This is a genomic window from Exiguobacterium sp. SH5S4 (genome assembly GCF_004337045.1).
In the GTDB taxonomy this organism is placed as follows: Bacteria; Bacillota; Bacilli; order Exiguobacteriales; family Exiguobacteriaceae; genus Exiguobacterium; species Exiguobacterium aurantiacum_A.
In genome coordinates this window covers 1-115,343 of record NZ_SJUQ01000001.1, presented here as the reverse complement: position 1 = coordinate 115,343, position 115,343 = coordinate 1, and the positions used below count along the sequence as shown (strand labels likewise).

Annotated in this window: 110 protein-coding genes, 1 tRNA gene, 1 other RNA gene and 1 riboswitch (1 of these 113 running past the window's edge); of the genes, 24 read left to right on the top strand and 88 right to left on the bottom strand. The window is 53.6% G+C overall.

Going from position 1 to position 115,343, the window contains the following annotated elements; all coding sequences use genetic code 11:
• The 12 genes from EVJ32_RS16130 to EVJ32_RS00505 all read right to left on the bottom strand — a co-directional run.
• On the bottom strand, positions 1–289 hold the 5' portion of the coding sequence (locus tag EVJ32_RS16130; protein ID WP_145983585.1) for a hypothetical protein. Its footprint begins 140 nt before the window's first position; the window shows 289 of its 429 coding nt (coding positions 1–289); it begins with the start codon at positions 287–289; its stop codon lies off the left edge, out of view.
• A 108-nt stretch (positions 290–397) separates the two neighbouring features.
• Positions 398–772, bottom strand: coding sequence for a YciI family protein (locus tag EVJ32_RS00555; RefSeq protein WP_131455909.1), 375 nt, complete (start codon positions 770–772; stop codon positions 398–400).
• Between the two features lie 149 nt (positions 773–921).
• Positions 922–2,319 (bottom strand): Fe-S cluster assembly protein SufB, encoded by a 1,398-nt coding sequence (gene sufB, locus EVJ32_RS00550; RefSeq protein WP_016510561.1) that lies wholly within the window; start codon positions 2,317–2,319, stop codon positions 922–924.
• A gap of 19 nt (positions 2,320–2,338) precedes the next feature.
• The gene (gene sufU / locus EVJ32_RS00545; protein WP_131455907.1) at positions 2,339–2,773 is read right to left on the bottom strand and encodes a Fe-S cluster assembly sulfur transfer protein SufU; all 435 of its coding nucleotides are present in this window, start codon (positions 2,771–2,773) and stop codon (positions 2,339–2,341) included.
• Positions 2,763–3,983 (bottom strand): cysteine desulfurase, encoded by a 1,221-nt coding sequence (locus tag EVJ32_RS00540; RefSeq protein ID WP_131455905.1) that lies wholly within the window; start codon positions 3,981–3,983, stop codon positions 2,763–2,765. The genes sufU and EVJ32_RS00540 overlap by 11 nt, the downstream gene beginning before the upstream one ends.
• A 1-nt stretch (position 3,984) precedes the next feature.
• The gene (gene sufD, locus EVJ32_RS00535) at positions 3,985–5,253 is read right to left on the bottom strand and encodes a Fe-S cluster assembly protein SufD (RefSeq protein ID WP_131455903.1); all 1,269 of its coding nucleotides are present in this window, start codon (positions 5,251–5,253) and stop codon (positions 3,985–3,987) included.
• Positions 5,254–5,265: 12 nt separating this feature from the next.
• Positions 5,266–6,027, bottom strand: a complete 762-nt coding sequence (gene sufC, locus EVJ32_RS00530; RefSeq protein ID WP_131456080.1) for a Fe-S cluster assembly ATPase SufC — start codon at positions 6,025–6,027, stop codon at positions 5,266–5,268.
• Positions 6,028–6,199: 172 nt separating this feature from the next.
• A complete protein-coding gene (locus EVJ32_RS00525) occupies positions 6,200–7,414 on the bottom strand; it encodes an MDR family MFS transporter (protein ID WP_131455901.1) in 1,215 nt (404 codons plus the stop codon).
• 105 nt (positions 7,415–7,519) lie between these two features.
• Complete coding sequence (locus tag EVJ32_RS00520; protein ID WP_131455899.1) at positions 7,520–8,350, bottom strand: MetQ/NlpA family ABC transporter substrate-binding protein; 831 nt, start codon at positions 8,348–8,350, stop codon at positions 7,520–7,522.
• A gap of 28 nt (positions 8,351–8,378) precedes the next feature.
• On the bottom strand, positions 8,379–9,041 hold the full coding sequence (locus tag EVJ32_RS00515) for a methionine ABC transporter permease (RefSeq protein ID WP_016510556.1): 663 nt from the start codon (positions 9,039–9,041) through the stop codon (positions 8,379–8,381).
• Positions 9,031–10,059: a methionine ABC transporter ATP-binding protein gene (locus EVJ32_RS00510; protein ID WP_131455897.1), complete on the bottom strand. Its 1,029-nt coding sequence runs from the start codon at positions 10,057–10,059 to the stop codon at positions 9,031–9,033. The genes EVJ32_RS00515 and EVJ32_RS00510 overlap by 11 nt, the downstream gene beginning before the upstream one ends.
• A 78-nt stretch (positions 10,060–10,137) precedes the next feature.
• A riboswitch (SAM riboswitch) is annotated at positions 10,138–10,243 on the bottom strand.
• A 452-nt stretch (positions 10,244–10,695) separates the two neighbouring features.
• Positions 10,696–10,953, bottom strand: a complete 258-nt coding sequence (locus tag EVJ32_RS00505) for a thioredoxin family protein (protein WP_131441425.1) — start codon at positions 10,951–10,953, stop codon at positions 10,696–10,698.
• A gap of 188 nt (positions 10,954–11,141) precedes the next feature.
• On the opposite strand from EVJ32_RS00505, the gene EVJ32_RS00500 reads away from it, so the two are divergent.
• Positions 11,142–12,197 carry a PTS sugar transporter subunit IIC gene (locus EVJ32_RS00500; RefSeq protein ID WP_131455895.1) on the top strand — a complete coding sequence of 352 codons (1,056 nt, stop codon included), beginning with the start codon at positions 11,142–11,144 and terminating at the stop codon, positions 12,195–12,197.
• Positions 12,198–12,241: 44 nt separating this feature from the next.
• Here the strand turns inward: EVJ32_RS00500 and gcvH are convergent, their stop codons facing one another.
• The 6 genes from gcvH to EVJ32_RS00470 all read right to left on the bottom strand — a co-directional run bounded on the left by gcvH (position 12,242) and on the right by EVJ32_RS00470 (position 19,300).
• The gene (gcvH, locus tag EVJ32_RS00495) at positions 12,242–12,625 is read right to left on the bottom strand and encodes a glycine cleavage system protein GcvH (protein WP_070328736.1); all 384 of its coding nucleotides are present in this window, start codon (positions 12,623–12,625) and stop codon (positions 12,242–12,244) included.
• Between the two features lie 48 nt (positions 12,626–12,673).
• Positions 12,674–13,027, bottom strand: coding sequence for an arsenate reductase family protein (locus EVJ32_RS00490; RefSeq protein WP_131443112.1), 354 nt, complete (start codon positions 13,025–13,027; stop codon positions 12,674–12,676).
• A 48-nt stretch (positions 13,028–13,075) separates the two neighbouring features.
• Complete coding sequence (locus tag EVJ32_RS00485) at positions 13,076–13,804, bottom strand: hypothetical protein (protein ID WP_236639458.1); 729 nt, start codon at positions 13,802–13,804, stop codon at positions 13,076–13,078.
• A gap of 94 nt (positions 13,805–13,898) precedes the next feature.
• Positions 13,899–15,683 (bottom strand): acyl-CoA dehydrogenase family protein, encoded by a 1,785-nt coding sequence (locus EVJ32_RS00480; protein ID WP_131455891.1) that lies wholly within the window; start codon positions 15,681–15,683, stop codon positions 13,899–13,901.
• A 13-nt stretch (positions 15,684–15,696) separates the two neighbouring features.
• Positions 15,697–16,869, bottom strand: coding sequence for an acetyl-CoA C-acetyltransferase (locus tag EVJ32_RS00475; RefSeq protein WP_016510281.1), 1,173 nt, complete (start codon positions 16,867–16,869; stop codon positions 15,697–15,699).
• A gap of 19 nt (positions 16,870–16,888) precedes the next feature.
• Positions 16,889–19,300: a 3-hydroxyacyl-CoA dehydrogenase/enoyl-CoA hydratase family protein gene (locus EVJ32_RS00470; protein ID WP_131455889.1), complete on the bottom strand. Its 2,412-nt coding sequence runs from the start codon at positions 19,298–19,300 to the stop codon at positions 16,889–16,891.
• Positions 19,301–19,513: 213 nt separating this feature from the next.
• Here EVJ32_RS00470 and EVJ32_RS00465 point away from each other — a divergent pair, with 213 nt between their 5' ends.
• Positions 19,514–20,416, top strand: a complete 903-nt coding sequence (locus tag EVJ32_RS00465; RefSeq protein ID WP_131455887.1) for an SDR family oxidoreductase — start codon at positions 19,514–19,516, stop codon at positions 20,414–20,416.
• Positions 20,417–20,644: 228 nt separating this feature from the next.
• Positions 20,645–20,965 carry a hypothetical protein gene (locus EVJ32_RS00460; RefSeq protein WP_131455885.1) on the top strand — a complete coding sequence of 107 codons (321 nt, stop codon included), beginning with the start codon at positions 20,645–20,647 and terminating at the stop codon, positions 20,963–20,965.
• 53 nt (positions 20,966–21,018) lie between these two features.
• Here the strand turns inward: EVJ32_RS00460 and EVJ32_RS00455 are convergent, their stop codons facing one another.
• The 5 genes from EVJ32_RS00455 to secA2 all read right to left on the bottom strand — a co-directional run bounded on the left by EVJ32_RS00455 (position 21,019) and on the right by secA2 (position 27,678).
• Complete coding sequence (locus EVJ32_RS00455; protein WP_131455883.1) at positions 21,019–21,936, bottom strand: proline dehydrogenase family protein; 918 nt, start codon at positions 21,934–21,936, stop codon at positions 21,019–21,021.
• Between the two features lie 157 nt (positions 21,937–22,093).
• The gene (gene trhA / locus EVJ32_RS00450; RefSeq protein WP_070328723.1) at positions 22,094–22,765 is read right to left on the bottom strand and encodes a PAQR family membrane homeostasis protein TrhA; all 672 of its coding nucleotides are present in this window, start codon (positions 22,763–22,765) and stop codon (positions 22,094–22,096) included.
• A 94-nt stretch (positions 22,766–22,859) separates the two neighbouring features.
• Positions 22,860–24,302, bottom strand: a complete 1,443-nt coding sequence (locus EVJ32_RS00445) for a carbon starvation CstA family protein (RefSeq protein ID WP_131455881.1) — start codon at positions 24,300–24,302, stop codon at positions 22,860–22,862.
• Between the two features lie 201 nt (positions 24,303–24,503).
• Positions 24,504–25,313, bottom strand: coding sequence for an SLAP domain-containing protein (locus EVJ32_RS00440; protein ID WP_131455879.1), 810 nt, complete (start codon positions 25,311–25,313; stop codon positions 24,504–24,506).
• Position 25,314: 1 nt separating this feature from the next.
• Positions 25,315–27,678 (bottom strand): accessory Sec system translocase SecA2, encoded by a 2,364-nt coding sequence (gene secA2, locus EVJ32_RS00435; protein WP_131455876.1) that lies wholly within the window; start codon positions 27,676–27,678, stop codon positions 25,315–25,317.
• A gap of 253 nt (positions 27,679–27,931) precedes the next feature.
• Here secA2 and EVJ32_RS00430 point away from each other — a divergent pair, with 253 nt between their 5' ends.
• Together EVJ32_RS00430 and EVJ32_RS00425 are read left to right on the top strand one after the other, a co-directional pair.
• A complete protein-coding gene (locus EVJ32_RS00430) occupies positions 27,932–29,227 on the top strand; it encodes a Y-family DNA polymerase (RefSeq protein WP_131455874.1) in 1,296 nt (431 codons plus the stop codon).
• The gene (locus tag EVJ32_RS00425) at positions 29,224–29,553 is read left to right on the top strand and encodes a YolD-like family protein (RefSeq protein WP_070328717.1); all 330 of its coding nucleotides are present in this window, start codon (positions 29,224–29,226) and stop codon (positions 29,551–29,553) included. The genes EVJ32_RS00430 and EVJ32_RS00425 overlap by 4 nt, the downstream gene beginning before the upstream one ends.
• Here EVJ32_RS00425 and EVJ32_RS00420 read toward each other — a convergent pair.
• Both EVJ32_RS00420 and EVJ32_RS00415 read right to left on the bottom strand, forming a co-directional pair.
• The gene (locus EVJ32_RS00420; protein WP_131455872.1) at positions 29,550–31,106 is read right to left on the bottom strand and encodes a SulP family inorganic anion transporter; all 1,557 of its coding nucleotides are present in this window, start codon (positions 31,104–31,106) and stop codon (positions 29,550–29,552) included. The genes EVJ32_RS00425 and EVJ32_RS00420 overlap by 4 nt on opposite strands.
• A gap of 140 nt (positions 31,107–31,246) precedes the next feature.
• Complete coding sequence (locus tag EVJ32_RS00415; protein ID WP_131455870.1) at positions 31,247–32,656, bottom strand: NAD-dependent epimerase/dehydratase family protein; 1,410 nt, start codon at positions 32,654–32,656, stop codon at positions 31,247–31,249.
• 137 nt (positions 32,657–32,793) lie between these two features.
• On the opposite strand from EVJ32_RS00415, the gene EVJ32_RS00410 reads away from it, so the two are divergent.
• A complete protein-coding gene (locus EVJ32_RS00410; RefSeq protein WP_131455868.1) occupies positions 32,794–32,985 on the top strand; it encodes a hypothetical protein in 192 nt (63 codons plus the stop codon).
• A 52-nt stretch (positions 32,986–33,037) separates the two neighbouring features.
• Here the strand turns inward: EVJ32_RS00410 and EVJ32_RS00405 are convergent, their stop codons facing one another.
• The 20 genes from EVJ32_RS00405 to EVJ32_RS00310 form a co-directional block, all read right to left on the bottom strand.
• Positions 33,038–33,997: an HNH endonuclease signature motif containing protein gene (locus tag EVJ32_RS00405; RefSeq protein ID WP_131455866.1), complete on the bottom strand. Its 960-nt coding sequence runs from the start codon at positions 33,995–33,997 to the stop codon at positions 33,038–33,040.
• A gap of 228 nt (positions 33,998–34,225) precedes the next feature.
• Positions 34,226–34,939: a DUF6904 family protein gene (locus EVJ32_RS00400; RefSeq protein WP_131455864.1), complete on the bottom strand. Its 714-nt coding sequence runs from the start codon at positions 34,937–34,939 to the stop codon at positions 34,226–34,228.
• Positions 34,940–35,271: 332 nt separating this feature from the next.
• Positions 35,272–35,427 (bottom strand): alcohol dehydrogenase, encoded by a 156-nt coding sequence (locus EVJ32_RS00395; RefSeq protein ID WP_131455862.1) that lies wholly within the window; start codon positions 35,425–35,427, stop codon positions 35,272–35,274.
• Positions 35,428–35,555: 128 nt separating this feature from the next.
• Positions 35,556–35,911: a transfer-messenger RNA gene (gene ssrA / locus EVJ32_RS00390) on the bottom strand.
• Between the two features lie 49 nt (positions 35,912–35,960).
• Positions 35,961–36,431 carry an SsrA-binding protein SmpB gene (gene smpB / locus EVJ32_RS00385; protein WP_070328710.1) on the bottom strand — a complete coding sequence of 157 codons (471 nt, stop codon included), beginning with the start codon at positions 36,429–36,431 and terminating at the stop codon, positions 35,961–35,963.
• A 48-nt stretch (positions 36,432–36,479) separates the two neighbouring features.
• Positions 36,480–38,894, bottom strand: coding sequence for a ribonuclease R (gene rnr, locus EVJ32_RS00380; RefSeq protein WP_131455861.1), 2,415 nt, complete (start codon positions 38,892–38,894; stop codon positions 36,480–36,482).
• A 16-nt stretch (positions 38,895–38,910) separates the two neighbouring features.
• The gene (locus tag EVJ32_RS00375; protein WP_070328793.1) at positions 38,911–39,651 is read right to left on the bottom strand and encodes an alpha/beta hydrolase; all 741 of its coding nucleotides are present in this window, start codon (positions 39,649–39,651) and stop codon (positions 38,911–38,913) included.
• 102 nt (positions 39,652–39,753) lie between these two features.
• Positions 39,754–39,978: a preprotein translocase subunit SecG gene (gene secG, locus EVJ32_RS00370; RefSeq protein WP_012726902.1), complete on the bottom strand. Its 225-nt coding sequence runs from the start codon at positions 39,976–39,978 to the stop codon at positions 39,754–39,756.
• 73 nt (positions 39,979–40,051) lie between these two features.
• Positions 40,052–40,939, bottom strand: a complete 888-nt coding sequence (locus tag EVJ32_RS00365) for a YitT family protein (RefSeq protein ID WP_236636067.1) — start codon at positions 40,937–40,939, stop codon at positions 40,052–40,054.
• A gap of 55 nt (positions 40,940–40,994) precedes the next feature.
• Entirely contained in the window at positions 40,995–42,332 is a 1,338-nt protein-coding gene (locus EVJ32_RS00360; RefSeq protein WP_201740678.1) for a glycosyltransferase, read from the bottom strand.
• On the bottom strand, positions 42,329–43,537 hold the full coding sequence (locus tag EVJ32_RS00355; RefSeq protein WP_236639460.1) for a glycosyltransferase family 4 protein: 1,209 nt from the start codon (positions 43,535–43,537) through the stop codon (positions 42,329–42,331). Before EVJ32_RS00355 ends, EVJ32_RS00360 begins: the two co-directional genes overlap by 4 nt.
• A gap of 21 nt (positions 43,538–43,558) precedes the next feature.
• The gene (gene galU, locus EVJ32_RS00350) at positions 43,559–44,440 is read right to left on the bottom strand and encodes a UTP--glucose-1-phosphate uridylyltransferase GalU (RefSeq protein WP_131455855.1); all 882 of its coding nucleotides are present in this window, start codon (positions 44,438–44,440) and stop codon (positions 43,559–43,561) included.
• 416 nt (positions 44,441–44,856) lie between these two features.
• Entirely contained in the window at positions 44,857–46,149 is a 1,293-nt protein-coding gene (gene eno / locus EVJ32_RS00345) for a phosphopyruvate hydratase (protein WP_131455853.1), read from the bottom strand.
• Between the two features lie 33 nt (positions 46,150–46,182).
• Positions 46,183–47,721 (bottom strand): 2,3-bisphosphoglycerate-independent phosphoglycerate mutase, encoded by a 1,539-nt coding sequence (gene gpmI / locus EVJ32_RS00340; protein WP_070328704.1) that lies wholly within the window; start codon positions 47,719–47,721, stop codon positions 46,183–46,185.
• The gene (tpiA, locus tag EVJ32_RS00335) at positions 47,722–48,474 is read right to left on the bottom strand and encodes a triose-phosphate isomerase (RefSeq protein WP_070328703.1); all 753 of its coding nucleotides are present in this window, start codon (positions 48,472–48,474) and stop codon (positions 47,722–47,724) included.
• Positions 48,475–48,492: 18 nt separating this feature from the next.
• On the bottom strand, positions 48,493–49,677 hold the full coding sequence (locus EVJ32_RS00330; protein WP_070328702.1) for a phosphoglycerate kinase: 1,185 nt from the start codon (positions 49,675–49,677) through the stop codon (positions 48,493–48,495).
• A 98-nt stretch (positions 49,678–49,775) separates the two neighbouring features.
• Positions 49,776–50,783, bottom strand: a complete 1,008-nt coding sequence (gene gap / locus EVJ32_RS00325) for a type I glyceraldehyde-3-phosphate dehydrogenase (RefSeq protein WP_131455851.1) — start codon at positions 50,781–50,783, stop codon at positions 49,776–49,778.
• 60 nt (positions 50,784–50,843) lie between these two features.
• Positions 50,844–51,869: a sugar-binding transcriptional regulator gene (locus EVJ32_RS00320; protein WP_201738329.1), complete on the bottom strand. Its 1,026-nt coding sequence runs from the start codon at positions 51,867–51,869 to the stop codon at positions 50,844–50,846.
• A gap of 112 nt (positions 51,870–51,981) precedes the next feature.
• A complete protein-coding gene (locus tag EVJ32_RS00315) occupies positions 51,982–52,239 on the bottom strand; it encodes a glutaredoxin family protein (protein ID WP_131455847.1) in 258 nt (85 codons plus the stop codon).
• A gap of 1 nt (position 52,240) precedes the next feature.
• Positions 52,241–53,380, bottom strand: a complete 1,140-nt coding sequence (locus tag EVJ32_RS00310) for an RNA polymerase factor sigma-54 (RefSeq protein ID WP_131455845.1) — start codon at positions 53,378–53,380, stop codon at positions 52,241–52,243.
• A 124-nt stretch (positions 53,381–53,504) separates the two neighbouring features.
• On the opposite strand from EVJ32_RS00310, the gene EVJ32_RS00305 reads away from it, so the two are divergent.
• From EVJ32_RS00305 to clpP, 3 genes are all read left to right on the top strand, one after another.
• Positions 53,505–53,577: transfer RNA gene (locus EVJ32_RS00305), tRNA-Arg, on the top strand.
• A 129-nt stretch (positions 53,578–53,706) separates the two neighbouring features.
• Positions 53,707–55,602: a 3'-5' exonuclease gene (locus EVJ32_RS00300; protein WP_131455843.1), complete on the top strand. Its 1,896-nt coding sequence runs from the start codon at positions 53,707–53,709 to the stop codon at positions 55,600–55,602.
• 86 nt (positions 55,603–55,688) lie between these two features.
• Positions 55,689–56,303, top strand: a complete 615-nt coding sequence (gene clpP, locus EVJ32_RS00295; RefSeq protein WP_255417547.1) for an ATP-dependent Clp endopeptidase proteolytic subunit ClpP — start codon at positions 55,689–55,691, stop codon at positions 56,301–56,303.
• 38 nt (positions 56,304–56,341) lie between these two features.
• On the opposite strand, the gene EVJ32_RS00290 is transcribed toward clpP, so the two are convergent.
• From EVJ32_RS00290 to hprK, 12 genes are all read right to left on the bottom strand, one after another.
• Positions 56,342–56,782 (bottom strand): hypothetical protein, encoded by a 441-nt coding sequence (locus EVJ32_RS00290; protein WP_131455839.1) that lies wholly within the window; start codon positions 56,780–56,782, stop codon positions 56,342–56,344.
• 61 nt (positions 56,783–56,843) lie between these two features.
• The gene (locus EVJ32_RS00285) at positions 56,844–57,368 is read right to left on the bottom strand and encodes a DUF2179 domain-containing protein (protein ID WP_236634017.1); all 525 of its coding nucleotides are present in this window, start codon (positions 57,366–57,368) and stop codon (positions 56,844–56,846) included.
• A 93-nt stretch (positions 57,369–57,461) separates the two neighbouring features.
• Complete coding sequence (locus EVJ32_RS00280) at positions 57,462–57,698, bottom strand: hypothetical protein (protein ID WP_016508644.1); 237 nt, start codon at positions 57,696–57,698, stop codon at positions 57,462–57,464.
• 86 nt (positions 57,699–57,784) lie between these two features.
• Positions 57,785–58,738, bottom strand: coding sequence for a DNA-binding protein WhiA (whiA, locus tag EVJ32_RS00275; RefSeq protein WP_131455835.1), 954 nt, complete (start codon positions 58,736–58,738; stop codon positions 57,785–57,787).
• A 25-nt stretch (positions 58,739–58,763) separates the two neighbouring features.
• Positions 58,764–59,759, bottom strand: a complete 996-nt coding sequence (locus EVJ32_RS00270; RefSeq protein WP_131455833.1) for a gluconeogenesis factor YvcK family protein — start codon at positions 59,757–59,759, stop codon at positions 58,764–58,766.
• A gap of 1 nt (position 59,760) precedes the next feature.
• On the bottom strand, positions 59,761–60,633 hold the full coding sequence (rapZ, locus tag EVJ32_RS00265) for an RNase adapter RapZ (protein ID WP_131455831.1): 873 nt from the start codon (positions 60,631–60,633) through the stop codon (positions 59,761–59,763).
• A gap of 124 nt (positions 60,634–60,757) precedes the next feature.
• Positions 60,758–61,711 carry a thioredoxin-disulfide reductase gene (trxB, locus tag EVJ32_RS00260; protein WP_070328693.1) on the bottom strand — a complete coding sequence of 318 codons (954 nt, stop codon included), beginning with the start codon at positions 61,709–61,711 and terminating at the stop codon, positions 60,758–60,760.
• 68 nt (positions 61,712–61,779) lie between these two features.
• On the bottom strand, positions 61,780–63,252 hold the full coding sequence (locus EVJ32_RS00255) for a tetratricopeptide repeat protein (RefSeq protein ID WP_236639457.1): 1,473 nt from the start codon (positions 63,250–63,252) through the stop codon (positions 61,780–61,782).
• 296 nt (positions 63,253–63,548) lie between these two features.
• A complete protein-coding gene (locus tag EVJ32_RS00250) occupies positions 63,549–64,031 on the bottom strand; it encodes an acyltransferase (RefSeq protein ID WP_131455829.1) in 483 nt (160 codons plus the stop codon).
• Positions 64,024–64,674 carry a pyrophosphatase PpaX gene (gene ppaX / locus EVJ32_RS00245; RefSeq protein WP_131455827.1) on the bottom strand — a complete coding sequence of 217 codons (651 nt, stop codon included), beginning with the start codon at positions 64,672–64,674 and terminating at the stop codon, positions 64,024–64,026. The genes EVJ32_RS00250 and ppaX overlap by 8 nt, the downstream gene beginning before the upstream one ends.
• Positions 64,674–65,495, bottom strand: a complete 822-nt coding sequence (lgt, locus tag EVJ32_RS00240; RefSeq protein ID WP_131455825.1) for a prolipoprotein diacylglyceryl transferase — start codon at positions 65,493–65,495, stop codon at positions 64,674–64,676. Before lgt ends, ppaX begins: the two co-directional genes overlap by 1 nt.
• The gene (gene hprK, locus EVJ32_RS00235) at positions 65,492–66,430 is read right to left on the bottom strand and encodes an HPr(Ser) kinase/phosphatase (protein ID WP_131455823.1); all 939 of its coding nucleotides are present in this window, start codon (positions 66,428–66,430) and stop codon (positions 65,492–65,494) included. Before hprK ends, lgt begins: the two co-directional genes overlap by 4 nt.
• A gap of 154 nt (positions 66,431–66,584) precedes the next feature.
• Here hprK and EVJ32_RS00230 point away from each other — a divergent pair, with 154 nt between their 5' ends.
• The gene (locus tag EVJ32_RS00230; protein ID WP_131455821.1) at positions 66,585–66,941 is read left to right on the top strand and encodes a hypothetical protein; all 357 of its coding nucleotides are present in this window, start codon (positions 66,585–66,587) and stop codon (positions 66,939–66,941) included.
• Between the two features lie 93 nt (positions 66,942–67,034).
• On the opposite strand, the gene EVJ32_RS00225 is transcribed toward EVJ32_RS00230, so the two are convergent.
• The 3 genes from EVJ32_RS00225 to uvrB all read right to left on the bottom strand — a co-directional run bounded on the left by EVJ32_RS00225 (position 67,035) and on the right by uvrB (position 73,128).
• Positions 67,035–68,213 carry a DUF4097 family beta strand repeat-containing protein gene (locus tag EVJ32_RS00225; RefSeq protein ID WP_131455819.1) on the bottom strand — a complete coding sequence of 393 codons (1,179 nt, stop codon included), beginning with the start codon at positions 68,211–68,213 and terminating at the stop codon, positions 67,035–67,037.
• 64 nt (positions 68,214–68,277) lie between these two features.
• Entirely contained in the window at positions 68,278–71,151 is a 2,874-nt protein-coding gene (gene uvrA / locus EVJ32_RS00220; protein ID WP_131455817.1) for an excinuclease ABC subunit UvrA, read from the bottom strand.
• Entirely contained in the window at positions 71,152–73,128 is a 1,977-nt protein-coding gene (uvrB, locus tag EVJ32_RS00215) for an excinuclease ABC subunit UvrB (RefSeq protein ID WP_304984902.1), read from the bottom strand.
• Positions 73,129–73,271: 143 nt separating this feature from the next.
• Between uvrB and EVJ32_RS00210 the strand changes: the two genes are divergently transcribed.
• From EVJ32_RS00210 to glpK, 3 genes are all read left to right on the top strand, one after another.
• Positions 73,272–74,099: a sulfite exporter TauE/SafE family protein gene (locus EVJ32_RS00210; RefSeq protein ID WP_131455815.1), complete on the top strand. Its 828-nt coding sequence runs from the start codon at positions 73,272–73,274 to the stop codon at positions 74,097–74,099.
• Positions 74,100–74,227: 128 nt separating this feature from the next.
• Entirely contained in the window at positions 74,228–74,935 is a 708-nt protein-coding gene (locus EVJ32_RS00205; protein WP_131455813.1) for an MIP/aquaporin family protein, read from the top strand.
• Between the two features lie 30 nt (positions 74,936–74,965).
• A complete protein-coding gene (glpK, locus tag EVJ32_RS00200; protein WP_131455811.1) occupies positions 74,966–76,483 on the top strand; it encodes a glycerol kinase GlpK in 1,518 nt (505 codons plus the stop codon).
• 37 nt (positions 76,484–76,520) lie between these two features.
• Here glpK and EVJ32_RS00195 read toward each other — a convergent pair whose 3' ends face one another.
• From EVJ32_RS00195 to cspD, 11 genes are all read right to left on the bottom strand, one after another.
• Complete coding sequence (locus EVJ32_RS00195) at positions 76,521–77,657, bottom strand: PDZ domain-containing protein (protein ID WP_131455809.1); 1,137 nt, start codon at positions 77,655–77,657, stop codon at positions 76,521–76,523.
• 40 nt (positions 77,658–77,697) lie between these two features.
• Positions 77,698–79,101: a S41 family peptidase gene (locus EVJ32_RS00190; RefSeq protein ID WP_131455806.1), complete on the bottom strand. Its 1,404-nt coding sequence runs from the start codon at positions 79,099–79,101 to the stop codon at positions 77,698–77,700.
• A 98-nt stretch (positions 79,102–79,199) separates the two neighbouring features.
• Complete coding sequence (locus EVJ32_RS00185; RefSeq protein ID WP_131455804.1) at positions 79,200–80,552, bottom strand: murein hydrolase activator EnvC family protein; 1,353 nt, start codon at positions 80,550–80,552, stop codon at positions 79,200–79,202.
• Between the two features lie 25 nt (positions 80,553–80,577).
• Positions 80,578–81,480, bottom strand: a complete 903-nt coding sequence (gene ftsX, locus EVJ32_RS00180; RefSeq protein WP_131455802.1) for a permease-like cell division protein FtsX — start codon at positions 81,478–81,480, stop codon at positions 80,578–80,580.
• On the bottom strand, positions 81,470–82,156 hold the full coding sequence (ftsE, locus tag EVJ32_RS00175; protein ID WP_131455800.1) for a cell division ATP-binding protein FtsE: 687 nt from the start codon (positions 82,154–82,156) through the stop codon (positions 81,470–81,472). The genes ftsX and ftsE overlap by 11 nt, the downstream gene beginning before the upstream one ends.
• 515 nt (positions 82,157–82,671) lie before the next feature.
• Positions 82,672–83,004: a cytochrome c551 gene (gene cccB, locus EVJ32_RS00170; protein WP_131455798.1), complete on the bottom strand. Its 333-nt coding sequence runs from the start codon at positions 83,002–83,004 to the stop codon at positions 82,672–82,674.
• Positions 83,005–83,111: 107 nt separating this feature from the next.
• Positions 83,112–83,969 carry a YitT family protein gene (locus EVJ32_RS00165; RefSeq protein ID WP_071397984.1) on the bottom strand — a complete coding sequence of 286 codons (858 nt, stop codon included), beginning with the start codon at positions 83,967–83,969 and terminating at the stop codon, positions 83,112–83,114.
• A 61-nt stretch (positions 83,970–84,030) separates the two neighbouring features.
• Positions 84,031–85,131, bottom strand: coding sequence for a peptide chain release factor 2 (gene prfB, locus EVJ32_RS00160; protein WP_131455796.1), 1,101 nt, complete (start codon positions 85,129–85,131; stop codon positions 84,031–84,033).
• 53 nt (positions 85,132–85,184) lie between these two features.
• Positions 85,185–87,707 (bottom strand): preprotein translocase subunit SecA, encoded by a 2,523-nt coding sequence (secA, locus tag EVJ32_RS00155; protein WP_131455794.1) that lies wholly within the window; start codon positions 87,705–87,707, stop codon positions 85,185–85,187.
• Positions 87,708–87,848: 141 nt separating this feature from the next.
• Positions 87,849–88,409: a ribosome hibernation-promoting factor, HPF/YfiA family gene (hpf, locus tag EVJ32_RS00150; protein ID WP_016508657.1), complete on the bottom strand. Its 561-nt coding sequence runs from the start codon at positions 88,407–88,409 to the stop codon at positions 87,849–87,851.
• 325 nt (positions 88,410–88,734) lie between these two features.
• On the bottom strand, positions 88,735–88,932 hold the full coding sequence (gene cspD, locus EVJ32_RS00145) for a cold-shock protein CspD (RefSeq protein WP_035386012.1): 198 nt from the start codon (positions 88,930–88,932) through the stop codon (positions 88,735–88,737).
• Between the two features lie 272 nt (positions 88,933–89,204).
• Between cspD and EVJ32_RS00140 the strand changes: the two genes are divergently transcribed.
• The 9 genes from EVJ32_RS00140 (at position 89,205) to EVJ32_RS00100 (ending at position 95,458) form a co-directional block, all read left to right on the top strand.
• On the top strand, positions 89,205–89,699 hold the full coding sequence (locus EVJ32_RS00140) for a competence protein ComK (RefSeq protein WP_070328670.1): 495 nt from the start codon (positions 89,205–89,207) through the stop codon (positions 89,697–89,699).
• A gap of 92 nt (positions 89,700–89,791) precedes the next feature.
• Positions 89,792–91,507: a hypothetical protein gene (locus EVJ32_RS00135; protein ID WP_236639456.1), complete on the top strand. Its 1,716-nt coding sequence runs from the start codon at positions 89,792–89,794 to the stop codon at positions 91,505–91,507.
• 9 nt (positions 91,508–91,516) lie between these two features.
• Complete coding sequence (locus EVJ32_RS00130) at positions 91,517–91,807, top strand: EscU/YscU/HrcU family type III secretion system export apparatus switch protein (protein WP_071397988.1); 291 nt, start codon at positions 91,517–91,519, stop codon at positions 91,805–91,807.
• Positions 91,804–92,184 (top strand): flagellar export chaperone FliS, encoded by a 381-nt coding sequence (locus tag EVJ32_RS00125; RefSeq protein WP_131455790.1) that lies wholly within the window; start codon positions 91,804–91,806, stop codon positions 92,182–92,184. Before EVJ32_RS00130 ends, EVJ32_RS00125 begins: the two co-directional genes overlap by 4 nt.
• A complete protein-coding gene (locus tag EVJ32_RS00120) occupies positions 92,168–92,992 on the top strand; it encodes a flagellin N-terminal helical domain-containing protein (RefSeq protein WP_131455788.1) in 825 nt (274 codons plus the stop codon). Before EVJ32_RS00125 ends, EVJ32_RS00120 begins: the two co-directional genes overlap by 17 nt.
• Positions 92,993–93,014: 22 nt before the next feature.
• Entirely contained in the window at positions 93,015–93,458 is a 444-nt protein-coding gene (locus tag EVJ32_RS00115) for a YaaR family protein (protein WP_016508634.1), read from the top strand.
• An 8-nt stretch (positions 93,459–93,466) separates the two neighbouring features.
• Positions 93,467–94,132: a DUF2225 domain-containing protein gene (locus EVJ32_RS00110; protein ID WP_131455786.1), complete on the top strand. Its 666-nt coding sequence runs from the start codon at positions 93,467–93,469 to the stop codon at positions 94,130–94,132.
• A 281-nt stretch (positions 94,133–94,413) separates the two neighbouring features.
• Positions 94,414–94,911, top strand: coding sequence for a DUF1572 family protein (locus tag EVJ32_RS00105; RefSeq protein WP_131455784.1), 498 nt, complete (start codon positions 94,414–94,416; stop codon positions 94,909–94,911).
• A gap of 1 nt (position 94,912) precedes the next feature.
• The gene (locus EVJ32_RS00100) at positions 94,913–95,458 is read left to right on the top strand and encodes a DUF998 domain-containing protein (protein ID WP_131455782.1); all 546 of its coding nucleotides are present in this window, start codon (positions 94,913–94,915) and stop codon (positions 95,456–95,458) included.
• Positions 95,459–95,748: 290 nt separating this feature from the next.
• On the opposite strand, the gene EVJ32_RS00095 is transcribed toward EVJ32_RS00100, so the two are convergent.
• Together EVJ32_RS00095 and EVJ32_RS00090 are read right to left on the bottom strand one after the other, a co-directional pair.
• Positions 95,749–96,390, bottom strand: coding sequence for a DUF4352 domain-containing protein (locus EVJ32_RS00095; protein ID WP_131455780.1), 642 nt, complete (start codon positions 96,388–96,390; stop codon positions 95,749–95,751).
• 152 nt (positions 96,391–96,542) lie between these two features.
• A complete protein-coding gene (locus tag EVJ32_RS00090; RefSeq protein WP_016508670.1) occupies positions 96,543–96,728 on the bottom strand; it encodes a hypothetical protein in 186 nt (61 codons plus the stop codon).
• A 148-nt stretch (positions 96,729–96,876) separates the two neighbouring features.
• Between EVJ32_RS00090 and EVJ32_RS00085 the strand changes: the two genes are divergently transcribed.
• Positions 96,877–97,260: a DUF3021 family protein gene (locus EVJ32_RS00085; RefSeq protein WP_131455777.1), complete on the top strand. Its 384-nt coding sequence runs from the start codon at positions 96,877–96,879 to the stop codon at positions 97,258–97,260.
• A gap of 34 nt (positions 97,261–97,294) precedes the next feature.
• On the opposite strand, the gene EVJ32_RS00080 is transcribed toward EVJ32_RS00085, so the two are convergent.
• The 5 genes from EVJ32_RS00080 to EVJ32_RS00060 are packed head-to-tail and all read right to left on the bottom strand — an operon-like array spanning position 97,295 to position 100,379.
• Positions 97,295–97,648 carry a flagellar protein FliT gene (locus EVJ32_RS00080; protein ID WP_070328660.1) on the bottom strand — a complete coding sequence of 118 codons (354 nt, stop codon included), beginning with the start codon at positions 97,646–97,648 and terminating at the stop codon, positions 97,295–97,297.
• On the bottom strand, positions 97,645–98,019 hold the full coding sequence (gene fliS, locus EVJ32_RS00075) for a flagellar export chaperone FliS (RefSeq protein WP_114165847.1): 375 nt from the start codon (positions 98,017–98,019) through the stop codon (positions 97,645–97,647). The genes EVJ32_RS00080 and fliS overlap by 4 nt, the downstream gene beginning before the upstream one ends.
• Positions 98,020–98,033: 14 nt before the next feature.
• Complete coding sequence (gene fliD / locus EVJ32_RS00070) at positions 98,034–99,728, bottom strand: flagellar filament capping protein FliD (RefSeq protein WP_131455775.1); 1,695 nt, start codon at positions 99,726–99,728, stop codon at positions 98,034–98,036.
• A 12-nt stretch (positions 99,729–99,740) separates the two neighbouring features.
• Positions 99,741–100,097: a flagellar protein FlaG gene (locus EVJ32_RS00065; RefSeq protein ID WP_131455773.1), complete on the bottom strand. Its 357-nt coding sequence runs from the start codon at positions 100,095–100,097 to the stop codon at positions 99,741–99,743.
• 54 nt (positions 100,098–100,151) lie between these two features.
• A complete protein-coding gene (locus EVJ32_RS00060; RefSeq protein ID WP_131455771.1) occupies positions 100,152–100,379 on the bottom strand; it encodes a hypothetical protein in 228 nt (75 codons plus the stop codon).
• Between the two features lie 139 nt (positions 100,380–100,518).
• Here EVJ32_RS00060 and EVJ32_RS00055 point away from each other — a divergent pair, with 139 nt between their 5' ends.
• Positions 100,519–101,355 (top strand): endonuclease, encoded by an 837-nt coding sequence (locus tag EVJ32_RS00055; RefSeq protein WP_131455769.1) that lies wholly within the window; start codon positions 100,519–100,521, stop codon positions 101,353–101,355.
• Positions 101,356–101,795: 440 nt separating this feature from the next.
• On the opposite strand, the gene EVJ32_RS00050 is transcribed toward EVJ32_RS00055, so the two are convergent.
• The 10 genes from EVJ32_RS00050 to EVJ32_RS00005 all read right to left on the bottom strand — a co-directional run bounded on the left by EVJ32_RS00050 (position 101,796) and on the right by EVJ32_RS00005 (position 115,015).
• Complete coding sequence (locus EVJ32_RS00050) at positions 101,796–103,187, bottom strand: flagellin N-terminal helical domain-containing protein (RefSeq protein ID WP_131455767.1); 1,392 nt, start codon at positions 103,185–103,187, stop codon at positions 101,796–101,798.
• 233 nt (positions 103,188–103,420) lie between these two features.
• Positions 103,421–104,359: a carbamate kinase gene (gene arcC, locus EVJ32_RS00045; protein ID WP_131455765.1), complete on the bottom strand. Its 939-nt coding sequence runs from the start codon at positions 104,357–104,359 to the stop codon at positions 103,421–103,423.
• Positions 104,352–105,755 (bottom strand): YlbE family protein, encoded by a 1,404-nt coding sequence (locus EVJ32_RS00040; protein WP_131455764.1) that lies wholly within the window; start codon positions 105,753–105,755, stop codon positions 104,352–104,354. The genes arcC and EVJ32_RS00040 overlap by 8 nt, the downstream gene beginning before the upstream one ends.
• Positions 105,748–107,301, bottom strand: a complete 1,554-nt coding sequence (fdrA, locus tag EVJ32_RS00035) for an acyl-CoA synthetase FdrA (RefSeq protein ID WP_131455763.1) — start codon at positions 107,299–107,301, stop codon at positions 105,748–105,750. The genes EVJ32_RS00040 and fdrA overlap by 8 nt, the downstream gene beginning before the upstream one ends.
• On the bottom strand, positions 107,261–108,115 hold the full coding sequence (locus EVJ32_RS00030; RefSeq protein WP_131455762.1) for an oxamate carbamoyltransferase subunit AllH family protein: 855 nt from the start codon (positions 108,113–108,115) through the stop codon (positions 107,261–107,263). Before EVJ32_RS00030 ends, fdrA begins: the two co-directional genes overlap by 41 nt.
• Positions 108,115–109,659, bottom strand: a complete 1,545-nt coding sequence (locus EVJ32_RS00025; protein WP_131455761.1) for a xanthine permease — start codon at positions 109,657–109,659, stop codon at positions 108,115–108,117. Before EVJ32_RS00025 ends, EVJ32_RS00030 begins: the two co-directional genes overlap by 1 nt.
• The gene (locus EVJ32_RS00020; protein ID WP_131455760.1) at positions 109,652–110,347 is read right to left on the bottom strand and encodes a cysteine hydrolase family protein; all 696 of its coding nucleotides are present in this window, start codon (positions 110,345–110,347) and stop codon (positions 109,652–109,654) included. The genes EVJ32_RS00025 and EVJ32_RS00020 overlap by 8 nt, the downstream gene beginning before the upstream one ends.
• The gene (locus tag EVJ32_RS00015; RefSeq protein WP_201740677.1) at positions 110,313–111,875 is read right to left on the bottom strand and encodes a xanthine permease; all 1,563 of its coding nucleotides are present in this window, start codon (positions 111,873–111,875) and stop codon (positions 110,313–110,315) included. Before EVJ32_RS00015 ends, EVJ32_RS00020 begins: the two co-directional genes overlap by 35 nt.
• A gap of 249 nt (positions 111,876–112,124) precedes the next feature.
• Positions 112,125–113,663 carry a PucR family transcriptional regulator gene (locus EVJ32_RS00010; RefSeq protein WP_161568760.1) on the bottom strand — a complete coding sequence of 513 codons (1,539 nt, stop codon included), beginning with the start codon at positions 113,661–113,663 and terminating at the stop codon, positions 112,125–112,127.
• A 62-nt stretch (positions 113,664–113,725) separates the two neighbouring features.
• Positions 113,726–115,015, bottom strand: a complete 1,290-nt coding sequence (locus tag EVJ32_RS00005; RefSeq protein WP_131455757.1) for a methyl-accepting chemotaxis protein — start codon at positions 115,013–115,015, stop codon at positions 113,726–113,728.
• Positions 115,016–115,343: the final 328 nt, after the last annotated feature.

Below are 115,343 nucleotides of genomic sequence, written 5' to 3'. Positions count from 1 at the left end.
CGTACTGTCTCATATACGCGAGGTGTTCCTGATTATAAGCCCATAGGACATGACCACAACAACCAGTTTGCAGATAGAGCGGCAATCTGAAATGTACATCGAAAGCTCCGCCGATGTATTTCGTACCGCTCTGCTTCATTTGTAGATAACCGCACTGAAAACAGCTCAAGCGTACCTCATTAGCCTTCTCCATAACGTCCGCTCGTCCCCCACAACGTGGACAAATCACGACCATCTGACCCATGAATGTCTCAAGTTCTCTGCTCTCTAGTGAAAATCGATTTGTCACGTCATCGCCTCCTCATTTCATTATACAAAAAACCAGCGAAACTAAGCTCGCTGGTCAAGGTAGTGGACTATTAAATCAATTGTTACATCTCAAACTTGACGAGACCGTTCACTCTCTTTCCCAATAATAGTGAACCGGCCGAATTTCAATCCTCCAGCCTAACGATTCCGCTTCGGGCACTTGGGTCGTCGGATGGATGGAAGCGATTCTGACCGCGTCCTCTATGTCCGCCGCTTCAATCAAAAAAGTACTTCCTACTACTTCCTTTGACCCCAAGACTGGTCCATCCGTTATCTTGATCTGATCAGCATGACGCTTGACTTCTTTCATACTCGCTTCAAGCCCAATATCTAATACAACCTGCTCACTTGCATAAAACTGATGTAAGTATGGTTCACAAGTAGCCATGATTCGGTCTATTTCATGGTCCGTCTTTTCATTCATTTTTTCAGCATTGAAATAGCCTGTTACCAAAAACATCATGTTCGCTTCTCCTCTCGGGTCGAGTATATGTTTCACTACTTTATTCCCTAGTTCAGGTCGAAATAGCTCCTATGAAACGAGAGGGGTTCAATCCAAAAAAGACGGTTGACATGATTTCATGTCAACCGTCTTTATCTACATATTCAGGATTATCCGATCGATCCTTCCATCTCAAACTTGATGAGACGGTTCATTTCGACGGCGTATTCCATTGGCAATTCTTTCGTGAACGGCTCGATGAAGCCCATGACGATCATCTCGGTCGCTTCTTCTTCCGAGATACCACGGCTCATGAGGTAGAAGAGTTGCTCTTCTGACACTTTCGAGACTTTCGCTTCGTGCTCGAGTGAGACTTGGTCGTTCAAGATCTCGTTATAAGGGATCGTGTCCGACGTCGACTCGTTGTCCATGATGAGCGTGTCACATTCGATGTTCGAACGGGCACCTTTCGCCTTACGGCCGAAGTGGACGATTCCGCGATACGAGACTTTTCCGCCTTGTTTCGAGATCGACTTCGAGACGATCGACGACGACGTGTTCGGCGCGAGGTGAATCATCTTCGCCCCAGCGTCTTGGTGCTGCCCTTTACCGCCGAGGGCGATCGAGAGCGTCATCCCACGTGAGCCTTCACCTTTTAAGATGACGGCCGGGTACTTCATCGTGAGTTTCGATCCGATGTTGCCATCGATCCACTCCATCGACGCGCCCGCTTCACAGACGGCACGCTTCGTGACCAAGTTATAGACGTTGTTCGCCCAGTTTTGGATCGTCGTATAGCGGCAGTATGCATCTTTGTTGACGTAGATCTCGACGACAGCAGAGTGAAGCGAGTTCGTCGTGTAGACCGGTGCCGTACATCCTTCGACGTAATGGACCGAAGCGCCCTCGTCGACGATGATGAGCGTCCGCTCGAATTGACCCATGTTTTCCGAGTTGATCCGGAAGTAGGCTTGGAGCGGTTGCTCGAGTTTCACGCCTTTTGGTACGTAGATGAACGAGCCACCTGACCAGACGGCTGAGTTGAGTGCCGAGAACTTGTTGTCCGTCGGCGGGATCAATTTCCCGAAATACTCACGGAACAAGTCTTCGTTTTCTTTCAAAGCCGTGTCCGTATCTTTGAAGATGACACCTCTTTCTTCAAAGTCTTCTTGCATGCTGTGGTAGACGACCTCTGACTCGTACTGAGCCGAGACACCTGCCAAGTATTTTTGTTCCGCTTCCGGGATACCGAGCTTGTCAAACGTACGTTTGATCTCTTCTGGTACCTCGTCCCACGAATGTTCCGTCTTCTCAGACGGCTTGACGTAGTACGTGATCTCATCAAAATCAAGTGACGTGAGATCGCCGCCCCATGTCGGCATCGGCATCTTCCGGAACTGTTCGAGTGATTTTAAACGGAACTCGAGCATCCATGCCGGTTCTTCTTTCATGTTCGAGATTGTTTCAACGATTTCTTTCGTCAAGCCGCGGCCTGAACGGAAAATCGAGATGTCTCGATCATGGAAGCCATATTTATAATCGCCAACGTCTGGCATATTTTTCGCCATATCGGTCTCCTCCTTCTACTTACGCTTCCTCGTCGACTCCCTTTTCAAGCGCTTTCCACGCGAGCGTGGCGCACTTGATGCGAGCCGGAAACTTTGAGACACCAGACAACGCTTCGATGTCGCCTAGGTCAAACGTGTCTGTATCGTAGTCTTTCCCTTGAACCATCTGTGAAAAGATGTTGGCCAGTTGGAGCGCTTCGTCTACAGACTTACCTTTTACGATTTGGGTCATCATCGATGCCGAGGCGAGACTGATCGAACAGCCTTCCCCTTCGAATTTGGCATCTTTCACGATTTCGTCTTCGACTTGAAGTTGGAGTCGGAGTGAATCCCCGCACGTCGGGTTGTTCAAGTCGATCGTCACGCCATTTTCGATGACGCCACGATTTCTTGGGTTTTTATAATGATCCATGATGACTTGTCGGTACAACATATCGAGATTGTTAAAACTCATAATTGAAATACTCCTTCGTTTGACGTAACCCTTCGATGAAGCGATCAACTTCATCTCGTGTGTTATACAAGTAGAAGCTCGCTCGGGCAGTCGATGATTGCTTCAGGAGGCGCATGAGCGGCTGGGCACAGTGGTGACCGGCCCGTACCGCGACCCCTTGCATATCCAAGACGGTCGCAAGGTCGTGGGCGTGCACGTCGTTCAAGTTGAACGTGACGAGCCCGACACGCTCCTCAGGACCGAAAATCTCAATCCCTTCGATCGTACGCATCTGTTCGATCGCATACGTCACGAGCGCCCGTTCGTGCGCCTCGACATTCTCGAGACCGAGGTCATCCAAGAAGTCGATGGCGGCAGCCAAACCGACCGCACCGGCGATGATTGGCGTTCCCGCTTCAAAGCGATACGGGATGTCTTTCCACGTCGACTCATACAAGTCGACGTAATCGATCATCTCGCCGCCGAACTCGACCGGCTCCATTTTTTTAAGCAGCTGTTTCTTCCCGTATAAGACGCCGATCCCGGTCGGACCGAGCATCTTATGGCCGGAGAAGGCAAGGAAGTCACAATCGAGCGCTTGAACGTCAAGCTTCCGGTGCGGTACGCTTTGCGCCGCATCGACGACTATGACCGCGCCTTTTTCGTGGGCGAGTTTCGCCACTTCCGCGATCGGGTTAATCGTGCCGAGCACGTTCGAGACGTGGCTCATGGCGACGATCTTCGTCCGGTCCGACAACACTTCCCGCACCGCGTCGAGTGTGATCCGACCGTCTGGCGTCATTTCGACGTAACGGAGTTTCGCACCTGTGCGCTTGGCGAGCTGTTGCCACGGAATCAAGTTCGCGTGGTGCTCCATCGGTGTGAGAACGATCTCATCTCCCGCGCTGACGTTGGCGTCCCCGTAACTTGAAGCGACAAGGTTGATCGCCGTCGTCGTCCCCCGCGTGAAGATGATTTCTTCCGGTACTGAGGCGTTGATGAATGAACGGACACGCTCCCGTGCCCCTTCATACGCATCCGTCGCGTGTGTGCCGAGCGTATGGACGCCACGGTGCACGTTCGAGTGGATACGGCGATAGTAATCCTCGATCGCCTCGATGACAGCAAGCGGTTTTTGGGAGCTCGCCGCACTGTCGAGATAGACGAGCGGATGGCCGTTGATTTCCTGATCTAAAATCGGGAACTGTTTACGAATCGAGGCATCAATCATCTTAACGCACTTTCCCTTCGATGACTTCACGGAGACGGTCTTTAACCGACTCGATCGCGAGTTGCTCGACGACCGGGTTCAAGAATCCGTGAATGATTAAACGTTCTGCTTCTTTACGTGACAGACCGCGGCTCATCAAGTAGTACAACTGAATGTCGTCGACGCGTCCGACTGAAGCGGCGTGGCCGGCCATAACGTCATCCTCATCGATGAGGAGGATCGGGTTGGCGTCACCCCGTGCTTTTTCAGACAACATGAGAATGCGTTCCGTTTGGACACCGTTCGACTTCGAGGCACCGTGATGAATCATCGATGTCCCGCTGAAGATCGCCGTTGCCGAGTCTTTTTGAACACCGTGGATCAAGATGAATCCTTCCGAAGACTTCCCAAAGTGGTCGGTCCGGATGTTGAAGTTTTGTTTCTGTGCGCCACGACCAATCGTGACCGCTTTCGTGTTCGAGTACGTGTTGTCTCCGACGAGATGCGTCTTCGTCTCGACGAGCGAGTTGCCGTCGTTCATATGACCGAGCGCCCAATCGAGATGAGCGTTCTCGTAGACGACACCGCGGCGGTTCATGAACGTGAGTGCCGACTCAGCGAGCTGGTCGACCCCACCGAATACGACTTTCGCGTTCGCTCCGACAAACACTTCCGTCACAGCGTTGACCGTGTGCGGCTCATTCGTGTTCGACAAGAAACTTTCGACATACGTCACTTCACTGCCTTCGTCGGCGACGACGATCGTATGGTGGTACAACGAACCGTTCGCTTGTTCCATCGTGAAGATGGCTTGGAGCGGGTCTTTCAATTGCATGTTTTTCGGGACGTACAAGAAAGCCCCACCGTTCGTGAGCGCTGCGTTCAAGGCAGACAAGCGATCTTCGTCAATACGAACGCCTTCTGTCATGAAGTATTTCTCGACGAGGTCCGGATGTTGTTCCATCGCTTGTTGGATTCCCATAAACAAGACGCCTTCCGGCATCGCAAGTTCGTTATAGACGACATGACCGTTGCGTTCAACGAGCACGTTTGTCCGGTGGTCTCCGAGCAATACTTCGATTTCAGGCGTCAACCCGTCAAGCTTCGCGAGTTCGACGTCTCCGCTTGTGAAATCCCATTTTTCAATCTTGATTTTTTCAACTTTAGGCAAGGCGAGAGTCGGCGCAAGTTCTGCTGCTTCTTTACGTCGGCTGACCATCCATGCTGGTCCACCGAGCGCCTCTGCACGTGCCGCTACTGCTTGTGCATCTAATTCAAATTGTACGGTCATCGTACAGCCCCCTTACGCTTCTGTGTCTACTGTCATCCCTAGATCTTGCTTCACCCAGTCGTAACCTTCTGCTTCGAGTCGTTGTGCCAGCTCTTTGCCGCCCGACATGACGATTTTTCCGTCGATCATGATATGGACGAAGTCTGGCTCGATATAGTTGAGGAGACGCTGATAATGCGTGATGATCAAGCAGCCGAACTCTTCTGTGCGCATCTCGTTGACGCCTTTGGCGACGACTTTGAGCGCATCGATATCAAGACCTGAATCGATCTCGTCAAGAATCGCGATGTTCGGTTTGATCATCATCATTTGAAGGATCTCGTTACGTTTTTTCTCTCCGCCCGAGAAGCCTTCGTTCAAATAGCGGTGTGCCATTTCTGAAGGAATCTCAAGAACGCCCATCTTCGAATCGAGTTCGCGGATGAATTTCATAAGTGAGATTTCTTCGCCTTCTTCACGGCGCGAGTTGATCGCTGAGCGCAAGAAGTCAGCGTTTGTGACACCGCTGATTTCAGCCGGATATTGCATCGCGAGGAACATACCTGCTTGCGCGCGTTCGTTCACTTCCATCTCGAGGACGTCTTCTCCGTTCAAGTCGACGCTCCCTCCTGTCACTTCGTACATTGGATGACCCATGAGGGCAGATGCGAGTGTTGATTTACCAGTCCCGTTAGGACCCATGATGGCGTGAATTTCGCCACCTTTAATTTCAAGATTAAGACCTTTGACGATCTCTTTTCCTTCGATTGAGACGCGGAGGTCATCAATTTTCATGTGTGGTACGTTAGACATTCGGATACCCCTTCCGTTTTCTCGCCATTTGTGGCGTAGATTAGATATATTCTAATCTTAATCTAGGCAATTTTTTATTTCAAGCGACTCACCTTATATTTCATTCTCAATAGAACATAAATGTTGAGAATGAGAACATCGGGAATTCAAGACATTATCCAACATTTTCCTCGACTTGAGCCGCATCCGCTTGTTTTTCCCGTAGCGCGCCGGTGAAGAAGAAAGCACCACACGCGGTCAGAACGGCTAAGCTCCCAAATACAGGGAGCGACGCGTTGTCGAAGCCGTCGAGCAGCAGTCCGCCGATGACCGGCCCGATCGATTGACCGAGTGCCGTCAACCCCATCGCCCCGAAGTACGTGCCGCGCAAATGTTCCGGCGCCAACTCGTCCGTCAACACGTCCGTCATCGTGAACATGAGCACTTCCCCGACCGTGAAGATGACCATCGCGACGAACAATACCCACACCTCGGCAGCGAAGCCGATCAACAACAGCCCAATCGAGAGCGTCGCGATCCCGAAGAACAGCGACTTGATCGGCGAGACGCGAATGCCGAACCGCATGATCGGATACTGCACGATGAGCACGGTGATCGCATTGACCGTCAACAGATAAGCGAACAGGCGCGACCCGTCACTGAACCCGTCGTGAAACGCGATGAACTGCGGCAACGTCGAATTGAATTGACTGTAGCCGATGATGGCGAAGATCATGCCGATGATGACGAAGCGGAACGTCTTGTCTTCTTTTAACACACGGAACGTCTCCGTCAGGCGCGGCCGGACTTTAGCGCCGTCCCCTTCTTCAAACGGATATTTCCGGAACAACGTCGAGATGACGAGGCCGTAAAGGACATAGACGGCGGTCACGACGAAGAACGCGCTCTTCGCTCCCGTAAGTGACAAGACGACCGCAAGCAGCGGTCCGATCGCCGCAGCGATGTTGATCATGAAGTAGCGCACGTTATAGACGATGACACGCTGGTCGGGTTGCGTCGTGTCGCTGATCAAGGCCCGAGACGCCGGTTCAAGGAACGACCGTGACACCCCCATCAAGATGGAGAATATGTAAAACCAAATCAACTCGGTTGCGAGCGCGAAGCCGGTGAACGTCAAAGCGTTCAAACCGATACCGATCAACATCAGCTGCTTGCGCCCGTAGCGGTCAGACAGCGTCCCCCCGAAAAAGCTCATAAATAGACCGGATAATGCCGACGTCGCGAACACCGTCCCGATCACGCTCGCCGAGAAACCGAGCGTCGCGAGATAAATCGCAAAAAACGGCATGACAAAAAACGTCGACAGCCGTGCAAAAAATGTACCGAATAAGACGCCTAGCGTCAGCGGATGAATCTGTCGTATGCTCACCCGGATCCCCCCTTTTTCTACATATAAACAGTTTACTTCTATTGTTAAAGCAAAACCACTGCAAACAAAAAAGGCCCGGGATGTCCCGGACCCTTAGATCAATCATTATTTAACCGGTACGACCGCACCTTTGTACTCATCCAAGATCCACTGTTGTGTCTCTTCTGACGTCAATACTTCAAGGAGTGCCTTGACGCGCTCGTCACTCTCGTCGCCTTCACGTGTGACGATCAAGTTGACGTACGGTGAATCTTCGCCTTCAAGAGCGATCGCGTCTTCGAGCGGGTTGAGCCCGGCATCGATCGCGTAGTTCGTGTTGATGAGGACGGCGTCACCTTCACCGTTGTTGAACGCTTGCGGGAGAAGTGCCGCTTCGACGTCCGTCTTGAACTTCAAGTTTTTCGGGTTGTCGACGATGTCAGCGACTGTCGCGTCTGTCGTCTTACCGTCAGCGAGCGTGAGCAAGCCTTCTGTCTGAAGCATCGTCAAGATCCGTCCGTGGTCAGCGACCGACGAGCTCATGATGACCTCAGCTCCGTCCGGAAGTTCATTGAGTGACTTGTAGTCTTGTGAGTAGACACCGATCGGCTCGATGTGAACACCACCGGCTGAAGCGAATTTATAGTCTTTGTTCTCAGCCATTTGTGACTCGAGGTACGGCTCGTGTTGGAAGTAGTTCGCGTCGAGTTCCCCCGCTGCGAGCGTCTTGTTCGGGAGCACGTAGTCTTGGAACTTCTTGATTTCGAGCGTGTAGCCTTTTGCTTCGTATTCATCTTGGACGTGCTCTAAAATCTCGGCGTGTGGTACGTTCGACGCGCCGACGATGAGCGTCTTGTCGTCGCCCGAGCCTGATTCTGAGTCCCCGCCGCCACATGCCGCGAGAATTGTGAGTGCTGAAGCTGCTGTCAATCCGAGTACTGTTTTCCATGATTTCATTGTGATACCCTCCAAATTTTCTTTTTGATCAAGCAGAACGCTTGTCGATTTTTGAGACGAGTCGATCGCCGATAAACTGAACGACGAAAACGATGACTAAGATCAATACGGTCGCGACAAACGTGACGTCGCTTTGTGAACGCTGGAACCCTTCAAGGAATGCCAAGTTCCCAAGGCCGCCGCCGCCGACGACCCCGGCCATGGCCGTGTAACCGACGATGGCGACGATCGTCACCGTGATGCCTGACACGATGGCCGGGAGTGCTTCTGGGAACAACACTTTATAGACGATCTGCCATTTCGTCGCGCCCATCGACTCGGCCGCCTCGATGACGCCACGGTCGACTTCACGAAGCGCGAGTTCGACCATGCGCGCATAGAACGGGGCCGCCCCGATGATGAGCGCCGGGAGCGCCGCCGTCGATCCGAGCATCGTCCCGACGAGAAGGAGCGTGAACGGGATGAGCAAGATGATCAAAATGATGAACGGGATCGAGCGGAACACGTTGACGACCGCGCTGATGATTGTATAAATCGGGCGATTCTTCGTCATGAGCGGTTCGTTTGTGACGTATAGGAGCATGCCGAGGGCGAGACCGATGACGAATGTCGCAGCTCCCGCGACGAGCGTCATATAAAGCGTCTCCCACGTCTGTTCAAGCATGACTTGCCAATCTACATTAGGAAACATCGCTTTCTACCTCCACTTCCACTGCCTGTGACCGGATTGAGGCGATGGCCCGCTCGACTTCAGCCGGCTCTCCGATCAATTGGATGAATAGCGTCCCGAGCGCACCGACTTGCGACTGCGTCACGTTTCCGCCGATGATGTTGAAGCCGATGTCGTGCTGTTTCAACACTTCTGACAAGATCGGCTGTTCGGCCGTCTCGTTCAAGAATTTGAGCTTGACGATTTGACCAGTCGGATACCGTGCTTTCAAATGTTCGAACGTGAGCGACATGTCGTCGACGGCGCCGATTTGTTTGACGAACTCTTTCGTGATCGGCTGTTCCGGATGTTGGAACACGTCGGCGACTTGACCGGTCTCGACGACTTTCCCTGCCTCCATGACGGCGACGCGGTGACAGATTTTTTGGATGACATGCATCTCATGGGTGATGAGGACGATCGTCAGTCCGAGTTTCTTATTGATGCTGACGAGCAGTTCAAGAATCGAATCGGTCGTCTTCGGGTCGAGTGCGCTCGTCGCTTCATCGCAGAGGAGCACGTCTGGATTTGTAGCGAGCGCGCGGGCAATCCCGACTCGCTGTTTTTGACCGCCCGATAGTTGCGACGGATAGCTGTCTTCACGTCCGGCGAGGCCGACGAGATCGACGAGCTCTTGGACGCGGCGTTTGCGTTCACTGGCCGGTACCCCGATCAGTTCGAGCGGGAAGCTGATGTTCTCAGCGACCGTGCGCGACCATAATAAATTAAAGTGTTGGAATACCATCGAGACGTTTTTGCGCACCCCGCGCAGTTCTTTCGGAGTGAGTTTCGTCAGTTCGCTCCCTGCGACGACAATCTCACCGCTTGAAGGTGACTCGAGCCGGTTAAGTAGACGAATGAGCGTCGACTTGCCTGCTCCTGAATATCCGATTATTCCAAAAATTTCGCCGCTCTCGATTGTGAGCGACACATCATCGACCGCCTGGACCCGACCGTTCTTCGTGTCGAACCATTTGGCCACGTTACGTAATTGAATCAATACCTTTCCCTCCTGACAACAAAAAAAGTACACACGTTTGAGCAAACGTGCGTACTTTATCGGTACGGACAACGATTGCTCTCATCTTCCAAGGTTCTCACCTTGCTGGAATTAGCACCATTTCGGATTGCTCCGCGGTTGCTGGGCGTCATAGGGCCAGTCCCTCAGCCTCTCTTGATAAGAGTGTTGTTTATTCGATTAGCTTTATAATAGCGACACATTATTTTCATGTCAAACTATTTTGTGCGAAAAATCAAAAAAAGGTGCCATCCGAGGATGACACAGAACGTAGCACCTTGAGTCACGGAAGGACAACCCATAGATGAAACTCTTTTGCCCGATCAGAGTGTTCATCCTTATATGGGGGATTCAAGCCATCCATCACTCGGCCTTAGAACGTACCGTGCGGTTACGCGGTCGGTGTCCCTGCGCTTGATTTTTTTGGGGGACAATCTAAGGGAAGGTCCACCTAAAAGTCGCGTAAAGTGATGCACCGGCTGTTCTAAAACGTCTTGATGGCTGGAAAATCTCGTCCTATATTGTGTTCAAGTAAGATGTTGTAATGAATATACCATTCGTGAACTTTCTGTGTCAACTGATTATTTAAAATTTTCTGATTATTCTAATCATCCTATCTCATTTAACGAAAGATAGGACGTGCTGCACGTTTTGGAACGCATATAATCGGTCTTCGACTTGGCCGTCTTTAAGCTTTAACAGCGCCGGTACGCTCATGACTTGATACGCTTCTAACTCTTGCGGGATAAAGTTGGCGTCCTGCTTGTCGATCGCGAGTGTCGGGTCGACCGCTTCGACGACGGCGAGCATCCGCTCGGCCACAGCGCATGTTCCACACATCGGGGCGTATATATATAACAATCCGTCTGTAATCATTGTTCTCACCTCTTTTCTAAGTATATGAATGTGAGCCGATCTGTTCAAAAGTTGTGCTCAACTGGAAAAATCTGAATAGTTCAATATTTCTTGTTGACGCTCGCCCAAAAGAGGCATAGTATGGTCATTAACTTTATCGCTTTCGTACATAACAGCAAACACGTAGAAAAGGACAGGTGAATCCACCCATGACGGAACAAACGAAACTGACAGGCAAACAATTTTTGATGAACGTATTGAACGGACTCAGTCTCGCTATTTTAATCGCCCTCATCCCGAGCGCATTGCTCGGTGAATTAACGAAAGCCATCTTACCGTATTTTCCGTCTTTGCAGTTCATCTTAGACGCGACGACGATCGCGATGCGCCTACTCCCGGTCATCATCGGTGTCACCGTCGCGATGCAATTCGGACGTTCTGCGCTCGAGGCCGGGACGATCGGTATCGCGACCCAGGTCGGAAGCGGCGCCATCCGCATCGAGGAAGGCGCGTTCCTCATGGCCGGTATCGGCGACGTCATCACGGCCGGCGTGACGGCGGCCCTTGCGACATATATGGTCATGCAGTTGTCACCACGATTAAAGACGTACACCGTGCTCGTCTTACCGATGACGGTCATCGTCATCGCCGGCGGGATCGGCATGTTCTTACTCACGTACATCTCCCAGATCACGACGTACATCGGCACCATCATCATGACGATGACTGACCTCCAGCCGATTATGATGGGCATGTTGATCGCGATGGCGTTCTCGCTCATCATCGTCTCTCCGATCTCGACGGTCGGGATCGCGACGGCGATCAGCCTGTCCGGTGTTGCCGCCGGGGCCGCCAACCTCGGTGTCGTCGCGGCCGGCTTCGGTCTCGCCATCGCCGGGTGGCAGATGAATGCCACCGGGACATCAATCGCTCACTTCCTCGGCTCACCGAAAATTCAAATGGCAAATTTCGTCCGCCGTCCGATCATGATGCTGCCGGTGCTCGCGAACGCGGCCATTCTCGGTGCGCTCGCCGGTATCCTCCGTATCGAGGGGACACCGATCAGCGCCGGCTTCGGCGTCTCAGGGCTCATCGGACCAGTCAACGCCCTGCACTTGATGCCAGGCGGCTTCGCCCTATGGAACGTCATGCTCGTCATCGTCTTGTTCGGCCTCATTCCGGTGACGCTCGGGATTGTCTTCTATCGCCTGTTCAACCGGACATCACTCATCCAGCCTGAACATTACCGCCTCGACTTCGACTAAATCAAAAAATCCCGGCTTCTCATAAAGAGAAACCGGGATTTTTGTTAGCCTTGAATCATCGCTTCATATTCTTCGGCTGACATGAGTTTGTCGACGTCCGTTGAATCGTTCAACTCGACTTCGATCATCCATGCGCCTTCGAACGGTGCTTCGTTGACGAGTTCCGGAGAATCCGCGAGTGATTCATTCACTGCCGTGATCTTCCCAGAGATCGGTGCGTACAGTTCAGACACCGTCTTGACCGATTCGACCGAACCGAACGGCTCGTCGAGCAAAATCGTGCCGCCGACTTCAGGAAGTTCCACAAACACGATGTCCCCTAGTTCGCTTTGTGCGAAATCCGTGATCCCGATGCGGGCAACGCTTCCGTTCACTTCAACCCATTCGTGTTCTTTTGAATAACGTAGATTTGCAGGTACTTTGCTCATCTTGACTTCCCCCTCAAATAAATTAGACTCACATGTGTATTATAGCACTTAGCCCCAAACGTCTGTAAATGACTTTTCTGAAAAACCGACCGTCGATTTTTGACCGTCAGTGACGATTGGACGCTTTAAAAGCATACCATTGCTGACTAAAAGCTCGATTTGTTCGTCTTCTGACAAATTCGGGAGCTTATCTTTAATGCCTTCATTACGATACACTTGCCCGCTCGTATTGAAAAACTTTTTAAGCGGTAGCCCTGACTGTTGCCAGATCGACGTGAGTTCATCTTTTGACGGTGTCGCCTCGACGATATGAACGTATGTATACGCGACGTCGTTCTCCTTCAACCATTTCTCTGCCTTCTTACACGTACTGCATGGCGGATAGCCATATAGTGTCACCATGTTTCATCACCTCTTATCTTTAACTTTAGCATAATCACCTCACTCAATTCACGCCTCGAGCAAGCGTTCGATTTCTCGCTTCAACGTCGTATTGACCGGGTGACGCGCTTCGATATAGCGCAACATCGCCACGGCCGCTTCGACCGACTTGCCGTAACCTGGAAGCCATTCGCTGAGCCCGGCGACGAGCTCCGGGTGCCGTGTCTCGACCCGGCGCGTCGGATTGAACGGGTCGCCCGTCTCTCCATGTGCTTTCAACACGTTGTTGACGGCCGCGACTTGGATGAGTTCGAAGCCGGCGACCTTCTCTCCGCGTCGTTCACGGAGCAGACCGACGTACAGGTTCGTCAGCGCCTCTTCGTAGCAGTACGCGGCGCCTGGGACGTCCGTGACGAGCTTAGGCGTCGCAAACGATTCGAGCGCCTCCTCCCGCTTCCAGACGATCCGTCCCGGAGTGTAGGCGATGTGCGGCATCTCGAACAGTTCGAACACGGCGAACTCCCCGTAAATGCCGTCCGTATACATGATCTTGTGGCCGTCTTTCGTGTTTTGGAATTGGTAAGCGATCGGTTCAACCTCGAGCCAGTCCAAGTTGTCGATGAAGCGAGCTTTCCGCCCGTCTTCGACGATCAAAAAGAAATCGAGGTCGGAGTAATCATCGAGCCGCTCGGTCTCGAGGCCAATCGAACCGAGGGCGAGCAGCATGAGCGCCCCTTCTTTTGTCGCGACCGATTCCCCAATCCTTTTCATCCGTTCCAACAGCTGATCACGTCTCATGAACATTCCTCCTTTTCCTCATTGTACGTTCTGATCAAGCGAAAAAGAAAGGGCTGACCGCGTCCGGCCAACCCTTCTTGTTCGAAAAATTTGATTACACGATGAACTTGTTCGCTTTGATGAGGCTCGCTGCGACTTCGCGCTTCGTGCCGATGACGTTGATTGGCTGATAACGGCTGAACTTCTTCATCGCCGAGAGCAACATCCGTTGCTCGTCGCCTGACGTTGCCGCATACAACACTTCTTTCGCCATGAGATCGACTTGCTTAAACACTTGCTCGGCGAAGATTTCCGTGTAACGGACTTTCTGGTTGTTCTTATCGAGGCCAGTCCGGGCAATCGCTTTATCCGTCCGCGCGATCGCCGCTTCAAGCGCATAGATGGCGCTGATGATGTCGGCGAGCTTGGCGAGGATCTCTTGCTCGTTTTGGAGGTCTTGCTGATATTTCTGGACGGCTGTCCCGGCGATCATCAAGTTGATCTTCTTCATGTTCGATAGAAGCATCTTCTCGCGTGCGAGCGGTGAACCGTCGAGCTCTTGCGGCATGTAGCTCATGAGCTCTTTTTGGAGTTTCTGTGCTTCGGCGAGGAGCGGCAAGTCGCCTTTCATCGCTTTCTTGAGGAGCGTGCCCGGGACGATCAAGCGGTTGATCTCGTTCGTTCCTTCGAAGATCCGGTTGATCCGTGAGTCACGGTACAAGTTTTCGACCTCGTACTCGGTCATGAAGCCGTAGCCTCCGTGAATTTGAACGGCTTCATCGACGACGTAGTCGAACGTCTCAGACGCGAACACTTTGTTGAGCGAGCATTCGATCGCATACTCCGCGATCGATTGGGCGACTTTCGAGCCGTCGCGCATGTTCTCGTCACCTAGCGCGTCGAGGCTGTCTTGGAACAATCCGCCTGTGCGGTAGACCGAGCTCTCCATCGCGTAAATGTTCGCCGCCATCGTCGCTAATTTTTCTTGGATGAGCGGGAACTGGCTGATCGGCGTCTTGAACTGCTTGCGCTCGTTCGCGTATTGGACCGAGAGATCGAATGCACGTTTTGATGAACCGACCGCTCCGACCGCGAGTTTGTAACGACCGACGTTCAAGATGTTGAAGGCGATGACGTGCCCTTTACCGACTTCACCTAACAGGTTATCGACCGGGACTTCGACGTCTTGTAAAATGAGCGTCCGCGTCGACGAGCCTTTAATGCCCATCTTCTGTTCTTCGGCACCTGTCGAGACGCCGTTGTAGTCGCGTTCGACGATGAAGGCGCTGAACTTGTCGCCGTCAATTTTCGCGTAGACGACGAACACGTTGGCGAAGCCTGCGTTCGTGATCCATTGTTTCTCACCGTTCAAGACGTAGTGCGTCCCGGCCTCGTTCAAGACGGCCGTCGACTTCGCACCGAGCGCGTCCGACCCTGAGCCTGGCTCTGTGAGCGCGTACGCCGCGATCCATTCGCCCGTCGCGAGCTTCGGCAAGTACTTATGCTTTTGCTCTTCTGTTCCGAAGAAGACGATCGGAAGCGTCCCAATCCCGACGTGAGCGCCATAACTGAGGGCGAACGAACGGGCTTTGGCGAACCGTTCCGTGATGATCGATGACGAGATCTTGTCGAGCTGATAACCGCCGTACTCTTCAGGCACATCGGCACCGAGCAAACCGAGTTCGCCCGCTTCTTTCAACAGTTCGACCGAGAGATCGAACTCATGTTTTTCGATGCGTCCAAGTACCGGCATGACACGGTCGTCGACGAAACTCGACGTCGTGTCCCCGATCATCTTATGCTCGTCTGAAAAGTCTTCCGGTGTGAAGAGACGATCCGCGTCGAGTGCGTCAATGACAAAGCTACCGCCTTTAATCAATTCGTGTTCTGTACGTTCCATAGTCATTTCCCCCTTATAGTAATTCGAAGACGCCAGCAGCGCCCATTCCGCCACCGATGCACATCGTGACAACCCCATATTTCTCATTGCGTCGTTTCATTTCATGCAGAATCGATACCGCTAGTTTCGCGCCCGTACAACCGAGTGGATGGCCGAGGGCGATCGCGCCGCCGTTGACGTTCACTTTGGACGGGTCGATGCCGAGTTCACGGATGACGCCGAGTGATTGGCTCGCGAACGCCTCGTTCAATTCGAACAATCCGACTTCTTCAAGCTTCACGCCAGCCATCTCTAACGCTTTCGGGATGGCGACGACCGGTCCGATCCCCATCACTTCCGGGCGGACCCCGCCGACTGCGAACGAGAGGAACTTCGCCATCGGCTTCAAGCCTTGGCGTTCCGCCTCTTCCCGCTCCATGACGAGCACGGCCGCGGCGCCGTCTGATACTTGTGACGCGTTACCGGCTGTGACCGATCCTTTGATTTTGAAAGCTGGACGCAGCTTGCCGAGTGCTTCGACCGTCGAGTTGGCCCGGACGCCTTCGTCGTGCTTGACGACGAATTCACGTTCCGCGACTTTCCCGTCTTCACCGAGGACGTGCTCGATGACCGTCACCGGCACGATCTCTTCTTCGAACTTGCCGCCCGCGATCGCAGCCGCCGCTTTTTGATGGCTGTCGATGGCGAACAGGTCCTGGTCAACACGTGAGATGTTATACTCGGCCGCTACGCGCTCAGCCGTGTGTCCCATGCTCATGTAATACTCAGGCGCCGTCTCCATGATCGTCGGGTTCGGACGGATGACGTGTCCACCCATCGGGACGAGACTCATCGATTCCATTCCGCCGGCAATGATTGCCGTCGCTTGGCCGATCATGATCTTCGCTGCCGCGTCCGCGATCGCTTGAAGGCCTGACGAGCAGTAACGGTTGATCGTGACGGCTGGTACTTCGTGTGATAGTCCACCGCGTACGGCCGCATAACGGGCGATGTTCATCCCTTGCTCCGCTTCCGGCATGGCGCATCCCATGATGACGTCGTCAATCGGTCCCGTGTATCCCGACCGCTCGAGCGTCGCTTTGATGGCGTGACCTGCGAGCTCGTCCGAACGAACGTTTCGGAACGACCCGCGTTTTGCTTTTCCGACCGGTGTTCGTGCACCGGCCACGATGACTGCTTCTCTCATCTGTTAAGTCCCCCTTTTGTCAGTTCCGAAGTGGTTTGCCTTTGACGAGCATATGTTGCATCCGTTGCTGCGATTTCGGTTCTCCGATGAGGCTCAAGAACGCCTCACGCTCGATGTCGAGGAAGTATTGCTCGTCGACCATCGTGCCGTATGCCAAATCGCCGCCGCTGATGACATGGGCAAGTTTTTTGGCGATCTTCAAGTCGTGCTCTGAAATATAACCACCGTAGAACATCTCGTACGCTGCGAGTTCGAGCGTCGCTTTCCCGGTTCGACCGACGACCGGCAACTTCTCGCGCATCGGCGCGACGTATCCGTCCGCAAGTCCAAGCACGGTTTGTTTCGCGTCGAACGTCAAGTGGTCACGGTTCATCGAGATGCCGTCGATCGGACGATGATAGCCGAGCGCTTTCGCGTCATACGCCGACTTCGATACTTTCGCCATCGCGATGTTCTCGAACGTCTGCTGTGCAGCCTTCTCGATGTTTTGCATCGATTTTGGCGTCTGTTCAAGTAGACGACGGTACGTGTTGACGTTGCCGCCGCCGCCAGGGATGAGACCGACACCGACTTCGACGAGTCCCATGTACGTCTCAAGCGCTGCTTGCATGCGTGCTGCCGGCAAACTGATCTCCGTGCCGCCTCCGAGTGTCATGCCGTAAGGTGCGACGACGACCGGGCGACCTGCGTAACGGATTTTTTGAACGACTTGTTGGAACTTGTTGATGATCCAGTCGAGCTCATACCAGTTCTCGTCTTCCGCTTCCATGAGCATCATCGCGAGGTTGGCGCCGACGCAGAAGTTTTTACCATCGTTGGCGAGGACGAGTCCTTTGAAGTCTTGCTCGACGAGGTCGATCGATTGCTCGATCATCTGCATGATGTCGACCCCGATCGCGTTGTTTGGTGACGTGAACTCGAGGGCGACGACGTCGTCACCGATGTCGATGAGGCGAGCCCCGCCGTTCTCGAGGATGATCCCGTTCGACTTGGCGAGCGGTGCAAGTTTCAATTCTTTCGGGTTGACGGTCTTCTCGACGTACGTCCCAGACGCTTGATCGTAATACTGGTCCCCTTTATAGAAGGAAGTGTGTCCGGCAGCGAGCATCTTATCGATCCACGCCGGGACGGCATATCCTTCCGCTTTCATGCGTGCGACCGATTTTTCGACACCGAGTGCGTCCCATGTCTCGAACGGTCCGAACTTCCAACCGAAGCCCCACTTCATCGCGTCATCGATGGCGACGATCGAGTCACTGATCTCACCTGTGAGTCGTGCCGAGTAGACGAGTGTTTTCGCTGTTACCGGCCAGAGCAACTGCCCGACGCGTCCCTTGTTCAAGATCGCGCCTTTCAGTTTCGCTTTCGAGCCCGGGAGCGACTTGATTTGGTCGAGCTCAGTTCCTGTAATCGCTTTCAATTGTTCGTATTCAAACGTGCTCAAGTTGAGTTCCTGGATGACTTTCCCGTCTTTCTTATAGAACCCTTGACCAGACTTTTGTCCGACCCAGCCTTTTTCGACGAGCGTCTTCATTTCAGCAGGGACATCGAACGTGTCTTTCTCCTCGCCCGCTTCGAGCGCCTCATAGACGTTACCGGCGACGTGGACGAACGTGTCGATGCCGACGACGTCGAGCGTACGGAACGTCGCTGATTTCGGACGGCCGATGAGCGGTCCTGTGATCGAGTCCATCTCGCCGATCGTCGCGTTTTGTTTCAACATCTCCTCGAACGTGACGAGCAGGCCGTATGTGCCGATGCGGTTACCGATGAAGTTTGGCGTGTCTTTCGCCTCGACGACGCCTTTACCGAGACGGTCCTCAGCAAAGCGGGCCATGAAATCGATGACCGGGCGCGCCGTCTTCTCCGTCGGGATGAGTTCGAGCAGCTTCAAGTAACGCGGCGGGTTGAAGAAGTGCGTCCCGAGGAAGCGTGACTTCAATCCTTCCGGCAAGACGCTCGCCATCGCTTCGATCGAGATCCCAGACGTGTTCGAGCTGAGAATCGCGTCTTCACGGATGAACGGTGCGATCTTGTCGAACAGTTGCTGTTTCACGTCGAGCCGTTCGACGATGACTTCGATGACCCAGTCGGCTTCTTTCAATCGTTCGAGGTCATCTTCTAAGTTCCCGACCTCGATGAAGTTCAAGTGTTCCGCCGTCGCGAGCGGTGCCGGATTTTGTTTCAACAACTTGTGACGGTTCTCGGACGCGATGCGATTCCGCACTTCCGGTGACTCGAGCGTGAGCCCTTTCCCTTCTTCTTGCGCCGTCAATTCACGTGGTACGATGTCGAGCATGAGCGAACGAACCCCCGCGTTCGCCAAATGGGCCGCAATCCCCGCCCCCATTACTCCTGAACCGATGACGACCGCAAAACGGATATTGCTCGTCAAACGGAGGTCGGCTGATTGTTCGATGTGACTCGTCATATTGTTCCCCCCTAAATGAGAATGAATAGTGATTCATTTCACGCGTAAAAAAAATCGCAATCACCATCGTGTTTACTCTTCTATCATAAATGAACGACAATTCATTCGCAAGCGTTCATTTTTCAAATTCATTCCATTTTTCTGATTTACGATTATTTTTTGATGTGTGTGGTATAGACACATTGAGTCAATTTTGAAAGGGGACTAAACAATATGAGTGATAATCGTTTAAATACAATCGGCAGCCGCAAGGATTTTGAAACGTTCAAGAAGGACGGACAAGCGCAGGCCCATCAACCGGGAATCGATTCGAAGATGGAGCCGTTCCCGATCTATGAGCGTGAAGGCTATAAAGGAAGCGACAAGTTAAAAGACAAAGTCGCCATCATCACGGGCGGTGACTCGGGAATCGGGAAATCGGTCGCCATCTTCTTCGCCCATGAAGGCGCGAACACAGTCATCGTCTATAAAGACCAAAACGAGCTCGAGGACGCCGAGGCGACGAAGGAACGGATCGAAGAACTCGGACAAGCGTGCCTGTTGCTGCAAGGTGACCTCGGTGATTCGGCGTTCTGCCAAGACGTCGTCAAGCAGACGCTCGAGACGTTCGGCCACTTGGACATTCTCGTCAACAACGCCGCCGAGCAGCATCCGCAAGAGTCGCTCCTCGACATCTCGGACGACCAGCTCGAGCGGACGTTCCGGACGAACATCTTCAGCATGTTCTATTTGACGAAAGCGGCGCTCCCGTATTTGAACGAAGGCGCGAGTATCATCAACACGACGTCGATCACGGCGTATGAAGGCAACGACCAGTTGATCGACTATGCGTCGACGAAAGGCGCGATCACATCGTTCACGCGTTCGCTCGCCAAAAACTTGGCCGAGAAGAAAATCCGTGTCAACGGCGTCGCCCCTGGCCCGATTTGGACACCGCTCATCCCGGCTACGTTCTCGGCTGAGAAAGTCGCCACGTTCGGTGACTCTTCTGAGATGAAGCGTGCGGGTCAACCGGCAGAGCTCGCCCCGGCTTACGTCTATCTCGCAAGCGATGACTCGACGTACGTCAGTGGGCAGGTCATGCACGTCAACGGCGGTACCGTCATTAACGGATAAGTGTTTCGGAAGGCTCAGTTCACAGCTGAGTCTTTTTTGTGTGCGTGTCATACTTTGCGCGCGTTTCTTGCGTCCTTTCGTCGGATTGCTTTTCTGCATGAGTCTGGACGCCAAGGACGCATTTCCCTCTCCATGAAAAGATTCTGAATATCGATGGCATCGAACAAGTATACTAATGATAAACAAGTTTGGATGGAAGTCACTCGAAATCCTAAGGAGAATCAATTCATGGATAATGATATGCCGTTTTTTAAAGAACGTATTACTTCTCTCCTTGTAGCCTTTCTCTGTCTCAGTGTAGTCGCAGGCTGTTCAACCGATTATAGCGAGGTCGATGTTCAAGGGAAAATTGTAGACGTAAATACTGAAGAGACGATGATTTTAGTCGAAGATCAAGACCGCGGTCAAATTTGGGTCGATTTATCCGGTTTGAATGACGAGATTGAACGACTGCACAGTCCGCTCGAGGTCAACGTTTGGTTAGACGAATCCATCACCGAAGACACCTCCACTGTAGGAAAGGCCGAACGAATCGATGTCATCAAATAATATCGAACACATCAAAAAAGCACGAACGCCCACAACGGACGTTCGTGCTTCTCTCATTTCTTGACCATTCCTTTTAACACGAACGCGACATTGGCCGGACGTTCGGCGAGGCGGCGCATGAAGTAACCGTACCAGTCACGGCCGTACGGCACGTAGACCCGGACTTTATAGCCTTGGCGGACGAGATCGAGTTGACGCTCGACCCGGATGCCGTACAGCATTTGGAACTCGAACTGGTCGAGTGGGATGTTGTTCAATTTCACATGCTCGATGATGGCATCGATCATATGGTCGTCATGGGTCGCGATAGAGGCGTAGTTCCCGTTCGCAAGATGGAGTTTGACGAGCTTCAAGTAGTTGTGGTCGACGTCTTCTTTCTCCGGGAAAGCGACCGTCGCCGGCTCTTTGTAAGCCCCTTTGACGATACGGAGGTTCGGCTTGATCAGCGCGAGATGATTGATGTCATCTTCCGAACGATACAAGTACGATTGGATGACCGTCCCGAGTCCGTCAAAGTCCGCTTTCAACTTCTTGAACAAGTCGAGTGTCTTCTCGCAGCGCGACTCGTCTTCCATATCGATGGCGACGAAGACGCCGACCGACTTAGCCGTCGTCAAGATCTGGCGCATATTGTTCTCGATCAACTTGTCCGAAATATCGAATCCGAGTGACGTGAGCTTGAGCGACATATAGGCGTCGAGTTTCTCTTCGGCCATGATCTCGATGGCACGGATGATCTCGTCACGGTTTTGGTTCGCTTCTTCGACCGTGTTAATGAATTCCCCTAGATGGTCGACCGTGACCGATAGCCCTTTCGCGTTCAGTTCGCGAATCGTCGGCACCGACGTCTTGAAATCTTCTCCCGCCACAAATCGTGAAGCCCCGAACCGAAGCCCGTACTTTTTAGCCAAACTGTTGAGTGCTTTGTTTTGAGACATGTAAATAAAGCCATCACGTAACACTTTTTCCATCAGATTTTCCCCCTTGCGTTTACACTCATCTATCTCTATGACGATGTCTGAAATTATTATGACATACAAACGTCAATTCGTCTTTAGTTTTGTAACCGTTTCCAACACTTCATTGGCCAAGTTTATAAAAAAGCAGACGCCCTCACGGACGTCTGGTTCACAGGCCTGTATTCGGTGCGACGTAGAGCAAAATACTGAGGAAGACGAACACGCTCCCGGCGAGCACGAACAAGTGCCAAATCGCATGATTGAACGGCAGTTTCTGCCAGACGTAAAACACGATCCCGACCGAATAAGCGAGCCCACCAGCAAGCAGCAACATGAACCCTTGATGCCCGAGCGACTCGTAGAGCGGACGGATCACGATGATACAAATCCACCCGAGCCCAAGGTACGTCACGTTCGATACCCACATGTACTTCCCGGTCGAATACATTTTCCAGACGATGCCTAAGATGGCGACGCCCCAAACGATGCCGAATAACACCCATCCGAGCGTTCCCTGAAGCGACACGAGTGCGAACGGCGTGTAGCTCCCGGCAATCAGTAAGTAAATCCCAGCGTGGTCGAACACTTGGAGCACCCGCTTCGCCCGTGGATGCGGGATCGCATGCATGAGCGTCGAGAACAAGTACAACAAGATCATCGATACCCCGAACACGCTCACCGCGATGACGTTGCCTGTGCTACCGGTCTCAGTCGCGGTCGTGACGAGCAGGACGAGAGCGACGATGCTGAAGATGACCCCTAGTCCGTGCGTGACGGCGCTCGCGATTTCTTCGCCGAGCGTATCGGCATGGAGCATGTCTTTTAGTTTCTCTTGATCCATTCGGGTCCCACCTTTCTTTCCTTGCCTCTATTATGGATATTCCCCAATTTTGTTGCAAATAAAAACACGGGTCTGTAAAAACCCGTGTCCTTGATTATGCGACTTCCTTCACCGGAACGTCACATTCCATATTTTGTGCCCGCATCGCCCGTGCGCGTATGTGGAACAAGACGAGTAGCGTCACCGTACCGATCGTCGCGATGACGTAGGGAATGACCCCATCCATCTTGAAACCGATCGGTGCTGTGAGGATGTAGAACCAAACCGCATACAGCATGAACGTCCCCGGGATGAGTGCAATCCAGTGGTTGCGTCCTTTAATGTACAAGTACATCGCACCAACGAACAAGGCGATGACCGCTGTCGTCTGGTTGGCCCAGTTGAAGTACTGCCAAAGCATTTGGAAGTCCATGTTTGTGAGCACGTACGAGATCGCGAACAACGGGAGTGCGATCCAAAGGCGTGACGAGAAGTTCTTCTGCGCGACTTTCAAGTAGTCGGCAATGATCATCCGGGCACTCCGGAACGCCGTATCGCCTGACGTGATCGGCAAGACGATGACGCCGAGGATGGCGAGCGTGCCGCCGATGCTGCCGAGCATGAGCGTCGCCACTTCTTGGACGACGAGCGCCGGTGTCCCCGCTTGAATCATGCCGAGCAACTCACCAGGCTCGAAGATGGCCATAGCCGCTCCGGCCCAAATCATGGCGATGACGGCCTCGACGATCATCATGCCGTAGAAGATGCTGCGGCCATTACTTTCTTTCATCGTCGTCCGCGAGATGATCGGCGACTGCGTCGCGTGGAAGCCTGAGAGTGCGCCGCACGAGATCGTGAAGAACAAGAGCGGCCAGATCGGCAAGCCGTCCGGGTGCATGTTCGTCAATGTCATCTCTGGGATTTGATAGCCTTGGACGAACAGGCTGACCCCGATCCCGATGGCGCTGATCATGAGGAGCGCCCCGAAGAACGGGTAGATGCGCCCGATGATCTTATCGACAGGTAAGAGCGTCGCCAAAATGTAGTAGCCGAAGATGGCGAGGAGCACCCAGGCGAGCGTTGACGCATTACCGTCGAACAAGTTGTTGATCATGTTACTCGGCGACGTGACGAACACCGTCCCGACAAGCAGTAGCAGTAACAGGGCGAACCCGTTGACGATATGGCGGAGCGAGCGGCCGAGGAACTTCTCGGCGAGCTGCGGCAAGTGTGCCCCGTTGTTACGGAGCGAGATCATCCCCGTCAAGTAGTCGTGCACCGCTCCCGCGAAAATTGATCCGAAGACGATCCACAGGAAGGCGACCGGACCGTAGAGCGCCCCCATGATCGGCCCGAAAATCGGACCGACGCCGGCGATGTTCAACAGTTGGATCATCGAGTTCCGTTTTTTCCCCATCGGCACATAGTCGATGCCATCCTGCGACGCATAGGCGGGCGTCGTCCGCTCTTCCTTGATGCCGAACGTCTTCTCGACGTAACGGCCGTACACCAAATACCCGACGAGCAAGATTGCGAGCGCGACGAAAAATGTAATCATTTGTACTGTCCCCTTTTACCGTATGTAGCCGATCCCCATCGGCCCCGAAAAATGAATCCTGATGTTTTACGTATATAATGTAAACGTTTTCGTGATTGATTATACAGCAATTCCCAACGTTTCGTAAGGGGTTTCGTTCACTTTTTTGACACAAAAATAGACCCGGCTTTTTATCGAGAGCCGGGTCGTCTATCGTACTGCTTATTGTTTGATCCGGACCGTGAACGGACCGTCCGCGGTGACGTCCTCGAAGACGACCGAGACCGGATAGGCGTGCTTGCCTTGGACCGGCTCGCTCAAGCGAATCGTCGTGTTTGCGATCGCTTCGTCCCCGCTCACGAGTTCGAGCGGTAACTGTTCGACGTTCAGTTCGCGCTCGTAGCCGTTACGGAGAAGCAACGTCGCCGTGACGTTCGTCTCACTTGTTTCGACCGAGACGAGCATCAAATTGAACTCATTCTCGCCGACGGGCGGTGTCGACACGTTCGTGCGACGGAGCTGTTGCCACGCCGTGTTCGAAAATTGTTCGACTTCCTCATCTAGAAGCATCTGTAACGGATCGATCGGATTCATTTGGAAGACGAGTCGCATCGACGTCAGTTCTTCCGCTTCAAACTCGCCGAACAGTTCATCTGCAAAAAAGTCCAAATAGACCGGTTTGCTCGTCCACGGCTCGAAGCTCGGAAGGTCGACGCGGCTCAATACTTTCCGCCCGAGCGGGACGTTGTCTTTGTTCAAGAGGAGAACCGGCAATTCATTGACTTCGAACGAGCTCGGGAGCGTGTTCCGGAACAAGGCGACGAGCGACAACCCGCCCATCAAGTTTTCAGCGTGCAATAGCTCGATCGACAACTGGTTGTCGAGGAGCGCCGGCAGCCGCTTCGCATGATAGCGGAACATGTACTCGTCTTCTTTCGGAATCCCCATGTCGCTGTCGATTACGAGCGTCAGTTGACGCCCTGTCTCGGTCTTCCCTGTATCGATCTGTTTACGTTTACGAAACCCTAACATATTACTCCTCCTCCAATTGCGTGACGAAATAGCGGTCGAGCTGACATACTTCCGTCGTCACTTCACGGGCAATATTGACATACGTCTGTTCGAAGATCTCAAATCCTTCTTTACCGAACTGACGACTCGGGTCTTCCTGACCATAACTGCGGAGTCCGATGCCTTCTTTTAATCCGCTCATCGTCGTGAGGTGGTCCGTCCATTTTCCGTCCAACGCCCGTAACAGTGATTCTTTGACGAACGTCACGACTTCCTCGGCTTGAAGACGGGCCTCGGCCGTTTTGACGATGTCGTCGATCCACGGCGCAAGCTCTGCCTTCAATTCCAACGAGTCGGCGATCTCATCTGACCAGACCGGCTCGCGTGTCGTCAAGTAGACGAGGTCTGTCTTCAACTCGTCGAGCGGCCACTCTTCTGGGACGAGCTCGTCCGAGACGTGCATGTCGATACTGTTCGCTAAAGCGAGATGCATCATGCCGAGCACGTTGTTCGTGATCGCCGCAGCGTCGGCGTTGACCGCCTGATCGCGGATCGTGTAGATGATTTTCCGTTGTTCGTTCAAGACGTCGTCGAGCTTGAACAAGTAGTCCCGAATCGAGACGCCGAGTCCTTCGATCGTCGTCTGGGCGTACTCGATGACGTCAGCCGCGTCTTTTGCGGACACTTCGCCACGTTCGTCCGGCTTCAGTTTCTTCTCGATCCGCTCCAGTTTTTGGATCGCGTAACGTTTGACGATCTCATCTTCGAGCGAGACGAAGAACTGCGTCGCGCCGGGATCGCCTTGACGTCCCGAACGACCGCGGAGCTGGTTGTCGACACGTTGCGACTCATGGCGTTCCGTCCCGATGACGAACAAGCCGCCCACTTCTTTCGATTTCGCGTCAAGCATGATATCGGTCCCGCGACCGGCCATGTTCGTCGCGATCGTCACTTTGCCGAAGCGTCCGGCGTCGGCGATGATGTCCGCTTCTTGCGTGACCGTCTTCGCGTTCAACACCTCATGCTGAATCCGCTGTTTCGACAAGTGCTTACTGATGGCCTCGGACTGGGCGATCGACGTCGTGCCGATCAACACCGGGCGTCCCGTCTCATGCAGCTCGACAACTTTGTCGGTCACGGCCGCATACTTTTGGTCGACCGTCATGAAGATACGGTCCGGGTTGTCTTCGCGCAAACGCGGCCGGTTCGTCGGCACTTGGACGACGTCCATGTTGTACGTCTTCAAAAACTCTTGGCGAGACGTCTGGGCCGTCCCGGTCATACCGCCGATGAGCGGATACATCCGGAAATAATGCTGAATCGTGATCTCGGCCGTCGTCTTGTTCTCCTCGGTGATCGTGACGCCTTCTTTCGCCTCGAGCGCCTGATGAAGCCCTTCCGACAGACTGCGTCCTTCCATGATCCGTCCCGTGAACAAGTCGATGAGCTCGATTTTGTCTTCTTTGACGATATAGTCGACGTCGAGTTCGAACAAGACGTTCGCCCGGAGCGCTTGGACGAGGTAGTGATAGAGCACTTGATGCTCGGCGCTGAACAAGTTGTCGACCGCGAACATGTCTTCGATTTTCAAGATTCCGGAGTCAGTGAGCGCCGTCGATTTCGATTCGAGGTCGACTTCGTAGTCCGCCTCGTCGAGCTCGGTGACGACACGTTGCGCCAACTCCTTCAAGCGGATGTGCGAGCGGTCTTTTTGGGCGATGATGAGCGGCGTCTTCGCCTCGTCGATCAAGATGCTGTCGACTTCATCGATGATGGCGAAGTGGAACGGGCGCTGGACGCGCTCTTCCGGTGACCCGACCAAGTGATCACGCAAGTAGTCGAACCCGAACTCGGTCCCGACGCCGTATGTAATGTCGGCCTGGTAAGCAGCGTGCTTGTCGCTCTGTTCCATCTCAGGAACGTTCAACCCGACCGAGAGACCAAGGAAATCGTGGATCTGCCCGATTTGTTTCGCGTCACGCGTCGCGAGATATTCGTTGACGGTGATGACGTGGACGCCTTTGCCTTCGAGTGCTATGACGTAACTCGGGAGCGCGGCGACGAGCGTTTTCCCTTCTCCGGTCGGCATCTCGGAAATGTTCCCTTCGAGGAGGGCGAACCCGCCGATGAGCTGGACGTCATAGTGACGCATGCCTAAGACACGCACCGCCGCCTCACGGACGAGGGCGAACGCTTCTTCGGCGACATCATCGACTTTGGCGCCGTCGGCGATTTTTGCTTTCAATGTTTCGGTATATGTGCGCATCTCGTCGTCCGAGAGCGCCTGCATCGTTGTCTCTAATTGGTTGATCCGGTCGACGCGTCGCTGATAGCCTTTCAAGCGCCGGCTCTGGTCATTCGTCAATTGCTTTACAAACTGAATCACGTTGTAGCCTCCATTTAGTTCACAGTCATTGTCAAATCCATACCCGTCTATTATAGCGAAATTTTGCTCATTTCGGAGACTTTTTTACGAAAACTTCCTAAAAGATGGTTTTTAAATTGTGAAATTCCTATAAAAATTGGGTAAATTTCAAAATATATTTACAAGTTTATTTTCATTTTTCTATTTGAGACGGTTTGAGACCGTGATACGATAAGAAAAACAGAACATTTGTTCGTAAAAAGGAGATGGAATCATGCGCCGGCGGATCTTCTGTGTCGACAGCGTCTCATTTTATGCCAGCTGCGAGTGCGCAGCCCGTAACTTGAACCCGTACAAGGCGAAGCTCGTCGTCTTATCGAACTTACAGGACAGCGGCGCCCTCGTCCTCGCCGCGACCCCGCCGCTGAAACGGCTCGGCATCAAGACCGGCTCCCGGCGCTTTCACATCGACCGCCTGCCTTGGCATGAACGACGGCACGTCCTCTACGCCGAGGCCCGGATGAGCCACTACTTGAACGTATCGGTGCAAATCGTCCACATCCTGCACCAGTTCGCACCGCCTGAGGCGATCCGCGTCTACTCGGTCGATGAGACGCTCGTCGACTTGACGGGGACGGAGCGCTTGTTCGGGAACGATGACCACGTCGCCCGCCTCATCCGCTCGACCGTCTTCCGCTACACCGGCGTCCCGGTCACGATTGGGATCGGACCGAACAACGTCCTCGCCAAACTCGTCCTCGACTTGCATGGCAAAACGACCGGTGTCGCCAGTTGTGCCCTCCACGACGTCGAACGATTGATCCATCCGGCGCCGATCGAGAAGATGTGGGGCGTCGGGGCGAAGATGGCGGTCCATCTCCATCGGCTCGGCATCGACACGATCGGCGACCTGGCCCGTTATCCGCTCGACGTGTTGCACGACAAGTTCGGTGTCATCGGCGCCGAGCTGTGGCACCACGCCTGGGGCATCGACGAGTCGCCGACGATCCTGCCGGCGAGTTCGCTGTTCGGGGCGAAACGCCAACGGCCCCGGACGATCGGCCACGGCATCACGCTCATGAAAGACTATACGACGGAAAGTTCGATCCGACTCGTCTTGCAGGCGATCGCCGTCGAGGTCGGGATGCGGACGCGGCAGTCGGGACTCGTCGGCGGCAGCATCCATCTCGGTGTCCGCTACACTCGGACGAGCGAGCAGCGCGGCTTCAGCAAACAAAAAAAGCTCGCCCGCTTCACAGCGGACGAGCGTGAGTTTTTGCCGGTCCTGTTCCAACTGTTTCTTGAGGCGTGGAACGAGACGGAGGCGGTCCGTTACGTCTCGGTCGCCCTCGGCAAGCTCGAGCCCCGGAGCGACCACGTCCAGCTGTCGTTGTTCGAGGACGAATGGGCCCGGGCCCGTCGGTTCGACTTCCTCGACCTCGTCGATCAATTGAACGTCCGCTTCGGCCGCGGCACGATCCGTCCGGCCTCGAGTCTGCTGAAAGACAGTCCGCTCCGCACACGGCAACGCCTGATCGGCGGACATAAACAAGGAGGTGAACCGTCATGAGCCAGACCCGCTACAAAGACCGCGGTGAATTGAAGTGGATCCCGTTTCTCATGCCCGAACACGTGGCGCTGCTCAAAAAATATTACGCCCACGTCCAAAAGATCGAGCTGCCCGACATCGACGAGCAACTCCTTTATCTGTGGCAGACCGAACTTGAACGGGCCATCCGGGAAGGCGACCAAGTCGAACTGACGTTGTTCGAGGATGGTCTCGCCCGCTCCGTGCGTGGCTACGTTCATGCCATCTATTACGCCGAACGCGAAGTCGAACTGTTCGACACGGACGTGCGCCGCATCCCGTTCAGCCACATCCTGTCGGTCCGTTAAGACGCGTCAATCGCGTCTTGCGTCGTCTCGAACGTCGCAATCCCGTCGAGGACGCCATAGTGATCGAGCGTCTGCCGCACGGGTTCCGATAAGTGGGCGAAGACGACACGACGCTCCGCCGCTTTCAGTTCCCGGACGACCCGGCGGACTTCTTCGACCGCCGTCACATCGATGACCGGACAGCGATGGAAGTTGAAGATGAACACGTCGGGCTCATTATGAATCTGTTGCAGGACGTGCTCGAACATCTCGATCGCCCCGAAGAAGAGCGGCCCTTCGACGCTGAAGACGACTTGGCCGTCGCGCGTCACGTAACGTTCCGTCTGTTCGCGGACGTCGATCGTATCGGCCATCCGTTTCGCGAACAAGGCGAGCGCACAGATGACCCCGACCTCGACGGCGACGACGAGGTCGACGAAGACGGTCAGGCCGAGCGTGACAAGCAAGACGAGTGACTCGGCGGAGCGATGTTTGAGCATCTCGAAGACATGGTGCCGCTCCGACATGTTCCAAGCGACGCGCATCAAGATCGGCGCGAGGGCGGCGAGCGGGACGTAGCTCGCGAGCGGTGCCAACACGAGTACGGCGAGGAGCACCGTCAACCCGTGGATGACACCGGAGCGGCGGCTGACGGCCCCTGCTTGGATGTTCGTCGCCGTCCGGGCGATCGCACCTGTCGCCGGGATGCCGCCGAAGAACGGGACGACGACGTTGGCGAGCCCTTGCCCGAACAGTTCCTTGTCCGGGTTCATCTTCGTGCCGGCCATGCCGTCCGCGACCGCACCTGACAACAGCGACTCGAGCGCCCCGAGGAAGGCGATGGCGAACGCCGATGGGAGCAGCGTCGCGATCAAATCGAGATCGATCGTGAGCCAGTTGAAGTCAGGCAGTCCGCTCGGGATGCCTCCGTAGGCGCTGCCGATCGTCGCGACCTCGCCTGGGATGACGAGGCTGATAAACGTCGGCACGAGCATCGCCATGAGCAAGAGCGGCAACCGGACCGGTAGTTTCGGGACGAGCCAGAGCGTCAAGAAGCCGATGGCGGCGATACCGATCGGCCAGAGGCTCGCCTCGGGGAGCGACGTGACGAGTTTTAGGACGTTCTCATGGAAGTGCGGCGCCTTCTCGAACGTGATGCCGAGCAGTTCATCGAGCTGGTCGACGAAGATGACGACGGCGATCCCCGCTGTAAAGCCGATCGTTACGGCGCGCGGCATGAAGCGGATGAGCCGGCCGACGCGGAGCACGCTCATGAGGAACAGCAAAATCCCGGCGAGAAACGTCGTCACGAGCAGCCCTTCGTAGCCGTGCGCCAGCATGACGCCCGAGACGATCGGGATGAAGGCGCCGGTCGGTCCGGCGATTTGGAACGTCGAGCCCCCGAACAGGCTGACGATGATGCCGGCGATGATGGCCGTATAGAGCCCGTACACCGGTCCGACGCCCGAGGCGATCGCGAACGCCATCGCGAGCGGAACGGCGACGACCCCGACGGTGATCCCTGCCGAGATGTCTTTTTGCCACGCCTCTCGTGTTGTCATGAAGTTGTCCATTCTTGCATTCCTTCTTTCCATTAGGTCGAAAACGAGTTCAGTTTACGCCTGTCCCCGCTCTTTGTAAACGACTCCGGCGAAACGTTAACATAATCGACAAACCAAAAAGACGTATCCATCACGCGATGGACACGTCTTCATTAATTGGTCGGTGCTTCGACGACTTGGTCACCCTCGTCCGACTCTTCCCCGAGCAAACGGACGTGGCGGCCGAATAGCCACATGACGACGAGATGGGCTTTCGCCTGCGTCTTCGTATAGAACCACCACGGCATGGCCGGCACGAACTCATGGATGGCGATAAGCCCCTCGTTCGAGTCCGGGAGTCGCCTGAACTCAAGGCGGCCGGTCTTGTCGTCCTCGGTCAGCTTCGCGAACAGTCCCCCGTCGATCTCGAACGATGCCATGTCGTCCGTCGCCGCATCTTCAAGCGACAGATGGAGTGCGACGAGTGATGGGCGCAAAAGCGCGATCTCCCAATCATCCTGTTCTTTCGTCGTCTGGATGAGCGGATACGCGATCCGCCCGAGCCATTCGAAATATTCGTCGGCCATCCAGGCAGCCGACTTGTCGTCCGGCAGACCGAAGCGTTGGATCGAGCGGACCGTATACTGTTGTGGCGCTTTTTTCGTCTTGCCGGCCGACTTCTGCTTCTCTTCTTCCTCGAGCGCGTGTTCGACCGCTTCCTTGAACGGGATCTCACCTTGCTTGACGCCGTCCGTGTCTTTGGCGACCATGGCGTGATCCATGCTCTCGACGAGCGGATAGACGGTGTCTTTCGGCTCACCGGTGACAGCCATGACCCAAAGCCGTGACAGCTTGATCGTCGGGAACGGGAAGTCGATCATGACGCGACGCTTGCCCATGACGTCAGCCGTATCTTCGATCATCTTCCGATACGTCATCACTTCCGGACCACCGATGTCGATATGATGGTCGTACAACGACTCGGCCCCGACGACCGAGATGAGCGCTTGGACCGCTTCTCGCAAATCAATTGGATGTGTCTCCGTCTTCGTCCAGTTCGGGAGGATCATGACCGGGAGTCGTTTGACGAGTTTCGCGAGAATCGGAAACGACGAGCCTTCCGGACCGATGATGAGCCCAGCCCGGATCGTCGTCACCGGCACGCCTTGCCCGCCGAGGATGCGTTCGACTTCAAGTCGGCTCTTCAAGTGACGCGACAACGTCTTCGACTCTTTCGGGATGATGCCGCTCAAATAGACGATCTGTTCGATATCGTTCGCGCTCATTGCCCGGGCGAAGTTGTCAGCGATGAGCGCGTCCATGTCTTCGAACGTCGCCTGCGTCAACCCGCCGTCCGGGATCATCGAGTGGACGAGGAACATCGCATAGTCCGCTCCCTCGCACGCCTCGCGCGTCTGTTCATACGAGAACAAGTCGCACGACCGCCATGTGATGTGGTCCTCGTCTTCCTTGTTTTTCGTCGAGCGAGACAAGGCGATAATGTCATATTCTTCTTTTAAATGCTCCATCACGTTCGAGCCGATATAGCCGCTCGCGCCCGCGATGACGATGGTTTTTCGCATAGTGGTCACTCCCCTTCATTTGCACATAGAGGTAATGTACCCGTCTTAGGCTGAGATTAAATCAGTCGCGCGCCCGACAGTATGTACTGGAAAATTTATGTAAACTAGACTCAAATACAGGCAGAGGAGGACTGGCTATGGGCTTTTGGTATTTCTTGATGCTGTTGATCGGTGGATGGCTCGTGATTCGCGGTTTATTTAAAAAGAACACGAACGCGCTCATGCGGTTCGGCACACTCATCATCGGAGGTCTGTTGATCGCGCTCGGCTTGTTCATGTTCCAAGATGGAAGTGCTGCGATTGTTGCGGATCTATTCAACTTGTGGTGAGGATCAAATAAACGTAAACGAGTCGAACCTGTTTAGGAAGGTTCGACTCGTTTTATGTTTTCGGTGCCCAGTTGGCTTCAAACCCATTTTGGACCGCATAGTCATACAGATGAATCAGTTTGGTCTCTTTATACGTGCTCATCTGCTCGGCCACTCGCAACTCCTGATTTCGTTCCACAAGCGCATACAGATAATCAATTTTCGCCATTCGGTTGTTTTTACTCGTGTTGCAACTCGGGCATGCCAAGACAAAGTTCCATAATACATCATTCTGCATGTATGACCACGGGATAAAGTGGTCGACATGAATCTGTCTCAGCGGCTTCATGCAATAAAAACAGACGGGATGACCGTGGCTGAGTAAGATTTGCTTAAACTCATCGAGCGATTTTCGTGCCGAGACGAACTCAATTTTACTCAAAATCTGCTCCATCGCCTCGCGCGTATTGTATTTTTCTAAGAAGACAGCGAGTTGATAGTTCGTGACGTTCATCAATACTCGCTTGTACTTTTCAAAAAAGACGATATAGCTTGGCACGAGTTTGATCCACTCTTCTTTCCGATTAAATGAATAGATGGTCCCATCGAACGCAGTATAGAACGAGCCATACACATACTTCTTATAAAACTGATTCACGTTCCGAGTCAATTGTTGTTGCTGCTCATCCGGCAGGCGGTCAAAGTTCCAAGTGGACGGAATTTCGTGTGTCGCTTGAAACGTGAGCATCGTTTTTTCGACCGAGCTCAATTTCCCAATTTGATTCACTTGTCGCAACCCGTTCGTCACAATCAAATTCCAATACATCTTCGTCACATGCCTCGAAATTTGCTGGAACGTCACCACACCGGAATCGCTTAATTCGGTCGTGCATTCGAGCAACGCCTTCATGAGCATATGCTTGTACGTCGTCGTATGTGTCGCGTTCATGAGAAATTGTTGTGTATAGCGCCATAAGTCGGTTTCTGTTAAATACTCGCTTTTCGCTTCAGCGATTTCTAAATTCCAGCCCATTATGTTCACCACTTTTCAGAACTAACTAATTGTAGATAAACAGATTCAATTCGTTTTAAGGATCGTATTGTAAAATAGATGACAACTTTTCAATCGATAACCATGGTCTCACTCAATGCAACATACGGTGACAGTTCGAACAAACCGTGACAAATAGTTTAGCTGCCACGAAGCTTTCGCGAAGGGTATTTGATGCTTAATTTGACAAAATATCATTTCAAATAGCACTTACCACTCCAGATGACTATAAAATTCAGATGGGAAATGAATTTCTGAAGGATGACACCTATGCTCGATTGCTGCTTCTATAACCAGCCTTTTTTGGCGCTCATAATCTGGGGTTAGCTGACATGTTCGTTTCGCGAAAATATTAAAATTCTTTTTGCGTTTCTCTAAATCCATCTCGTTCCACTTACTGTTTAAGTAATCAATATATTGCGTAAATAAAATACTCTCTACACTATTTTCGGTAATCCATTTTTTAAAGCTTGTGAACTGTCTTGATGTAACCGTTTCTTCCACCAATTTAAAAATTGCAGATTGCAAAATACGCGCCTGTGTAACATGCGGATCCCAAATAGTGGCCTTTGAAGTTTTCTGATAATCTCTAATAAATGTTTCTAATGAAAAGACAACGTAAAGCATTTCTGGCCATAGTGTTTCAAATGCAAGATTCAAATTTTGTTTTGGCCCTACAAGCGATAAAAAGGCTAATTGCTCATCACTAAATCCATGTTCTATATAGGTTGCATTACGGTTCCCCATAAACGTATGTCTAATATCGTAACAAACGCCTAAAATTCGAATTGCCGATTCATTCTCTAATTCATCGCCTACATTTCCAACAATCTTATGTAATGAATCGTATAGAATTCTAAAATCTTCTGGTTCCCCCGAAAGTAAAACACCAGTCATATTAGGTGTGTGTGATGCCTGTAACATCCAATCCCTCCGTTATCTAGGTAAAAAAAGTATTATGAAAAGCTCGATAGAACTAGCTTACCATGCAATGAATTCAAAGAATATTGAAATAATTTATTCAATCAATTAGTTCAAAACCTAAATGGTTATGCATGAATACTCTAAATAAATGAAAAGCTAAACTAAATACTTTTTATCAAGTGTCTATCATTCTAGGTTTAGTTCATTTCGAATCTGATGGGTAAAAAGAGAAACAAGAAGAGGGCCACCCATGCAAAAATACGCACGAATGATCCTCTTCTTTTATTTCAACTTCTTATAGCATAACACTTGAAGTCAGCTAAACTTTCTGATCATTCACCAGACTGTTTCTTGTCGTTTTTCTTCTGTAAATAGGCTTCTCGAATCTGATTAATCTTCTCTTTTTTATTCGGAACAGTTGGTTTTTTACCGTCTTGATACTTTGCAGCAGCTACTTTACTTTTGTTGTCTAATTGATATTTTCCCATTTGATTCACCTGCTTTCATTTCATTGTGATTGACGTGCTCCGTTAAAATCAAAAAACCTTCTAATCTCAATGAAATTAGAAGGTTTTCAGTAAAAATCGTTGATTCCAGTCACTGTAGACTGCTTAAAAAATGGAGACGGCGGGAGTCGAACCCGCGTCCGAAGGCATCGTAACGCATGCTTCTACGTGTGTAGTTTATCTATTGGATCTCAATGTGACACTGCCGATAAACAGGCGTTGTCGCATCCAGTCTGATTCATCTCTTCTTCGCGCCCTCAGACGGCGAGGTTGAAGCGTAGCTTGCTTAGTTTGAGACCCTGATAATCATCCACACAAGCGATGGATGTCAGGATCCGCAGGGCACTTAGGCTGCTGCGAGTTGTGTGTTAGTTTTGCCAGTTATAGGCGTTTGCGTTTTAACGAGGCCGACCCCTCGACACGCCACATACGACCGACCTACCCCCGTCGAATCCATAACGTCCCCGAGGTGGTAATTGGTATTATCACTACTATACCACAATCAGGTCTCGCTGTCAGTATTTTTGCCGGTCCCGGAGTGCCCGGTCGACGTCACGCTTCGCGTCTTTCTTCTTCAAGTCATCGCGCTTGTCATACTTCTTCTTCCCGCGCCCGATGCCGAGGAGACATTTAGCGAAGCCGTTCTTGAGATACACTTTGAGCGGGATGATCGTATACCCGTCCCGGCCTTGTGCGCCGATGAGCTGGTTGATTTGTTTTTTATGCAACAATAGCTTTCGGATACGGAGCGGCTCGTGATTGAACCGGTTCCCTTGCTCGAACGGGCTGATATGACAGTTGTGAAGCGTTGCCTCGCCACCGTCAAAGCGGACATACGCGTCGGCGATGTTGATCTTCGACTGGCGCACCGATTTAATCTCGGTCCCGGTCAACACCATGCCGGCTTCAATCGTATCTTCGATCGCATAATCGAAGGACGCTTTTCGGTTTTGCGCGAGCGCGTTCGAATCTTTCTTCTTGGCCATATTACTCAGTCCTTTATATCAAATTACGGAAGGGGTCTCCCCCTCCCGTCAGCGACGTTTCTTCGCTCCGCGTTTCGCGTCGCCTGTTCGTTTTTGACCGTCTTGTTTCTTCAGATCAAGCGCCGAACGTCCTTGCGACGATTTCGGCTTCTCGCCTGGCTTACTCGGCTTGCTCGCTTGGCCCGGTTTTCCCGGTTGTCCAGGCTTGCCTGGCTTGCCGCGTTTCGGACGTTTGTCGTCACGGCCGCGTCCACCGCGCTTATCGTCTTTCTTCGGACGACCTTCCGTCGCTTTGATCGTCGTCGGTTGACGACGACGCGTCTGTTCCCGTTTCGGCATGCCGACGACCGTGAAGTCGATCGTGCGCTCGTCTAGGTTGACGGCGTCGACTTTGACCCGGACCGAGTCACCGATCCGGAACTGACGTTTCGTCCGCTCACCGAGCAACATGAGCTGTGACTCGTCGAAGTGGTAGTAATCATCCATCGTTTGAAGACGGACGAGCCCTTCGATCGTGTTCGGGAGCTCGATGAACATCCCGAAGTTCGTGATGCCGCTGACGACACCGTCGAACTCTTCACCGAGACGTGACTCCATGTACTCGGCTTTCTTGAGCGCTTGCGTCTCCCGTTCAGCGTCGACCGAGCGACGTTCGCGTCTCGACGTCTGTTCAGCGATCGAGCTGAGACGTTCCTCGTACTTGGCGATCGTCTTGTCCGACAAGTCCTGGTTGAAGGCGTACGTCCGCATGAGACGGTGGACGATCAAGTCAGGGTAACGACGGATCGGCGACGTGAAGTGCGTATAGAAGTCGGTCGCAAGACCGAAGTGACCGAGCGAGACATCGTCATACTTCGCCTGTTGCATCGAGCGCAACATGATCGTGCTGATGACCGGCTCTTCCGGCTGCCCTTCGATCGCTTTCAAAATCTTCTGAAGCGTCTTCGGTTCGACTTTTTGGCCTTTGAAGCGTTCGATATGCACGCCGAAGTTGGCGACGAAGTCGAAGAAGAAATCGAGCTTGTCTGATTTCGGGTTATCGTGCACACGGTAGATGAACGGGACGTCCATCTTGTGGAAGTGTTCGGCGACCGTCTCGTTGGCCGCGAGCATGAACTCCTCGATCAACTTCTCGGCGACCGAGCGTGGGCGCAAGACGATATCGGCTGCTTTCCCTTCCGTATCGACGATGACTTTCGCCTCGGCGAAGTCGAAGTTGATGGCACCGCGCGAGTTACGGCGCGAACGGAGCACTTCGGCGAGTTCGGCCATGAGGTCGAATTCACCGATGTACGGCTCGTAGCGTGCGAGCGTCTCCTCGTCGTCACGTTCGATGATCTCACGGACGCTCGTATACGTCATCCGCTCCGTCGTCTTGATGACACTCGGGAACAGCTCGTGACTGACGACTTTCCCGTTTTGCGGCGAGATCTCCATGACACAGCTGAGCGTCAGACGGTTGACGTGCGGGTTGAGCGAACAGATCCCGTTCGACAAGCGGTGCGGCAACATCGGGATGACGCGGTCGACGAGATATACACTCGTCCCGCGCTCGAACGCCTCGACGTCGAGCGGTGAGCCTTCCTTGACGTAGTGTGACACGTCAGCGATGTGGACACCGAGCTCATAGTTGCCGTTGTTCAGTTTCTTGACGTGGACGGCATCGTCCAAGTCTTTGGCGTCTTCGCCGTCGATCGTGAAGATCGTCTCGTTACGCAGGTCGACACGGCCGATGAAGTCTTTCTCGTCCGCCTCTTCCGGCACGGCGTTCGCCTGATCGATGACGTCTTCCGGGAACTCCGTCGGGATGCCGTGCTTGTAGACGATCGACAAGATGTCGACGCCAGGGTCGTTCTTATGTCCGATGATACGGACGACGTCACACGCTCCGGCGAAACGTCCATCCGGATACTTCGTGATGCGGACGACGACTTTGTGTCCTTCGACGGCACCGAGCGATTTGTCTGTGTTGACGATCGGCCAGAAGTTGATGCGTTTGTCGTCCGGTTCAATGAAGGCGAACTGGTCGAGGCGACCGCTCGGGAGCGTGTACGTCCCGACAAATTCAGATAGGCCGCGCTTCAATACTTTGAGCAACACGCCTTCCGTCTTGCCGCGGTTGTCCTCGCGTTTTTTGACGAGGATCGTATCGCCGTGATAGACGTCTTTCAATTGGTCCGGTGGCAAGAACACGTCTTCTGTCTCGCCTTCGACCGACAAGAAGCCGAAGCCGCGTTGGTGGATCGAGATGATCCCGGCCGCTTGGCCGAGCACGGCGAGCGTGCCGTAACGGTTCGTCCGCGTCCGGCCGATCAAGCCTTCCGCTTCAAGTTCGTTCAAGGTGCGGATGAGCTCTTTAAAGGCATCCGTCGACTCGAGCGCGAGACGCTCGGTCAATTGGTCTACAGTCAGCGCTTTGTCGCTTGCCTGGATGATTTCTAGTAGTTGGTCACGTAAATTCAACGTGACACCTCCTTTTTCACACTGACCAGTCTAACGTTTCGAGAAAATCGAGCACGTCCTGGTGCAGTTTCTCTTTTTCTTTGTCGAGGGTGATCACGTGTCCCGAATGCTCGTACATGAGCAGTTCTTTTTGGAACGCGTTGATCGCCTCGTAGATCTCGTGTGCAGATTGAGGATCGACCATGCGGTCTTTCGCTCCTTGGATGACGAGCGCCGGTACGAAGATATCTTCGAGCCGAGACGTCGTCTCCTCGACGAACGCACGTAAATCGGTGAGTGTCGGCATCGGTTTGAAGTCCGCCATCTCCCGTTCGATTTGTTCGGTCGATTTGTCTTCCCTTGATTTATATTCTCGGGCGTACGCCTGGACTCCTTTATACAATCGGTCCTCGGCATCGATTTCAGTCGGTGCGCACATCGGCACGACACCTTTGACACTCGCTTCTGAAGCGAGACGGAGCGACATGACGCCGCCGAGCGATAGGCCACAGACGACGATTTCGTCGTAGCCTTTGTCTTTCAACGCCTGGTAGGCGTCTTGGACGTCCTGCCACCAGTCGTTCGGTCCAAATTCGAGCAACTCTTCTGGTGGGACGCCATGTCCCCGGTACTGGGGTCCCATGCACGTGTAGCCTTCTTTTTGTAGGAAACGACCGAGCATGCGGACGTCCGCGCTCGATCCTGTAAAGCCATGCAACATTAACACGGCACGTGGTCCGCCTTCGAAGAAGAACGGTTTCGGTGCACTCACTTTCATCGTCCAAGTCAACTCCTCATACCTTCCATTATTCCCAAAAAATAATGCAAAAAAACAAAAGCTGACCGCCTCACGTAAAAACCGAGAACGATCAGCCTTTCATCATAGTGATGCGACTAGTAATCCTAAAATGAAAAACAATGTGCCTAGTACAGCTGCAGTTCGGTTCAAAACAGCGTCAAAGCCGCGTGCTTTCTGGCGGCCGAACAACTGCTCCGCGCCACCTGCAATCGCCCCAAGACCTTGCGACCGACCTGACATGAGCAGTACGACGACAATCAATAAAACAGCCACGACGAGCAGGCTGATTGTAGCGATCGTTTGCATAATAGTCAGTTCCTCCTTCTTTTTACACGCTTCTTATTATATAGAAGTTGTGATAAAAACGCCAGCTTTCAAATTAACGGGATGGGTAGCTGAACCCTTCCCCGATCACTTCTTTCACTTGGTGGATGACGACGAAGGCACGAGGGTCGGTCACTTCGACGATTTTCTTGAGCGGACCGACTTGGCGCTTGTCGACGATCATGTACAACATGTTCTTATCTTGCTTCGAATAATGGCCGTGACCGTGGATGATCGTCGCCGAGCGGCCGAGCGTCTCCGTCAAGACGGCGGCGAGCTCTTCGTGCTTGTCGCTGATGATCGTGACGGCTTTCCGGATGTTCAACCCTTCGGCGACGAGGTCGATGACCCACGAGCCGATGATGATGGCGATGAGCGTATAGAGCACGACTTGTTCCCCGAGGAAAAAGCCCGACGCCCCGACGACGATGACGTCGATGATGAACATCGAGACGGCGACGCTCATGTGGAGATAGCGCTCCATGAGCCGGGCGATGATGACCCCGCCCCCGGTCGTCCCGCCGACGCGGAGCACCATGCCGATGCCGACACCGATCAAGATCCCGGCATAAATCGCCGCGAGCAGTTTATCCTCGGCCGGGCTGCCCCAGTTATGGGTCAAGCTGAGGAAGAACGACGTCGCGACGACGGCGACGACCGAATAGACCATCGTCCGGCGGTCGAGCAACTTATAGCCGACGATGAACAACAGGCCGTTCCCGACGATCGACGTGAAGCCGAGGTCCCAACCGAACAAGTAGTACAAGATGATCGTGACCCCGAGCAGGCCGCCTTCCGAGAAGGCGTTCGGGACGGTGAAGTAGTTGACCCCGAAGGCGAGGATGAACGACCCGGCGATGATCCAGGCGATGTCCTTCAATGAGATCGATTGGAGTTTTTGCCAAACTTGTTGACGCAAAAGATGTTGTTGCTGACGTTTCATAAAAAATCCCCTTTCCATTTTGCATATAAAAAAGACCGCGGCAAAAGCCGCAGTCTTAACGTTGTACTGGCTTTGGCGCACCGTCTTTCATAATCGGCAACTTGCGGTCTGCGACGTTTTCGTAGACGTTCAAGAGTGCCTCTTTTTCCAAATCCCAGTTATATTTCTCACGCGCCGTCTTCGTGTTCTCTTTGACACGGGCGTAAAGTTCTTGATCTTCGAGCAGGCGATTGACGCCTGCCGCAATCGATTGTGGATCGTGTGAGTCGACGACGACACCGACGTCGTTGCCGGCGACGACACGTTCGATCTCAGGGAAGTCACACGACACGACCGGCACTTCGGCCATCAAGTATTCGAACAGCTTGTTCGATGACGCCGAGTAGTGGTTGAAGCAGACGTTGTTCAAGACCTGGAAACCGAGATATGCGTTCATCGTATAGTACGGTAACGCCTCGACCGGCACTTTATCAATCATCTTGACGCGGTCACTGACGCCTTCGTCCTCGATCATCTGTTTGATGACCGGCTTCAATTTCCCGTCGCCGATCATGACGAGCGTGCCTTCTTTAAAGTCTTTCGCCGCCAAGACGAGTTGTTCGAGACCGCGTCCCGCTTGGACGCCGCCTTGATAGAGCAAGATCTTCTCGTCTTTTGGCAAATCGAGCAAGGCGTGCAAGTCTTTCCGGAGCGAGAAGTCGAGCGGACGGTAGAACGGATAGTTATGGAGCACGTACGGATAGAAACCGTACAACTCTTCGTTGTGCGCCGCACGCGTATGGTTCTCGACCATCATCGAATCGACGTATGGCAACAACCAGCCTTCGAGGTTACTTTGGATGTAGCCGTAACCGGTCCGGTCGGTCTGGACCTCATGCGAGTCGTAGACGATCTTGCCTTTATTGACGAGTTTGCCGGCGATCAACGCCTGCGGCAATGTGTTCAAGTCGTTCGCGTGATAGAAGTCGTACGACTTCTTCGTCGAGGCGAACACCATCTCGAGCATCGCGCTCGCGTTGACGATGTTTTTACGGACCGGCGGGAGCAAAATCGCACCCGCTGCCGCGCCGAGACCGAGCATCGTCAGTGGCGCGAGGATGACTAATCCCGCCCCGACGAGACCGGCCCCGAGTTGGCGCGTCTTCTTCTCCGACACCCACGTCCGGACTGATTTCAACGCCTTCATCCCGTTGACGAGAATCGACGGTTGACGTTTCACACGGATGACGCGGAAACCTTCTGGGCGCATCTCTTCGGCCGGGAGTGCTTTATTTTTAGGGTCTTGCAACGCGATCAAGTCGACCTCGTACCCCGCCTCGGCGAGCGCCGAGCATTCGCGAAGGACACGGGCGTCATTCGTAAAGTGGTTCCAAACAAACATACATACCTTCATCGTTGTTCCTCCATCAATAACTTTTCGATCACGTCGTCGAGGACGTGTATATTGTTTTCCCAGCACAGGTTGTCTTTCACGTAACGGATGCCGTTCGCCCCGAACTTGTCGCGCAGGTCCGCACGATCGAGCAATGTCCGGAGTGACTGTTCAATCTCGTCGATATCACGCTTCCGTGACACGTAGCCGACTTCCGCCGCTTCGATGACATTCGCCGCATGGCCTGACACCGCCGCGACGATCGGTTTGCCGACCGCCATATAATCGATTAATTTACCCGGGATGACCGTATCGAACACGTCTTGGTCGATCAGGCTGACGAACGCGACGTCGGCGTTTTTGATCGCTTGGAACGCCTCCGTCCGTGGCATCGCCTCGAGGAAGAGGAAGTTCTTGAACCCGCGGGCTTTAATCGTTTCTTTCAGTTCGTTCTTCCGGTAACCGTAGCCGATCAGCTTGAAGTGGACACGCGGCTCGTCGCGGAACCGCTCCGCGAGTTCAAGCAACAGCGACACGTCCTGGGCGAGCCCCATGTTGCCGGCGTATAAAATCTCCATCCGGTCGTCTTCGGGAACGGTCCGCTCCAAGTTGCGCTCGCTCACACGGATCGAGTTCGGCATATAGTGGATCATGCCGTTATCGACACCGCGTTGGCGCAAATAGCTGCGGAAGCCTTCCGAGTTGATGATGATCGCATCGGCCGACTTGTAGAGCCGCTTCTCGAACCAAAACGCGGGCGTGAGCATCCAGTCGTACTTGAACACACCGACACCTTTGACCGACTCCGGCCACAGGTCACGGACGTCAAGTACGAACGGGACGCCATGTTTTCGCTTCGCATACACCCCGACGAACGCCATAAAAAAAGACGGGGTCGTCGCGAAGACGACATCCGGTTTCGTATCGAGTGCTCTGACGGCGGCGACACCTTTGATCATCTGTTCGAGGAACAAGGCGAGCCGGCTCAACATGTTCGACGTATGCTTGCGCTGTTTCGTGATCAACCGCTTGATGAACGGTTGGTTGTTCAGCTCCACGTCGTTCCAGAACCGGTCGTCTTTATACAAGTTGAAGTTCGGATACGACGGCGCGGCCGTGATGACCTCGACTTCGTAGCCGCGTTCTTTCATGAGATGCGTAATATTTTGCATCCGGTTGCCGGCGCTGCCGATCTCCGGATAATAGTTTTGACACACCATTAACATTGTTTTCAAAAATAACACACCTTACTGTTGTTCGAGTTCGTCCACGAACCGTTTTAACAGCTCATGGACGTTGGCTTTTAAATCTGGGTCGCGAAGCGCGTAGGCAATCGTCGCTTCGATGAAGCCGATCGGTTCCCCGACGTCATAGCGACGGCCGTCAAATTCGTAGGCGAACACCGTCTGCGCCTCGTTCAAGCGCGCGATGGCGTCCGTCAATTGAATCTCGCCCCCGGTACCGATCTCTTGGGCCGATAACGCCTCAAAGACGTCAGGCGTCAAAATGTAGCGGCCGAGGATGGCGAGGTTCGAGGGTGCTTCCCCGGCGGGCGGTTTCTCAACGAACGTCCGCACCGGGATGAGCTTCCCTTCGACGGCAAGCGGGTCAATTATACCATATCGATTCGTCATTTCATACGGGACACGTTGGACCCCGATGATCGAGCGTTCATATATCTCGTACTGCTCGATGAGCTGGCGTGTCGCCGGCACTTCCGCCTCGATGATATCATCGCCCAAAAGGACGGCGAACGGTTCGTCGCCGATGAACTTGCGGGCACACCAAATCGCGTGGCCGAGTCCTTTCGGCTCCTGTTGGCGTATGTAGTGGATGTTGGCGAGGTTTGACGAGTGGCGGACCGACTCGAGCAGCTCGGTCTTCCCTTTCGACTCGAGGTTTTGTTCGAGCTCGATGGCCCGGTCAAAATGGTCCTCGATGGCACGTTTGTTCTTCCCGGTCACGATGATGATGTCCTCGATCCCTGAGGCGACCGCCTCCTCGACGATGAACTGGATCGTCGGCTTGTTGACGATCGGGAGCATCTCTTTTGGCATCGCCTTCGTCGCCGGCAAGAAGCGCGTGCCAAGACCAGCGGCTGGGATGATGGCTTTGCGTACACGTTTCATGGACCTATCCCCTTTTATCATTATGTAGATGATTATACCCAAAAATCCGACTTTCACGCACGCTCAAAACGGCCGTGACACATGTCACGACCATTTTCAATCGTCCATACGTGTGTAAAGCCGCCACCGCTGTTGTCTGCAGGCAATCTAGCAGTGCCGCTCGGACGGTGTCACTTGGAACATAAATTCGTCTCGTTGTTACTCGCATCCAACGCTTAAATAACCGGTCCGAGTTGACGTCAACGGAATCAGACGGTGGGCGACTCCTTGGGGAGAGTGATGCAAGGATGACCCCGTAAAGCGCGAAGGCGCTGCGGAGGCATCCGCATCACCCCAGGAAAGCGTCCCACCGTCGGATGAAGTGTCGACAACAAAAAACAGGCCCGCCATAAGGCGGACCTGAAACAATCAATCAATTATTTTTTGAGGTTGTAGAACGACTTGATGCCGTCGTATTTCGCTACATCGCCGAGCATGTCTTCGATGCGGAGAAGTTGGTTGTACTTCGCGATACGGTCTGTACGTGAAAGTGAACCAGTTTTGATTTGACCAGCGTTTGTCGCAACTGCGATATCAGCGATTGTCGCATCTTCTGTTTCACCAGAACGGTGCGAGATAACTGCTGTGTAGCCAGCTTTTTTAGCCATTTCGATCGCGTCGAATGTTTCTGTGAGCGTACCGATTTGGTTAACTTTGATGAGGATCGAGTTCGAGATGCCTTTTTCGATACCTTCAGCAAGTTTCTCAGTGTTCGTTACGAAGAGGTCATCCCCAACGAGCTGAACTTTGTGACCGATTTTGTCAGTGAGCAATTTGAAGCCGTCCCAGTCGTTTTCGTCGCAACCGTCTTCGATTGAGATGATTGGGTACTTGTCAACGAGCTCAGCGTAGAAGTCTACGAGCTCAGCAGTTGTCATTGACTTGCCTTCGCCAGCGAGTTCGTACTTGCCAGTCGACTTGTCGTAGAACTCAGACGATGCAACGTCCATTGCGAGGTAGATGTCTTCGCCAGCTTTGTAACCAGCTTTTTCGATCGCTTCAAGGATAACTGTGATCGCTTCTTCGTTCGACTTAAGGTTTGGTGCGAAACCACCTTCGTCACCGACAGCTGTGTTAAGACCCATACCAGAAAGAACTGATTTGAGGGCGTGGAATACTTCTGCACCCATGCGGAGCGCTTCGCGGAACGTTGGCGCGCCTACAGGCATGATCATGAACTCTTGGAAGTCAACGTTGTTGTCAGCGTGCGAACCACCGTTGATGATGTTCATCATTGGAGTTGGAAGCGTCTTCGCGTTGAATCCACCGAGGTACGTGTAAAGTGGAAGGCCGAGCTCGTCTGCTGCTGCGTGTGCTGCTGCCATTGAGACACCGAGGATCGCGTTTGCGCCGAGTTTACCTTTGTTTTTCGTACCGTCGAGCTCGATCATTTTCGCATCGAGTGCGTTTTGGTCGAAGACATCGTAGCCGATGAGTTCAGGTGCGATTGTGTCGTTTACGTTAGCAACGGCTTTGAGTACGCCTTTACCAAGGTAACGTGACTTGTCGCCATCGCGAAGCTCTACTGCTTCGTGCTCACCAGTTGATGCGCCTGATGGGACGAGGGCACGACCGAAGCCGCCGTCTTCTGTGAATACTTCTACTTCGATTGTTGGGTTACCGCGTGAATCCAAAATTTCGCGTGCGTAAATTTCTGTGATCATTGACATAAAAATCGCTCCTTTTTGTTTGGAAAATGTAGTTTACTTCTTAACGATTGACGTACCGGTCATTTCAGCCGGTTGCTCTCCTCCGAGGAGGTGTAAGAGCGTCGGCGCGAGGTCGCAAAGCGAACCTTTCATAACTGGTTTCAGTTCAACGCCTGGCTTCGTGACGATACACGGTACAGGTTCTGTCGTATGGGCCGTCATCGGTGAGCCGTCCGGGTTCGTGACGAGGTCAGCGTTCCCGTGGTCCGCCGTGATGATCGCCGCGCCGCCTTTGGCGAGTAGTGCGTCCACTACTTTACCGAGGCATTCGTCGACGACTTCGACCGCTTTTTTCGTCGGTTCGAGCATGCCGGAATGGCCGACCATGTCCGGGTTCGCGTAGTTGATGATATACGCGTCGTACGTGTCTGATTCGATGCGCTCGAGAAGACCTTCTGTGAGCTCGTATGCGCTCATTTCCGGTTTCAAGTCGTACGTCGCTACTTTCGGCGACGGGACGAGGAAGCGATCTTCACCTTCGAACGGTGTTTCTTGTTGTCCGTTCAAGAAGAACGTGACGTGCGGGTATTTCTCAGTTTCCGCGGCGCGGAGCTGTTTGTACCCTTGCGCGGCGAGCGTTTCGCCGAGCGTGTTTTTCAAATCTTCCGGCGGGAAGACGATATCCGTATCGATCTCATCCGAGAATTTCGTCATCGAGACGAGCAAGACGTTCTCCGGATGCGCGCTCGAGAGCTCGAACCCTTTGAAGCCTGTCTTCTCTTTGAACACTTTCGCGAGTTCGATCGCCCGGTCCGGACGGAAGTTGAAGAACATGATCGCGTCGTTGTCTTTGATCGTCGCGACCGGTTGACCGTCTTTCTCGATGACCGTCGGCAAGACGAACTCATCTGTCAAACCGTCTGCGTACGACTTGTTGAGCACGTCGACCGCATTCGTTCCGACTTCGCCTTTCGCGTTGACGAGGACGTCGTAAACTTTTACGACGCGTTCCCAACGGTTGTCGCGGTCCATCGCATAGTAACGTCCAGACACGCTAGCGACTTGACCGACACCGAGTTCAGCGAGCTTCGCTTCCGTCTGTTCGAGGAAGCTTGCACCTGATTTCGGATCACAGTCACGGCCGTCCGTGAAAGCGTGAATGAATACTTTTTCAATGCCGTGGAGTTTCGCGAACTCGACGATGGCGAACATGTGCTGGATGTGGGAATGGATCCCACCGTCTGAGACGAGCCCCATGATGTGGAGGCTTGAATCATACTTCTTCACATGTCCCGCCAAATGGTTCATCGCTTGACGGTCGAAGAGCGACCGGTCTTTGATGGCGTTGTTGACGCGTGAAAGTGACTGATAGACGACCCGGCCGGCACCGATGTTCAAGTGACCGACTTCCGAGTTGCCCATCTGACCTTCCGGGAGACCGACGTACTCACCTTGCGCATTTAACAGCGTGTGTGGATACGTCTCCCAGTAACGGTCGAAGTTCGGTTTGTTCGCCGCAGCGACCGCGTTACCGAACGTTTCGTTCCGCATACCGAAACCATCTAAGATGATAAGGGCGACAGGTCTTGCCATTTAAATCGCCTCCAACAACTTGAGGAACGAAGCAGCTTCGAGTGAGGCACCGCCGACGAGTGCGCCGTCGATGTCTTCTTGAGCCATATACTCCTTGATGTTCTCAGGTTTGACTGAACCGCCGTATTGGATGCGAACCGCAGCCGCCACGTCTTCACCGTAAAGGCCTTTTACAACGTCGCGAACGTATTTGCATGAGCTTTGCGCGTCTGCTTCGTCCGCTGATTTGCCAGTACCGATTGCCCAAACTGGCTCGTACGCGATGACGAGTTGTTTGACTTGGTCAGCTGAAAGATCGGCGAGGCCACCTTCGACTTGCGTCTTGATGACTTCTTCGAACTTGCCGCCTTCGCGCTCGTCAAGTGTTTCACCGACACAAACGATTGGCGTAAGACCGTGTTCGAACGCTTTTTTCGTTTTGCTGTTGATGAACGCATCTGACTCGCCGAAGTATTCACGGCGCTCCGAGTGTCCAAGGATGACGTAAGTGACGCCGAGGTTGGCGATCATCGCCGGGCTCGTTTCACCTGTGTATGCCCCGCTGTCTTTGTCGTACATGTTTTGCGCACTAAGCTTTAAGTTCGATCCTTTAGCCGCTTCTACCATTGGGGCTAAGAATACTGCTGGTGCACCAATCGCCGCGTCAACTTTGTCCGTTGACGGGATATTGTTTTTAACTTCCTCTACGAAAGCGACCGCTTCCGAGAGAGTTTTATTCATTTTCCAGTTACCTGCAATAATCGGTTTACGCATCGATAATCCTCCTCAGTTTTACTTGTCGTTCAACGCTTCGACGCCTGGAAGTTTCTTGCCTTCCATGAATTCGAGTGAAGCGCCGCCACCAGTTGAGATGTGACTCATCTTGTCAGCAAGGCCGAACTTGGCTGCTGCCGCGGCTGAGTCGCCACCACCGATGATTGAATACGCGTCGCTGTCTGCGAGTGCTTGAGCGACACCTTTCGTTCCGTTAGCGTATTTATCGAGTTCGAATACGCCCATCGGTCCGTTCCAAACGACAAGTTTCGATTCGCGAATCGCTTCCGCGTAAATTTCGACCGTCTTCGGTCCGATGTCGAGACCCATGTGATCCGCAGGGATCGAGTCGATATCGACTGGTCCGACGTATGTTTCTTCGCCGAATTCTTTCGCAATCACAGCGTCGACCGGCAACAAGAACTTCACGCCTTTATCTTCTGCTTTTTTCATGAACTCACGAGCGAGGTCGAGCTTGTCTTCTTCAAGGAGTGACGTTCCGACTTCGTTCCCGAGTGCTTTCGAGAACGTGTACGAGAGTCCGCCACCGATAATGAGCGTGTCAACGATGTCGAGAAGGTGGTCGATGACCCCGATCTTGTCAGCAACTTTCGAACCGCCGATGATAGCCGTGAACGGGCGATCCGGGTTCGAGAGCGCTTTGCCGAGCACTTCAAGTTCTTTCTCCATCAATAAACCAGCAACCGCCGTGTCGACGTTTTGCGCGATCCCTTCCGTCGAGGCATGGGCACGGTGAGCCGCACCGAACGCGTCGTTGACGAAGACGTCAGCGAGCGCCGCAAAGCCTTTAGCGAGTTCTGGATCATTTTTCGTTTCACCAGGGTAGAAACGGACGTTTTCGAGAACGACGACGTCACCTTCACCAAGTTTTGAAACGGCTTCTTCTGCAACTGGACCGTACGCTTCTTCAGCGAGCGGGACGTCTTTGCCGAGTAGTTCACCTAGACGTTTTGCAACCGGTGCGAGCGAGTATTTTTCGTTCTTCTCGCCACCTGGACGGCCGAGGTGGCTCGCCAAAATGACTTTCGCGCCGCCGTCGATCAAATGCTTGATCGTCGGAATAGCTGCTTGGATCCGCGTCTCGTCTTGAATGACGCCATCTTTAGTTGGAACGTTGAAGTCAACGCGGCAAAAGACGCGCTTCCCTTTTACATCGATGTCACGAATAGACTTTTTGTTCATAAACTTCGCCTCCATATGTCGTGCGTTTAAATTTCATAAATAGAGCGGAGAACAATCTCTTGTTTCCGCTCCTATTTGGTTCTATTTAGTTCACGAACTTACTTCGCGATTTCAGCAAAGTGCTTGAGTGTGCGAACCAATTGTGCAGTGTATGACATTTCGTTGTCGTACCAAGAAACTGTTTTAACGAGTTGCTTGTCGCCGACTGTCATGACTTTCGTTTGTGTCGCATCGAAGAGTGAACCGTAAGTGATTCCGACGATGTCAGAAGATACGATTTCGTCTTCAGTGTAACCGAATGACTCGTTCGAAGCTTGTTTCATTGCTGCGTTGATTTCGTCAACAGAAACTTTTTTCTCGAGAACTGTTACGAGCTCAGTCAATGAACCAGTTGCGACTGGTACACGTTGTGCTGAACCGTCAAGTTTACCTTTGAGTGCTGGAAGAACAAGACCGATCGCTTTAGCCGCACCAGTTGTGTTCGGTACGATGTTCACTGCTGCCGCACGTGCACGACGGAAGTCGCCTTTAGGGTGTGGAGCGTCGAGCGTGTTTTGGTCGCCAGTGTAAGCGTGGATCGTCGTCATGAGGCCTTCAACGATACCGTATTTGTCGTTAAGAACTTGTGCCATTGGCGCCAAGCAGTTCGTTGTACATGAAGCACACGATACGACTGTTTCTGAACCGTCAAGAATGTCGTGGTTAACGTTGTAAACGACTGTCTTCATGTCGCCTGTACCTGGTGCCGAGATGACAACTTTTTTCGCGCCAGCTTTTAAGTGAAGCTCCGCTTTTTCTTTGTCTGTGAAGAATCCAGTACATTCGAGAACGATGTCAACACCGAGCTCGCCCCATGGAAGTTCTTCTGGGTTGCGGTTAGCAAGTGTAACGACTTTCTCGCCGTTTACGAGGAAGTGACCGTCGTGTACTTCAACTTCTCCGTCGAAACGACCTTGTGTCGTGTCATATTTGAGAAGGTGAGCAAGCATCTTCGTGTCAGTCAAGTCGTTGATTGCAACAACCTCGACGCCTTCACTCTTCAAGATCTCGCGGAATGCCAAGCGACCAATACGTCCAAAACCGTTAATACCAACTTTTACTGTCATAGTTAATTTCCTCCTTAGGGTAGAAGCTATTTATTAGAAGAGCCAACGGGGGTCAACTCTTTAATAACGAGTTAATAATTCTGTGGCCGCACCTTCGTCTGTGACGAGGATGATGTTCGGCCTATGTTTCGCATATGCGGCAATCGCTTGTGCCTTTGACTTTCCTCCGGCGACGGCGATGACGGTGTCCATGTCGTCGAGCTCCTCTAATTGGATGCCGACCGTCTTGACCCGATGAACGATTTCGCCTTCTGCGTTGAAATAATATCCGAACGCTTCGGCGACGGCTTCGTGCCGTTCGATCATCCGCAAATGCTCCGGTGTGGCGTGACGACGTTTTGCCATCGTTTCGGCCTCACCAATTCCATGTACCACTATTCGAGCCGCTCTAATCATTTCCAGCACATTTTTTATGCTTGGTTCCTCCACCATCCGTTCAAACGTCTTTTGTGAAACCTCATCCGGAATGTGGAGTAAATGATAGTCGGCATGGGCCCGGTCCGCCATTCGAGAACAGACGGTGTTCGCCTGTAACTCGAGCGTTTCGCCGAGTCCGCCGCGTGCCGGCACGAAATGCATCGGTCGTTCTTTTTTATCGGGCGACATCATTGCCGCAACCGATGCCATCGTCGTCCCGCCTGTGACCGCGATGATATTGTCGTCAGGTGCCAGTCGCGCTTTTAGTTGCGTGACGGCGGCCCGACCGATATCTCGCTGGACCCAGAACGTCTCGTCCGAATCTCCCGGTACGATGACGACTTGGCGAACGCCTAGTTTTTGCTCGAGAACTCGTGCGATTTGTGAAATCCCTAGGATTTCTCCCATGACCTCGTGCAAGTCTCTGAGAACGTTTCGGCCCGATTCTGTAAGTGAGATCCCTTGGGTCGCGACTGTGAGAAGACCTTGGTCTTTCAAAAAGTCGACTTCTCGTCTTAAGATTCGTTCCGTCAGCCCGAGGCTAGTGGCCAACGTCCGGCGGCCGATTGGCTGCATGAGCCGGACATAATGTAAGATGTCATAACGATGTCGGAGCGTGTCGAGCAGGTCAGGGACGATTTGCTTCTGAACTTGAATCAGTTGCTGGATCATGCTCATTCCCCCTCGACTTAAAGTGTGGACAAAAATTGTCCCACTTTTATTTTTACGTCCCACCGCTACGAGTTCATCTTACCAATCACCTTACCGTCTGGCAACCCCTTCAAACGTTTTTTTTCGATGTAAGCGTATACTTAACAAATTCTTCAACTTTCTCGTCATCGTATCGCCCTTGACTAATAAGGGTTCCTTCATGTAGAACGACGGGAATCTCAAATAAATATTTTTCTTCAAGCAACGCGTCGCCCGTGATGTCGATTTGCTCGAGCTCGAACGGATAATCTTCCTGTAGCCATTCGAGCATGACGAGCGCCTCCTCACAAAGCGAGCAGTTCTCCCGGCGATATAACGTCAGTACCATGTCACGTCTCCCCTTTCCATAACTGTCGTTCCCGCTCCCGCGAGTTGCCAAAACCTAGCGCCTCACGATAATTCGCGACCGTCCGCCGCGTCACGGTGTAGCCGATCCGGGCCAGCTCATCGGTGAGCGCCTGGTCGCTCAAAGGCGCCGTCTCTTGTTGGATCAGCTCGGCGAGCGCCCGTTTAATCATGAACGGGGCTTGGCCGTGGTACGTGGCGCGGACGAAGAAGTGACGCCACTCCATCACGCCGCAAGCGGTCTTGGCGTACTTGCCTTGAATCGCGCGGCCGACCGTCGACTCATGCTTGCCGATCTCGATGGCGACTTCTTTTCGTGTGAGCGGATGCAGGACGAGCTGGCCGCGGAGCCAGTCCGCCTGGCGTCGCTCGATGACGGCCCACACAGAGCGGAGCGTCTCTGCGCGCATCGCGAGCGTCTCTTGCCACCACTTCGCCTCCCGGTCCGAACCGACGTCCAAGTCAATCATCGGACTGAACCACGTCGTGATGAGTTCCCCGTCTTGAACGACGACCTCGAGTTCGGGCAGAATATGCTCGGTTTCTTCATATAATATCGGTGTCCTCGGGAGCGTGGCGACGATTCGGCTGATTCGCTCGTATTCGTCGGTCGTCATCCCGAGCCTGTCCGCCACATGCTCGACCTTTGCGTCAAGCGCCTCGAACACGTCGAGCACGTGTGGATCGTCATGCTCGATCGCGTGACGGTATTGGCAGTCATGTTCTGAAGCCGCACCGATCCCGGTCGGCTCTAAAAATAACAGTGCGCGCCGGGCCAAATCGACGTCCGCCATCTCAACACCGAATCGCTTCGCGAGGACGGCATCGGTCTCCGGAAGTAGACCGCGATGGTCGAGCGCCATGACGAGTTGTTTTTGAAGCTGCTTTTGGGCCTCGGTCCCGCTTACTTCGTCAATCTGTTCAAATAGCCGTGCTTCAAAACCGCCCGCCGCCTCCGCAATCCATTCGACCGTACCGCCCGTTGTGACGTGCGTGTTTCGTTTAGCCAACCGGACGAGCTGCCACTCGAGCGCGACCCGGTCCGCCTCAAGAACCGGCAGACGCCGGACCATGTCTTGTGTCAGCTGAAGCTTCTGCAGTTGACGCTGTTCTTGCCGTTGCATCGGTCACACCCCTCTCACTTCTAATTGTAACGAATGGTCGCCGAACGCGCTTGCAAAAAAAGACATAACAACAGGATTGCTTTTTCAAAAAAACAATTGTATAATAAATCGTGTCAGAGAACATGCACCCGTAGCTCAGGGGATAGAGCACTGGTTTCCGGTGCCAGGTGTCGGGAGTTCAAATCTCTCCGGGTGTATCTACTTATTAAGACGAAGGCAAATTGCCTTCGTCTTTTTTTGTTTTATTACCAATAAAAATCCATCGTATATCATTAATTACTATATGTAGTATATTTAAAGAAATAAATGTGATTGAGGTGTACATGATGGCTTTATCTGTTCCTGAAACAATTCGTACTTCTGCAACGTCAGGAGAGCGCTTAGTGTTTCGTACGTTAAAGCACTATCTTCCTGATGACTATATTGTCTATTTCGAGCCTAGCATTCTTGGCCGACGACCTGACTTCGTAATCATTGGACCGGACTTAGGGCTATTAGTGCTAGAAGTGAAAGACTACACTCGTAATACATTATTTCAATTAACAAACGATGAATGGATCATCACACCTACAGACGGCAAACAGCAAAAAATAAAAAGTCCTTTCGTTCAAGCACGAGAAAATATGTTTCATATCGTTGATGTTCTTAAACGTGATCAAAATTTGATACAAGCAGAAGGGAAATACACATCATCTTTAAAATTCCCTTACGGTTCTGGGGTAGTGTTCACCAGGCTAAATCAAGATGAATGTATACGTCATGGACTTTATAATGTCATTGACCCTTCATTCTCTTTTACACGTGACGAAATAAATCCTGATGACGATGATTTTTCAGAGACTGTGCTGATCGAAAAAATATTAAATATGTTTACCGTCCCCTATCGACTGCGGACCCCTCTCACCCATGATGATATTGACGCTATTCGATATCACTTGTTCCCCGAAGTAAGAATTAGTGCCGAGTTCAAAAAAACCGCACAATATCAAGACCAGTTGCTACTTTCCCTTCACAATATTCGTGCCATGGATTTACATCAAGAAAACTTGGCGAAACAGTTGGGGGATCAAAATAGGCTAATTCGTGGTGTTGCCGGAAGTGGGAAGACGTTGATTCTGGCGAGTCGTGCTAAGTTACTATCGAGACAACATCCCGACTGGAACATCTTAATCCTTTGTTACAATATTTCACTTGCACGTTTCATTGAACAGATGGTCAATCAAATGATGCTCGAACCGGACGATCTATTCGACTTCGATCCTGAAAAAAGAAGAGATCACCATGTTCAAATACGTAACTTCCACGCATGGCTCAAACATGATTTAAAGTTTTCAGAGCAGTCGTTACCACACGTGATTGAAAAACTTCGAAAAAATGAAACGATTTTGCCAATGTACGACGCAATTTTGATTGATGAAGGTCAGGATTTCGAACCCGAATGGCTAGAGCTCGCGAGTGAGCTTCTTAATCCAGAAACAAAATCACTCCTCCTTGTCGAAGATCGCGCGCAATCCATTTACAAACGTAAACGAAGCTATGCACAAGACACAGGTCTGGATTTCCGAGGACGATCTAAAATATTAAGTATCAATTACCGCAATACGGCCCAAATCGTAAAGTTCGCTTGGGATTTTTACCAATCGCAATCAAAATTAAAAAATAAAGTAGTTTCTAAAGAATTAGACGGTGAAATAATCGCACCTCAGAGCACAAGACGACGTGGAGTAGAGCCTGCCATCGTTAAATGCGATAATTTTTTCATAGAAGCAGATATTGTTGCCCGTCAAATTAAAAAGTTACACGTTGAAAAACAAATCCCTTACTCGGAAATGATAATCTTATATCGAGTTCAGAAACTATCGACCATGTATTATGTGGATGTGCTGAGCAGGGCTTTAAATAAACAACAAATCGGGTATTACTGGATAACTGAAAACAGTGAATCTAAACGAAACTTCTCAAAAGATGATCAACTAGTAAAAATTAGCACGATCGATAGTAGTAAAGGGTTAGATTTTCAAGCCGTGTTCATTGTAAATGTTGACAATATGCCTTTCAAATATGAAAGTGATGTCGAACGAGAAGTGGCATTGCTTTACATCGGAATGACTCGCGCCAAAGAATTTTTATTTTTGTCTTACTCTGGGCAATCCGCTTTTACGCAATACCTCGAGTCTCTCAAAACTGAAGTGAAGTCTAGGTTACTGAGGAAAGATAGCTAAGTCATACTTAAAAGTTTTATTGCTGTTTAATCGTGGAATATAGGCTAGAAAGCTTAACCGTTTGACCAACATTGACTATAGCGGTTATGATAGGTTTACACGATACATACAAGGAGGCAAATTCAATGTTAATTCCAACAGTTATCGAACAAACAGGTCGCGGGGAACGCGCGTACGACATTTACTCACGCTTGCTTAAAGACCGGATCATCCTTCTCGGAAGCGCGATCGACGACAACGTCGCCAACTCGATCGTCGCCCAGCTTCTTTTCCTTGCAGCTGAGGACCCAGATAAGGACATCTCACTCTACATCAACAGCCCGGGTGGCTCGATCACTTCCGGAATGGCGATCTACGACACGATGAACTTCATCAAGCCGAACGTATCGACAATCTGTATCGGAATGGCCGCATCGATGGGTGCCTTCTTGCTCCAAGCCGGTGAAAAAGGTAAACGCTTCGCGCTTCCAAACGCGGAGATCATGATTCACCAACCGCTCGGCGGAACACAAGGTCAAGCGTCGGACATTAAAATCCACGCTGAACGGATCATCAAGATGCGTGAGAAGTTGAACCAAATCATGTCCGACAACACAGGACAGCCGCTTGAAGTCATCGAGCGCGACACAGAGCGCGACTACTTCATGTCAGCTGATGAGGCGAGCAACTACGGTCTCATCGATAAAGTCATGACACGTTAACACGTAAACCCATTCTCAGCGGAGAATGGGTTTTTTATTTACTCTTCGACCTTGACGCCGAACACGTAACGGCTGTCGCCTTGTGCCCAGTCCCCGCCCGTCTCAAACAAATAGACGCCCGGTTCATCGGGAACGACTTGCTCGGACGGGACGAGTTCCCCGTCGACAATCTGATTGAATGAAAAGTTCGACGGCTCGGCGTGGAACGTCACGTCGATCTCAGCACCCGGTTTGACCGGGACGAGCTGCAGGTCGTCCGCTCCCGGTAACCCATGGTCTTCACATACCCCTTGTCCCTGATCGGACCAACAGAACGTCGACTGTCTCACTTCGGCGGTCACTGAACCGACCCGGACCGTCGGCAGTGGCGGGCGCAGCGACGATTCTGCTTTCCAAAGGGATATCGCGAGCAATCCTCCCCCGACTACCAGTAACCCGATCACCCACACCCATCGCCCTTTTCGCTTCAACACGCTCATCTCCTTTCCCTGTCTATTCCCCACTCCACAAAAAAAAGACCCACTTTCGTGAGTCTTCCGTTCATTTCGGGCGTCGGAGCCCTTTCAACATATATCCACCTTTAAAATCGACCGGGTCGAACGCGACGAGAAACGCCTTCGGTTCATACTCCTCGACCATTTGGCGCAATTCTTTCATCCGCGTCCGAGCCGCCAAGACATCAAGACGATAACGCGTTCCATCACGGCCTTGACCTTGATAGTGCGTCACACCGTAACCGCTGTCGCGCATCTTTTGAATGAGCTCAGCCGGAAACTCTTGCGTGTGGACTTGGATCATGTTGTAGCCGATCGCAAGTTTCCGCTCGACGAAACCGCCGAGAAGAATACCGAGCCCGAACCCGACCGCATACACGATCATCCCGAGCGTCGTCAAATCTTGAAAGACGATACCGAGCGCGAAGATGTAGATGAGCGTCTCGAGCGTCCCGAACATGGCCGCAATCACCGTTTTCCCTTTGACGAGCATGATCGTCCGAAGCGTGAGCACCGGTACAAATAGTAATTGTAATAATAAAATGAGCAAGAGTTGGCTCGCTTGTCCCATAGGATCGACCTCCATTCCAATTCAGTAACTCCACTATTCCAAATTTCCGTGACGGATGCAACCAAAAAAGGCTGACCGCGGTCAGCCCTTTTCTCATTTACTTAAATTATCAACGCTCGTGAGCAGTTCATAGTCTTTACGGATGACTTGGTAAATCGCGTTCGTATCGCCTGACAACATCTCTTCAGCACGCAACTGGTTGAGGAAGAGGCTTGTCGCGAATGTCACGAGCGCACTTTTCGGAATCCCGATTTCTTTGGCCCGGTCCGTGATGACCCGGTCTAGCTCAGCGTCAATCGTGAGCGAGAGTCTTTTCTTTGCATTCGACATAATGTTGAAGCTCCTTTAGTTTACATTTCAAATTCCTATACACAATTGCTAATTATATAGGAAGAATGCTTTTGGCGCAACCGGTGTCAAGATGACCCGATTTCTTCGCCGCTGCGAACTTTCTCCGCAATCTGATCGATTTTGCGAAGCCGGTGGTTGATGCCCGACTTTGAGATCGGTCCCGTCTCGAGCATTTCCCCGAGTTCTTGGAGCGACACGTCTTGATGGGTGACCCGAAGCTCGGCGATCTCGCGGAGCTTGACCGGTAAAATTTCAAGCCCGACCGTCCGTTCGAGATACTTGATATTCTCGACTTGCCGGAGCGCCGCCCCGACCGTCTTGTTCAAGTTTGCCGTCTCACAGTTGACGAGCCGGTTGACCGAGTTGCGCATGTCTTTGATGATGCGGGCGTCCTCGAAATCGAGCATGCCGCGCGTCGCCCCGATCAGTTTAAGGAAGTCGGAGATCTTCTCGCTCTCTTTGATGTAGAGGATATGCCCTTTTTTTCGCTCGAGCGTCTTCGCGTTCAAGCCGAAACGGTTGGCGAGGTCACGGAGCGCCTGGTTATGGTTCTCATACAGACTGTACACCTCTAGATGGTAAGACGACGTCTTCGGATGGTTGATCGATCCCCCGGCGAGGAACGCACCACGCAAGTAAGCGCGGGCCAGGTTCTGGTTGCGCGTCATATCCGAGTTGAGTGTCCGGATCATCTCATAGTTCTCCCCGAGGATCTCGAGGTCACGGAGCATCGTCTCGGCGCGTTGCGAGACACGGACGATGTAGACATTGTTCTTCTTCAACCGCATTTTCTTCCGGACGAACAGATCCAAGTGATGGTCGTACAGACGTTTCATGAGGGAGTAGATGCGGCGCGCGATCGCGGCGTTCTCGGTCGAGACGTCAAGCGTCATCCCCCGTCCTAAAGCGAGCGAGATGACACCGTTCATGCGGACGAGCGCGGACAATTCCGCTTTCGCCTCGGCATCGGTGACGTCGAGTTGCGTCAGTTCTTTTTTCACTTCTGAGGCAAAGCTCATCTCGGTCCCCTCCTTTCCATTCCTGCTATTTCAGTTCAAGCTCCTGGTACGAGCGTGGTTTCTTGATCCGCAGCACGCGTTGCATGACGAGTCCGGCAATCGCGTCCGAATCGTGACGGATATAGTCCCGGTTATAGTCGACGATGTCCCCGGCGAGCACGTTCGTGCCATAGTTGCGGAGCTTCTTCCGATCGAACCGGACTTCTTCCGATCCGTCTTCGAGGTAGCGCTCTAAATAAATATCTTCAATCGGTTCGTTGTTGACGACGATCGTATCGACCGTCGACTTCCCGAGGTACGCCTCGACCGACTTCAAATGCCGCATCGCGTCGTAACCTTGCGTCTCACCCGGCTGCGTCATGACGTTACAAATATAGACGATCGGGACGCCGGCCCGGACGATGGCATCGCGCACTTCCGGGATCAACAAGTTCGGAATGATGCTCGTATACAGGCTTCCCGGACCAAGGACGATCACGTCCGCCTGTTCAATCGCCTCGACGACGCCCGGTGCTGCTTTAATGCCTTCTTCAAGCAAGAACAGGCGCTTGATCGCTTTTCCGACGAGCGGGATCTTTGATTCGCCTTTGACGATCGTCCCGTCCTCAAATTCAGCGGCGAGCGTCATGAGCGTCTCCGTGACGGGCAAGACCTTCCCTTGGGCGTTCAACAGCTGCGACAACACGTCGATCGCCTTGACGAACGACCCTTCACAAATATGTGTCGCCGCCGTCAACATCAAGTTGCCGAGTGAATGACCTTCGAGCCCGTAGCCGCTGTCGAACCGATACTGTAAGATGCGGTCCATGAGCGGCTCGACTTCCGATAACGCCAAGATGACGTTACGGATATCCCCGGGCGGTAGCATATGGAACTCGTCGCGGAGCCGTCCCGAGCTGCCACCGTCATCCCCGACCGTGACGATCGCCGTGATCGCGAGCGGATAATGCTTGAGACCACGGACGAGCGTCGATAGACCCGTCCCGCCACCGATGGCGACAACTTTTCTCTCGCGTCTCATCTTACTTCTCCTTCGTCGCGTGGACGAGGTCACGATGGACGGTCTTGACGTTGTAGCGCTCGGCGAAATGGGCCGATACTTTTTCAGCGAACGTGATCGAGCGGTGTTTCCCGCCCGTACAACCGAAAGCGACGACGACTTGCGCTTTCCCTTCCCGCTTGTATTGCGGCAACAGGAACTCGAGCATATCGATCACTTTTTTATAGAACGCCCGCGCCTCAGGATGCGACATGACGTAGGTCTGGACTGCTTCCGTCTGACCGGTGAGCGGCCTTAGCTCCGGGATGTAGAACGGGTTCGTGATGAAGCGGACGTCGAACAATAAATCGATGTCGAGCGGTACGCCGTGCTTAAAGCCGAACGACATGAAGTTGACGGTGAATGGGATCCGCTCCTCGTTGAACTGGAGCAAGATCCGGTCTTTGAGCATTTGTGGCTTCAAGTCGCTCGTATCGTAGAGCGTGTGGGCCCGGTCACGGAACCCTTCGAGCAGCGAACGCTCCATCTTGATGCCGACGAGCGGTGCGTCTTCCGGGGCGAGCGGATGCGACCGGCGCGTCTCTTTATAACGACGGACGAGCACTTCGTCCCGTGTGTCGAGATAGAGCAGATGCGGGTGCACGTTCTTTTGTTCGAGATCATCGATGACGATGAACAGGCTATCGATGAAGTCCGGCGTACGCGTGTCGATCGCGACCGCGATCTTCGGACGGACCGAACTGATGACATCGATCAGTTGCGGCAACAGTACCGGTGGCAAGTTATCGACGCAAAAATAGCCGAGGTCCTCAAAGCTATTCATCGCGACCGATTTCCCGGCCCCGCTCATCCCGCTGATGATGATCAATTCTTCTAATCCTTTAAAGTCTTCCATGTCGCTGACGCCCCCTTAAATTTGACAACCGAGCCGTGTGTTCGGCTCTCTTTTATCCTCAGTATAACGAACGCCCGAAAAAAAGAGAAGGGATTGCGGTTGCCCGCAATCCCTTCTGCCTTGGTCACGCGTTTTGTTCTTGTAATTTCTCGAGGAGACCCTCGATGAAATGTTGCGCGTTTTGAGCGGCGATCGACCCGTCGTTCGTCGCTGTGACGACTTGACGGAGCGTCTTGTCACGAACGTCTCCGGCGGCGAAAATCCCAGGGATCGTCGTCTCCATCGCTTCGTTCGTGACGATATAGCCTTGCTCGTTCAAGATGCCGAGGTCTTTGACGAATCCAGTGATCGGGTTCATGCCGATGTAGATGAACACGCCATCGATCTCATGCTCCGACTCCGTGCCGTCGATCGTGCTGACGAGACGGGCCCCGCCGACTTTCCCGTCTGCTTCCACGATCTCTTTCAACGTATGGTTCCAGATGAAGTCGACTTTCGGGTTGTCGAACGCACGTTTTTGCAGGATCTTCTGCGCCCGTAGCTCATCGCGACGGTGTACGATCGTCACTTTGTCCGCGAAGCGCGTCAAGAACACGCCTTCTTCGACAGCAGAGTCGCCGCCGCCGATGACGAACAAGTTTTTCCCTTTGAAGAACGCACCGTCACAGACCGCACAGTAGGATACACCGCGGCCGCCGAGCTCTTCTTCGCCCGGTACGCCGATTTTTTTATACTGCGCCCCTGAAGCAAGGATGATGGCGCGTGCCTTGTAGTCACGGTTATGGGCGTGGACGACTTTATATTCGGTTTCGTCCGAGATGCTTTGGACATCGCCATACGCGTATTCCGCACCGAACGCTTTCGAGTGGTCAAACATTTTTTGAGATAGGTCAGGACCGAGAATGCTGTCGTAACCTGGATAGTTTTCGATATCTTCCGTGTTCGCCATCTGCCCACCTGGGATGCCTCGTTCGATCATAAGTGTCGACAAATTGGCACGCGACGCGTAAAGTGCCGCCGTCATTCCGGCTGGACCGGCCCCGATGATAATGACGTCATAGATTTTTTCTTCTGTCATAGTGATTCCACCTCTGCATGAAATTGATTGACTTCAGTATAAGAAACCTAGGGAGGTATCGTCTATCTTTATGCTTGCTCGAGTGTCCGCTTGAACGTCCGGATCGTCCCGGTGAGCGTGTCGACCGAGACGCCGAACGTATCGGCGCACTCCTCGAGCAGGAGTGATTCGCGTTTCGCGTAAAACATCCAGACGAGCGCCGCGGCCGATGCCGTGACGTCTTCGAACGTTTCTCCCGCTAGTAGCAGTCGCGCGAAGCGCTCATAGAAATCGCCGTCGAGACTCATCTGTTCTACTTCCGTCACTTCTGTTTCGGCGAGGACGAGCGCAGCGTATCCTCGTTCGATCTGGGCGTCGCCCATGAACGGAGAACCGCAAATTTCAGCGCGACACTTTTCGGCGAACGAGATCACCGTCTCGTTGTCGGTCAATCCGTTCGTCAAGGCGAGCGCCTCGAACGCTTCGTCATCGGCGAGCTTTGAGATGATCCGAATGATCTCGATACGGGCCGTGTCTTCCTCTTGGCGCAAACCTTGGACGAGCGCCGAGCGGAACTCGAGGTTGTCGCGGATGTCGAACGGATTTTTCTCTTCAAACTGTTTCAACTCGTCACTGTTCAAATAGGTAGCCGCTTCTTCAGAACGTCCTGTCTTGTAGGCGGATACGCTGAGCCAATGCCCGAACAATGAGTCGCCACGGAAGCCGCGTTCTTTCAATAGACGCAGTTCTTCGTAGGCGTGGTCGTACTGGCCGACGAGAGCTAGCGTCGTAGCGAGCTTGTAGCGCAATTCAAATTGGATCGGACGGACACGTGTGAGTGGGACCGACAGTTGCAGCGCCGCTTCCGACTGTCCGGCCTCATGTAATAGAAGAATCGTGTTCAAGATCGCATGCAAGTTGCCCGGATTTTGGTCGAGGACGTACTCGAGCGTCTCGAACGCCGATTCGTCGTTGCCGAGGTAAAAGTGGACGATGGCCAAATTGTTGAACGCCGGCCAAAACGTCGGATATTGATCGATCAAGCGCTCAAGCGTCGACTTGGCGGCGAAGAGCCGACCTTTGTCGATGTGTTGCTGCGCCTCGGTGTGCCACGTGATCAACTCGTCCTCTTCTTCGTCCTCGAGCTCTTGTTCAAGCTCGATCAGTTCGAGAAGGGATTGGACCGATTCCGCGTAACGACCGTGCGCTTCCTGTTCAAGATAGCGGCTCGCATACGTGGCCGCTTCTTCGTACTGTGAGATATAGGCGCAGTTGCTCGCGAGGTGATAAAGTGCCTCTGTCGCCGTCTGGTCGAGTTCTAATACCCGTTTCCACACATCGTTGGCGTGGTAGACCTCCCCTACTTCGAATAACAGTTCAGCGTACTGTTTGTGGTAATCGACGCGATGGACTGCCGCAGCAGTTGCTTCAGCCATGAAAAAAGTCGCTTCATCTAGGCGACCTTCTCGTAACGCTCGACGACCTCTATAGTAGTGGAGCTCCGCAGCAAGCGGAGATTCTGGTTCGGGTAGCGTCATTAGTGCTTCATAGTTCGCTTCCATATTCTAAATCCTCCACATCGTCTCTAGTATCTTTTTTTAGTTGCAGGATTAAGAATACCGCACTCAATCCATGAGGGCAACCGAAAAAGTTTAAAAAAATCGGGACTACATTCCTTCTATAATGAATATATTTTACTAGGTCTGACAATTGTTTTTCGACAAAAATATACATTATGACCTAGCTCCCGTCACGACACAAAAAAACGGCATCACCTTCAAATAAAGTGATACCGCTCAAGTATTTTTCACACGAAGACCGATCAAACAACATGAAATGATTTCGCGCTAAATTGTGTCTATTTCGTGTCGACAGTGTGCAGTTTGGCGCCGACGACACGTTCACCGGGCAAGACGTCGCGATGCACGACGGCTCCGGCTCCGACGACCGCCTTGTCCCCGATTGTGATGCCCGGCAAGATTGTCACGTTCGCCCCGATCAAAACGTCGTCACCGATCCGGACGTCACCGATCCGATACTCGTCGACGAGATATTCGTGACAAAGGATCGTCGTGTTGAAGCCGATGACCGTGTTGCGTCCGATCGTGATCCGCTCCGGGAACATGACGTCCGGCGTCACCATGAGGGCGAGGGCGCTATACTCCCCGATCTTCATCCCGAGGAAGTTCCGGTACAGCCAACGCTTCGCCTTGACGGACGGGAAGTAACGACCGACGAGGACGACCGTCGTATTTTTGAAGACTCGCAAGAAGCGGATCGTCCGATACATCTGCCAGAGCGGATTGGGCCCGTCCAGATGATACCGTTCCGTCTTACGCATGGACCGTGACCTCGTCGAGCCACGTCTCGAAGTGCTCCATCGACTCGATGATGACGTCAGGCTCGAGCGTCTCTAAGAACGCCCGGCCCTTCAAGGCCCAACCGACGGCGACCGTCTTCGTGCCGGCGTTTTTGCCGCTGAAGATGTCCGTATCGTTGTCCCCGACCATGACGGCCCGTTCCGGTGCCGAACCGAGCGCGCGCAGCGCCTGTTCGACCGGCTCGGCGTGCGGTTTCTCGTTTTCGACGTCGTCAGCCGTGACGACGACGCCAAACAAGTGGTCGATGTTGAACAGGCGAAGTCCGTGTTCGACGACCGGCCGGCCTTTCGATGTGACGATGCCCATCTTATAGCCTTTTGTGTGCAGACGATGCAGTCCTTCGATCACGCCAGGATATTCGGCGACGAGCGCGTCGTGCATGGCGATGTTGAAGCTGCGATAGAATGCCTGCATCTCTTTCCATTCCGGTTCATTGAGCGCTTTGAACGACTTCTCGAGCGTCGGCCCGATGAACGGGAAGATATCTTCGTCCCGATACGTCTCGTTCGGGAAGTAATACCCGAGCGTATGCCGAAAACTCGCAAGGATGAGCGGGTTCGTATCGAGCAACGTGCCGTCTAAATCAAATAAAATCGTATCCATCAATCAAACAGTCCTTTCTCAGAAGGGTCATCGTACCGCTTCGCTTTCCGGCGCAACACCATCATCACGATCCCGAACACGATCATCGCGATCGAGACGAGCTGTGCCGTCCGCAGATCACCGGCCATGAGGCTGTCCGTACGGAGTCCCTCGATGTAGAAGCGACCGATCGAGTACCAGACGAGGTACGACAAGAAGATGTAGCCGCGCGGCGGATTGCCGACCATGCGCCAAACGACGAGCAAGATGACGCCGATGATGTTCCAGACGCTCTCGAACAAGAACGTCGGCAAGTAGTACGCCCCGTCGATATACATCTGGTTGACGATCCAGTCCGGTAACAACAATGTCTCTTTCAAAAACCGGCTCGTCGTCTCAGACCCGTGCGCCTCTTGGTTCATGAAGTTGCCCCACCGGCCGATCGCTTGACCGAGCAAGAGCGATGGCGCGAGGATGTCGGTCACTTTCCAGAACGACATCGATTTACGCATCGAGTAGATGATGACGACGAGCAAGGCGCCGAAGATGGCCCCGTGAATCGCGATCCCGCCTTGGCGGATATCGATGATCTGTCCGAGGTTTTGGCTGTAGTAATCCCATTGGAACACGACATAGTAAATCCGGGCGAAGACGATACTGATCGGAATCGCCCAGATGATGACGTCGACGACCCGCTCCGAATCATAATTGAGTCGCTTCGCCTCGAACAAGGCGAGGACGAGACCGAGCATCGCTCCGAAGGCGATGATCATGCCGTACCAATAGATCGGGAGCGACCCGATCTCGAACGCTACGCGGTCAAACGTCGGCTCCACCATCATTCCATGTCCCCTTCGTTATCGTGGATCGCGTTGGCAAGTCGTTCGGCGAACTCTTCCGCCGTGTTGATGCCCATGTTTTGCAGGCGATAGTTCATCGCCGCGACTTCGACGATGACGGCCAAGTTACGTCCCGGACGGACCGGGATCGTGAGTAGCGGCACTTCACTGTCGATGATCTTCATCGTGTTATGGTCGAGCCCGACGCGGTCATACACTTTGCCCGCGTCCCAGTTCTCGAGGTTGATGATCAAGCTGATCTTTTTATGCGAACGGACGGCGCCCGCTCCGAACAGCGTCATCACGTCGATGATGCCGATCCCGCGAATCTCGAGCAAGTGGCGGATCAGTTTTGGTGCCGACCCGACGAGCAGCTGGTCGCCCGTCTGCCGAATCTCGACCGAGTCGTCGGCGACGAGACGGTGGCCCCGCTTGACGAGCTCGAGCGCGGTCTCGGATTTACCGACGCCGCTCTGTCCTTTGATGAGGACGCCGACACCGTAAATGTCGACGAGGACGCCGTGCATCGCCGTCATCGGTGCGAGTTCCATCTCGAGGAAGTTCGTGATCTGTGACTCGATCGACGTCGTCACCGCGTTCGTGCGCATGAGCGGAACGGTTGCCGCCTCGGCCTCTTCCTCGATCTCGATCGGGATGTCGAATCCGCGCGTGATGAGAATGCCCGGTGTCGACTCCGTGCAAAGAATTTTGGCACGCTCGCGCCGGCTTTCTTCAGACAGGCTCGCGTAAAACGTGAGCTCCGTCTTGCCGAGCACTTGGAGACGATTCTTCGCATAGTGCGTATAGTAGCCGGCGAGGACGAGTCCTGGTCGACTGAGGTCCGGTGTGGCGACAGGACGGTGAAGCCCTTCTTCCCCGGAAATGACTTGAAGCTTGAAGCGCTCAACGAGTTGAGCCGTGCGTACGATATTTTGCATAAGTATCTGCCCCTTTCACGCTCATTATTGTATCATAGCTCCTCATGAGAAGCGTTAATGAAAACTGAGCCAAAACTTGTCAATTCAAAAGGAATGAAACTAATTTGTGGCAATTGCGTAGAACGGGTATAGATGATTAAGGAGGTGAAACAAAATGGACGCACTCTTTTGGATTGCCATCGTCTTTATTTTTATCGTCGGGATCGCGGCGCTCGTCTATTTGATCAAGTCGCTCATCGACATGTGGCGCGAATATGCGACGACGAAGAACGAGACGGTGCTCCTGTTGTTCATCCTGAACATCGTCGGTGTCTTCTTGTCCGGCTCTCTACTTTCAATGATCGTCGCCATCATCTTCTACTGGAACCGCTCGAAGACGATGCGGAATTTGGGCATCTTCTTACTGATTGCCGGTCCGATCCTCGTCATCCTGCTCGTCATCGGTTCGTTCACGTTATATGACGCCCCGATGATGGAATGGGAACAGTTCGAGAACGAAATGAATTTATGACGTGACAAAGCCCGGAGGCAACTGCCTTCGGGCTTCTTATGATTCACGCTGTACAAAAAGAACCCCGAAGGCGCTCGCCTTCGGGGTTGATCGTCATTGCTGATGGAACGGGTTGTTCAAGTCGGCCGGATTGACCGGGTCGACCGGATCATTCGGTTCCGTCGGTTCGTGCTTGTCTTCTTCGAGGAACGTCGACGGCGTGTGGAGTGAACCGTGCTCGAGGTCGATCGTACCAGTACGCGTACCGGCCTCGACTTCGATGCGCGGCGTCTGACCACGGCCTGATAAGAACTCGAGACGACGCTGGGCGACATCTTTACGATCGCGGACGATCTCGAGGTCGTCTAAGTCGCAGTGGAGCCCACCGAAGTTCGTCTCGAGATCACCTTCGACTTCGACGCCGTGAGGCAAGACGAGTCGGATGTTCCCGGCGAGCGAAGCGATTTCGAACTTGGCCGGACGCGCCGTCGCGAGTTCGGCGCGGATGTTGCCGTTGCCGGTCTTGAGCGAGGCCTTGTCATACTTCCCGTTCACGATGACAGAACCGTTACCGGTCCGGACGTGGACGAGCTCAGACTCGGTCGCTTCGACCTCGACCGTACCATTGCCCGTGTTGACGAGGATCTCTGAAGCGTGCACCTCGTGAAGCACGACGCGGCCGTTCGCCGTCTGGACGCGGAAGCTCTCGACGTCGATCCCGTCGGCACGGACTTCACCGTTCAACGTTTGGACGTTCAAGTGGTCGAAATGATGATGCGGGACGTACAGTTCAACGTGGGCCCGGACGAGCTTGTCACGAAGTGAGATGACGAGACGGTCGCCGATGACCGAATGTTTGACGGCCGACTGGAGCTGTTCGAGCGCCTTGTCCGCGTCTTGCTGCCGGAGCGGACGACCGGTGACGATCAGTTCACACTCGTCATGGTCCGACGAGACGATTGTCGCCGAGGCGTTGAACAAGTCGAGTAGGATGTCTTTCCCGGTGAACGGGAACGATTTCGAGTACGTCACTTCCGGCCCGAAGTTCGAGCTGAACGAGAAGTCGCTGTCGCGAAGTTTCGTCACGAGTCCATCGACCGCTGACGTCAGTTTCGTCGTGAGCGACTCGACCGAGTAGGCATCGACCTTCTCCGTCTCTTGATGTTCTTCAAGCGCTTGCATACGCTCCGGCTCCAACTTCTCGAGCCGCTCGAGTTGGGTCATCCCTTCCTCGATCGTCAGTTTGCCATCTTTCACTTGCTGGAGAATCAGTTCACGCATTTCTTGTTTCACGTTCGTTTCCCCCTTCGATTTGGTTACACGTCAATCATGTTCCCGTTTCTAAACATTTCTATACTTATTTCTTTTTTCCTGCTTTCGGTTTGGCCCGGGCCGCATCGCGTTCGAGCACCGGTTTCAAATACTTGCCGGTGTACGACGCCGTGACTTCGGCGACTTCTTCCGGCGTCCCGGTCGCGACGATCGCGCCGCCGCCGTCCCCGCCTTCAGGTCCGAGGTCGATCAAGTAGTCGGCCGATTTGATGACGTCTAAGTTATGCTCGATGACGAGCACCGTGTCCCCGTTCTCGACGAGGCGCTGCAATACGTCCAACAACCGAGCGATATCGTCGACGTGAAGACCGGTCGTCGGCTCGTCCAAGATGTAGATCGTCTTGCCGGTCGAACGTTTGTGAAGCTCAGACGCGAGCTTGACGCGTTGCGCTTCCCCGCCCGACAGTTCGGTCGCCGGTTGTCCGAGCTTCATGTAGCCGAGGCCGACGTCATAGATCGTCTGGATCTTCCGCTTGATTTTCGGAATCTTGTCAAAGAAGTCGAGTCCTTCCTCGATCGTCATGTCGAGCACATCGGCGATCGTCTTGCCTTTATACTTCACTTCGAGCGTCTCCCGATTGTAGCGTTTGCCGTGACAGATCTCACACGGGACGTAAACGTCTGGAAGGAAGTGCATCTCGATTTTGATGATCCCGTCCCCGCGGCACGCCTCACAGCGCCCGCCTTTGACGTTGAAACTGAAGCGGCCTTTCTTGTAACCGCGCATCTTCGCCTCGTTCGTCGACGCGAACACGTCACGAATGTCATCGAACACACCCGTATACGTCGCCGGGTTCGACCGCGGCGTCCGTCCAATCGGCGACTGGTCGATATCGATGACTTTATCGATCTGGTCCAGCCCTTCGATCGTCTTATGCTTCCCTGGCTTCGCTTTGGCGCGGTTAATATGGTGCGCGAGCGACTTGTACAGGATCTCGTTGATGAGCGTCGACTTCCCGGAGCCGGAGACACCGGTGACGGCGATGAACATACCGAGCGGAATCGATACGTCGACCTCTTTCAAGTTGTTCTCTGCTGCTTTGACGATCCTGATGAAACGCTCGTCCGGCACTTTGCGCTCAGCCGGCAGCGGGATGAACCGTTTTCCCGACAAGTATTGCCCGGTGAGCGACTTTCGGTTCTTCATAATCTGCTTCGGTGTGCCGGCGGCGATGACTTCTCCACCGTGCTCTCCGGCGCCAGGTCCGATGTCGATCAAGTAGTCGGCTGCCATCATCGTGTCCTCGTCATGCTCGACGACGATGAGCGTATTGCCGATGTCGCGCATCTGTTTGAGCGTCGCAATCAAGCGGTCGTTATCACGCTGGTGCAGGCCGATCGACGGCTCGTCCAAGACGTACAAGACGCCGGTCAGCCGCGATCCGATCTGCGTGGCAAGACGGATCCGCTGCGCCTCCCCGCCTGATAACGTCCCGGCCGCCCGCGACAACGTCAAGTAGTCGAGACCGACGTTGTTCAGGAAGCTGAGCCGCTCTCTGATCTCTTGCAAGATGAGCCGGGCGATGGCGATATCTTTTTCGCTCAGTTCGTCCATGAGCGACTCGAACAAGGCGAGCGCATGCTCGACCGAGAGTGTCGTCACTTCCCCGATGTGGCGGTCGGTGATCTTGACGGCGAGCGTCTCTTCTTTCAACCGATAGCCGTCACACGTCGGGCAGGCGTGCGTCGCCATATACGTCTCCATCTGTTCCCGGATGTAATCCGACGTCGTCTCTTTATAGCGACGCTCGATGTTGCGGAGCACCCCTTCAAAAAAGATCGTGTTCGTCCGGACTTGTCCGAAGTCGTTCTCGTAGCGGAACAAGAACGATTCTTCTTCCGTCCCGTGCAAGACGAGGTCTTGGTCACATTTTGACAGCCGTTCGAACGGCACGTCCATGTCGATGTCGAAATGCTGACACATCGAGGCGAGCAGCTGCGGATAATATTGCGAGCTCGTCGGTTGCCATGCGACGACCGCGCCTTCTTTCAGCGTCTTCGACGGGTCCGGGATGACGAGCTCCGGGTCGACGTCGAGCTTCGTGCCGAGACCGTCACACGTCGGGCAGGCCCCGAACGGTGAGTTGAACGAGAACATGCGCGGCTCGAGCTCACCGATCGAGAAGCCACAGATCGGGCAAGCATGATGTTCGCTAAACAGCAGCTCGGTCCCGTCCATCTTGTCGATGATGGCGCGGCCGTCGGCGAGGCGGAGTGCCGTCTCGAGTGAATCGGCGAGGCGGCCTTCGACGTCAGCGCGGACGACGAGCCGGTCGACGACGACTTCGATCGAATGTTTCTTGTTCTTGTCGAGCTCGATATCATCGGTCAGTTCGACCGTCTCCCCGTTGACGCGGACACGGACGAACCCTTCTTTTTTGAGCGAGTCGAACACTTTGACGTGCGTGCCTTTCCGTCCCGACACGATCGGCGCCAAGATTTGCAGGCGCGTCTTCTCCGGGAGCTCCATCACTTGGTCGACCATCTGTGAGATCGTCTGGCTTGAGATCTCGATGCCGTGACGCGGACAGACCGGTTTCCCGATGCGGGCGAACAAGAGTCGTAAGTAGTCATAGATCTCCGTCACCGTCCCGACGGTCGAGCGCGGGTTACGGCTCGTCGTCTTCTGGTCGATCGAGATGGCCGGGCTCAACCCTTCGATCGTATCGACGTCCGGCTTGTCCATCTGTCCGAGGAACTGACGGGCGTATGCCGACAGGCTCTCGACGTAACGGCGCTGCCCTTCGGCGTAGATCGTATCGAATGCGAGCGATGACTTCCCTGATCCCGACAGACCCGTCAAGACGACGAGCTGGTCACGAGGGATATCGATATCAATGTTTTTTAAGTTGTTGACGCGCGCCCCTTTGATGACGATCGCATTTTTCTTTTCAGCCATTTAATTCCCTACCTTCAACTCCAAGATTAAGTCACGCAATTCGGCCGCCCGCTCGAACTGAAGGTCGCGGGCCGCTTGTTTCATTTCTTCTTCTAGTTTGCCGATTGCCGCCTCGCGCTCGTCTTGATTCATCGAGCTGAGCGACTCGAGCACGTCTTCTTCGGCAGCGACCGTCGCGCGAATGACGCCGCGCACTTCTTTACGGATCGTCTGCGGCGTGACGCCGTGCTCTTCATTGTATTCTTGCTGGATCGTGCGACGGCGGTCGGTCTCCCCGATCGCCCGTTTCATTGAATCGGTCATCTTGTCGGCGAACAGGATGACGTGGCCGTTCGAGTTACGGGCTGCCCGTCCGATCGTCTGGATGAGTGACCGGTCAGAACGGAGGAACCCTTCCTTATCGGCGTCGAGGATCGTGACGAGACTCACTTCCGGGATATCGAGACCTTCCCGCAGCAAGTTGATCCCGACGAGGACGTCGTATTTACCGAGCCGCAGGTCACGGATGATCTCGATCCGTTCGAGCGTCTTGATCTCGGAGTGCATATAGTTGACCTTGATGCCCGCTTCACGGAGATAGTCCGACAAGTCTTCGGCCATCTTCTTCGTGAGCGTCGTCACGAGGACGCGTTCGTCCTGTTTGATGCGATCGCGGATCTGGTCCATCAAGTAGTCGATCTGTCCTTTGATTGGGTGGATCTCGATCGTCGGGTCGAGTAGACCCGTCGGCCGGATGATCTGCTCGATCATGTTTGGTGTATGCTCGAGCTCATACGGGCCCGGTGTCGCCGAGATGAAGATCGCCTGACTCAACTTCTTCTCGAACTCATCGAACTTGAGCGGACGGTTGTCCTTGGCTGAAGGCAGACGGAAACCGTGGTCGACGAGCACTTGTTTACGTGCCTGGTCGCCGTTGTACATCCCGCGGACTTGCGGCAATGTCACGTGCGACTCGTCGGCGATGAGCAAGAAGTCTTTCGGGAAGTAATCGATGAGCGTGTACGGCGTCGCCCCTTCCTCCGTCAAGTTCAGATGGCGCGAATAGTTCTCGATGCCTGAACAGTAACCCATCTCGCGCATCATCTCGAGGTCGTAGTTCGTCCGCTGCTCGAGACGCTGTGCTTCAAGCAGTTTGCCTTCTTCGCGGAACTTCTCGAGTTGTTGCTCGAGCTCGGCCTCGATGTTGACGATCGCCTTTTGCAGCTTCTCGTCGCGGGTGACGAAGTGGGATGCAGGGAAGATCGAGACGTGTTCACGGTCGGCGATGATCTCGCCGGTGAGCGGGTTCATCTCGCGGATGCGGTCGATCTCGTCACCGAAGAATTCGACGCGCAAGCACTGCTCGTCGCGTGACGCCGGGAAGATCTCGACGACGTCGCCGCGGACACGGAAGCGCCCGCGCTGGAAATCGATGTCGTTCCGTTCATATTGGATGTCGATCAGTTTGCGGAGCATCTGGTCGCGCCCCATCTCTTTGCCGACGCGGAGACTTAAGACGAGACTGTTATATTCTTCCGGGTTACCGAGACCGTATATACATGACACGGATGCGACGATGATGACGTCGTCCCGCTCGAACAAGGACGACGTCGCCGAGTGACGGAGCTTGTCGATCTCGTCGTTGATCGAGGCGTCTTTCTCGATGAACGTGTCGGTCGACGGCACGTACGCCTCCGGTTGATAGTAGTCATAGTAGCTGACGAAATATTCGACGGCGTTGTTCGGGAAAAACTCTTTGAACTCGGAATAGAGCTGGCCGGCGAGCGTCTTGTTGTGAGCTAAGACGAGCGTCGGCTTCTTCACTTCCTGGATGACGTTCGATACGGTGAACGTCTTCCCGGTACCGGTCGCACCGAGCAGCGTCTGGTAACGGTCGCCGCGATTGACGCCTTCGATGAGCTGGCGGATCGCCTCCGGCTGGTCGCCGGCCGGACTATATTCCGAATGTAATTCGAACGGAACATTGATCTTGTCCATGTATATTCCTCGCTTTCTGTTCCTTGCATATTGACTTGATTATAGCACATACACGAACAAATATTCGCTTCTGAGACGCTTCCCAAACCGCTCCCCGATTCGCTATAGTGAGGAGGAATCTAAACAGAAATGGGTGGGTCGTCATGTGGTCACTTCTCTTCATCCCGCTCGGTGCGGTCGTCGGCGCCTTGTCCGGTTTCTTCGGCATCGGGGGCGGTGTCATCATCGTCCCGGTGCTCTTGTTCAACGGATACTCGGCGGCCGAGGCGGTCGCGACGTCACTTTTGTTCGTCGTCGGGACGAGCCTGGCCGGCGCGAAGAAGCACTCGTCGCTCGGCAACGTGTCGTGGTCGACCGGTCTCACGGTCGGTCTGACCGGCGCCGTCACTGCGCAGCTGTCGAGCCGGCTCGTACTCTCGATCTCCGGGACGTATGATTGGTTGCTGAATGTGTTCTATTTGCTTATCCTATCTTATTTTGCCGTTACGCTTCTAAAGAAAACATCGAAGCCGTCGAAACGGAAAAAATCCGGATTTGCCGCAAGTTTCTTCATCGGTGCGATCGCCGGACTCTTGTCGGCGCTCCTCGGCATCGGCGGCGGTTTTATCATCGTCCCGCTGCTCGTGAGCTGGCTCGGGTTTTCGACGCACCGTGCCGTCGGGACGAGTCTCGCCGCCGTCCTGTTCATCTCGCTCGGCGGGCTCAGCGGTTACTTGCCGTCGCTGTCGCTCGATTACGTGGCCCCGCTCGCCTTGGTGACGGGTGCTTTCATCGGTGCCCCATTCGGCGCAGCGCTCACGAATCGTTATCGGGACCACGAGATTTCAAGACGGCTCGCTTGGCTCTACTTGGCTGTCATCACCTCGATCGTGCTCGACCTCGGGGCGACATGGTGGACACCGTTGTCTTATGCGAGCTTGAGTACCCTTGCTGTATTTCTCGTCGGCATCAGCATCGATTTTTCCAAATGATTTACCAGTCCGAACCACTTTTCTCGTTGAGAAGTGGTTTTTTCAATATCTTGGTTTCGAAGCGCTTTCATTTAGGGGATATAAAAAAGTGGTAAGTCAACTCTAATACGAAAGGAAGGGAGTATCACATGTCAGCATTTGTCAGCGAAATCATCGGTACGATGCTACTCGTCTTGCTCGGTAACGGTGTCGTCGCCGGCGTCGTGCTCCGCCACTCGAAAGCCGAGAACGGCGGCTGGATCGTCATCACGTTCGGTTGGGGTCTCGCCGTTATGGTCGGGGTGTACGCCGCAGGTATTTACGGAGGTGCGCACATCAACCCGGCCGTCACGATCGGACTCGCCACGAGCGGGGTATTTCCATGGGCCGATGTGCCACTGTATATCCTGGCCCAGCTCATCGGGGCGTTCATCGGGGCTTGCCTCGTCTACGCGCACTACAAACCGCACTACGACGCGACCGAAGACCAAAGCGCGAAACTTGCGACGTTCTCGACCATTCCAGCGATCCGGAACACACCGTTCAACTTGATCTCAGAGATCATCGGGACGTTCGTCCTCGTCTTCGCGTTACTGTCGTTCGGCGCCAACACGTTCGCCGACGGGTTGAATCCACTCGTCGTCGGTTTCTTGATCGTCTCGATCGGTCTCTCGCTCGGTGGAACGACCGGTTATGCGATCAACCCGGCCCGTGACCTCGGACCGCGGATCGCGCATGCGATACTCCCGATCAAAAACAAAGGGACGTCCGACTGGGGCTATTCATGGATTCCAGTCATCGGACCGATCATCGGCGCTGTCATCGCCGCGTTGCTCTATGGTATCCTCGTCCCATAATCACCCTAACTTCTAAGGAGGCACATTCATATGGACAAAGAAAAACGGTATATTTTAGCAATCGACCAAGGTACGACCAGTTCACGGGTCATCATCTTCGACCACGACGGCAAGATCGTCACGACCGCTCAACGCGAGTTCAAGCAGTACTTCCCGAAACCAGGCTGGGTCGAGCATAACGCCAACGAGATTTGGGGTTCGGTCCTCGCCGTCATGGCCGAGGCGTTCGGTTCGGCCGACATCGACCCGAAAGAGATCGCGGCCATCGGCATCACGAACCAACGGGAGACGACGGTCGTTTGGGAGAAGTCGACCGGCAGACCTGTCTACAACGCCGTCGTCTGGCAATCGCGTCAGACTGCCGGCATCTGTGACGAATTGAAAGCAGCGGGCCATGCGGACTTGTTCCGTGACAAAACCGGCCTCTTGATCGATGCTTACTTCTCGGGGACGAAAGTAAAATGGATCCTCGACAGCGTCGAAGGCGCCCGTGAGAAAGCGGAAGCGGGAGACTTGTTGTTCGGAACGATCGACACGTGGCTCATCTGGAAGCTCTCGGGCGGTCTCGCGCACGTCACCGACTACTCGAACGCGTCACGGACGCTCATGTACAACATCTACGAGCAGAAGTGGGACGATGAGTTGCTCGACATCCTCACCGTACCGAAGTCGATGCTGCCTGAAGTCAAGCCATCGAGTGAAGTATACGCCCACACGATCCCGTACCACTTCTTCGGGTTCGAAGTCCCGATCGCCGGCGCGGCCGGTGACCAGCAGGCCGCCTTGTTCGGCCAAGCCTGCTTCGAGTCAGGCGAAGGGAAGAACACATACGGAACGGGTTGCTTCATGCTTATGAACACGGGAGAAGAAGCCGTCAAGTCGGACCACGGTCTGTTGACGACGATCGCCTGGGGCTATAACGGAAAAGTCGAGTACGCGCTCGAAGGATCGATCTTTGTCGCCGGATCGGCCATCCAGTGGCTCCGTGACGGGATGCGTATGCTCAAGTCGGCGAAAGATACGGAACAGTATGCGAACCGTGTCGACACGACCGACGGGGTCTACGTCGTCCCGGCCTTCGTCGGACTCGGTGCCCCGTATTGGGACTCGGACGTCCGCGGCGCCATCTTCGGGCTCACCCGCGGTACGGAAAAAGAACACTTCGTCCGGGCGACGCTCGAATCGCTCGCCTATCAGACACGCGACGTCTTGACGGCGATGGAGCAAGATTCCGGCATCGCATTGAAGACGCTCCGCGTCGACGGTGGTGCGGTCAACAACGACTTCCTCATGCAGTTCCAAGCGGACATCTTGAACGTACCGGTCGAACGTCCGGAAGTGAGTGAGACGACGGCGCTCGGCGCCGCCTACCTCGCCGGACTCGCCGTCGGGTTCTGGAAAGACCAGAACGAGATCAAGCAGCAATGGAAACTCGACCATCAGTTCGAACCGAACATGGATGAAACGCATCGTGAAGAGCTCTACAAAGGCTGGCAACACGCCGTCGAAGCGACAATGGGCTTCAAACCATCAAAACTTGAAGTCTAAACACAAGCAAGGGAGCATCCGCGACGGATGCTCCCTTTTATAATTTCCGTAAGCGCAAGCGCGGGCTCATCGGTTCCCCGACGAACAAGATCCCGAGCTCGTGCGGGTCGGCCTCATACATCGCCCGTTGCACGAAGCGGATATCCCCGTTCAAGTTGAGCACTTCGAGCTTGATGTACGGCTTATGGAGTTGAAGCGCCTCATAAAAGCTGCTCCCTCCGGTGATGACCGTACCGTTCACTTTGTAGATCGACTCACCTGGAACGAGCTGCATCGTCTCCCCCGGCGAACCCGGAAGCGTATCGATGATGACCGCCCCGCGGTTCCCGTTCAGGAAGACCGGTGTCGTGCCGCGATTCTCGCGTTTGATGAGCTGCAAGGCGAACTCGTACAAGACGAACAGACCGATCAACACATAAGCGACGTACGGGACGTCGAGGACGTACGACCCGGCAAACAGGCCGAGCGCGACCACTGCGAGCAAACCGCGATACAGGCTCAAGCGGCCGAGCAGCGTTCCCGGCAGTGCCCCGGTCGATAGCAGGCTGACCCCGATCGGGATCGGCAAGATGACCGGCACCGAGAAGTCGAGCCCGAACGACGGCGGTAAAAAGACGATGAGCGGAAAGAACCAAATCCGCTTGACGACGTGTCCACCGATGAACTGGCCGCGCTTCGACAAGATGAGCGTCGGTGACGTCTCTTTGGTTCCGTTCCAACGAAGGAGGATCGCTTCGGCGAGCGTGACGATGCCGAACACGAGCGCATACACCGGCCACTCGACGTCGGCGAGCCGGTCGACCCAATCCGTGAGCCCCGCGAGCGAGACAACGTCACGCAGACTGATGACCACGAGCATGATCAGGAACGGAAACGCCGGACTCATGAAGCGCGGATGCATCGTCAAGACGATCAGGGCGTAGAGGACGGTGAACGTGATGACCCACTCGAAGTTGACCGTCGTCTCGAGCAAGACGGTCGCTACCGTTCCGAGGACCGCGAGCAACAGACTCGGCCACACAAAGTGGCGCCAATCTGACTTTGGCGAGCGTCGGCGCGACCGGAACATGCTTCGCTCTCGTTTAATGCGCGTCATAGATATGTAAGCGAGGGCGACGAACGTCGCCCAGAGCAGCGGACTACCTAACAAGGTCAACAAAGCGGTAAAACTCATTCGTAGAACGTCCACACTTGTCCAATCCTTTCCCTAATCCTTATTTTGCGGCTTCTTCAAGTGCCCGGTTCAACTGGGCATCGTTCGCCTCGTCTTGGATGACTTCAAGCAACCGTGACTCGAGCGCGGACGCTGTCGCTTCATTGACGACCCCGTCCTCCGCCAAGTTGTTGTCGGCTTGGAAGTCCGAGACCGCCTGTGCCATCGTGTCACCAAAGTAACCCGGCTGACCGCCCGGCGCGTAACCGATCCCGGTCAACACCGTATGCAGGTTCGACACCGTCTCGCCGTAGTCCCCGACTTCGAGCGCATCCTCTTCCGCGAGGATGCGGTTGACCCCGAAGTAATCCGGTTGATCGACCTCAACGTCAGGCTCGATACCCGTCTCGTTGATCCAGTTGCCGTCCGGTGTGAGCCATTTGCTCGTCGTCAGCTTCAAGTTGCTGCCGTCTTCCAAGTCGAACGCCGTCTGGACGACGCCTTTCCCGAACGTCGCATTGCCGATAATCGTCGCACCGGCGCCTTCTTTGAGCGCACCGGCCAAAATCTCGGACGCCGAGGCCGAGCCTTCGTTCGTCAAGACGAACAAATTGTACGGCTTCGCCTCACGGGCGCGTCCGTTTTGGGATTGACGTTCGCCGTCGGCGTTCTCGATCTGAACGACCGGCTTGTCCGTCGGGACGAACCCTTCGGTCATCGCGATGACGGCCGGCAAGAGACCACCCGGGTTACCGCGGACGTCGATGATCAAGCTATCGATATTCTCTGCTTCGAGCGTCTCGAGCTGCTCTAAAAACTCATCGGCCGTCGGCTCTGAGAACTGGGTCACTTCGAGATAGCCAATCTTTTTGCCGTCCTGCTCTTTCACTTCCGAGTAAACCGTCTCGATCGGGATCGTATCCCGTGTGATCTCGTAGTCGGCCTCTTGCCCGCCGCGACGGATCGTCAGCGTGACAACAGTTCCTTTTTCGCCACGGATGAGCTGGACCGCCTCTTCGACGGCCATCCCTTCGATCGATTCGCCGTCGACCGCGGTGATGATATCCCCTGGGCGAAGACCTGCCGCCTCGGCTGGTGCGCCTTTGATTGGAGCGACAATCAAGATGTCTTCTCCTTTCTTCTCCAAAGTCGCGCCGATTCCTTCAAAGCTCGACTCGATCGAGTCGGTGAACTGTGACGTTTCTTCCGCGTCGAGGAAGTCCGAGTACGGGTCATCGAGCGCTGCCGTCATACCGTCAAGGGCACCGGTCAACAAGTCTTCTTCCGAGATGTCCTTTAGCGAGTGCGTCTCGATCAAGCTGCGGACTTGTTCGACCTTGTCCCAACCTTCTGCTTTCGGTTGGATCGGTAACCTCGTATCGGTGAACGCCATCGTCGCCAGGCCTGCACCAGCCCCTGCCACGAACGTCGCGCCGGCGAGTAGTCCTGCGGTTGTGTTTTTCACGGGTAAGTCCCTCATTTCTTTTTGTCGGTCTTTCATCCAGTATAGCAAAAACTTCAGAAAAACGGACGCGTTCCACATATTTGGGACGCGTCCGTCTGTCAGTAGCCGATATAAGGGCCCGGGTCGACCGCATTTGGTTGCCCGGGTGCCCACTCCCCACGGTGGAGCTCGAAGTGGAGATGCGGTCCCGTCGACCAGCCCGTGTTGCCGAGCGTACCGACCGTCTGGCCCGCCCCGATCGACTGACCGGCCGCTACCGTGATCGAATCTAAATGACCGTAGACGGTCGTCCAGACTTGCCCGCTCACGACGTGCGAGACGAAGACGACGTTGCCGTAACCGGTCGCTTCAGCCGCCTTGATGACGATACCTGGGGCGGCCGAGACGATCGGTGTGCCGGTCGCGTTGACGATATCGATGCCGCGGTGCGATTCCGGCGCCCCGGTCAGCGGGTTCTCCCGCGGTCCGAATCGGCTCGACACGTAACCCGACACCGGGCGCAAGAACGTACTGACCGGAGCCGTGACGGTTTTCGGTTCCGCTGCTGGCGGTGCCTGTGGTGTCACGGTTTCTTGATTCGCTTCGGCTCGTTCGGTGGCTTCGGCTCGTGCCGCTGCTTCGGCCCGTGCTCGCGCTTCTGCGGCGGCTTTTGCCTCGGCCTCTTGTTTCGCGCGAGCCTCGGCTTCCGCTTGTTCCCGTTCAGCCGTCGCGATCGCGTCGAGCTGACTGGCGATGATGCGGCGCTGTTCGTTCATGAGCGCCTGTTCTTCGCCACGGGTCATCCGTTCGAGCTCGAGCAGTTCGACCTGCTCGTTTAGTTCCGAGAGAAGCACATGTTTCTCTGCGGCCGCTTGATCGAGCGCTTGTTTCGTGACGACGAGCTCGCGCTCTTTTTGTTTGACGAACGACAGCTGTGTCCGTTGCGTCGCCTCGAGCGTCTCGAGGCGCTCGACTTCATGCATATAGCTATGTATGAGGTCCCGGTCTTGCTCCGCGATCGTCTGTGCGGTCATGAGCCGCGTCACGAAATCCCCGAACGAGCGGGATTCGAACACGACTTGGAGATAAGACCGGTCCTCGTGTATTTGAAGCACACGAAGACGCTCACTAAGGAGCGCCTTCTGGCCTTCAAGATACTGCCCTTGGGCAGCGAGTTGTTGGCGGGTCGCCTCGAGCTCTGAGCGCGCCGCGTCCGCTTCGACTTGCTGGACGGCGATCTGTTCACTTAAGCCCTCGAGACGTTCATTGACGGCACGAACCTCGGTTGAGACCGCGTCGCGCTGTGCCTCGGTGACTTCGAGCTCGGCGTCCGTCTCGACTTGCGCTTTTTTAGACTGCTCCAATTGATTGGATAGACGATCTTGTCGTTCTTTCAACGTCTCTTTCTCCGTCGCCATGACCGGCGCGGCGAGTAGCGTCAAACTTAATCCAAGCGCAAGCGAACGTTTCATCCGCCAATTCCTCCTCATATTTAAACTAGACTTTTAAGAATCGACCGAGCGATGTCGTCGATCCCCAGATCCCGATGAACGCACCGAGCGCAAGCAAGACGAGCGAGACTTGCGTCGTGAGTACCGATGGATCGATCAATTTAAATATATCACTATTCAGTTGATCTAGCGATGGTTGTAAAGCACCATATGCGACGTCATAGCCGAAATAAATGACCGCGATCGGGATGAGCGCGCCGAGCACACCGAGCAGAAGTCCCTCGATGAAGAATGGCCAGCGGATAAAGCTGTTTTTCGCTCCGACGAGACGCATGATCTCGATTTCGCGACGGCGTGAGAAGATCGTCATCTTGATCGTGTTCGAGATGAGGAACATCGCCATGAGCGTGAGTCCGACGATCAACACGAGTCCACCGATGCGGATCCCGTTGAAGAAGGCGAACATCTTATCGATATAGTCCTGACCGTACGTGACCTTATCGACGTTTTCGAGTGACTGGACCGCGTCGGCGACCGTCTCCGTGTTAAGCGGGTCTGATGCTTTGACGATGTAGCGGTCATGGAGCGGGTTGTCTTTCTCGACCGTTCCGTACGCGTTGGCGTCTTCCCCGAGCTGGTTGCGGAAGTTTTCGAGTTCCTCCTCTTTCGAGCTGAACGTCACCGAGGCGACGCCCGGGATCTGTTCTAAGTTCTCGCCTAGCTTCTCGACGTTCGCTTCCTCCGCTGTCCGTGTGACGAACACTTGGATCTCGACGTCGTTCTCGACGTTCTCTGAGATCTCGTTGACATTGAACATGACGAGGGCGAAGACGCCGACGAGTAACAAGGTGATGGTGACGGCACTGATGGCCGCAAACGACATCCAACCGTTGCGAAGCGTCCCTTTGAACCCTTCGCGTAAATGGCGTAGCCCACTTTTAAATATCATAGCCATATGCTCCTTTCTCTTCATCGCGGACGACTTTGCCATTTTCGATCGCGATGACGCGATGACGGATCTTATCGACGATATCACGGTTATGTGTCGCCATGACGATCGTCGCCCCGCGGCGATGGATCTCTTGGAATACTTCCATGATGCCCCATGCCGTATCCGGGTCTAAGTTGCCGGTCGGCTCGTCGGCGATGATGAGCTTCGGCTTGTTGACGATGGCGCGGGCGATCGAGACACGTTGCTGTTCGCCACCCGACAGTTCGTCCGGATAGTTACGTGCCTTATGTTTAAGTCCGACTAAGTTCAAGACGTCCATGACTTGCTTACGCATCGTACCTGTGTCGGCCTGAACGACTTCGAGGGCGAACGCGACGTTCTCATACACCGTCAATGAAGGGAGCAGCTTATAATCTTGGAAGATGACGCCGAGCTGGCGGCGTAGTTTCGGGACGTGACGGTTTTTTAATTTCCCGACGTCGATCCCATCGATCAACAGTTGACCGTTCGACGGCTTCTCCTCCCGATAAATCATTTTCATGAACGTCGATTTCCCGGCGCCGGATGGTCCGACGACGTATAAAAATTCGCCGTCTTCGATCTTCAAATCGAGGTCGTCGACTGCGACGACACCGTTTGGATATACTTTACTAACTTTTTGCATCGAGATCATAACGTATTCCCTACCCTTTTTATAAATTTTTCATGCATCTATGACGAGTGTATAGTTGTTTAGTAAGTGAATATTTTCGCCTAGCCTCAGTTCTACACGATAACTAGTGATTCTGTCAAGGCACCGTCCAAGTTTCTTAACGGGTCAAGATTCATCAGATTCAGTAGTAGGAGCGCCTACAATTATAACAACCAGAATTTTAAATAACCATTACAGGATTGTTTCAGTTCGATTGAGTTCGGTGGGAAATTGTTGGATTGAACGTCCGTTTCACGTTGCAGTCACATTTGGTGAAACGCACATTCAAATAGGCACTCGCCGGGGCGAGTGCCTATGTTCAATCGTTCCGTTTATCGGTCGGACGTTTTTTCAACGCGTCGAACAACATCGCAAAATACCACATGCCAACGTTCGTCGTCATGGCGCCGACAGCAACAGGACGAACGCACCGATGAACGGCGACCAATCCAAACCACGGAATGCAAAAAACCACGGTTATCCCGTGGTCTTGATCCTTATTTCTTGTCGGCGAGCCAGGCCGCGACCGCTGTGATCTCTTCGTCGTCCTCGATCACGTTCGCAGGCATCGTGCCTTGTCCGTTTCGAATAATGTTCTCGATATCTTCAGCTGAGAGGCGTGCACCGACGTCCGTCAATGCCGGACCGCTCATGCCTTCCAAGTTCGCGCCGTGACAGGCTGCACAGTTTTGGGCGTATACCGCTTCCGCGTCGACCGAAGCCGTGTTCGAGCCCGTATCCCCATTGCTTGTCGTTTCTTCTTCATCGCCGCCGCACGCACCGAGCGTGAGCATGGCGCCGAGGCCGATGGCCATCATCCACTTCTTCATATAGGGTTCCCCTCCTAAGTTGTAGAAATTGCCTACATTATCCATTATAACCGTTTTGACAAGGCCTTTAACCTAATCTCACGAAAAGTACACAAAGATTCCACATCTCACGGGACGTTGCTATACCGTTTATCTGAGGTGAAACCTTGGCCCATCACCTCGTGCGCCTCGCTGAAGATGAGGAACGCGTCGGGGTCGATGCGGCGGATCAGGTCTCTCAACCGGCTCACCTCGTTCTGACGGACGACGACGAGGAGCATCGGCCGGTCGAGACGCGAATAGGCGCCGATCGCCTGGATCTCGGTCGCGCCCCGGTCGAGCTCGTCGAAGACGGCGCGCGTGATGACGTCACGCTTGTCCGAGATGACATACGCCATCTTGTCTTGCGTGAAGCCGAGCTGGACGAAGTCGATCATCTTGATCGTGATGTACAAGGCGATCAGCGCGTACAGTCCCGTCGTGAACGAGAACGTGACGGCCGCGACGACCACGACGGTCCCGTCGAGGATGGCGATACAGAGATAGAGCGGGATGTGGGTGAACTTATGTAGGATCTGGGCGAGTAAGTCCATCCCGCCGGTCGAGGCCCGGCCGCGGAAGATGAGTCCGAGGCCGATCCCGACACCGACGCCGCCGAACACGGCCGCGAGCAGCGTATCGTCGACCGCCGCGCCCGCACCGATCGCTTCATAAAACAAGATCACACCTGGTAAGAAGATCGAGCCGACGAGCGATTTGACGCCGAAGCCGAGCCCGAGGATCATCCAGCCGACGAGGAGGAGCAACACGTTCGAGACGAGCTGGAACGCCCCCGGCGAGATGCCGAACAGCTCGTACGTGATGATCGAGATCCCACTGACGCCGCCCGAGGCGATGTTGTTCGGGAACAGGAACAGACTGAACGCCGAGGCGACGAACACGGAACCGGTCAATAAGTAAATATAGTCTTTGACGATTTGCTTCATTAAAGAAATTCTCCTCTACATACAACGTGGCCCAAAGACGGACGTCTTTGAGCCACATGCATCACATATTTGTCTTACGGAGGTAAGCGTCGATGAAGCCCATGATGTCTCCATCCATGACGCCGCTCGTGTTCCCGACTTCATAACTCGTGCGGTGGTCTTTGACCATCGCATACGGGTGGAAGACGTATGAACGGATCTGGCTGCCCCAGCCGATGTCTGTCTTCTCACCGCGGATCTCGTCGAGCTTGCGTTGCTGCTCATCGAGTTCGCGCTGGTACAGTTTCGCCTTGAGCATCTTCATCGCCGCTTCACGGTTCTTGATCTGCGAACGCTCGGCCTGACATGCGACGACGACACCCGTCGGCACGTGCGTGATCCGGACGGCCGAGTCGGTCGTGTTGATGTGCTGACCGCCGGCGCCCGAGGCGCGGTACGTGTCGATGCGGAGGTCTTCGGTTCTGATATCGATTTCGATATCGTCATCGAATTCCGGCATGACGTCGCACGAGACGAACGACGTGTGGCGGCGGCCTGACGAGTCGAATGGCGAGATCCGGACCAAGCGGTGGATCCCTTTCTCCGCTTTCAAGTAGCCGTAGGCGTTATGCCCGACGATGCGGAGCGTGACCGACTTGACGCCGGCCTCCTCGCCCGCGAGGTAGTCGACCGTCTCGACTTTCCAACCTTGTTTGTCCGCGAAACGCTGATACATGCGGAGGAGCATCGAGGCCCAGTCTTGCGACTCGGTACCGCCCGCACCCGGGTGCAGCTCGAGGATGGCGTTGTTCGTGTCATACGGTCCGTTCAAGAGGATCTCGAGTTCGAACGCGTCGAAGTCGGCCTTGAGCGCCATGACCATCTCTGAAAGATCACCTTGCATCTCGGCGTCCGGTTCTTCCTTGATGAGTTCGAGCGTAACTTCGCCGTCCTCGTGACCGTCCGCGAGCTCTTGATACTTGTCGACCATCGCTTTGAGCGCGTTCGACTCGTCGATGACTTTTTGTGCCTTCTCTTGGCTGTCCCAGAAGTCCGGGTACGTCATCTCGTTCTCGAGCTCGGCGATGCGCGCCTGTTTCTCTGATAAGTTAAGCGATTGTCTGTAATTTTCGAGGCGTTTTGCCATCGCCTCGAGTTCGTTCCGAATATCTGAAATTTCCATAGTGAGATTCACCTTTCCGTAGGAAAGAGGCGAGCAGGCTCGCCTCTTTAAAATTAAGCTTGTTGTTTGCCGTGACAGTTTTTAAACTTCTTGCCTGAACCACACCAGCACGGGTCGTTGCGCCCGAGGCGTTGGTCTTCTGAACGGCGGACCGGTTTTTTCTTCACCGGTGCGTCGTCCTTGCCAGACACCGCCACTTCCTCCTCGACGACTTTCTCGCGTCGGAGGTTGTCGCCGACCTCGGCACGGAGCACGAAGCCGGTCACTTCTTCCGAGATGGCCGCGTTCATCGCGTCAAACATGCTGACGCCTTCCGCCTGATACTCACGGAGCGGGTCGTTCTGTCCGTAAGCACGCAAGTGGATACCTTGACGAAGCTGGTCCATATGGTCGATGTGCGCCATCCAGTGCGAATCGACGGCACGGAGCACGATGATCTTCTCGAACTCGTTGAACCGTTCCGGCGGTGCGAGTTGACGTTTCGCCTCATATTGGGCGTTCGTCCGCTCAAGCAACAGCTCAGTGATCTCCTCGCGTTCTTTGCCGTAGAAGTCTTTCCCGGCGACCGCGTTCTCGAGGGCGAGCGTCTGGTTGGCCCAGTGCGCCAGCTCGTCGATGTTCCATTCTTCCGGCACGAGTTCGAGCGGCGTGTATTGCGCGACGCCCATCTCGACCGTCTCACGGATCATCGAGCGGACGATATCGGTGACCGATTCGTTCTCGAGGATGCTGGCCCGGTCTTTATACATGACTTTCCGTTGGTCGGCCATGACGTTGTCGTAACCGAGCAGCTGTTTACGGGCATCATAGTTGTTACCTTCGACACGTTTTTGGGCCGACTCGACCGCTTTCGAGACCATGCGGCTCTCGATCGGTTGCGTGTCGTCCATGCCGAGGCGCTCCATCATGCTCTGGAGGCTGTCGGTCCCGAAGCGGCGCATGAGCTCATCTTCGAGTGACAAGTAGAACTGCGATTTACCCGGGTCGCCTTGACGACCGGCCCGACCGCGGAGCTGGTTGTCGATCCGGCGCGACTCGTGGCGCTCGGTACCGACGATGTAAAGACCGCCGAGCCCGATGACACCTTCGCCGAGCTTGATGTCGGTTCCGCGTCCAGCCATGTTCGTCGCGATTGTGACCGAACCTTTTTGTCCGGCATTCTCGACGATTTCGGCTTCACGGGCGTGGTTTTTCGCGTTCAAGACTTCGTGCTTGATCTTCTTCTTCGTGAGCAGCTTGCTCAAATACTCAGACGTCTCGACGGCGACCGTACCGACGAGGACCGGTTGTCCGGTCGCGTGCGCCGAAGCAATCTCTTCGACGACGGCTTTGAACTTACCTTCCATCGACTTGAAGATGAGGTCAGAACCGTCTTCACGGACGATCGGCTTGTTCGTCGGGATCGTGACGACTTGCATGTTGTAGATGTTACGGAACTCTTCTTCCTCCGTCTTCGCCGTACCGGTCATCCCGGCCAGCTTCTCATACATCCGGAAGTAGTTTTGGTACGTGATCGTCGCGAGCGTCATCGATTCCCGTTGAATCTCGACGCCTTCTTTCGCCTCGATCGCCTGGTGCAGACCTTCCGAGTAGCGGCGTCCGTCCATGACCCGACCTGTGAACTGGTCGATGATCATGACTTGGCCGTCGCGGATCATATAGTCGACGTCATGATGCATGACGGCGTTCGCACGCAATGCGAGCCCGACGTGGTGGTTGACCGAGACGTGCTCGATCGCGAACAAGTTGTCGATGCCGAAGAACTTCTCGGCGAGGTCGACCCCTTTGTCCGTGAGTAACACCGATTTCGTCTTCACGTCGACCGTGTAGTCGTCTTCGAGCTTGAGCGTCCGGACGAACGCGTCGGCACGTGTGTACAATTCGGTCGATTTTTGGGCCGACCCTGAGATGATGAGCGGGGTCCGCGCCTCATCGACGAGGATCGAGTCGACTTCATCGACGATCGTGTAGTAGAGCTCACGCTGAACACGGTCTTCCTTATAAAGGACCATGTTGTCACGCAAGTAGTCGAACCCGAGTTCGTTGTTCGTCGAGTACGTGATGTCACAGTTGTACGCCGCCTGCTTCTCGACGCGGTCCATGTTCGAGACGTTCAGTCCGACCGAGAGGCCGAGCGCGAAGTAGAGCGGTTCCATGAGTTCTTTATCACGTTTCGCCAAATATTCGTTGACCGTCACGACGTGTACGCCACGGCCAGTCAGGGCGTTCAAGTAAACCGGGAGCGTCGCGACGAGCGTCTTCCCTTCACCGGTCTTCATCTCGGCGATGTCGCCGTTATGGAGCACATAGCCCCCGATGAGCTGGACGCGGTAGTGACGCATGCCGAGCACGCGTTCTGACGCCTCGCGACAGACCGCGAACGCTTCCGGAAGGATATCGTCAAGCGTTTCCCCTTTATCCAGACGCTCACGGAATTCGACAGACTTCGCCTGAAGTGCTTCGTCAGACAACGCCTTCGTCGGCTCAGCGAATGACTCGACTAAGTCGGCCGCTTTTTCTGCTTTTTTCAATACTCGTTTCTGTGGAGCAAATAAATCTTTCAAAAAGTTCGCCATACGTTTTATCTCCTCTGCACTCAGTCAAAAATGCATGTTTTTTCCCTAATGTACAGTTTAACCGAAGTGACCCACGCTTTCAAGGAAAGGCAAAACGAAACGGCCCTCCAAGTCGGAGGGCCGTGTGAATTCAAAGTTAGATTATTCAGGTTCGATCAAGCCGTATTTACCGTCTTTCCGACGATAGACGACGTTCGTGTTCCCGGTCTCCGCGTCTGAGAAGACGAAGAAACTGTGACCGAGCATGTCCATTTGAAGGATCGCTTCTTCCGTGTCCATCGGCTTGAGCGTGAACCGCTTCGTCCGCACGAGTTCGAGTTCTGCCTCGTCCTCATCGTACGCAGGAATGTCTTCAGAACCTTCGAGTGATTTGAAATACTCGCCGATCCCGCCTTCTTTGGCGCGTCCTTTACGGTTGAGCTTTGTTTTGTGTTTACGGATTTGACGTTCCAATTTGTCGACGACGAGGTCGATTGCCGCGTACATATCGAGGTTGGTTTCCTCAGCGCGAAGCAATAAGTTCGTCATCGGGATCGTCACTTCTACTTTTTGCTTTTCGTTGTACACTTTCAAGTTGACGTAAGCCGTCTGTGCATCCGTAGGAGTTGTGAAATACCGAGTCAACTTCTCCAGCTTTTTCTCGACATAGTCTTTGATGGCTGGTGTGACTTCAATGTTTTCGCCGCGAATGTTATAAATCATCTGAACTCCTCCTTAAAATAACCGCTTGAACCAATGATTCGTCATTTTGGACCGAATCTCCTGCCTCATTTCTTAAAAAGATCTTAAAAAGAAAGCGGAAGCGGGTGGCTCATATATAGTATACCCCGAATTCAGTTTATTTGAAAACGTTATCATCAGAAAATAATGACAATTTTGTTCCGATGCTCACGCCTGCAATCGAATCGGTTGTATAAAAAGAAGTTACCCGTTATCGCCGTTTTTAAACTCGTTTTCTTAAGAGAAAAATACTATGTAGACAAAACAAAAAACCGACTTCACGAGGAAGCCGGTTCACGGTTTGAAATTATAATTTTACAACGTTAGCCGCTTGTGGGCCGCGTTCGCCATCTACGATTTCAAACTCAACTTCTTGACCTTCGTCAAGAGCTTTGTAGCCGTCAGTTTGGATTGCTGAGAAGTGTACGAAAACGTCTTTGCCGCCTTCTACCTCGATGAAACCAAAACCTTTTTCTGAGTTAAACCATTTTACTTTACCTACCATGTGCAAATCCATTCCTTTCACCATTGAAGAATACAGAGGCTTTCCCTCTAGTAGCTATATTACCACCTTCTCGGTCACTATACAACCATTTTCTGCTATTTTGTAAATGAATCGTCTTTTGGCTTACATTGGAATTATATTTCCCTACTTTTCATATTGGCTTATTGAATTTACATTTTTTGTGATATATCATGGAAGGGATGATTTAGGTTTGTGCTTTTTTGAATATCGGCCGATCCTGAAAATCTAATACGAGGAGGATGGTGCAGCGTATGCGCCCCTACTATTCCGAGGAAAAATATCGCATCACGAAGCGAACCGTGGCGATCCTGCCTTGCTTTGACATGATGAAGCAATCGCGGATCATTCTCGAGGACGGCAGCGAGATCTCGACCCCGCTCCGGCCGTACCAGTTGCTGCAGCTCTCTTGCCGCCAGTACAACAGCTCGATCGAGGAACGGATCTTCGTCGCCAAACGCGTCGCCGGGGTCAAAGGCAAAGTGCCGGTCGTCATCGAACCGACGACGGGACTCGTCTTCTTCCCGACGAAATCACCGAAACGTGAAGATTGCGAATGGTACGCCTGGTCCCACATTCGGGACATCGTGACTGTCGAGGGTGCCCCGAACGGCGTGATCGTCACGAAAGACGGTCACCGCATCCAGACGAACGCGACCGCGTACGTCTTAAAAAACCAGATCAAAGCGACCGGCGAATTGGTCGCCCGGTTCCAACAACTGAACATGAGCCCTGCGCTCGAATCTTGACCTGCCTTCCGTCGTTTGACGGGAGGTTTTTTTATGGGGATTTTGCTTCACTTTTTGAAAAAGAGGTCGATATATTGGTCGAGGTGACAACTATGCAAATCCAAGCGCAACTCGCTACAACCGTAGCCGCGAACGCGGGTGTCCAGATGAACCGCGTCTATAAAGCTGAAATCGTCAAGCAGACCGGTCCTGACACGGCCATCGTCAAGGTCGGCGGCGAACAAGTCGAGGTCACGTTCAAGGACGGGCTACCGAAGACGAACCCGTTCCAACTGACGCTCGTCGAAGAGGACGGGGTGTTGCTCGGGACCGTCGTCGTCAAACCGGAAACGGAGACGGCGGACGCACCGGCGCCAGGGACGAAACCCGAGACGAAAGTCGATACGAAAATCCAAGCGCTGCTCGCATCGCTCCCGCCCGAGGTACGGAGCGCCGTCAGCCGCTTGATCCAATCGGGACGCCTGCCTATGAACGAGGACACGGTCCGCTTGCTCGAGACCGTCTTCAAAGGTGACATGCGCGATGCCGTCTTGTTCTTGCGCACGATGGACGCCCCCGTCGTCAAACCGGACGTCGCCCGTGACATCGCGGTCGCTTCATTAGATGAAGCGAAACGTCAACTGAAGGTACCGGCACCGGACGCACCGTACCCGCAAAAAGAGCGTTACGTCGAACTCGTCAACTTGTCGCGTCCGGCCACAGAACGGGTCACACCGACACCGGAGACGGTCGACCGGCTGATCAAAGAACTCCCGGCCACGCCATCCGCCCGCCCCGAACCGAGGGAAGCCTTGCCACCCGTAGGCGGACGTCAAGTCGTGGTCAAGGAAGTGACGACGCATCTCGCTGCCGTGACGAACACGTTCCGCGCAGAACAGGCGACCGTGACGAAACAGCTCGGACAAGTCGCGGCCCTCGTCGAATCGAAGCCGCATTTGGCCCGCCCTGCCTTAGAGACGGTCGGGACGCGTCTGACGCAGCTCATCCAAAAGACGGACGCCTTGTTACATACCGACGCTCGGCAAGAGAAAGCGCTCGTCGCGATGACGGCGAAGCTCGACGTCGCCTTGTCACTGTTGTCGACGAAGCCTGCCGAGAGTGCCGCCCTCATTAAAGACGTGCGCACCGCGTTGAACGAGTTCCGCTACGTGCCGAACCAGGTCCGCGTCGAATACATCTCGCATGGCGCCACTCGTGCTGGTGAGGTCCACGTGACACCGCTCCGCCTTGACGCCAACCTGTCGGGCCGCCACGTCCAAGAGACGGCGCAGCGCGTCCAGACCGCGTCGCAACAGGCGCAAGCACAAACGTCACAAGCCGTTCAGGCATCGGCCTTGTCGGTTCGTTCGGAAGCGGCATCACCGGAAGCTGCGCGCCTCGCCTCGTTCTTCCAAGTCCAACAGACGATCAACCGGCTCGACGGCGGGCAGCTCCATCAGCTCCTGCTCGCCCTGCCGGCGAAAGTCCAGGAGATCGACACCGGCATCCACGTCCACATCCAAAACCGGGAAACCGGCGACGTCGTCGATTGGGAGAACAGTGTCCTCTACATCCGGCTCGAGACACCTCGCTTAGGCGAGATCGGCGTGAAAGTCGAAGCGCTCGACCGCAACCTCCGGCTCACGCTCGAACATGATGACCCGACGGTCGAACGGATCGCGCGATCGCTGCTCGGCAAGATCGAGACGACGCTCGAAGCGATCGGCTACCGGAGCGTGACGACCCAGTTCCGCCCGCTGACGAAAGCCGAGAAAGTCGAAGTCGAACCAGAGCGCACACAGACGACCGGCTATGACTTTAGAATCTAGGAGGCCCTTATGTATCAACGCATGGATTTGACGAAACGTAAGACGGCCGCCGTCGTCCGTTATGACGAGACGACCGACCGGGCCCCGATCATCGTCGCCCGCGGCACAGGTGCCGTCGCCGACAAGATTTTGGAAGAGGCACGCTCGCGCGGTGTGGCCATCGAGCACGACCATTCGCTCCTCGGCCACCTGCTCGACCTTGACCTCGGGGATGCCATCCCGCCGGAACTATATGACGTCATGGCCGAAGTGTTGCTTTTAATAGAAGAACTTGACTCGATCAAAGGAGAACAATCATGAATTCGAACCGATTATATGAAATGAGCCCGGAGGAGTTGACGCAAGCGATGCTCCACGCGCTCACCTACCATTACGAGACCGCGCTGAGCGCGACGATCGCCGAGCGCAACCGTCATCTGCGCCAAGCGCGCGAACTGCTCGCTAAACTGTACCAAGGACTTCATGACGGCGGCGGCATCATCTCGGCCCAGCTCGAGGAATTGTATTTGTATATGGCGAAAGGCAGCCTCGAGGCGCTGATCGAACAAGACTTAGGTAAAATCGAAGAGCTCCACTCGCTCGCGACCAACTTAGAGATGACGTGGGACGAGGCCATCGAAAAGGCCCGGCTCCAACCCGCACACGTAGGAGGAAACCGTTATGAAAATTACCAATAACATTCAAGCGTTGAAAGCCTATACGTCGCTGTCGCTCAACCAGACGACGATGAAGAAGACGATGGACCGCCTCTCGAGCGGCGTCCGCATCAACAAAGCTTCGGACGACGCGGCCGGGCTCGCCATCTCTGAGAAGATGCGGATGCGGCTCGACTCATTGTCGATGGCCGAGCGCAACACACTCGACGGCATCTCGCTCACGCAGACGCTCGAAGGCGGCATGAACGAGACGCACTCGCTCCTGCAGCGCATGCGCGAACTGTCGGTCCAAGCGGCGAACGGGACGTTGAGCCCAGACGATGCGAAAGCGATCCAAGAAGAGATCAACGCGCTCACAGAAGAAGTGAGCCGTATCGCCGAGACGACCGAGTTCAACTCGAAGAAGATCATGAACGGCGACTATATCGAAGGGAACGAGACACTCTTCTTCCAACTCGGGGCCGGCAGCGGTGAAGGCATCGTCTTGAACGTCGCCGATATGCGCGCGGAAGCGCTCGGCATCGACGGGCTCGACGTCATGACGCAAACCGGTGCGAGCGACGCCATCGCCAAGTTCGATAAAGCCATCAACGACGTCTCCCTCGAACGCTCGAAGCTCGGGGCCATTCAAAACCGTTTAGAAGCGAACGTCGGTGTCGTCACGATCGGTTCAGAGAACTTGACCGCGTCCGAGTCACGCATCCGCGACGCCGACATGGCCCGTGAGATGATGGACTTCGCCCGCCTCAACATCTTGAACCAGTCCGGCATGGCGATGATCGCCCAGTCGAACGCGTTGCCGCAAGGCGTGTTACAATTATTGAACTAACTTACAGAAAGGACGAGGCCTGATGGACATTCGTCGAATTATGGAGACCCAGTCGCTTCACGGCGCGGGCAAAGCCAAGCGTCCTGACGCGGAACCCGGCGTCTCGTTCCAGAACGTGATTGGACAAAAACGGGAAGATCGCGAATACGAGCGCTTCCAGCGCCAAATCGCGGCCATTCACGATCAAGGTGAGCTCCTCGCCGAGAGCCAGACGGTCGAGTCGCTCACCGAATATAAACGATTGATCAAAGACTTTATGAAAGACGCCGTTGACGCGGCGCTCAGCCTCGAAGACAAACGCGGGTTCAACCGCCGGGGCCGAGCCAAGATCTATAAGATCGTCGAGCAGGTCGACCAGAAACTGCTCGCACTGACGGACCAGGTCATCTCAGGGGAAGCGTCACGTCTGTCGCTCCTCGACCAAGTCGGTGAGATCCGCGGACTTCTCGTCAACGTGTACGTGTGAGGTGACGTATGGCTGAACATTTGTTTTCGAAAAAAGTGAAATGCCCGTACTGTTTAAAGGAAAGCGTGACACCACGCATCTTGTCGCGCCACATCCGGCCGCAAGAAGTCGCGAAGGACGGCTATACGACGTATGACGGCGAGAACCCGTACTTGTATGAGCCAGCCGTCTGTAGCCATTGCCACCTCGTCTTCCATGACTCGTTCGATAAAGTCCGCAAAAACAACCGTGAGGCGCTCGAGACGAACTATTTGTCCCGGATCAACCCGGAGACTCTCCAAGGTGACCGCACGCCCGAGCACGTCATCCAACTGTACAAGTTCGCCGTCATGACGGCGCAGCTGAGCGGACAGAAGCCGTCCGTCGTCGCCATGCTCGGGATGCGTCTCGTCTGGATGAACCGCTTGATCGGGAACGGGGCGGCCGAGAAGGAATGGATGCAGCGGACGCTCGACAAGTACAACGAGGTACAGGAAGTGTATACCGACCAGATCCGGACCGGACTGCCGTACGACCAGCTCATGTTGCGGATCGCCGACTTGTCGGCCGCACTCGGTCTGTACGAGGACGCCCGGCGCTGGTACGGAATCTTGCTCGGCAGCAAGGAAGTATCAGAACGGATCCGGACGCAAGCGAAGGATCATTGGGAAGACTTTCGGGCCGAGCACGCCTAAAAGGGAAAGCCGCGGCTTTCCCTTTTCGCATACAAAAAAACCGCGCTCATCCACTCACGGACAAACGCGATCGACCCTCTTAACGGATGAACCCCCAAACCGAAAGGAGATACGCGCGATCTGACTCGCGACAAAACCTAAACAGGGCATCCAAGAACCGATCACGCGGTGGCGTCTTGCACGATTCTACTCCATTATAAATCGCATTTCGTTATTTTACTATTGTTTTTACCGAAGATTTTTCGGGGTATTGTTTATATGAATGAAAAGGAGGACGTCACATGTTTGAACAACGTTACCTAACCGAAGTACGAAGCATCTTCCAAGAACAGAAACAGCTCGCAGAAAGCGCGCTCAATCAAGTGAGCGACGACGACTTGCATCGCGTGCTCGCACCGGACACGCTCTCGCTCGCCGTCATCGTGCAACATATCTCGAATAATATGTTATCACGTTGGACCGACTTCTTGACGACGGACGGGGAGAAACCGGACCGAAACCGCGACGCCGAGTTCGAGGATCAACAGTTGTCCCGCACCGAGCTGATGGCAACGTGGGACGAGCGTTGGCAACTGCTTGATGACGTCTTGGCGAGCCTCACACCGGACGACATCGGCAAGACCGTGTTCATCCGTGGCGAGGAGAAGAGCGTCATCTGGGCGATCGAGAAGCAAGTCTCCCACTACAGCTATCACGTCGGCCAGATCGTCTACTTGGCGAAGATATTCGCCGGAGAGACCTGGAGCGTGTTGACGATTCCGCTCCCGCATCAACGCTGACATGGCGGCACGACTCGTCTTTCTCACCTTTCTCGTCGTATCGACCGTGCTCCCGTTGTTCAGTTTTGACGGCTACTCGCTCGTCAGCAATACGACGAGCCACCTCGGTGCCCAATCCTCTCCGCATGCTTGGGTCATGAACGTCACCTTCATCGCTCTCGGGGTCATGGCGGTGCTCGTCACGGTCACCACACGCGTCCGCTATCACCAAGTGTTCGGGGCGTTGTTTGGGGCCAGCCTGTTGTTGACCGGCATCTTTCATCACGCGCCGTTGATGGACGGCGTCCCGGTCGATCTGTTTCATGACCAGATGCATTCCGTCTTCGCGAATGCGACCGGTTTTACGTTCACACTCCTCGCGGCGGGGCACGGGTTCATGAGTCACGGCCGGCAACGCGTCGCCGGCTTTCTGTTGGCCGCCATCGCCGTCATCATCCCACTTTGCATGTGGCTGGTACCGGACTACATGGGGCTACTGCAGCGGACTATGTTCATCAGTGCGTTTTGGTGGTTATTCTTTTATATGAAACCGGACGTCCGAAGATGAGGCTACGCTTCACGTCGCTCGGGTTTGGTGAACAACCCAAAAAGAAGGAATCCGCTCGCTGCAAGCAGTCGCTATCGACGTTTGTAGCGGGTTTTTCAATAGTGTGAAAGTCAAAAAACCCAACACCGTGACCGTCATCATCAGGAAGACGCCCTCCTTCGCATAGGCAAGCAGACAGCCGGCACACTTCTTTATAAAAACGGTCCACATCTTACTCACGGCCATTCCCGTGAACGCAATCTTTTTATGAATACGAAAAGCGTACCGAGTCAATGCTCGGCACGCCATGCTCATTTCGTCACATCAATCGTGTATTCATAGCGGTCCTCTGCAAGTTGCGCATAGTCCGCATCGAATGGTCCATCGACGACAAGTTTCAATTCGGTCAACTCTTCCGGCAACGCCTTGACGAAGAAGAGCACGTTCCCTTCCTTCTTCACTTTACCGAGGAACTCGCCGCCGACGTCATCCGAGAACCACATGTCGGCCGTCACTTGTTCTCCTGTGTTCGTGACGAGCGTCGCTTGGTTCGGGTGGAAACTGACCGTATCATCGACCGTGTTTTCAACGATGGCATTGACGGCGACGACCGTCACCTCGTCTTGGCCGTCGAACGAATCACGGTATGCTTCTGCGACTTGGAGCCGTGACGTCTGCACTTTATCGATGGTAAACGTCAGTGAAGCAATCGTCTCTTGAATGTCGAGCGCTTTGTTCTTCATGTAGATCGTGTTCGTCCCGAGCTCACTGTCTTGCACTTCAGCCTCATCTTTCGTTTCCATTTCTTCTTGTACAGCGGATTCTTTCGCCTCTTCTGCTACCGCGACTTCTTCCGTATCGGTTGCCGTCGTTTTCAATTCGTCCGCCTCCCCACAGCCGACGAGTAACGCGAGTGGCAAGGCAAATAGGAATCCGTATCGTTTCATGTTCATTCAAAATCTCTCCTTTTAAGTTGACGAGTTGTGGTTGATACAACGAGCATAACGGATTCATCCGCCTGACCTTGGCAATAAAAAGTAACAGGTCCATACCCCATCACAATAAAAAACAAGGCTCGCGATTGAGCCTTGTTTGGTCTTGACATCTATCCTCGAGCTTTTAAGTCTTCCTCTTCATACGGGTCAGGATTCTCCTCGATCGGCGCATCGTCCTCGACGTACGCCTCGAGTTTCGGGTCCCGTTCCACGTATTCATCGTACGCCCCTTCTGGACCGTAGACGAAGTAACGACGATCTTTCGATGACTTAGGCTTTACCTTTTTCTCACTCATCTCGTTTCCCTCCTCTTTCCAGAACAGAAGCAACGGGTATAGTGGTATTTACCCGATATTACAATAAAACAGACATGAACGCATCCTCGTCATTCGTTGAAACGTTTATGCGACTTTTTCCGTATAAATAAGCGAAGGGGCTGGACGTATGTTATTCGAAACAGGATTGATTCGAGGCAGTGTACTGCTTGCAGGCTTTCCCACCCTTGCCCTATGGCAGAACTTGGACGGCGACGACAGCGCGGCTCGTAGTTTTCTGTTTTATGGAGTGATCGCCTTTTTCCTCGGACTGACGAGCATCATTTACCAAATCCACGATTGGCGCTTCTCGAAACAGATTCTCGCCCATTATGGCGCGATGCATGTGACCGTATTACCGACTGCCTTGTTGAGCGGCTTCTATCCGTTGAACTCACTTCAAGACTTACTTCACGTCTACATACAGTTTAATTTGACAGGGCTCTTCTTATTTGCCACGACATTTTTTATCTCAAAATTTTTAAGGAATCGAAAACCTATCAAAACAGACTGAACACAAAACGAGCCTGGGGCATCCCCAAGCTCGTTTATGTCTGCTGGTCGAATAGTCCAGAAAAGTTTGAATCGACGTCCTCGTACGGGTCGACGTACGACTTGACCGTCTTCCGCTCTTGCCGCGTCGTCCCGAGCGTCATTCCGAGCCGTTGATGCTCAGCTTCGATCAAGCGGGCGATCTTTTGACTGTCGTCGACGAGCTGACGGATGACCGTCTGATCGGCCGCTTCTAAGTCAGGGCCATGCGCCGACAGCAGCTGTTCGCGGTCGTCAAGCAGTTCATGGATCTGGTCCATCCATGTGTCGTACGTCGGCTCTTCTGGCACTTGCGCGAGCAGATCTTTTAGCCGTTGCGTCTTGAGAATGATCTCATCGATCGGTCTCATCCTTGTTTCGCGAGTTTCATCGCTTCCTTCCACGTATCGCGGAGTTCGGTCGTGAAGTCGAGCACTTCGTCGAGGATCGTCGTGTCGTTCTTGACGTTCGCGTCGACGAGACGGCGCCACAAGTATTCGTAGAGCGAGTCCAAGTTCGCCGAGATGGCGATGTCTTTATTGAGCGTCAGACGAAGCTCTTGGAAGATTGCTTGCGTCTTTTGGATGTTCGTGTTCTTCAAGTCGGGATTGCCTTGCTCGAGCGCGAGTTTAGCGAGACGCGTGAACTTGAGCGCCCCGTCGTACAGCATGAGCGTGAGTTCCTGTGGGTTCGCAGTCGTGACCGCATTGTTTTGATATGCTGCGTATGGGTTGGCTACCATTTAAATTCCTCCTCTTACATGCCTCCGCCTAGAAACTGTTGCAACGATGCTGCTTGTGAGTTCGCTTGGTTCATCGCTGTCTCCATCGCTGCGAAGCGACGATAGTAGGCGTTTTCTTTACTAATGAGTAAGTCGTTCAATCGTTCGATGCGTGTATCGATGGCTGTCATCTCTCGGCCCATTGAGTATGTTGGGGCTCCGGCACCATCGACTCCAGCAATACGAGTGATGATCGCTCGTGAATTCACAGCAGCGTCACGAATTTGTGGAAGTAGTCCGTTCGTTTCGTTTGTGAATAGTTGGTAGACTTGCTCCGGGTCTTTCTCAATCGCGGCTTTGAGTTTCTCTTCGTTCAGCTCAATCTTCCCGCCGTTCGTGAAGTCGGAACCGGTCGAGAGACCGATTTGGAACAGTTGCTTCATCGCATCATCATTCGATGAAGACGACGTACTAGACCATTTACTCCGCATTGTGTCCATCGCACCACGAACAATCGTATCGCCACGCAGCATCCCACTCATCGCTTTTTCTTCCCATTTCTTGATTTCGTCTTCAGACAGTTCATCACGTTGCGCTTTTGTCAGCGGCGCAAACGAGCGAAACTTATCTTCACGAACCTTCTTGTTCATCAAGTCGATTGTTTCATTATATTTATCGACGAACCCTTTAATGTTGTCGAAGATTTTTTGTGTGTCGGTTGCAGCAGAGAGTGTGACGGCACCATCCGTTGACGCAAAAGTCGATTTCAATGTGAGCGTCATATTATCGATGGTGGCAGTGTTTGAAGCTCGTTCTACATCAATTCCGTTCACTTTGAACTGAGCGTTTTGACCAATCGGGTTCGTCGTCCCTACCGAGAAAGCTGTTTTAAAACTTGAATCGAAGTCAATCGTGGCATTCGCACCAGTCTCTTTCGTTGAAAGTGAAATTTTACCGGTCGACGATTCGAAGAATGCCGATAATCCCGTATCTCTCTCATTCAATTTACTCATCAATTCTTGTACCGTTGCATTCGCGCTCAACTCAATCTTCTTGTAGGTACCGGTCATCGATGATTTGTATTGCACCTCAAAACCGGTGCCAGAGATATATTCAGCAGCAACTCCTTTGGGGATAACCCCACCTGGATACATTGTCGTATTCGTAGCCGTTAATTTACCAGTTGTCGCATCATAATTAAAATCAGCTTTATTCAATGCAGTTCCTGTAGCATCTCTAAATGTCATTGCCGCCAAGTCCATATCTTTCGGAAGAGACAATTCCGTTCCAGCCGTCTCTTGAATGACGCGTTTTTGGCCGGCGACAAATCCGTTCATATCTGAGAGCTTTGTCGTACTTGTCAATGTGGCACCATTTTTGTCAGTTGCGCTTAAAATCGTCGTCGCTGACGTTGCGAGTTGCGTCACCGAGTCTACGCGAAGCGCACTGTTCCCGCTAGAAGGTCCTGCAGTCACACTGATTTTCGATACATCTGAAGAACTTGACGTCTTCGCATAGAAGTTACGACTGAACGTAAGGTCAACCGCACTGTTACGTAGTGTCATCAGCGAACGGTTGATTTCGCGATACGCATCACGTTTCCATTCGGTCGTTTGTTTCTTTTGCTCAAGCTTGTCGACCGGTACCCGTTCAACTTGCATCAATTGCTTAATGATTGTATCGGTATCAATTCCACTGGCGAGTCCGCCAAATCGGATTGGTGATGTCATAGTTAGCCTCCTTTAAACACGTTCATCGAACAGTTGATTGAACTCCATGAACGCTGCGAAGAAGTCGAGTGACTTCTTGCTTGGAATCTCGCGGATGACTTCGTTGTTCGTATCCACGATTTGAATATAGTAGTCGTTCAATTTCTCGTGTTTCATAAACTTTAAGCCGGTACGCTGTTGTTCTAATACAATGTTAGCCTTCTCGACGGCCGCCTCTAACTTCGTGACGTGTTGAGGCGTCGGAAGAATGACGATGCCTTCGTCGGCAAGGCGAGCATGGTTCGCTTCGACGAACACGTTTTTCGTTTGCTCATACGGCAGTACAGAAGAAGGTAGGTGAAGCCGGACTTCAGAGATGGTCGGGTTCATAAGCTTCTGCTCCTCTTATAATTGTTCTCATAGACTTTATCGGTTCATTCGCCATCAGTTTGTAGTGATTTGCTGAAATGGTTCCTGCTTTTCACGTTCTAAATAGGCCAGGTGTGCTTGTAGTTCCTGAAATTGCTCATTCAATTGTAATCGCCTCTTATCCGCACATTGTGTCGCCTCAATCGCGATTGAACGCATCGTCCGCAAGACGTCCTCAACTTCCCTCAATCGTTTTTGTTCAATCTGGATTGCATGTAGTTGTATCTGTAATTCGTTAATCATCTGTACACCTGCTCTCAGTGTATATATCGACTTGTCAATCAAAAAGTTGATTCAAGCTAGTCAATTATTGAAACCGGTCCGCTATTCAAAACGGGAATAAATAAATTACGGCTACCAATTCGTAAAGGAGAGAGCATCGATGGACTGGGAAGGACTGTCAGAGGAGCAAGTCGCCATATTAGTCGCGAGTATTTTAGGGGATGGGGAAATCACGAAATGCTACGTGTATGATCGACGCGTGAATAACAGCTACCGCGAACATTTCAGTATGGGACAACTGAGTTACCGAGAGTGGAAGCAACAAAGACTTCCAGATTTATTGTATTTACGCGGCAACAACCTGGTATCTCGTTCGATTCCACTCATGACGAAACTGTTTCCATTATTCTATCCAAACAATAAAAAACTGATTCCGTTCGAATTGCTCGAAGACATTCGTCACCCTTCATTTCTGCTTACGCTCTATCTTGATGACGGTTCCCTACTATTGAGCAAACGGTTCAACCACAACAAAAAGGAAATTCAATTCACACCACACATCGCCTTGTACTTACAAGCTTTCTCCAAAGAACAGTTAGAGCGATTGGCAGTTTTCTTATTTGAACGCTTTAACATCAATGTCCGGACGTCAGGTACGCCGAGCGGGACGGGCTATTATCTTAAAACAACTAAAGTCACCGATACATTTCACATTCTTGATGTGTTGAAGTCTTATCTGACTGAGTTGCCAGACTTTGCATATAAATTGGATTGGGGGACGCGCTTAGCTTCAGAAATCGCTCACTACAAAATCTCACATCCCGATTACACCGTCCGGGTATCAATCCCAGCCCGTCCATATTCAAGTGAAGAAATCACTTTATTGATTGAATGGAAACACCAAGGAGTCACTGACCGTGAGATTGCCCGGCGCTTGAATCGCACATACTGGTCGGTCGTCTATAAATGGCAAGACGTGAAAAACCGTGAAGCATAAGCTCCACGGTTTTTAGTATAACTTTTAAATAATCAATTGCTATATTAACGGAGCAATTGAAGTACAGCTTGCGGCTGTTGGTTTGCTTGCAGTTCCCCATATTTTTCAATATGGACCAGACTATATCTTCACCCTTTTACAATATTAATATAAAATCATTAATTATTGTAAAATAAGGGCTGGGCACTTCCCTCGCCGTTTACGAGGTACGGATCTCATAACCATGGACTGTAAGTCGGTAGGTCGTACATCCTAGTCGTTGAACCTTCATCACAGTTTCCTGACAGATGCTTGGCTGCTGATTGTCCAATCCCTTCCTTTTTTCAAAACGTTCACGCTCACCGTTTCCAGTCACGTTGTCGTAAGGAGGGCTCTAAGGAGTTCCAGCAATTCACCCAGTGGTACTCTTATCCGTTACCAGATAAGACGCCCGTAAAATCTTACCGAAGAAGTTGAAGAACAGCTTCTGGTTGAGATTTAGATTGAGCCATCATTGCTTGTGCAGCTTGGTTGAGGATGTTGTTCTTCGTAAAGCTCATCATCTCTTTCGCCATATCCACGTCACGTACACGTGATTCAGCAGCTTGGAGGTTTTCAGCTCCAACACTCAAGTTGTTAATTGTGTGCTCGAGACGGTTTTGCACAGAACCAAGTTTTGAACGTTCTCCAGAAACTGACTTGATTGCATTGTCAACAAGAGTAATAGCAGAGTTAGCACCTGACTGTGAAGTTAGATCTAAACCAGCGATTCCCAAGTCTGATGAAGACATGCTTGAGATACTGATAGAAATATTTTGATCAGCATTTGCTCCAATTTGAGCAGTCAAAGCATTTTGGGTTACAACTACGTCTCCCCGTGCTCCAGCAGCAGCAGAGGCAGAAGTGTTAGTGAGTGTAACTGAAACACCAGTAGCCGCTCCACTACCTGTCAATGTAGTACCTTTTCCGCTAGCAGCAACACCGTTGATTGTACCAGCTACATCAACTCCGATATCTGAAGTATCTGTTGTTGCATCTGCAGTCAATCCCATAGCAGCAGTAATTGCGCTTGCTTCAATAGTGATTGATTGATCAGAACCGTATTTCAATGAGTTTAAATCAATACCAGTAGTAGCTGCGTCTCCGTTTGCAGTCAAACCAACATTAGCACTGTTAAGTGCATTAATGAAGTTTGTAGCAGTCGCTTCAGCATCACCAGAAACAGCGTTAAAGTTAATGTTTTGGTTGTTAATTTTTACTGTTTGTGCGCCATCTAAACCTGCAGTAATTGCAGCATCTGTGAACGTGCCGCCATCAGTAGTTGCTTGTTCAGCTGCTACAGTTGTAGCAACTGTGTATGTTCCCGCTGCTGCTTCCTCACTAGCTGAAGCCATCAACACGTTGGCATTAGAACCAAAGTTTGCTTTACTACCAGACTCACCATTCAATAGCTTTTTAGTGTTAAATTCTGTCGTTGCCGAAATGCGATCAACTTCAGAAGTTAATTGTGAAATTTCTTTTTGAATTTCATTTCTATCATCCACTGTGTTTGTATCGTTTCCTGATTGAACAGCTAATTCACGCATACGTTGAAGGATTGAATGTGTTTCATTCAAAGCACCTTCAGCAGTTTGAATCAATGAAATTGAGTCTTGTGAGTTACGTGTCGCTTGATCAAGACCGCGAATTTGCCCACGCATTTTCTCAGAAATCGCAAGACCAGCAGCGTCATCGCCAGCACGGTTGATACGAAGACCTGAAGAAAGTTTCTCCATCGATTTACCAGTCTGTGTTGTGTTGAAAGACATGTTACGGTGTGCGTTCATTGCGTTCATGTTATTGTTAATAATCATTGTAATTTCCCTCCATAGGTTTAAGTTTTTTCCGCTCTTCCAAATCCATTTGTCCGAGCATACAAGGTTTAGGCCGGCCCCTTACCTTATATTAGTTGGCAACGTTTTTGCGTTTCCATCCTCTATATCGGAGTCATCTCGATTCTGTTTAGTCTTTTCAAAAAAAAGTTACACGTTTTGATTATTATTTTTAAATTAAACAGAAAAGCGACCCATCACTGGACCGCTCCTCCTCACTTCACAGCTGTTCTAGCTTCATCCACAAACTTTGTCCCCGTCTTTCCATGAATCGCCTCACCCGCTCGCTCGAGCGACGTGATGATCGCTTCGCGTCCGAAACGAGATGTCACGAAAGCGAGTGCCGCTTCCACTTTCGGTAACATGCTACCGGGCGGGAACTGCCCGTCACGAATGTGCGTCCGCGCTTCTTCCACCGACAACATATCGAGTCCACGCTGCGTCGGCTTCCCAAAATCGACGGCGACTTGATCGACGGCCGTCAGGATGAATAAGATGTCGACGTCGAGCTCGCGTGCCAGCAGTTCACTCACCCGGTCTTTATCGATGACCGCATCGACTCCGACGAGTCGTCCCTCTTGTTCAATGACCGGAATGCCGCCTCCACCGCCAGCGATGACGATATGACCAGCCGCAACGAGTGTTCGAATCACTTCGATTTCAACAACTTCTATCGGTTCAGGCGATGGGATGACGCGTCGGTAACCACGTCCAGCGTCCTCGACAAAGACCATGCCTCGTTTCTCAAACCGACCTGCTTCATCTTTCGAATAAAACTGCCCAATCGGCTTCGTTGGATTGGAGAAGGCGGGATCTTCTGCGGCGACGACGGTCTGCGTCACAATCGAGGCGACTGCTTTGTCGATATTTCGCTGACGCAACTCTTCGCGAAGCGCTTGCTGCAAATGATACCCGATGTACCCTTGGCTCATCGCCACGGCTTCCGCCATCGGGACGTCCGGAAGCTGATCGGCTTCGTCGAACGCCTGATGGATCATTCCGACTTGAGGACCGTTCCCGTGCGCGACGATGACCCCGTGCCCCACTTCAATTAAATCGACGATCGAGCGCGCCGCTTCCCGGACCAGTTCAAGCTGCTCGGCCGGGTTGTTACCGAGCGCGTTCCCACCTAATGCAATCAGTACGTTAGACATGGCTGACCTCCTCTGAATAGGCTTTCAACGCTTTTGTGAAACAACCGAGCGGCGGATGGACGATGCCGGCCCCGACTTGACCGATTCCAGCCTCACGGTGTGCCATCCCGGTATTGATGACCGGAAGCACACCCGTCTCGATGACTTTTCGAACATCGATCCCGAGCGGTGTGCCACGGAAATCGAGCGTCGGGATCGAGTACGTGTTGTTCTCGTCCTCTGTGATCGTATACATCGCCCGCGAATAATCGAGCGCGTCCTCGACGGCCCCGCCGACGAACTGGACGATGGCCGGTGCCCCGCCCATGGCAAACCCACCAATCCCAAGCGTCTCGGTGATGGCACTGTCGCCAAGGTCCGGTGCCGCATCTTCGACTGTATAACCTGGGAACAGCAGTCCTTCGACATAGTTCGCCGGTGCCGTGAACCAACCGTCGAGCCCGCTCACGCGAATGCCGAAATCGACGCCGTTCCGGGCCATCGCCGTGACAATCGTCGATCCTTTGATGCCGTGCCCGGCCTCAAGCGACGCCTTGGCTGCCGGCATCGACAAGTTGAGGAAGTAATGCTCGTTCTTTTGAATGAACGCGAGCGCTTGTTTCCGGACGTCGTCCGTCATGTCCGCCGCAAGGAATGCCGGTAACATGTCCCGTAAGAACAAACTCGTCGCCGCCTTGTTGCGGTTGTGGCACTCGTCTCCCATATGGAGCGCTTGGGCGATCAAGGCACGAAGGTCGACCGCTCCCGAGACATCGAGCGCTTTTTGCAACGCCGGCATATACACTTTCTCGATCCACCGTAATCGCTCGAGCACATCATCCGAGAATGCCCCGAAGCGGAGCACTTTACCAAGTCCTTCATTGACCGTGCAGTAGGCCCTGTTGCCATCGGTAACATTTTCAATGATGTGAACCGGCATCGACGGCGAGATAACCCCGGCCATCGGTCCAACGGCGTCATGCTCGTGACACGGGGCGAATTCGATGTCACCAGACGCCGCGAGTTCACGTGCCTCGGCTTCTGTCGTCGCTAGACCTTCATATAAGAGGGCCCCGATGACCGCACCTTGCATCGGTCCGCACATATCACACCATTCGACGGGCGGCCCGGCGTGCAAGATGAGATGCGCGTGCATCCCTGGAATCTCATAGCGGGCATGATTGATGCCGACGAGCATCGGATGCGCCGCTTTGATCTTCGCGACGGCCTCGGCATTCTTTTCGTCTGTCTCGCTCGTGTTCAGTTGATCGAGGACGGCAAGCAGCGAAATGTCCCCGCCGGCAGGCGGTGACCAGTCATATTGAACGACATCCGTCCCTTGACGATCGATGTCTTTTGAGAACGTAGACGCACCGATATTAATTGCGTGTAACGTTGAATCAAACAAGTTAGCCATGGATCTCCACTCCTTTTTTGACAATGGTACAAGCGATTTCGACCGCCTCCGCGTTACTTCGGGCGACGTACGCACCAACCTGTTCAAGACGGCGCTTCTGATCGGCATATCCTTGTTTATCTGTCTCCGTGCCGCAAATGTACGTCACAATCGGTAAAATGCGCCCGTCACGCTTTGCGATGTTCTGTGCTGCTTTCAACGTTTCAAGCGTCTCGCCGACCGGATCGTCGTGTGACCCATACCCGAGCTCGAAATCGAGTAAGAGTACCCCGCACGTCGGATCAGCCGCTTCTTGTAAGATACGACCGTTCCGGAGCGCCGGTTCAATCATCGGGTGAGGCTTACCGACCGTGAACGCGTCATCCCCGAGGTCGACGAACGTATGGCCCGTGCTCGTGAAGACGTCTGGCATTTTTTCTTCTGTCCGTTTCGCGACGTTACTCGTGAGCGGGCTGACCCGGTCCCGTAAAATCGACAGTGCCTCGGCCGTGAGCGTCCCTCCACAGAACAGACCACGAATGAATCGCTCCGTCCCTTGTGTCCGGTGTACGACACGGCTCCATGTCAATGCCTCGTCTGAGACGAGCTCCACTTCAAGATTCGAGTCATACGTCCGGGCTGCGGCGAGCGCCGCCTCGAACAACGTCGTCGTGAACGTCACATGTTCCGGCAAATCAGCGGGCGCTTTCCCGTCAAGGAGACAGAGCACGACCGGTTTCGTCGCACGAGCGACCCGCTCAAGAATCATCTGTTCGACTTCTGGCGCAGGTGGTTTCGAAATGACGACGAGCACGTCCGTCGACTCGTCCGCGAGCAATGCGTCGATGCCTTGCCGCATCATGATGCCACCGATGTGACTCGACAAGTCACGTCCCCCTGTACCGATCGCTTGCGACACACCGTAGCCGAGACGGTCGACTTGGACCATCACTTCTTGGAGTCCCGTGCCAGAGGCAGCGACCATCCCGATGCCACCTCGCTTCACGTCGTTGGCGAAACAGAGGCCGGTCCCGTTGATCATCGCCGTGCCACAGTCCGGTCCCATGACGAACAGTCCTTTTCCCGCGGCGTATGTCTTCAAGTCGCGCTCATCTTCGACCGAGACGTTGTCACTGAACAACATGACGTGGAGCCCTTGTTCGAGCGCCCGTCGCGTTTCACGTGCTGCGAACTCACCGGGTACCGAGATGACCGCGAGGTTCGCGTCCGGACTCATGTCGAGCGCCGCGCCGAAAGTCGTCACACTCGTTTTCCCGTTTCGTTTCGTCGCTGTCTTTTTAGCACCAAGCGCCTCATCGACTTCTGCGAGGATCGATGGCAGAACGTCCGCCTCAGCCCGGCACGCGATAATCAAGTCGGCGTCCGTCGCCGTGCTCGCCTCTTCTGTCATGAGTCCAACGTTTTCAAGCAATTCTTTGTTCATCGGAGTCGCCATCGAAACGATGACTTCCTCGACCCCGTCTCGTTTCTTCAATTTACCTGCGAGTGACATGAGCGTCACCGAATCATGATATGTTCTCTTCTTTATGATCGTTTGATGATCCAAGTTTCCCACTCCTTTGTTCGATGAGTGCGGCGTGGACGCCCGTTAAAAAATCGGTACCTGACGTGGAGCCGATCTCAAGCACACGTTTTGCCGCTTCCTGCATGGCTGCATCTGTCAATTGTTCAAAAAAAGTAAGTACTGCTTCATTCGTCCGTCCATGATAGGCGTGACGCAACATGTGATAGCTGACACGCGTCGTCTTATCCCGACTCTCAAGCAGCGCGCCCCATCCAAGTTCAGGTACTCTCCCGAGTATCTGGTCTCCGAGTATTTTACCGCTCACGAAATCGTCACCTGCGGGCGTGAGTCCAGGCCCGAGCCCGATTAATCGTTCGAGACGGCCTTCCTGCATAACCTGATCGATGAATCGTTCTTCCGCGTTCCAGTGGCCGGTCGCCGTACCCTCCATCATTTTCTGATAAGGACGGAGCATTCCGCCTGCTTTCCCATACGTCACGAGAAACGTGTAGAGTCTATCGATTGAGGCATCGTCGAACTCGCAAGTCTTGACGAGAAGGTTGACAGGTGTCGCCTCAAGCGACACCTGTATTCCGTTCTCAAAGGCGAGTACTTCTCCAAAGGTGACCCGGTTGCCGATATCAGGTGCGACCGTTCGAAAATCAATCATCTGATTCAGTTGAATCATGTCTGGCGCGAGTGGACGCCGTGGCGTAGAGATGGCAATCAAGCGATCGCCCTCGAACAACTCGATGTTCAACACGTTTTGAAAGACACTGTGTACATAGCCGACTTGACCGTTCAACCGAACGATATCAAGCGCTTCATCTCGACGCCCCCCCTCGAGCCGCAACATTATGACACCTTCTCTTGCTCTACAACTTGGTCCTCACTCGCCCGATAGTAACTGAGTCCGACGAGACCCGCTGCTGCGACGAGGTAGCCGATGGTCACATCCATCCCGACGCCAATCCCAATTTCAGCACTATGGATGATGCCGAAGAAGGAAAGGAGTGCGGCAATCCCTGCGTAGACCGCGGCGAGGCGGAACTTCTTATCGATAATATAGATGACGATCGTCGCGAGGAGCATCGATACCAAAATGTCTGCCGAGCCGAGCGTCCGCCATCCGAGATAAGGGATGCCGTTCGCGGCGAGTGTCGCATAGCCGACTTCTTGAGCCGATGTCCCGATGGCGCCGAGCGTATTGTTGATTTGGGTGATGATATAGCTGGCGACGAACGGCATGAGTGCGATAATGAGCGCCGGGATATGCCGTTTCTCCGTCTCCCCGAACGCTTGTGCCCCGATGACCATCGCGATGTAGACGAGAATCGGCAGCAATGCGACGAGCGGAATGACGGACAAGACGAGCGGGAGCAACCCGAGGAAGGCGAGGAACATGACCCCGACCCCGGTCGCGAGCGAATACCCGACACGTGCCCCGGCTTTCTTCCAACCTGGATGGCCGATATAGATAATCATCGGGTAGACGCTTCCGAGTACGGCGCCGACAAGTGTGAGCAAACCTGGAACGAGCATCGTTACGGTCGTCGGATAATGGTCCCCGTCCGCCGAGGCACTTTCGATATTGTCGAGGCTCTCTAGGAAGTCATAGATCGCGAGCGGGATCGCAGCCGGCAAGAATGGTGCGAGCAAGGCGAATCCTTCTGCGAGCAAATCAAATCCGAAAATGGACGGGAATGCGACCGAGAACCCGGCTGCGGCTGTGCGGACCTCATTGAAGTCCATGTATCCGGTCGCCCAAGCGAGCACCATCCCGACCGCGATCGCCATGAGACCGGCCGGCATATTTCCCGGGAGCCGCTTGTGGGCGAGCCATCCGGCGAGGACGATGACGAGTGTCAACAGACCGATGTAAGGTGTCGTGTACACTTGGCCGAGCGGGTTCATAGCGATGTAGGTGAGCGCGATCCCCGCGAGCGACGCAAGCATCGCCGAGCGCGGAATATACTTTTGAATGAACGGTCCGATGAACGCACCGAGTGTCATGATGAGTCCTTGGACGATATTCCAGGCGACCCCGACCGCCCAGGCGATCATCCAGTCATTCGTTTGAACGTAGACTGGCAACATGACGGCGAAGGCGACGACAAAATAGTGCGGGACACTAATCCCGTATGGCATCGCCGTGACGTTGTCACGGCCTTCCCGTTGCGATAGGCGACGAGCCTGGATAGCGAGAATGATCCCGCCAAGCCCGACCGCGACAGCCGTTGCCGGTACGATTTTTCCGTAGACGATATCGCCCGGCATGTTGATGGCGAACACGAGTAACCCGATCGCCGCCAACAAGTTCGTGAGCACGTTACTGAATAAACCGAAGAAGCCGTTCAAATCCCCTTTCACGAACCATGGGGTGACGTGTCGGTCATTCATGGTCTCCTCCTCCAATCGCGTTCAAGAATTCACTAGACGGTGCCGTCCAGCCGAAGATGCCCCCTTGTTGGTGAATCATGCGAATCGAGTCCTCGTGGTCTTTCGGGTCAAACGCTGCCGAACAGTCTTCAAGCAACAGACACTCGTAACCACGGTCGTTCGCTTCCCGGATGGTCGTCTGCACACACACGTGTGTCGTCACACCGCCGACGAGGAGATGGGTGATCCCCTTTTGCTTCAACACGTCGTCAAGTTCTGTATTGTAGAAAGCACCTTTTCCGGGTTTGTCGATGATCGTCTCTCCATCCAGTGGTTTCAACTCATCGACGATGTCATGCCCGTATTCGCCGCGGACGAGGATACGTCCCATCGGACCTTCATCACCGATGCCAGCGCCTTGCTTTTTCCCGCGATTCAATTTGCTTGGCGGGCAGTCCGACAAGTCCGGCACATGTCCTTCACGCGTATGGATGACGGTCATGCCGGCGGCACGTGCCGCCTCGAGGACACGCTGCGTCTGTGGAATGATCGATTGGGTGAGGGTGATATCGTTTCCGAGTTTTTCACCGAATCCACCCGGTGCACAAAAATCGCGTTGCATATCAATCAAGACGAGTGCCGTCGACTCAGAGCGGAACGTAAATTCATAGGGTTTAGCTTGCATGATCATTTCGGTTGTCGTGTTCATTGTTAAGTCCTCCTAGTTGATGGGTTGATTTATTTTTTCCGACGATGTGAAACAGCACTCCGATGATGACATAACTGAGGGCCATTCCGTTGTTGACAGCGAAGCCGACCGTTTCCTCATGGATGATCCCGAAGAAGGCAAGGATTGCCGCGATGAGGCTCGTGAATGCAGCCTTCGCGAAATCTCGGTCGATGATAAAGACGAGGATACTTGCCCACAGCACGCTGACAAGAATCGCACCCGCACCGAGTGCCGCCATTCCTTCATAGTTGAGACCAGCCGCGAGAATCGAAGCGTAACCGACGGTCGACGCATCTGTTCCGGCCGCGTTCAACGACGTATTGACGATGTTGTGCCCCCAGTTCGCCACCCAAGGAATGATGGCCAAAATGATGGCCGGGGCGTAGCGTGGGCTCGTCTCCTGGAACGCCTGGGCACCGATGATAAGACCGATATAGATTAGGATCGGTAAAATCGCGACGACTGGGATGATGGCGTATAACACGGAAACGATGCCAAACCAGGTCAAGACGAGCATCGTCACACCAGTCATCCACGAATAGCCAAGCCGTGCCCCCGCTTCTTTCCATCCGGCGTGGCCGATATAAACCGCAATCGGAAACGGGCTTCCAAACGAGCTCGCAACGAGTGTCGACGTGGCGTCGAACACGAGTGCTTGCCGCGTCGGGTATTTGTCACCAGCGACTTCCGCGCTCTCAAGATTATCGATCGTTTCCATGAAGTTATAGATACCAAGCGGCACAGCCGAGGCGAGAAACGGAAGGGCGACCGACCATCCATCGAGAAGACGCGTGAGCGAAAAGGTCGGTGCCGACAAATTGACCGCTGCGAGCGACTCGCTCACCTCGCGCACATCCATCACCCCGCTCACCCAACCAATCAACGTACCGACAACGATGGCGACGAGTCCGACCGGAAGGCGGAACGGCATCTTCACTTTCCCGAACCAACCGAGCAGGATGATGCTAAGTGACACGAGTCCGATATACGGTACATCCCACGTATCCATCGCGGGTGCCATCGCGATAAAGGTGAGCGACACCCCGGTCAGTGTCCCGAGCATCGCAGGACGAGGTAGCCATTCCCGAATCTTCGGGCCAATCAGCGAACCACTCATTGCGATCAGGCCGTTAACGAAGCACCAGACGAGACCGGTCGTCCAGGCGAGGTACGGGTCTTGTGTCTTCCAGTACACGGGACCCATGATCAAAAAGACGATCAAGAACATGTGCGGGACGCTGACGCCGGTCGGTAGCGCTGTGACATCCGTCCGCTGTTCCGCCTTGGCCAGACGAACGGCCATATACGTATAAAATAGACTGCTGACAAAAATGGACAATCCGACAGCGGGCAATATTTTACCGTATACGAGGGCGACCGGCAGACCGATGGCAAGATGAAGCAACCCCGCCATCACGAGTAGATTTGTTAAATTGTTGGTGAATAGGCCGAAGTATCCGTCCACATCTCCCCTTGTCCAATATTTGATACGAAATGGTGAGTCCATAGGCATGACCTCATTTCTTAATGATGACTGCAAATTCGCGAATTATTGGTACACCCTTAAAGTAACACCGACGCTTTTATCAATCATTGTCAACAAAACACGAATGAAACGCTTTCATTTTATCAACTATTGATAATAGCCTTTGAAATGGCTCAACCATGCTTGTTTACCTACTTACCACTTGATTGCTGTCACACATTGTACAAACAAAAAGACGAATCGTCGCCATGAAATGGCCAACCATTCGTCTCAAAGACGGCTTTTCAGCAAGTGATGGGCTTGATAGGCCACATAATACTCGCTCATTTTTTCCCCGTCGTTTAATTCCAACCCTAAATCTTTCAACCGCTCGATACGGTAACGCAACGTATTGTAGTGTATGAATAAGTGTTGGGATGCTTTTTGAATGTTCATTTGGCATCGAATCAGCATAAGCAACGTCCGCAACAACTCTTCTTCACCTAAAATCGGACCGATCCGACTCTCCACAAATTCTTGAAGCGACGTCTCATCCTGGAGCTCGAACAGAATCGAGTAGACGCCGAGCGCATCATAGGATTGCACAGGCTCGGTATCGATCGAACGCATAATTCGTAACGCTTGACGCAATCGCTCATACTCGTTCGCCACGTCTCGTAAATGGTCGACTATCCGCGAATAGGTGATGATCACATCGTACCCTGCTCGTTCAGCTTGGTCGTAAATGTAGTTCCCGATTTCTGCAAGCGATTTTTTCTCCGGTTTGTTTAAGAAACAAATCAAGCTGTCCTCATAATAAATCACTTTATGTACGAAATCTCGCTCGGCAAACCGTCCTGATAACCAGCGTTCGAACCGCTCAATCGTTTCATTTCCCGAGAATGCGAGCGAAGCTTTTCGCTCGACGGCAATCATACCGAGAGGCAACGTCAATTCCCAATTGAATGTATTGGCGCGTCGGATGACTTCCTCTTCGCTCCGGAACCTTCCGTTTAAAATATCTCGTAAAAAAGCATCTAAATAATTACGTTCTTGCTGAACGATGGCACGTTCTCGTTGAAAATCGAGTGCGAGTAAAATCGACGCCTGCTCCATCGCGACGTGAATATTCGAATTTCGCTTTTCTGCGACATCTAAAGCAATCAATTCCCCGAGCTGTTCCTCACCGACCCGAATCGGTTGCCGGATGACTTCGTCGAGACCGAATGTCCGGTTCCCTAACGTCATCGTGGTCTCATCCCGTTCGAACGGCTCATCTGAAACCGACTGGGCGAGCAGTTCCCCATATCCCGAAAATAAAAAAACAGGCATTTGAATCATACCGGACAATACGGTGACAAACGTATTGATATGGGCCCCGTTCAGTAGTAATCGCATCAGCTGTTGATGAATCTCATCTCGAAACTTCAGAATCGAGTTCTGTTTTTCTAACAAGACTTCGAGGACGGCGTTGCTCAATTCAGACAAATTCGCATCTTCCGTCAGCACGATGAGCGGAAAGTCGTTCCGGTCGGCCGCCTCAATCATGACTTCCGGGATTTCCGTGACGTATCGGCCAACTTTCACCGCAAGACCAGCCAGTCCTTTTTCAGCCAATCGCGGAACTAGTTGTTGCATCGCCACTTCGTTACCCGCAATCGGATAAAACGTAGTCAGCAATAAATTCCCTTTTGAGACGTATGGCAAAATATCAGGCACTTCCATGAATGAGACGTTGTTCACGCCCCGGTTCATCCCGTTTCGACCGGCGATGACGGTCGCCCCAGCATACGCCGGGAGTGACAGGACTGCTTCCACATCAATTTTCACGAGACATCCCTCCACCTGTAGTGTAGCAAAAAAGCGCATGCATTTCGCATACGCTTTAAGAATTACACTTCCGTCTTCATTTGCTCCGTCTCGTTCTGCAAACTCTCCGCGACACGGACGAGCTCCGTCATCGCACCGTTCACTTCGCCGAGGCTCGCCGCCTGTTGGCTAGCAGCCGACGTGACTTCCGTCGCGTAGCGTGACGCTTCTTCGACCATCCCAACGATACCGGCCGAGTTTGTGACGACCGAATCGATCTGTCCACGTGACTCATCAAGCAATGCATCGACCGAATGGACGTGGCTGTACACTTCGTTCGCCGAACTGTGGATCGTCGCGAACGCACCGCCCGCCTTCTCGACGAGCCCGACACCCGTCTCGACTTCCGCTTTCACGTTCGCCATCGATGACGACGTGTCGCCAACCAAACGTTTGACGTCGACGATCAAATCTGTGATCTCTTGCGTCGAGTTCGCCGTCTGTTCGGCGAGCTTTTTGACTTCCGCTGCGACGACCGCGAAACCGCGTCCGTGCTCACCGGCCCGTGCCGCCTCGATCGACGCGTTAAGTGCGAGCAAGTTCGTCTGCGCCGAGATGTCACTGATGACGTCCGTGATGCGTGAGATCTCACCTGTCTTCTCCGTCAATTGACTATTGAGTGTCGACGACTGTTCGACTTTCCCAGCGATCGCATGCATCGCGTCGACTGACGTCGAAGCAAGACCTTTCCCGCTCTCGGCTTCTTGTTGCATCTCGCTCGCCGATTCGAGCGCCGAGCCCATCTCTTTACGGATGTTCTCCATCGTCCGGGCGACGGCACCGAGCAGGTCCATCGAGCTGTATGTCGCGTTGACGTTATCTTCAAGCATCTTGTTCAAGGCGTTCATCGCCGAGCGGATACTCTCGCCGGCCGTGTTGCCTTCTTGGACCGCTGCCGCGATCTCTTGCGCGGAACCCGTCAATTGGTCCGCCGTATAGCGCATGTTCGTCCCTTGTTCCCGCAGGTGTTCGACCATGTTGTCCATCGACAGAAGCAGACGTCCCATCTCCGAGCGGTCGCTCGTCGTCTCACTTGCGAACACGACCGTCAAGTCGCCGTTGCCGACCTCGACCGCCTTGTCTGACGCTAACTCGATCGCTTTAAGCGGGCGACGGGCGATCAAGTAAATGACGACCCCACCTAGTACTGAAATGAGCAAGGCCACAGCCGTCCCGACGAGCATGACCTGACCTTTAGCTAGTTCGAGCTCAGTCAATTGAAGCGTGATGAACCCGACCGCCCCGCCTGTAATGAACGATGTGACCAATATCCAGGCGAGCAGTTGAGTCGTAAAGTTTTTAAATACTTTCACTATGAGTTCCTCCTCTGTGTAATTCATCACCTACTATATCGTCCACTTGGAAGCTTTTGTATAGCGTTTTCACTTGAAGTTTTGGTCAATGAAAAAAACGCCCTCGCATTCGAGAGAGGGCACTGAAAAACTTCAAATGATTTTAAGCAGATGAGCGTCGTCCCGGATGGGATGACGCTCATCTGCTTTCATTGCCCTTCGAGCCGCCCTGTCCGGCACGCCGCTTTCCTGGGGGCGGTCAGCGAGCCGCATCGCGACGATGTCGCTGCTGGGTCTCGCCTTGCCCGCTGTTCCCCCGGGAGTCGGCGTGCCCTCGGGGCGACGCTGT

Excerpts from the sequence above, each read along its gene's own strand:
- EVJ32_RS00555 (WP_131455909.1), bottom strand. The coding sequence starts at position 772 with ATGATGTTTTTGGTAACAGGCTATTTCAATGCTGAAAAAATGAATGAA.
- sufB (WP_016510561.1), bottom strand. The coding sequence starts at position 2,319 with ATGGCGAAAAATATGCCAGACGTTGGCGATTATAAATATGGCTTCCAT.
- sufU (WP_131455907.1), bottom strand. The coding sequence starts at position 2,773 with ATGAGTTTTAACAATCTCGATATGTTGTACCGACAAGTCATCATGGAT.
- EVJ32_RS00540 (WP_131455905.1), bottom strand. The coding sequence starts at position 3,983 with ATGATTGATGCCTCGATTCGTAAACAGTTCCCGATTTTAGATCAGGAA.
- sufD (WP_131455903.1), bottom strand. The coding sequence starts at position 5,253 with ATGACCGTACAATTTGAATTAGATGCACAAGCAGTAGCGGCACGTGCA.
- sufC (WP_131456080.1), bottom strand. The coding sequence starts at position 6,027 with ATGAAAATTGATGACCTCCGCGTCTCAATCGAAGGAAAAGAGATCGTC.
- EVJ32_RS00520 (WP_131455899.1), bottom strand. The coding sequence starts at position 8,350 with ATGAAATCATGGAAAACAGTACTCGGATTGACAGCAGCTTCAGCACTC.
- EVJ32_RS00515 (WP_016510556.1), bottom strand. The coding sequence starts at position 9,041 with ATGTTTCCTAATGTAGATTGGCAAGTCATGCTTGAACAGACGTGGGAG.
- EVJ32_RS00505 (WP_131441425.1), bottom strand. The coding sequence starts at position 10,953 with ATGATTACAGACGGATTGTTATATATATACGCCCCGATGTGTGGAACA.
- EVJ32_RS00500 (WP_131455895.1), top strand. The coding sequence starts at position 11,142 with ATGACGGAACAAACGAAACTGACAGGCAAACAATTTTTGATGAACGTA.
- gcvH (WP_070328736.1), bottom strand. The coding sequence starts at position 12,625 with ATGAGCAAAGTACCTGCAAATCTACGTTATTCAAAAGAACACGAATGG.
- EVJ32_RS00490 (WP_131443112.1), bottom strand. The coding sequence starts at position 13,027 with ATGGTGACACTATATGGCTATCCGCCATGCAGTACGTGTAAGAAGGCA.
- EVJ32_RS00485 (WP_236639458.1), bottom strand. The coding sequence starts at position 13,804 with ATGAGACGTGATCAGCTGTTGGAACGGATGAAAAGGATTGGGGAATCG.
- EVJ32_RS00480 (WP_131455891.1), bottom strand. The coding sequence starts at position 15,683 with ATGGAACGTACAGAACACGAATTGATTAAAGGCGGTAGCTTTGTCATT.
- EVJ32_RS00475 (WP_016510281.1), bottom strand. The coding sequence starts at position 16,869 with ATGAGAGAAGCAGTCATCGTGGCCGGTGCACGAACACCGGTCGGAAAA.
- EVJ32_RS00470 (WP_131455889.1), bottom strand. The coding sequence starts at position 19,300 with ATGACGAGTCACATCGAACAATCAGCCGACCTCCGTTTGACGAGCAAT.
- EVJ32_RS00465 (WP_131455887.1), top strand. The coding sequence starts at position 19,514 with ATGAGTGATAATCGTTTAAATACAATCGGCAGCCGCAAGGATTTTGAA.
- EVJ32_RS00460 (WP_131455885.1), top strand. The coding sequence starts at position 20,645 with ATGGATAATGATATGCCGTTTTTTAAAGAACGTATTACTTCTCTCCTT.
- EVJ32_RS00455 (WP_131455883.1), bottom strand. The coding sequence starts at position 21,936 with ATGGAAAAAGTGTTACGTGATGGCTTTATTTACATGTCTCAAAACAAA.
- trhA (WP_070328723.1), bottom strand. The coding sequence starts at position 22,765 with ATGGATCAAGAGAAACTAAAAGACATGCTCCATGCCGATACGCTCGGC.
- EVJ32_RS00445 (WP_131455881.1), bottom strand. The coding sequence starts at position 24,302 with ATGATTACATTTTTCGTCGCGCTCGCAATCTTGCTCGTCGGGTATTTG.
- EVJ32_RS00440 (WP_131455879.1), bottom strand. The coding sequence starts at position 25,313 with ATGTTAGGGTTTCGTAAACGTAAACAGATCGATACAGGGAAGACCGAG.
- EVJ32_RS00430 (WP_131455874.1), top strand. The coding sequence starts at position 27,932 with ATGCGCCGGCGGATCTTCTGTGTCGACAGCGTCTCATTTTATGCCAGC.
- EVJ32_RS00425 (WP_070328717.1), top strand. The coding sequence starts at position 29,224 with ATGAGCCAGACCCGCTACAAAGACCGCGGTGAATTGAAGTGGATCCCG.
- EVJ32_RS00420 (WP_131455872.1), bottom strand. The coding sequence starts at position 31,106 with ATGGACAACTTCATGACAACACGAGAGGCGTGGCAAAAAGACATCTCG.
- EVJ32_RS00415 (WP_131455870.1), bottom strand. The coding sequence starts at position 32,656 with ATGCGAAAAACCATCGTCATCGCGGGCGCGAGCGGCTATATCGGCTCG.
- EVJ32_RS00410 (WP_131455868.1), top strand. The coding sequence starts at position 32,794 with ATGGGCTTTTGGTATTTCTTGATGCTGTTGATCGGTGGATGGCTCGTG.
- EVJ32_RS00405 (WP_131455866.1), bottom strand. The coding sequence starts at position 33,997 with ATGGGCTGGAATTTAGAAATCGCTGAAGCGAAAAGCGAGTATTTAACA.
- EVJ32_RS00400 (WP_131455864.1), bottom strand. The coding sequence starts at position 34,939 with ATGTTACAGGCATCACACACACCTAATATGACTGGTGTTTTACTTTCG.
- EVJ32_RS00395 (WP_131455862.1), bottom strand. The coding sequence starts at position 35,427 with ATGGGAAAATATCAATTAGACAACAAAAGTAAAGTAGCTGCTGCAAAG.
- smpB (WP_070328710.1), bottom strand. The coding sequence starts at position 36,431 with ATGGCCAAGAAGAAAGATTCGAACGCGCTCGCGCAAAACCGAAAAGCG.
- EVJ32_RS00375 (WP_070328793.1), bottom strand. The coding sequence starts at position 39,651 with ATGAAAGTGAGTGCACCGAAACCGTTCTTCTTCGAAGGCGGACCACGT.
- secG (WP_012726902.1), bottom strand. The coding sequence starts at position 39,978 with ATGCAAACGATCGCTACAATCAGCCTGCTCGTCGTGGCTGTTTTATTG.
- EVJ32_RS00365 (WP_236636067.1), bottom strand. The coding sequence starts at position 40,939 with ATGAAACGTCAGCAACAACATCTTTTGCGTCAACAAGTTTGGCAAAAA.
- EVJ32_RS00360 (WP_201740678.1), bottom strand. The coding sequence starts at position 42,332 with ATGAAGGTATGTATGTTTGTTTGGAACCACTTTACGAATGACGCCCGT.
- EVJ32_RS00355 (WP_236639460.1), bottom strand. The coding sequence starts at position 43,537 with ATGTTAATGGTGTGTCAAAACTATTATCCGGAGATCGGCAGCGCCGGC.
- galU (WP_131455855.1), bottom strand. The coding sequence starts at position 44,440 with ATGAAACGTGTACGCAAAGCCATCATCCCAGCCGCTGGTCTTGGCACG.
- eno (WP_131455853.1), bottom strand. The coding sequence starts at position 46,149 with ATGTCAATGATCACAGAAATTTACGCACGCGAAATTTTGGATTCACGC.
- gpmI (WP_070328704.1), bottom strand. The coding sequence starts at position 47,721 with ATGGCAAGACCTGTCGCCCTTATCATCTTAGATGGTTTCGGTATGCGG.
- tpiA (WP_070328703.1), bottom strand. The coding sequence starts at position 48,474 with ATGCGTAAACCGATTATTGCAGGTAACTGGAAAATGAATAAAACTCTC.
- EVJ32_RS00330 (WP_070328702.1), bottom strand. The coding sequence starts at position 49,677 with ATGAACAAAAAGTCTATTCGTGACATCGATGTAAAAGGGAAGCGCGTC.
- gap (WP_131455851.1), bottom strand. The coding sequence starts at position 50,783 with ATGACAGTAAAAGTTGGTATTAACGGTTTTGGACGTATTGGTCGCTTG.
- EVJ32_RS00315 (WP_131455847.1), bottom strand. The coding sequence starts at position 52,239 with ATGGTACTGACGTTATATCGCCGGGAGAACTGCTCGCTTTGTGAGGAG.
- EVJ32_RS00310 (WP_131455845.1), bottom strand. The coding sequence starts at position 53,380 with ATGCAACGGCAAGAACAGCGTCAACTGCAGAAGCTTCAGCTGACACAA.
- EVJ32_RS00300 (WP_131455843.1), top strand. The coding sequence starts at position 53,707 with ATGGCTTTATCTGTTCCTGAAACAATTCGTACTTCTGCAACGTCAGGA.
- clpP (WP_255417547.1), top strand. The coding sequence starts at position 55,689 with ATGATAGGTTTACACGATACATACAAGGAGGCAAATTCAATGTTAATT.
- EVJ32_RS00290 (WP_131455839.1), bottom strand. The coding sequence starts at position 56,782 with ATGAGCGTGTTGAAGCGAAAAGGGCGATGGGTGTGGGTGATCGGGTTA.
- EVJ32_RS00285 (WP_236634017.1), bottom strand. The coding sequence starts at position 57,368 with ATGGGACAAGCGAGCCAACTCTTGCTCATTTTATTATTACAATTACTA.
- EVJ32_RS00280 (WP_016508644.1), bottom strand. The coding sequence starts at position 57,698 with ATGTCGAATGCAAAGAAAAGACTCTCGCTCACGATTGACGCTGAGCTA.
- whiA (WP_131455835.1), bottom strand. The coding sequence starts at position 58,738 with ATGAGCTTTGCCTCAGAAGTGAAAAAAGAACTGACGCAACTCGACGTC.
- EVJ32_RS00270 (WP_131455833.1), bottom strand. The coding sequence starts at position 59,759 with ATGAGACGCGAGAGAAAAGTTGTCGCCATCGGTGGCGGGACGGGTCTA.
- rapZ (WP_131455831.1), bottom strand. The coding sequence starts at position 60,633 with ATGGAAGACTTTAAAGGATTAGAAGAATTGATCATCATCAGCGGGATG.
- trxB (WP_070328693.1), bottom strand. The coding sequence starts at position 61,711 with ATGACAGAAGAAAAAATCTATGACGTCATTATCATCGGGGCCGGTCCA.
- EVJ32_RS00255 (WP_236639457.1), bottom strand. The coding sequence starts at position 63,252 with ATGGAAGCGAACTATGAAGCACTAATGACGCTACCCGAACCAGAATCT.
- EVJ32_RS00250 (WP_131455829.1), bottom strand. The coding sequence starts at position 64,031 with ATGCGTAAGACGGAACGGTATCATCTGGACGGGCCCAATCCGCTCTGG.
- ppaX (WP_131455827.1), bottom strand. The coding sequence starts at position 64,674 with ATGGATACGATTTTATTTGATTTAGACGGCACGTTGCTCGATACGAAC.
- lgt (WP_131455825.1), bottom strand. The coding sequence starts at position 65,495 with ATGATGGTGGAGCCGACGTTTGACCGCGTAGCGTTCGAGATCGGGTCG.
- hprK (WP_131455823.1), bottom strand. The coding sequence starts at position 66,430 with ATGCAAAATATCGTACGCACGGCTCAACTCGTTGAGCGCTTCAAGCTT.
- EVJ32_RS00230 (WP_131455821.1), top strand. The coding sequence starts at position 66,585 with ATGGACGCACTCTTTTGGATTGCCATCGTCTTTATTTTTATCGTCGGG.
- uvrA (WP_131455817.1), bottom strand. The coding sequence starts at position 71,151 with ATGGCTGAAAAGAAAAATGCGATCGTCATCAAAGGGGCGCGCGTCAAC.
- uvrB (WP_304984902.1), bottom strand. The coding sequence starts at position 73,128 with ATGGACAAGATCAATGTTCCGTTCGAATTACATTCGGAATATAGTCCG.
- EVJ32_RS00210 (WP_131455815.1), top strand. The coding sequence starts at position 73,272 with ATGTGGTCACTTCTCTTCATCCCGCTCGGTGCGGTCGTCGGCGCCTTG.
- EVJ32_RS00205 (WP_131455813.1), top strand. The coding sequence starts at position 74,228 with ATGTCAGCATTTGTCAGCGAAATCATCGGTACGATGCTACTCGTCTTG.
- glpK (WP_131455811.1), top strand. The coding sequence starts at position 74,966 with ATGGACAAAGAAAAACGGTATATTTTAGCAATCGACCAAGGTACGACC.
- EVJ32_RS00195 (WP_131455809.1), bottom strand. The coding sequence starts at position 77,657 with ATGAGTTTTACCGCTTTGTTGACCTTGTTAGGTAGTCCGCTGCTCTGG.
- EVJ32_RS00185 (WP_131455804.1), bottom strand. The coding sequence starts at position 80,552 with ATGAAACGTTCGCTTGCGCTTGGATTAAGTTTGACGCTACTCGCCGCG.
- ftsX (WP_131455802.1), bottom strand. The coding sequence starts at position 81,480 with ATGATATTTAAAAGTGGGCTACGCCATTTACGCGAAGGGTTCAAAGGG.
- ftsE (WP_131455800.1), bottom strand. The coding sequence starts at position 82,156 with ATGATCTCGATGCAAAAAGTTAGTAAAGTATATCCAAACGGTGTCGTC.
- cccB (WP_131455798.1), bottom strand. The coding sequence starts at position 83,004 with ATGAAGAAGTGGATGATGGCCATCGGCCTCGGCGCCATGCTCACGCTC.
- EVJ32_RS00165 (WP_071397984.1), bottom strand. The coding sequence starts at position 83,969 with ATGAAGCAAATCGTCAAAGACTATATTTACTTATTGACCGGTTCCGTG.
- prfB (WP_131455796.1), bottom strand. The coding sequence starts at position 85,131 with ATGGAAATTTCAGATATTCGGAACGAACTCGAGGCGATGGCAAAACGC.
- secA (WP_131455794.1), bottom strand. The coding sequence starts at position 87,707 with ATGGCGAACTTTTTGAAAGATTTATTTGCTCCACAGAAACGAGTATTG.
- hpf (WP_016508657.1), bottom strand. The coding sequence starts at position 88,409 with ATGATTTATAACATTCGCGGCGAAAACATTGAAGTCACACCAGCCATC.
- cspD (WP_035386012.1), bottom strand. The coding sequence starts at position 88,932 with ATGGTAGGTAAAGTAAAATGGTTTAACTCAGAAAAAGGTTTTGGTTTC.
- EVJ32_RS00140 (WP_070328670.1), top strand. The coding sequence starts at position 89,205 with ATGCGCCCCTACTATTCCGAGGAAAAATATCGCATCACGAAGCGAACC.
- EVJ32_RS00135 (WP_236639456.1), top strand. The coding sequence starts at position 89,792 with ATGCAAATCCAAGCGCAACTCGCTACAACCGTAGCCGCGAACGCGGGT.
- EVJ32_RS00130 (WP_071397988.1), top strand. The coding sequence starts at position 91,517 with ATGTATCAACGCATGGATTTGACGAAACGTAAGACGGCCGCCGTCGTC.
- EVJ32_RS00125 (WP_131455790.1), top strand. The coding sequence starts at position 91,804 with ATGAATTCGAACCGATTATATGAAATGAGCCCGGAGGAGTTGACGCAA.
- EVJ32_RS00120 (WP_131455788.1), top strand. The coding sequence starts at position 92,168 with ATGAAAATTACCAATAACATTCAAGCGTTGAAAGCCTATACGTCGCTG.
- EVJ32_RS00115 (WP_016508634.1), top strand. The coding sequence starts at position 93,015 with ATGGACATTCGTCGAATTATGGAGACCCAGTCGCTTCACGGCGCGGGC.
- EVJ32_RS00110 (WP_131455786.1), top strand. The coding sequence starts at position 93,467 with ATGGCTGAACATTTGTTTTCGAAAAAAGTGAAATGCCCGTACTGTTTA.
- EVJ32_RS00105 (WP_131455784.1), top strand. The coding sequence starts at position 94,414 with ATGTTTGAACAACGTTACCTAACCGAAGTACGAAGCATCTTCCAAGAA.
- EVJ32_RS00100 (WP_131455782.1), top strand. The coding sequence starts at position 94,913 with ATGGCGGCACGACTCGTCTTTCTCACCTTTCTCGTCGTATCGACCGTG.
- EVJ32_RS00095 (WP_131455780.1), bottom strand. The coding sequence starts at position 96,390 with ATGAACATGAAACGATACGGATTCCTATTTGCCTTGCCACTCGCGTTA.
- EVJ32_RS00090 (WP_016508670.1), bottom strand. The coding sequence starts at position 96,728 with ATGAGTGAGAAAAAGGTAAAGCCTAAGTCATCGAAAGATCGTCGTTAC.
- EVJ32_RS00085 (WP_131455777.1), top strand. The coding sequence starts at position 96,877 with ATGTTATTCGAAACAGGATTGATTCGAGGCAGTGTACTGCTTGCAGGC.
- EVJ32_RS00080 (WP_070328660.1), bottom strand. The coding sequence starts at position 97,648 with ATGAGACCGATCGATGAGATCATTCTCAAGACGCAACGGCTAAAAGAT.
- fliS (WP_114165847.1), bottom strand. The coding sequence starts at position 98,019 with ATGGTAGCCAACCCATACGCAGCATATCAAAACAATGCGGTCACGACT.
- fliD (WP_131455775.1), bottom strand. The coding sequence starts at position 99,728 with ATGACATCACCAATCCGATTTGGCGGACTCGCCAGTGGAATTGATACC.
- EVJ32_RS00065 (WP_131455773.1), bottom strand. The coding sequence starts at position 100,097 with ATGAACCCGACCATCTCTGAAGTCCGGCTTCACCTACCTTCTTCTGTA.
- EVJ32_RS00060 (WP_131455771.1), bottom strand. The coding sequence starts at position 100,379 with ATGATTAACGAATTACAGATACAACTACATGCAATCCAGATTGAACAA.
- EVJ32_RS00055 (WP_131455769.1), top strand. The coding sequence starts at position 100,519 with ATGGACTGGGAAGGACTGTCAGAGGAGCAAGTCGCCATATTAGTCGCG.
- EVJ32_RS00050 (WP_131455767.1), bottom strand. The coding sequence starts at position 103,187 with ATGATTATTAACAATAACATGAACGCAATGAACGCACACCGTAACATG.
- arcC (WP_131455765.1), bottom strand. The coding sequence starts at position 104,359 with ATGTCTAACGTACTGATTGCATTAGGTGGGAACGCGCTCGGTAACAAC.
- EVJ32_RS00040 (WP_131455764.1), bottom strand. The coding sequence starts at position 105,755 with ATGGCTAACTTGTTTGATTCAACGTTACACGCAATTAATATCGGTGCG.
- EVJ32_RS00030 (WP_131455762.1), bottom strand. The coding sequence starts at position 108,115 with ATGTTGCGGCTCGAGGGGGGGCGTCGAGATGAAGCGCTTGATATCGTT.
- EVJ32_RS00025 (WP_131455761.1), bottom strand. The coding sequence starts at position 109,659 with ATGAATGACCGACACGTCACCCCATGGTTCGTGAAAGGGGATTTGAAC.
- EVJ32_RS00020 (WP_131455760.1), bottom strand. The coding sequence starts at position 110,347 with ATGAACACGACAACCGAAATGATCATGCAAGCTAAACCCTATGAATTT.
- EVJ32_RS00015 (WP_201740677.1), bottom strand. The coding sequence starts at position 111,875 with ATGGACTCACCATTTCGTATCAAATATTGGACAAGGGGAGATGTGGAC.